The sequence below is a fragment of the Agrococcus sp. Marseille-Q4369 genome, assembly GCF_018308945.1.
Classification (GTDB): Bacteria; Actinomycetota; Actinomycetes; order Actinomycetales; family Microbacteriaceae; genus Agrococcus.
The window spans coordinates 2171087-2280505 of the sequence record NZ_CP070501.1; the positions used below are offsets into that span (position 1 = coordinate 2171087).

The 109419-nt window shown below is 72.5% G+C and carries 117 protein-coding genes, 4 tRNA genes and 2 pseudogenes (2 of these 123 only partly in view); 77 read left to right on the plus strand and 46 right to left on the minus strand.

What is annotated here, in order from left to right:
- On the minus strand, positions 1-1355 hold the 5' end (the start) of the coding sequence (locus JSQ78_RS10905; RefSeq protein WP_249295642.1) for a cation-translocating P-type ATPase. Its footprint begins 1540 nt before the window's first position; the window shows 1355 of its 2895 coding nt (coding positions 1-1355); the start codon lies at positions 1353-1355; its stop codon lies off the left edge, out of view.
- Positions 1356-1452: 97 nt separating this feature from the next.
- Here JSQ78_RS10905 and JSQ78_RS10910 point away from each other — a divergent pair, with 97 nt between their 5' ends.
- Together JSQ78_RS10910 and JSQ78_RS10915 are read left to right on the plus strand one after the other, a co-directional pair.
- Positions 1453-1956 carry an inorganic phosphate transporter gene (locus tag JSQ78_RS10910; protein ID WP_211447557.1) on the plus strand — a complete coding sequence of 168 codons (504 nt, stop codon included), beginning with the start codon at positions 1453-1455 and terminating at the stop codon, positions 1954-1956.
- A complete protein-coding gene (locus JSQ78_RS10915) occupies positions 1956-3110 on the plus strand; it encodes a hypothetical protein (RefSeq protein ID WP_211447559.1) in 1155 nt (384 codons plus the stop codon). Before JSQ78_RS10910 ends, JSQ78_RS10915 begins: the two co-directional genes overlap by 1 nt.
- On the opposite strand, the gene purF is transcribed toward JSQ78_RS10915, so the two are convergent.
- On the minus strand, positions 3103-4560 hold the full coding sequence (gene purF, locus JSQ78_RS10920; protein WP_211447561.1) for an amidophosphoribosyltransferase: 1458 nt from the start codon (positions 4558-4560) through the stop codon (positions 3103-3105). The two genes, JSQ78_RS10915 and purF, sit on opposite strands and share 8 nt — an antisense overlap.
- Positions 4561-4688: 128 nt before the next feature.
- On the opposite strand from purF, the gene JSQ78_RS10925 reads away from it, so the two are divergent.
- Entirely contained in the window at positions 4689-5549 is an 861-nt protein-coding gene (locus JSQ78_RS10925; protein ID WP_211447563.1) for an SDR family oxidoreductase, read from the plus strand.
- Positions 5550-5678: 129 nt separating this feature from the next.
- Here JSQ78_RS10925 and JSQ78_RS10930 read toward each other — a convergent pair whose 3' ends face one another.
- Together JSQ78_RS10930 and tdh are read right to left on the minus strand one after the other, a co-directional pair.
- Positions 5679-6869, minus strand: coding sequence for a glycine C-acetyltransferase (locus JSQ78_RS10930; RefSeq protein ID WP_211447565.1), 1191 nt, complete (start codon positions 6867-6869; stop codon positions 5679-5681).
- Between the two features lie 12 nt (positions 6870-6881).
- The gene (gene tdh / locus JSQ78_RS10935; RefSeq protein WP_211447567.1) at positions 6882-7931 is read right to left on the minus strand and encodes an L-threonine 3-dehydrogenase; all 1050 of its coding nucleotides are present in this window, start codon (positions 7929-7931) and stop codon (positions 6882-6884) included.
- A 101-nt stretch (positions 7932-8032) separates the two neighbouring features.
- Between tdh and purM the strand changes: the two genes are divergently transcribed.
- From purM to JSQ78_RS10950, 3 genes are all read left to right on the plus strand, one after another.
- Positions 8033-9121, plus strand: coding sequence for a phosphoribosylformylglycinamidine cyclo-ligase (gene purM, locus JSQ78_RS10940; protein WP_211447569.1), 1089 nt, complete (start codon positions 8033-8035; stop codon positions 9119-9121).
- Positions 9122-9359: 238 nt separating this feature from the next.
- The gene (locus tag JSQ78_RS10945) at positions 9360-9830 is read left to right on the plus strand and encodes a DUF4190 domain-containing protein (protein WP_211447571.1); all 471 of its coding nucleotides are present in this window, start codon (positions 9360-9362) and stop codon (positions 9828-9830) included.
- Between the two features lie 105 nt (positions 9831-9935).
- A complete protein-coding gene (locus tag JSQ78_RS10950) occupies positions 9936-10346 on the plus strand; it encodes a hypothetical protein (RefSeq protein WP_211447573.1) in 411 nt (136 codons plus the stop codon).
- A 60-nt stretch (positions 10347-10406) separates the two neighbouring features.
- On the opposite strand, the gene JSQ78_RS10955 is transcribed toward JSQ78_RS10950, so the two are convergent.
- The 5 genes from JSQ78_RS10955 to JSQ78_RS10975 all read right to left on the minus strand — a co-directional run bounded on the left by JSQ78_RS10955 (position 10407) and on the right by JSQ78_RS10975 (position 13345).
- The gene (locus tag JSQ78_RS10955; protein WP_211450665.1) at positions 10407-10628 is read right to left on the minus strand and encodes a DUF5652 family protein; all 222 of its coding nucleotides are present in this window, start codon (positions 10626-10628) and stop codon (positions 10407-10409) included.
- Positions 10629-10662: 34 nt separating this feature from the next.
- Positions 10663-12048, minus strand: coding sequence for an L-serine ammonia-lyase (locus JSQ78_RS10960; protein ID WP_211450613.1), 1386 nt, complete (start codon positions 12046-12048; stop codon positions 10663-10665).
- Between the two features lie 167 nt (positions 12049-12215).
- Positions 12216-12437 (minus strand): DUF3073 domain-containing protein, encoded by a 222-nt coding sequence (locus tag JSQ78_RS10965; protein ID WP_211447575.1) that lies wholly within the window; start codon positions 12435-12437, stop codon positions 12216-12218.
- Positions 12438-12578: 141 nt separating this feature from the next.
- Positions 12579-12953: a fluoride efflux transporter FluC gene (locus JSQ78_RS10970; protein ID WP_211447577.1), complete on the minus strand. Its 375-nt coding sequence runs from the start codon at positions 12951-12953 to the stop codon at positions 12579-12581.
- Positions 12950-13345 carry a fluoride efflux transporter FluC gene (locus JSQ78_RS10975; protein ID WP_211447579.1) on the minus strand — a complete coding sequence of 132 codons (396 nt, stop codon included), beginning with the start codon at positions 13343-13345 and terminating at the stop codon, positions 12950-12952. The genes JSQ78_RS10970 and JSQ78_RS10975 overlap by 4 nt, the downstream gene beginning before the upstream one ends.
- Before the next feature lie 70 nt (positions 13346-13415).
- Between JSQ78_RS10975 and JSQ78_RS10980 the strand changes: the two genes are divergently transcribed.
- From JSQ78_RS10980 to JSQ78_RS11010, 7 genes are all read left to right on the plus strand, one after another.
- The gene (locus JSQ78_RS10980; protein WP_211447581.1) at positions 13416-14159 is read left to right on the plus strand and encodes a MerR family transcriptional regulator; all 744 of its coding nucleotides are present in this window, start codon (positions 13416-13418) and stop codon (positions 14157-14159) included.
- Between the two features lie 77 nt (positions 14160-14236).
- Positions 14237-17443, plus strand: coding sequence for an efflux RND transporter permease subunit (locus tag JSQ78_RS10985; protein WP_211447583.1), 3207 nt, complete (start codon positions 14237-14239; stop codon positions 17441-17443).
- A gap of 97 nt (positions 17444-17540) precedes the next feature.
- Positions 17541-18572 carry a DUF2510 domain-containing protein gene (locus JSQ78_RS10990; protein WP_211447585.1) on the plus strand — a complete coding sequence of 344 codons (1032 nt, stop codon included), beginning with the start codon at positions 17541-17543 and terminating at the stop codon, positions 18570-18572.
- 202 nt (positions 18573-18774) lie between these two features.
- Positions 18775-21027 (plus strand): DEAD/DEAH box helicase, encoded by a 2253-nt coding sequence (locus tag JSQ78_RS10995; RefSeq protein ID WP_211447587.1) that lies wholly within the window; start codon positions 18775-18777, stop codon positions 21025-21027.
- Positions 21028-21141: 114 nt separating this feature from the next.
- Entirely contained in the window at positions 21142-21900 is a 759-nt protein-coding gene (locus JSQ78_RS11000) for an SDR family oxidoreductase (protein ID WP_211447588.1), read from the plus strand.
- An 83-nt stretch (positions 21901-21983) separates the two neighbouring features.
- Entirely contained in the window at positions 21984-23963 is a 1980-nt protein-coding gene (gene recQ, locus JSQ78_RS11005; RefSeq protein ID WP_211447590.1) for a DNA helicase RecQ, read from the plus strand.
- Positions 23960-24331: an RNA-binding S4 domain-containing protein gene (locus tag JSQ78_RS11010; RefSeq protein WP_211447592.1), complete on the plus strand. Its 372-nt coding sequence runs from the start codon at positions 23960-23962 to the stop codon at positions 24329-24331. The genes recQ and JSQ78_RS11010 overlap by 4 nt, the downstream gene beginning before the upstream one ends.
- Positions 24332-24339: 8 nt before the next feature.
- Here the strand turns inward: JSQ78_RS11010 and JSQ78_RS11015 are convergent, their stop codons facing one another.
- Together JSQ78_RS11015 and JSQ78_RS11020 are read right to left on the minus strand one after the other, a co-directional pair.
- Positions 24340-24555, minus strand: coding sequence for a hypothetical protein (locus tag JSQ78_RS11015; RefSeq protein ID WP_211447594.1), 216 nt, complete (start codon positions 24553-24555; stop codon positions 24340-24342).
- A 96-nt stretch (positions 24556-24651) separates the two neighbouring features.
- The gene (locus JSQ78_RS11020) at positions 24652-24867 is read right to left on the minus strand and encodes a hypothetical protein (RefSeq protein WP_211447596.1); all 216 of its coding nucleotides are present in this window, start codon (positions 24865-24867) and stop codon (positions 24652-24654) included.
- A 57-nt stretch (positions 24868-24924) separates the two neighbouring features.
- On the opposite strand from JSQ78_RS11020, the gene JSQ78_RS11025 reads away from it, so the two are divergent.
- Complete coding sequence (locus JSQ78_RS11025) at positions 24925-25776, plus strand: HpcH/HpaI aldolase/citrate lyase family protein (protein WP_249295643.1); 852 nt, start codon at positions 24925-24927, stop codon at positions 25774-25776.
- Positions 25777-25827: 51 nt separating this feature from the next.
- On the opposite strand, the gene JSQ78_RS11030 is transcribed toward JSQ78_RS11025, so the two are convergent.
- Positions 25828-26019, minus strand: coding sequence for a CsbD family protein (locus JSQ78_RS11030; protein ID WP_211447597.1), 192 nt, complete (start codon positions 26017-26019; stop codon positions 25828-25830).
- A 67-nt stretch (positions 26020-26086) separates the two neighbouring features.
- Positions 26087-27880, minus strand: coding sequence for an MDR family MFS transporter (locus tag JSQ78_RS11035; RefSeq protein WP_249295644.1), 1794 nt, complete (start codon positions 27878-27880; stop codon positions 26087-26089).
- 84 nt (positions 27881-27964) lie between these two features.
- Here JSQ78_RS11035 and JSQ78_RS11040 point away from each other — a divergent pair, with 84 nt between their 5' ends.
- From JSQ78_RS11040 to JSQ78_RS11070, 7 genes are all read left to right on the plus strand, one after another.
- Positions 27965-28759: a M15 family metallopeptidase gene (locus JSQ78_RS11040; protein WP_249295646.1), complete on the plus strand. Its 795-nt coding sequence runs from the start codon at positions 27965-27967 to the stop codon at positions 28757-28759.
- Between the two features lie 9 nt (positions 28760-28768).
- Complete coding sequence (locus tag JSQ78_RS11045) at positions 28769-29068, plus strand: hypothetical protein (RefSeq protein ID WP_211447601.1); 300 nt, start codon at positions 28769-28771, stop codon at positions 29066-29068.
- Between the two features lie 23 nt (positions 29069-29091).
- A complete protein-coding gene (locus JSQ78_RS11050; protein WP_211447603.1) occupies positions 29092-29382 on the plus strand; it encodes a hypothetical protein in 291 nt (96 codons plus the stop codon).
- 4 nt (positions 29383-29386) lie between these two features.
- Positions 29387-29629 carry a hypothetical protein gene (locus tag JSQ78_RS11055; RefSeq protein WP_211447605.1) on the plus strand — a complete coding sequence of 81 codons (243 nt, stop codon included), beginning with the start codon at positions 29387-29389 and terminating at the stop codon, positions 29627-29629.
- A gap of 45 nt (positions 29630-29674) precedes the next feature.
- Positions 29675-30937, plus strand: a complete 1263-nt coding sequence (locus JSQ78_RS11060) for a CapA family protein (protein WP_211447606.1) — start codon at positions 29675-29677, stop codon at positions 30935-30937.
- 175 nt (positions 30938-31112) lie between these two features.
- Entirely contained in the window at positions 31113-31463 is a 351-nt protein-coding gene (locus tag JSQ78_RS11065) for a DMT family transporter (protein ID WP_211447608.1), read from the plus strand.
- Positions 31463-31792, plus strand: a complete 330-nt coding sequence (locus JSQ78_RS11070) for a DMT family transporter (protein ID WP_211450616.1) — start codon at positions 31463-31465, stop codon at positions 31790-31792. The genes JSQ78_RS11065 and JSQ78_RS11070 overlap by 1 nt, the downstream gene beginning before the upstream one ends.
- Before the next feature lie 10 nt (positions 31793-31802).
- On the opposite strand, the gene JSQ78_RS11075 is transcribed toward JSQ78_RS11070, so the two are convergent.
- The 3 genes from JSQ78_RS11075 to pgm form a co-directional block, all read right to left on the minus strand.
- Positions 31803-32561, minus strand: a complete 759-nt coding sequence (locus JSQ78_RS11075; RefSeq protein WP_249295648.1) for an alpha/beta fold hydrolase — start codon at positions 32559-32561, stop codon at positions 31803-31805.
- Positions 32516-32842: an epoxide hydrolase N-terminal domain-containing protein gene (locus tag JSQ78_RS13915; RefSeq protein ID WP_249295650.1), complete on the minus strand. Its 327-nt coding sequence runs from the start codon at positions 32840-32842 to the stop codon at positions 32516-32518. The genes JSQ78_RS11075 and JSQ78_RS13915 overlap by 46 nt, the downstream gene beginning before the upstream one ends.
- A gap of 206 nt (positions 32843-33048) precedes the next feature.
- Complete coding sequence (pgm, locus tag JSQ78_RS11080; protein WP_211447610.1) at positions 33049-34683, minus strand: phosphoglucomutase (alpha-D-glucose-1,6-bisphosphate-dependent); 1635 nt, start codon at positions 34681-34683, stop codon at positions 33049-33051.
- 203 nt (positions 34684-34886) lie between these two features.
- Here pgm and JSQ78_RS11085 point away from each other — a divergent pair, with 203 nt between their 5' ends.
- Complete coding sequence (locus tag JSQ78_RS11085; protein WP_249295652.1) at positions 34887-36269, plus strand: pyridoxal phosphate-dependent decarboxylase family protein; 1383 nt, start codon at positions 34887-34889, stop codon at positions 36267-36269.
- A gap of 114 nt (positions 36270-36383) precedes the next feature.
- Here the strand turns inward: JSQ78_RS11085 and JSQ78_RS11090 are convergent, their stop codons facing one another.
- The 5 genes and pseudogenes from JSQ78_RS11090 to JSQ78_RS11110 form a co-directional block, all read right to left on the minus strand.
- Positions 36384-37034, minus strand: coding sequence for a hypothetical protein (locus JSQ78_RS11090; RefSeq protein ID WP_211447612.1), 651 nt, complete (start codon positions 37032-37034; stop codon positions 36384-36386).
- Positions 37035-37459: 425 nt separating this feature from the next.
- Entirely contained in the window at positions 37460-38593 is a 1134-nt protein-coding gene (locus tag JSQ78_RS11095) for an FtsX-like permease family protein (protein ID WP_211447614.1), read from the minus strand.
- The gene (locus tag JSQ78_RS11100; protein ID WP_249295654.1) at positions 38590-39258 is read right to left on the minus strand and encodes an ABC transporter ATP-binding protein; all 669 of its coding nucleotides are present in this window, start codon (positions 39256-39258) and stop codon (positions 38590-38592) included. Before JSQ78_RS11100 ends, JSQ78_RS11095 begins: the two co-directional genes overlap by 4 nt.
- Before the next feature lie 7 nt (positions 39259-39265).
- Complete coding sequence (locus JSQ78_RS11105; RefSeq protein ID WP_211447615.1) at positions 39266-40249, minus strand: peptidoglycan-binding domain-containing protein; 984 nt, start codon at positions 40247-40249, stop codon at positions 39266-39268.
- Positions 40250-40733: 484 nt separating this feature from the next.
- Positions 40734-41018 (minus strand): annotated as a pseudogene (locus JSQ78_RS11110) (transposase); the annotation flags it as partial.
- 410 nt (positions 41019-41428) lie between these two features.
- On the opposite strand from JSQ78_RS11110, the gene pheA reads away from it, so the two are divergent.
- Positions 41429-42370, plus strand: a complete 942-nt coding sequence (gene pheA, locus JSQ78_RS11115) for a prephenate dehydratase (RefSeq protein ID WP_211447617.1) — start codon at positions 41429-41431, stop codon at positions 42368-42370.
- Between the two features lie 131 nt (positions 42371-42501).
- Here pheA and JSQ78_RS11120 read toward each other — a convergent pair whose 3' ends face one another.
- Entirely contained in the window at positions 42502-43482 is a 981-nt protein-coding gene (locus tag JSQ78_RS11120; protein ID WP_211447619.1) for a diacylglycerol/lipid kinase family protein, read from the minus strand.
- Between the two features lie 89 nt (positions 43483-43571).
- Here JSQ78_RS11120 and serS point away from each other — a divergent pair, with 89 nt between their 5' ends.
- The 8 genes from serS (at position 43572) to JSQ78_RS11160 (ending at position 48410) form a co-directional block, all read left to right on the plus strand.
- A complete protein-coding gene (gene serS, locus JSQ78_RS11125; protein ID WP_211447621.1) occupies positions 43572-44852 on the plus strand; it encodes a serine--tRNA ligase in 1281 nt (426 codons plus the stop codon).
- A complete protein-coding gene (locus JSQ78_RS11130; protein WP_211447623.1) occupies positions 44852-45652 on the plus strand; it encodes an HAD family hydrolase in 801 nt (266 codons plus the stop codon). Before serS ends, JSQ78_RS11130 begins: the two co-directional genes overlap by 1 nt.
- Before the next feature lie 161 nt (positions 45653-45813).
- Positions 45814-45898 (plus strand) — tRNA-Ser (locus JSQ78_RS11135).
- A gap of 28 nt (positions 45899-45926) precedes the next feature.
- Positions 45927-47204, plus strand: coding sequence for an LCP family protein (locus JSQ78_RS11140; RefSeq protein WP_211447624.1), 1278 nt, complete (start codon positions 45927-45929; stop codon positions 47202-47204).
- 84 nt (positions 47205-47288) lie between these two features.
- Positions 47289-47377, plus strand: a tRNA-Ser gene (locus JSQ78_RS11145).
- Between the two features lie 178 nt (positions 47378-47555).
- Positions 47556-47759, plus strand: a complete 204-nt coding sequence (locus JSQ78_RS11150; protein WP_092666090.1) for a cold-shock protein — start codon at positions 47556-47558, stop codon at positions 47757-47759.
- Between the two features lie 82 nt (positions 47760-47841).
- A tRNA-Arg gene (locus JSQ78_RS11155) sits at positions 47842-47914 on the plus strand.
- 121 nt (positions 47915-48035) lie between these two features.
- The gene (locus JSQ78_RS11160) at positions 48036-48410 is read left to right on the plus strand and encodes a hypothetical protein (RefSeq protein WP_211447626.1); all 375 of its coding nucleotides are present in this window, start codon (positions 48036-48038) and stop codon (positions 48408-48410) included.
- Positions 48411-48425: 15 nt separating this feature from the next.
- On the opposite strand, the gene JSQ78_RS11165 is transcribed toward JSQ78_RS11160, so the two are convergent.
- Positions 48426-48863 carry a hypothetical protein gene (locus tag JSQ78_RS11165; RefSeq protein ID WP_211447628.1) on the minus strand — a complete coding sequence of 146 codons (438 nt, stop codon included), beginning with the start codon at positions 48861-48863 and terminating at the stop codon, positions 48426-48428.
- A gap of 76 nt (positions 48864-48939) precedes the next feature.
- Positions 48940-49446, minus strand: a complete 507-nt coding sequence (locus tag JSQ78_RS11170) for a hypothetical protein (protein WP_211447630.1) — start codon at positions 49444-49446, stop codon at positions 48940-48942.
- Between the two features lie 156 nt (positions 49447-49602).
- Here JSQ78_RS11170 and speB point away from each other — a divergent pair, with 156 nt between their 5' ends.
- Positions 49603-50538, plus strand: a complete 936-nt coding sequence (gene speB, locus JSQ78_RS11175) for an agmatinase (protein ID WP_211447632.1) — start codon at positions 49603-49605, stop codon at positions 50536-50538.
- Positions 50539-50843: 305 nt separating this feature from the next.
- Here speB and JSQ78_RS11180 read toward each other — a convergent pair whose 3' ends face one another.
- Entirely contained in the window at positions 50844-51266 is a 423-nt protein-coding gene (locus JSQ78_RS11180) for an OsmC family peroxiredoxin (RefSeq protein ID WP_021010445.1), read from the minus strand.
- A 129-nt stretch (positions 51267-51395) separates the two neighbouring features.
- On the opposite strand from JSQ78_RS11180, the gene JSQ78_RS11185 reads away from it, so the two are divergent.
- The gene (locus tag JSQ78_RS11185) at positions 51396-51767 is read left to right on the plus strand and encodes an FKBP-type peptidyl-prolyl cis-trans isomerase (protein ID WP_026372692.1); all 372 of its coding nucleotides are present in this window, start codon (positions 51396-51398) and stop codon (positions 51765-51767) included.
- A gap of 58 nt (positions 51768-51825) precedes the next feature.
- Here JSQ78_RS11185 and JSQ78_RS11190 read toward each other — a convergent pair whose 3' ends face one another.
- Entirely contained in the window at positions 51826-53169 is a 1344-nt protein-coding gene (locus JSQ78_RS11190; protein ID WP_211447634.1) for an FAD-binding oxidoreductase, read from the minus strand.
- Positions 53166-53726 (minus strand): histidine phosphatase family protein, encoded by a 561-nt coding sequence (locus JSQ78_RS11195; RefSeq protein ID WP_211447635.1) that lies wholly within the window; start codon positions 53724-53726, stop codon positions 53166-53168. The genes JSQ78_RS11190 and JSQ78_RS11195 overlap by 4 nt, the downstream gene beginning before the upstream one ends.
- Before the next feature lie 107 nt (positions 53727-53833).
- Here JSQ78_RS11195 and JSQ78_RS11200 point away from each other — a divergent pair, with 107 nt between their 5' ends.
- The 5 genes from JSQ78_RS11200 to JSQ78_RS11220 are packed head-to-tail and all read left to right on the plus strand — an operon-like array spanning position 53834 to position 56746.
- Complete coding sequence (locus tag JSQ78_RS11200) at positions 53834-54322, plus strand: methylated-DNA--[protein]-cysteine S-methyltransferase (RefSeq protein WP_211447637.1); 489 nt, start codon at positions 53834-53836, stop codon at positions 54320-54322.
- Entirely contained in the window at positions 54319-54780 is a 462-nt protein-coding gene (locus JSQ78_RS11205; RefSeq protein WP_211447639.1) for an RNA polymerase sigma factor, read from the plus strand. Before JSQ78_RS11200 ends, JSQ78_RS11205 begins: the two co-directional genes overlap by 4 nt.
- Entirely contained in the window at positions 54777-55403 is a 627-nt protein-coding gene (locus JSQ78_RS11210; protein WP_211447640.1) for a methylated-DNA--[protein]-cysteine S-methyltransferase, read from the plus strand. Before JSQ78_RS11205 ends, JSQ78_RS11210 begins: the two co-directional genes overlap by 4 nt.
- A gap of 9 nt (positions 55404-55412) precedes the next feature.
- Complete coding sequence (locus JSQ78_RS11215) at positions 55413-56330, plus strand: asparaginase (RefSeq protein WP_211447642.1); 918 nt, start codon at positions 55413-55415, stop codon at positions 56328-56330.
- Positions 56331-56332: 2 nt separating this feature from the next.
- A complete protein-coding gene (locus JSQ78_RS11220; RefSeq protein ID WP_211447644.1) occupies positions 56333-56746 on the plus strand; it encodes a hypothetical protein in 414 nt (137 codons plus the stop codon).
- A 22-nt stretch (positions 56747-56768) separates the two neighbouring features.
- Here JSQ78_RS11220 and JSQ78_RS11225 read toward each other — a convergent pair whose 3' ends face one another.
- Positions 56769-57458: a type 1 glutamine amidotransferase gene (locus JSQ78_RS11225; RefSeq protein ID WP_211447646.1), complete on the minus strand. Its 690-nt coding sequence runs from the start codon at positions 57456-57458 to the stop codon at positions 56769-56771.
- Positions 57459-57550: 92 nt separating this feature from the next.
- Here JSQ78_RS11225 and JSQ78_RS11230 point away from each other — a divergent pair, with 92 nt between their 5' ends.
- Positions 57551-58309 (plus strand): alpha/beta fold hydrolase, encoded by a 759-nt coding sequence (locus tag JSQ78_RS11230; RefSeq protein WP_211447648.1) that lies wholly within the window; start codon positions 57551-57553, stop codon positions 58307-58309.
- A gap of 186 nt (positions 58310-58495) precedes the next feature.
- Here JSQ78_RS11230 and JSQ78_RS11235 read toward each other — a convergent pair whose 3' ends face one another.
- Positions 58496-59236 (minus strand): winged helix-turn-helix domain-containing protein, encoded by a 741-nt coding sequence (locus JSQ78_RS11235; RefSeq protein ID WP_211447650.1) that lies wholly within the window; start codon positions 59234-59236, stop codon positions 58496-58498.
- A 385-nt stretch (positions 59237-59621) separates the two neighbouring features.
- Entirely contained in the window at positions 59622-60260 is a 639-nt protein-coding gene (gene upp / locus JSQ78_RS11240; protein WP_211447652.1) for a uracil phosphoribosyltransferase, read from the minus strand.
- Positions 60261-60314: 54 nt separating this feature from the next.
- Between upp and tadA the strand changes: the two genes are divergently transcribed.
- A complete protein-coding gene (gene tadA / locus JSQ78_RS11245; protein WP_211447653.1) occupies positions 60315-60776 on the plus strand; it encodes a tRNA adenosine(34) deaminase TadA in 462 nt (153 codons plus the stop codon).
- 144 nt (positions 60777-60920) lie between these two features.
- Here the strand turns inward: tadA and JSQ78_RS11250 are convergent, their stop codons facing one another.
- Genes JSQ78_RS11250 through JSQ78_RS11260 form a run of 3 tightly spaced genes read right to left on the minus strand, consistent with a single transcriptional unit; the run spans position 60921 to position 62595 of the window.
- Positions 60921-61175 carry a hypothetical protein gene (locus JSQ78_RS11250; RefSeq protein WP_211447655.1) on the minus strand — a complete coding sequence of 85 codons (255 nt, stop codon included), beginning with the start codon at positions 61173-61175 and terminating at the stop codon, positions 60921-60923.
- Positions 61176-61184: 9 nt separating this feature from the next.
- Positions 61185-61601, minus strand: a complete 417-nt coding sequence (locus JSQ78_RS11255) for a hypothetical protein (RefSeq protein ID WP_211447657.1) — start codon at positions 61599-61601, stop codon at positions 61185-61187.
- A gap of 31 nt (positions 61602-61632) precedes the next feature.
- Positions 61633-62595: a cation diffusion facilitator family transporter gene (locus JSQ78_RS11260; RefSeq protein ID WP_211447659.1), complete on the minus strand. Its 963-nt coding sequence runs from the start codon at positions 62593-62595 to the stop codon at positions 61633-61635.
- Between the two features lie 53 nt (positions 62596-62648).
- On the opposite strand from JSQ78_RS11260, the gene proC reads away from it, so the two are divergent.
- Complete coding sequence (gene proC, locus JSQ78_RS11265) at positions 62649-63473, plus strand: pyrroline-5-carboxylate reductase (protein ID WP_211447660.1); 825 nt, start codon at positions 62649-62651, stop codon at positions 63471-63473.
- Positions 63474-63479: 6 nt separating this feature from the next.
- On the opposite strand, the gene JSQ78_RS11270 is transcribed toward proC, so the two are convergent.
- The 3 genes from JSQ78_RS11270 to JSQ78_RS11280 are packed head-to-tail and all read right to left on the minus strand — an operon-like array spanning position 63480 to position 65966.
- Entirely contained in the window at positions 63480-63875 is a 396-nt protein-coding gene (locus tag JSQ78_RS11270; RefSeq protein WP_249295657.1) for a YchJ family protein, read from the minus strand.
- Entirely contained in the window at positions 63872-64543 is a 672-nt protein-coding gene (locus tag JSQ78_RS11275) for a potassium channel family protein (protein WP_211447662.1), read from the minus strand. The genes JSQ78_RS11270 and JSQ78_RS11275 overlap by 4 nt, the downstream gene beginning before the upstream one ends.
- Positions 64536-65966 (minus strand): TrkH family potassium uptake protein, encoded by a 1431-nt coding sequence (locus JSQ78_RS11280; RefSeq protein WP_249295659.1) that lies wholly within the window; start codon positions 65964-65966, stop codon positions 64536-64538. The genes JSQ78_RS11275 and JSQ78_RS11280 overlap by 8 nt, the downstream gene beginning before the upstream one ends.
- A gap of 128 nt (positions 65967-66094) precedes the next feature.
- Between JSQ78_RS11280 and JSQ78_RS14085 the strand changes: the two genes are divergently transcribed.
- From JSQ78_RS14085 to JSQ78_RS11295, 3 genes are all read left to right on the plus strand, one after another.
- Entirely contained in the window at positions 66095-66781 is a 687-nt protein-coding gene (locus JSQ78_RS14085) for an ArsR/SmtB family transcription factor (RefSeq protein WP_211447664.1), read from the plus strand.
- 113 nt (positions 66782-66894) lie between these two features.
- Positions 66895-66993 carry a 30S ribosomal protein bS22 gene (locus JSQ78_RS11290; protein ID WP_021011861.1) on the plus strand — a complete coding sequence of 33 codons (99 nt, stop codon included), beginning with the start codon at positions 66895-66897 and terminating at the stop codon, positions 66991-66993.
- A gap of 80 nt (positions 66994-67073) precedes the next feature.
- Positions 67074-67328, plus strand: coding sequence for a glutaredoxin family protein (locus JSQ78_RS11295; RefSeq protein ID WP_211447666.1), 255 nt, complete (start codon positions 67074-67076; stop codon positions 67326-67328).
- A gap of 87 nt (positions 67329-67415) precedes the next feature.
- Here JSQ78_RS11295 and aspS read toward each other — a convergent pair whose 3' ends face one another.
- On the minus strand, positions 67416-68738 hold the full coding sequence (gene aspS, locus JSQ78_RS11300; RefSeq protein ID WP_249295661.1) for an aspartate--tRNA(Asn) ligase: 1323 nt from the start codon (positions 68736-68738) through the stop codon (positions 67416-67418).
- Between the two features lie 10 nt (positions 68739-68748).
- Complete coding sequence (locus JSQ78_RS11305) at positions 68749-69030, minus strand: hypothetical protein (protein WP_211447670.1); 282 nt, start codon at positions 69028-69030, stop codon at positions 68749-68751.
- A 142-nt stretch (positions 69031-69172) separates the two neighbouring features.
- Between JSQ78_RS11305 and JSQ78_RS11310 the strand changes: the two genes are divergently transcribed.
- The 5 genes from JSQ78_RS11310 to ccsB are packed head-to-tail and all read left to right on the plus strand — an operon-like array spanning position 69173 to position 73788.
- The gene (locus tag JSQ78_RS11310; RefSeq protein WP_211447672.1) at positions 69173-69814 is read left to right on the plus strand and encodes a histidine phosphatase family protein; all 642 of its coding nucleotides are present in this window, start codon (positions 69173-69175) and stop codon (positions 69812-69814) included.
- A gap of 29 nt (positions 69815-69843) precedes the next feature.
- Complete coding sequence (locus JSQ78_RS11315) at positions 69844-70404, plus strand: TlpA family protein disulfide reductase (protein ID WP_211447674.1); 561 nt, start codon at positions 69844-69846, stop codon at positions 70402-70404.
- A 32-nt stretch (positions 70405-70436) separates the two neighbouring features.
- A complete protein-coding gene (locus JSQ78_RS11320) occupies positions 70437-71195 on the plus strand; it encodes a cytochrome c biogenesis CcdA family protein (RefSeq protein ID WP_502756151.1) in 759 nt (252 codons plus the stop codon).
- Positions 71179-72831: a cytochrome c biogenesis protein ResB gene (gene resB / locus JSQ78_RS11325; protein ID WP_249295663.1), complete on the plus strand. Its 1653-nt coding sequence runs from the start codon at positions 71179-71181 to the stop codon at positions 72829-72831. Before JSQ78_RS11320 ends, resB begins: the two co-directional genes overlap by 17 nt.
- A 60-nt stretch (positions 72832-72891) precedes the next feature.
- Positions 72892-73788 carry a c-type cytochrome biogenesis protein CcsB gene (gene ccsB / locus JSQ78_RS11330; RefSeq protein ID WP_211450623.1) on the plus strand — a complete coding sequence of 299 codons (897 nt, stop codon included), beginning with the start codon at positions 72892-72894 and terminating at the stop codon, positions 73786-73788.
- Between the two features lie 118 nt (positions 73789-73906).
- Here the strand turns inward: ccsB and JSQ78_RS11335 are convergent, their stop codons facing one another.
- Both JSQ78_RS11335 and JSQ78_RS11340 read right to left on the minus strand, forming a co-directional pair.
- Complete coding sequence (locus JSQ78_RS11335) at positions 73907-74776, minus strand: endonuclease domain-containing protein (RefSeq protein ID WP_211447676.1); 870 nt, start codon at positions 74774-74776, stop codon at positions 73907-73909.
- A 169-nt stretch (positions 74777-74945) separates the two neighbouring features.
- A complete protein-coding gene (locus tag JSQ78_RS11340) occupies positions 74946-75881 on the minus strand; it encodes an o-succinylbenzoate synthase (protein ID WP_249296058.1) in 936 nt (311 codons plus the stop codon).
- A 67-nt stretch (positions 75882-75948) separates the two neighbouring features.
- Between JSQ78_RS11340 and JSQ78_RS11345 the strand changes: the two genes are divergently transcribed.
- From JSQ78_RS11345 to JSQ78_RS11390, 10 genes are all read left to right on the plus strand, one after another.
- A complete protein-coding gene (locus tag JSQ78_RS11345; protein ID WP_211447680.1) occupies positions 75949-76281 on the plus strand; it encodes a hypothetical protein in 333 nt (110 codons plus the stop codon).
- Positions 76282-76313: 32 nt separating this feature from the next.
- Positions 76314-77258, plus strand: a complete 945-nt coding sequence (locus tag JSQ78_RS11350; RefSeq protein WP_211447682.1) for a hypothetical protein — start codon at positions 76314-76316, stop codon at positions 77256-77258.
- A 71-nt stretch (positions 77259-77329) separates the two neighbouring features.
- Positions 77330-77716 (plus strand): hypothetical protein, encoded by a 387-nt coding sequence (locus JSQ78_RS11355; protein WP_211447684.1) that lies wholly within the window; start codon positions 77330-77332, stop codon positions 77714-77716.
- 65 nt (positions 77717-77781) lie between these two features.
- Positions 77782-78858, plus strand: a complete 1077-nt coding sequence (locus tag JSQ78_RS11360; protein WP_211447685.1) for a hypothetical protein — start codon at positions 77782-77784, stop codon at positions 78856-78858.
- A 5-nt stretch (positions 78859-78863) separates the two neighbouring features.
- Positions 78864-79955: a hypothetical protein gene (locus tag JSQ78_RS11365; protein WP_211447687.1), complete on the plus strand. Its 1092-nt coding sequence runs from the start codon at positions 78864-78866 to the stop codon at positions 79953-79955.
- Between the two features lie 52 nt (positions 79956-80007).
- On the plus strand, positions 80008-80757 hold the full coding sequence (locus JSQ78_RS11370) for a hypothetical protein (RefSeq protein WP_211447689.1): 750 nt from the start codon (positions 80008-80010) through the stop codon (positions 80755-80757).
- Positions 80758-80789: 32 nt separating this feature from the next.
- On the plus strand, positions 80790-81689 hold the full coding sequence (locus JSQ78_RS11375) for a 1,4-dihydroxy-2-naphthoyl-CoA synthase (RefSeq protein WP_211447691.1): 900 nt from the start codon (positions 80790-80792) through the stop codon (positions 81687-81689).
- A 39-nt stretch (positions 81690-81728) separates the two neighbouring features.
- Positions 81729-82727, plus strand: a complete 999-nt coding sequence (locus tag JSQ78_RS11380) for an AMP-binding protein (protein WP_211447693.1) — start codon at positions 81729-81731, stop codon at positions 82725-82727.
- A 281-nt stretch (positions 82728-83008) separates the two neighbouring features.
- The gene (locus JSQ78_RS11385) at positions 83009-83965 is read left to right on the plus strand and encodes a 1,4-dihydroxy-2-naphthoate polyprenyltransferase (protein ID WP_211447694.1); all 957 of its coding nucleotides are present in this window, start codon (positions 83009-83011) and stop codon (positions 83963-83965) included.
- Positions 83966-84009: 44 nt separating this feature from the next.
- The gene (locus JSQ78_RS11390) at positions 84010-85053 is read left to right on the plus strand and encodes a hypothetical protein (RefSeq protein ID WP_211447696.1); all 1044 of its coding nucleotides are present in this window, start codon (positions 84010-84012) and stop codon (positions 85051-85053) included.
- A gap of 19 nt (positions 85054-85072) precedes the next feature.
- Here JSQ78_RS11390 and JSQ78_RS11395 read toward each other — a convergent pair whose 3' ends face one another.
- Positions 85073-85495, minus strand: a complete 423-nt coding sequence (locus JSQ78_RS11395) for a DUF4229 domain-containing protein (RefSeq protein ID WP_211447697.1) — start codon at positions 85493-85495, stop codon at positions 85073-85075.
- 51 nt (positions 85496-85546) lie between these two features.
- Here JSQ78_RS11395 and menD point away from each other — a divergent pair, with 51 nt between their 5' ends.
- From menD to JSQ78_RS11415, 4 genes are read left to right on the plus strand one after another with little or no spacing between them, the layout of a single operon-like run.
- Positions 85547-87646 (plus strand): 2-succinyl-5-enolpyruvyl-6-hydroxy-3-cyclohexene-1-carboxylic-acid synthase, encoded by a 2100-nt coding sequence (gene menD / locus JSQ78_RS11400; protein WP_211447698.1) that lies wholly within the window; start codon positions 85547-85549, stop codon positions 87644-87646.
- Entirely contained in the window at positions 87630-88487 is an 858-nt protein-coding gene (locus JSQ78_RS11405; protein ID WP_211447699.1) for an SDR family oxidoreductase, read from the plus strand. Before menD ends, JSQ78_RS11405 begins: the two co-directional genes overlap by 17 nt.
- Positions 88487-89695: an AI-2E family transporter gene (locus JSQ78_RS11410; RefSeq protein WP_211447700.1), complete on the plus strand. Its 1209-nt coding sequence runs from the start codon at positions 88487-88489 to the stop codon at positions 89693-89695. Before JSQ78_RS11405 ends, JSQ78_RS11410 begins: the two co-directional genes overlap by 1 nt.
- Before the next feature lie 9 nt (positions 89696-89704).
- Complete coding sequence (locus JSQ78_RS11415) at positions 89705-90556, plus strand: PPK2 family polyphosphate kinase (RefSeq protein ID WP_211447701.1); 852 nt, start codon at positions 89705-89707, stop codon at positions 90554-90556.
- Between the two features lie 321 nt (positions 90557-90877).
- Here the strand turns inward: JSQ78_RS11415 and JSQ78_RS11420 are convergent, their stop codons facing one another.
- Positions 90878-92086 (minus strand): isochorismate synthase, encoded by a 1209-nt coding sequence (locus JSQ78_RS11420; RefSeq protein ID WP_211447702.1) that lies wholly within the window; start codon positions 92084-92086, stop codon positions 90878-90880.
- Between the two features lie 70 nt (positions 92087-92156).
- Between JSQ78_RS11420 and JSQ78_RS11425 the strand changes: the two genes are divergently transcribed.
- Genes JSQ78_RS11425 through JSQ78_RS11440 form a run of 4 tightly spaced genes read left to right on the plus strand, consistent with a single transcriptional unit; the run spans position 92157 to position 96085 of the window.
- On the plus strand, positions 92157-92909 hold the full coding sequence (locus JSQ78_RS11425; protein WP_211447703.1) for a class I SAM-dependent methyltransferase: 753 nt from the start codon (positions 92157-92159) through the stop codon (positions 92907-92909).
- A complete protein-coding gene (locus JSQ78_RS11430; protein WP_211447705.1) occupies positions 92909-93919 on the plus strand; it encodes a polyprenyl synthetase family protein in 1011 nt (336 codons plus the stop codon). Before JSQ78_RS11425 ends, JSQ78_RS11430 begins: the two co-directional genes overlap by 1 nt.
- Before the next feature lie 47 nt (positions 93920-93966).
- Positions 93967-95319 carry an FAD-dependent oxidoreductase gene (locus JSQ78_RS11435; protein WP_211447707.1) on the plus strand — a complete coding sequence of 451 codons (1353 nt, stop codon included), beginning with the start codon at positions 93967-93969 and terminating at the stop codon, positions 95317-95319.
- 1 nt (position 95320) lies between these two features.
- Positions 95321-96085 (plus strand): sulfite exporter TauE/SafE family protein, encoded by a 765-nt coding sequence (locus JSQ78_RS11440; RefSeq protein ID WP_211447708.1) that lies wholly within the window; start codon positions 95321-95323, stop codon positions 96083-96085.
- Positions 96086-96091: 6 nt separating this feature from the next.
- Here JSQ78_RS11440 and JSQ78_RS11445 read toward each other — a convergent pair whose 3' ends face one another.
- Positions 96092-97543 (minus strand): phospholipase D-like domain-containing protein, encoded by a 1452-nt coding sequence (locus tag JSQ78_RS11445; protein WP_211447709.1) that lies wholly within the window; start codon positions 97541-97543, stop codon positions 96092-96094.
- Between the two features lie 22 nt (positions 97544-97565).
- Positions 97566-98057 carry a YajQ family cyclic di-GMP-binding protein gene (locus tag JSQ78_RS11450; protein WP_211447710.1) on the minus strand — a complete coding sequence of 164 codons (492 nt, stop codon included), beginning with the start codon at positions 98055-98057 and terminating at the stop codon, positions 97566-97568.
- A 59-nt stretch (positions 98058-98116) separates the two neighbouring features.
- Between JSQ78_RS11450 and JSQ78_RS11455 the strand changes: the two genes are divergently transcribed.
- Complete coding sequence (locus tag JSQ78_RS11455) at positions 98117-98692, plus strand: hypothetical protein (protein WP_211447711.1); 576 nt, start codon at positions 98117-98119, stop codon at positions 98690-98692.
- Between the two features lie 328 nt (positions 98693-99020).
- Here JSQ78_RS11455 and JSQ78_RS11460 read toward each other — a convergent pair.
- Positions 99021-99105 (minus strand) — tRNA-Tyr (locus JSQ78_RS11460).
- Between the two features lie 90 nt (positions 99106-99195).
- Between JSQ78_RS11460 and JSQ78_RS11465 the strand changes: the two genes are divergently transcribed.
- Both JSQ78_RS11465 and JSQ78_RS11470 read left to right on the plus strand, forming a co-directional pair.
- Positions 99196-99999 (plus strand): inositol monophosphatase family protein, encoded by an 804-nt coding sequence (locus JSQ78_RS11465; protein ID WP_211447712.1) that lies wholly within the window; start codon positions 99196-99198, stop codon positions 99997-99999.
- Between the two features lie 185 nt (positions 100000-100184).
- Positions 100185-101369, plus strand: coding sequence for a M23 family metallopeptidase (locus tag JSQ78_RS11470; RefSeq protein ID WP_026372646.1), 1185 nt, complete (start codon positions 100185-100187; stop codon positions 101367-101369).
- A 71-nt stretch (positions 101370-101440) separates the two neighbouring features.
- Here JSQ78_RS11470 and JSQ78_RS11475 read toward each other — a convergent pair whose 3' ends face one another.
- Positions 101441-103084, minus strand: coding sequence for a glycoside hydrolase family 13 protein (locus tag JSQ78_RS11475; RefSeq protein ID WP_211447713.1), 1644 nt, complete (start codon positions 103082-103084; stop codon positions 101441-101443).
- A gap of 180 nt (positions 103085-103264) precedes the next feature.
- Here JSQ78_RS11475 and JSQ78_RS11480 point away from each other — a divergent pair, with 180 nt between their 5' ends.
- The 7 genes and pseudogenes from JSQ78_RS11480 to JSQ78_RS11510 form a co-directional block, all read left to right on the plus strand.
- Positions 103265-104521 (plus strand): sugar ABC transporter substrate-binding protein, encoded by a 1257-nt coding sequence (locus JSQ78_RS11480; protein WP_211447714.1) that lies wholly within the window; start codon positions 103265-103267, stop codon positions 104519-104521.
- Between the two features lie 156 nt (positions 104522-104677).
- Positions 104678-106204: an ABC transporter permease subunit gene (locus JSQ78_RS11485; protein ID WP_249295665.1), complete on the plus strand. Its 1527-nt coding sequence runs from the start codon at positions 104678-104680 to the stop codon at positions 106202-106204.
- An 80-nt stretch (positions 106205-106284) separates the two neighbouring features.
- Positions 106285-107139 carry a sugar ABC transporter permease gene (locus JSQ78_RS11490; RefSeq protein ID WP_249296060.1) on the plus strand — a complete coding sequence of 285 codons (855 nt, stop codon included), beginning with the start codon at positions 106285-106287 and terminating at the stop codon, positions 107137-107139.
- Positions 107140-107270: 131 nt separating this feature from the next.
- Positions 107271-108743 (plus strand): annotated as a pseudogene (locus JSQ78_RS11495) (sodium-dependent transporter).
- Positions 108740-108868 (plus strand): MetS family NSS transporter small subunit, encoded by a 129-nt coding sequence (locus tag JSQ78_RS11500; protein ID WP_084154883.1) that lies wholly within the window; start codon positions 108740-108742, stop codon positions 108866-108868. The pseudogene JSQ78_RS11495 and the gene JSQ78_RS11500 overlap by 4 nt, the downstream one beginning before the upstream one ends.
- Positions 108869-108985: 117 nt before the next feature.
- A complete protein-coding gene (locus JSQ78_RS11505) occupies positions 108986-109330 on the plus strand; it encodes a DUF485 domain-containing protein (protein WP_211447720.1) in 345 nt (114 codons plus the stop codon).
- Positions 109330-109419, plus strand: partial view of a monocarboxylic acid transporter gene (locus JSQ78_RS11510; protein ID WP_211447722.1) — the start only. The gene runs 1488 nt beyond the window's last position; 90 of the gene's 1578 nt are visible here — the first part of the coding sequence; its start codon is at positions 109330-109332; the stop codon falls past the right edge of the window. Before JSQ78_RS11505 ends, JSQ78_RS11510 begins: the two co-directional genes overlap by 1 nt.

Consider the following 109419-nt stretch of genomic DNA (forward strand, 5'->3'; position numbering starts at 1 on the left):
CGCCCGGTCAGGCCCGCCTTGCGCTCGGCGACGACGAACGCTGCTTCGGTCGGATCGCCGACGACGACCCAGCTGCCGTCCTCGTCCTGCCGCACCTCGGCATCCGAGGCGAGCGTGCCGCCCGAGAGCACCACGATGTCCTCCGCGCGCATCCGGAGCGCCGGGTCCGTCTCGAGCAGCGGGCTCCCGTCGACGAGCACGTCGCCCTCGGGCGCGTAGCCGACGCCCGTGATGTCGGCGACGCCGGAGCCGGTGTGCACGGTGAGCATCGTCATCTCGTTGCGCGTGAGGGTGCCGGTCTTGTCGGAGCAGATGACGGATGCGGAGCCGAGCGTCTCGACGGAGGAGAGGCTCTTCACGATCGCGCCCTGCCGGCTCATCGCCTGCACGCCGATCGAGAGCACGAGCGAGAGGATCGCGGGCAGCCCCTCCGGCACCGCCGCGACGGCGAGCGAGACGCCCACGAGCAGCACGTCGACGGCCTCCTGCAGCGACCCGATGCCGCTCGAGAGGCCGATGGCCGCCATCACCACGACCGCGATGACGATCACGGCGATCCCGAGCGTGCGCCCGACGGCCGCGATCTCGCGCTGCAGCGGCGTCGGCTCCTGCTCCGTCTCGGCGAGCATCGTCGCGATGCGGCCCATCTCGGTCCCCATGCCGGTCGCCGTCACGACGGCGCGACCGACGCCCTGCGTCACCGCGGTGCCCTTGAACACCATGTTGCGGCGGTCGCCGAGCGGCACGGTGTCGGCGAGCGTCGCGGGCGACTTCGTGACCGGCACGGACTCGCCGGTGAGCGCCGCCTCGGCGAGCTGCAGCGACGACGCGCTCAGCAGCCGCGCGTCGGCGCCGACCGAGTCGCCCTCGGCGAGCGCGAGCACGTCGCCCGGCACGAGCTCGGATGCGGGCACGCGCTCCGCCCGCCCCTCGCGCACGACCGTGGCCGTCACCGCCGTCATGTCCTGCAGCGCTGCCACGGCATCCGCCGCCCTCGCCTCCTGCACGAAGCCGAGGATCGCGTTCGCGACGACGATGAGCGCGATCACGAGCGCGTCGATCGGCAGCCCGTGCGCGCCCTCGAACGCCCACGCGACGACCGAGATGACGATCGCGCCGAGCAGCAGGTAGATGAGCGGGTCGGCGAACTGGCGCAGCAGTCGTCGCCAGGCCGGCTCCGGCGGCGCGGCATCGAGCTCGTTCGGCCCGAACCGTGCTCGCCGCGCTGCGGCCTGCGCCGCCGTGAGCCCCGCGTCGGCGTCGGTTTCGAGCTCGCGAGCGGCCGCACCCGCGTCGACGAGGCTCCAGTCGCGCGGCTCGGCGGGCGTGCTCGCGGTTGGCTGCGCGTCGGTCACTCGTCGGCTCCTGTCGTCCCGGGCTGCGGGCGCGCGGTGCGCTCCGGCCCCTTCCGCACCGTACTGGTGCGGTGCGTGGCGTGGGATGCTGGTTGCCATGGATGCGACGCACGATCGGACGCCCCAGAGCGATGCAGCCGGCGACCCGGCCGGCACGGCCGAGCAGTTCGACGTGACGGTGCGGCGCTCCCCGAAGTACAGCGCCTTCGCGGCGGTCGGCGCCCTCGTCGGCGCGGTCGTCGGATGGCTCATCGCGTCGGCGATGCCGCCGGCGGTCGACGAGAACGGCCTGGCGGTCGACACGACCCCGGTCATCGGGCTCATGATCGTCGCCGGCTTCGTGCTCGGCGGGGCGCTCGGCGCCCTCGTCGCGGTGATCATCGATCGCTCCCTCTCGAAGCGCGTGACCGCGACGGTCGCCGAGCGCGTCGAGGTGCGGCGGCCGGATGCGCTGACGACCGCCGATGACGACGCACTTGAGGCGCGCTTCGAGCGGCTGGGCGGCGACGCGCCGGTCGCTGGCGGAGGCCCCGTCGATCCCGCGGTCCCCGGCGCCGCCGACCCGGAGCGCCGCGAGGACGACCGCCCCGGCCGAGCCTGATGCCGAGCGGGCGCGCGCGGAGCGCGATCGCGCACGCGCTCGCCTGGATCGGCTTCGGCGCCGGCTCCGCGGCGCTCGCGATGGTCGCGCTCGCGGCGGGATCGCCCGGCGCGCTCGCCCTCGGCAGTGCGGCGGCGCTCGCCGGCGCGGCGCTCGGGCTGCTCGTCGCGCCGCTGCTCGCGCGCTCCTCCACCGCCGCGGGCGCCTCCCGACTCGTGGCGCTGGCTGCGGCGGCGCTCGCCCTCGCGGTGCTCGCGGCGGCTGCGACGCTGCTGCTGCTCGACGTCGCGCCGGGACTCGTGCTGGCGCCGCTGCTCGGTCTCGCGGCGGGGACGCAGCTCGCAACCGCGATCGCGGGCGCAGAGCGCGATCCCTCGCTCGCGCCCGCCGTGCGCCCGGCGCCCACCCTGCTCGCCTCGGCGGCCGGCACCGCGCTCGCCGCGGCGGTGCCGCTCGTGCCGACGCTCGACGCATCCGCCGTGCTCCTCGTGGCGGCGGGCGCGCACCTCCTCGCGCTCGGGCTGCTCGTGAGCGTGCGTCAGGATGGGCCGGGCGGCACCGCTGCGCCCCAGGAGCCGCCCGTTCCGGCCGGCGCTGCCCGGCAGGCCGACGGCCGGCCGCTCGCGGCGCGCGCGCTCGCCCTGGTCCTGCTCGCGGCGGCCGGTGCAGGCGCGATCGCGGCCCTGCGCCCCGCGCTGTCGGCGATCGGCACCGACGAACCGCTGCCGGCGGCGCCCGTCGCGCTCACCCTGGCGCTCGGCGCGATCCTCGGTCCGCCGCTCTCGCGGGTCGCCGAGCGGCTCCTCGGCGCTCGCGCGGCGGCCGTGGTCGCGACGCTCGGGTGCGTCGCGGCGCTCGCCGCGCCGATCGCCCGCCCGGGAGCCCTCGACCTCGTGGCCGCCGCGCTCCTCGGGATCGCGCTCGCCGCATCCGTCGCCCTCGCCGAGCTCGCGCGCCGCGCGCACGTGCACCTCGCGCTCGCGACTCCGGTGCTGCTCGCGCTCGCGGGCGCTGCGGGCGCGGGTCTCGCCGCGCTGCTGCTCGGGGCCGTGCCCGTGCCCGACGTCGTGCTCGGCGCGGCGATCGCATGCCTCGTCGCGAGCCTCGGCGCCTGGGTGCCGGCGCGCGCGGCGGCGTCCGAGCGGCTCAGCTGAGCTGCGTCTGCTCCACCCAGCGGAGGTACTCGTCGGTCACCGAGCCGGTGACGTAGTCGCCCGTGAAGCACGACATCTCGAGGCCCTCGATGCTCGAGCCGTCGAGGATCGCCCGCTGCAGGTCGTCGACCTCCTGGTAGACGAGGAAGTCGCTGCCGAGTGCCTCGTTCACCTGCGGGATCGAGCGGCCGGAGGCGATGAGCTCGCTGCGCGAGGGCATGTTGATGCCGTAGACGTGCGGGTAGCGCACGGGCGGGGCGGCCGAGGTGAAGGTGACGGTGTTCGTGCCGACCGAGCGCATCATCTCGACGATCTCGCGGCTCGTCGTGCCGCGCACGATCGAGTCGTCGACGACGAGCACGTTCTTGCCGCGGAACTCGCTCTCGAGCGCGTTGAGCTTCTGCTTGACCGACTTCTTGCGCTCCTGCTGGCCCGGCATGATGAAGGTGCGGCCGACGTAGCGGTTCTTGTAGAAGCCCTCGCGGTACTCGATGCCCAGCCGCCGCGCGACCTCCATCGCGGCGGGGCGCGAGGAGTCGGGGATGGGCATGACGACGTCGATCGCGCCCGAGGGCGTGTACTTCGCGATCGTGTCGGCGAGCCGCTCGCCCATGCGGAGCCGCGACTCGTAGACGTTGACGCCGTTCATGACCGAGTCGGGGCGGGCGAGGTAGACGTACTCGAAGGCGCACGGCAGCAGCACCGGCGAGTCGTGCGTCATCGCCGAGGCGAGCTCTCCGTCGGGCGTGATGAAGATCGCCTCGCCGGGCGCGACGTCGCGCTCGACCTGGAAGCCCGAGCCCGTGAGCGCCACCGACTCGCTCGCGACCATCCACTCGCTGCGGCCGCGCTCGCTCGTGCGCCGGCCGAGCACGAGCGGCCGGATGCCGAAGGGGTCGCGGAAGGCGAGGAGGCCGTGCCCGGCGATGAGCGCGATGACGCCGTAGGAGCCCTGGATGCGCTCGTGCGTGCGGCGCACGGCGGTGAACAGCCGGTCGGCGTCGAGCTCGCCGCCGCCGACGAGCGACTGCAGCTCGCTGCCGAGCACGTTCACGAGCATCTCGGTGTCGCTGCCGGTGTTGACGTGCCGGTGGTCGACCGTCGCGAGCTCGCGCTCGAGCTCGCGCGAGTTCGTGAGGTTGCCGTTGTGCACGAGCACGATGCCGTAGGGCGCGTTGACGTAGAAGGGCTGCGCCTCGAGCTCGTTCGCGGCCTCGCCGCGGGTCGCGTAGCGCACGTGGCCGAGGCCGTAGTCGCCGAGCAGCGCGCGCATGTCGCGCGTGCGGAACGCCTCGCGCACCTGGCCCTTGGCCTTCTTCAAGTGGATCGAGCGGCCCTCGGCGGTCGCGATGCCGGTCGAGTCCTGCCCGCGGTGCTGGAGGAGCGAGAGAGCGTCGTACACCTGCTGGTTGACGCTCGAGTCGGAGACGATGCCGACGATGCCGCACACAGGCGAGCTCCTTCTGTCGCGGGATTGACACCCAAGCCTACCGAGCGCCGCGCGCCGGCTCGGGATCGGGCGGATGCGCTCGGCGAGCACCCAAGCGACGTCCAGATTGCGGCGGCACAGTGGGGGACATGAGCTTCGACACCGAATCCATCAAGAACCTGCCTGAGCAGACCCAGGAGTGGCCCGGCTGGACGGACAAGCTCCAGCCCGTGCCCGACCACGGCGAGACGAGCTACGTCGGCCGCGGTCGGCTCGAGGGCAAGCGCGCCCTCGTCACGGGCGGCGACTCCGGCATCGGCCGCGCGACCGCGATCGCCTTCGCGAAGGAGGGCGCCGACGTCGCGATCGCCTACCTCCCGCAGGAGCAGGAGGACGCGGATGAGACCGGGCGTCAGATCGAGGCGGCGGGCCGCAAGGCGGTGCTCATCGCGACCGATCAGCGCACCGAGCAGGCGAACCTCGACCTCGCGCAGCGCGCGGTCGACGAGCTCGGCGGCCTCGACATCCTCGTCAACAACGCCGGCTACCAGATGGCGCAGGAGTCGCTCGAGGACATCACCGACGAGCAGCTCCGGCAGACGTTCGAGACGAACATCTTCGCGATGTTCAACCTGACGCGCGCGGTGCTGCCGCACCTCGGCGAGGGCGCGAGCATCATCAACTGCTCGTCGATCCAGGCGTTCGACCCGTCCGACACCCTGCTCGACTACGCGTCGACGAAGGCGGCGATCAACAACTTCACCGTCAACCTCGCCGCGCAGGTCGGCGAGAAGGGCATCCGCGTGAATGCGGTCGCGCCGGGCCCGATCTGGACCCCGCTCCAGCCGTCGACGAAGCCCTCGGTGAAGGACTTCGGCATGAACGCGCCGCTCGGCCGACCGGGTCAGCCGATCGAGGTCGCGACCGCGTTCGTCTACCTCGCGAGCGACGAGGCGAGCTACGTCTCGGGCACGGTGCTCGGCGTTACGGGCGGCAAGCCGGTCTTCTGACCCTCCGCCGGCTGAGCCGGTGCGCACGCCGCAGGCGTGCTCAGCGTGTCGAAGCCGGGTCGCGACGCGGTCGCGCTTCGACACGGTCTGCGCGCTTCGGGCGCGGACCGGCTCAGCGACCGGAGGGGCTCAGCGCGCGGAGGAGCCGGCGACGCGCTCGCGAGCCGCGGCGAAGGCCGCGACCGCGCGGTCGACGTCGGCGTCGGAGTGGGCGGCGGAGAGCTGCACGCGGATGCGCGCCTCACCGCGGGGCACGACGGGGAACGAGAAGGCGGTGACGTACACGCCCTCCTCGAGCATCGCATCCGCCATCTCGGCCGCGAGCCGCGCGTCGTGGAACATCACCGCGGTGATCGGGTGCTCGCCCGGCAGCAGCTCGAAGCCCGCCTGCTCCATGCCGGCGCGGAAGTGCTCGGTGTTGCGGCGCAGCTGCTCGCGCAGCTCGCCGGCGCCCTCCACCAGGTCGAGTGCCTTGAGCGAGCCCGCGACGACCGAGGGCGCGAGGGCGTTCGAGAAGAGGTACGGGCGCGAGCGCTGCCGCAGCAGGTCGACGATCTCGGCGCGCGCGGCGATGTAGCCGCCGGAGGCGCCGCCGAGCGCCTTGCCGAGCGTGCCCGAGATGATGTCGACGCGGTGCTGCACCCCGGCGAGCTCGGGCGTGCCCGCGCCCGTCGCGCCCGTGAAGCCGACCGCGTGCGAGTCGTCGACCATGACCATCGCGTCGTAGCGCTCGGCGAGGTCGCAGATCGCCTCGAGGGGGGCGAGGTAGCCGTCCATCGAGAAGACGCCGTCGGTCACGATGAGACGGCGACGCGCACCCTGCGCGTCCTGCAGGTGCGCCTCGAGCTCGGCCATGTCGCGGTTGGCGTAGCGGTAGCGCTTCGCCTTCGAGAGCCGGATGCCGTCGATGATCGAGGCGTGGTTGAGGGCGTCCGAGATCACCGCGTCGGAGGCATCCAGCAGCGTCTCGAACAGGCCGCCGTTGGCGTCGAAGCACGACGAGTAGAGGATGCACGCCTCCTGCCCGAGGAACGACGCGAGCCGAGACTCGAGCTCGAGGTGCTGGGTCTGGGTGCCGCAGATGAACCGCACGGAGGCCATCCCGAACCCCCACTCGTCGAGCGCGGTCTTCGCCGCCTCGACGATGCGCGGGTCGTCGGCGAGCCCGAGGTAGTTGTTCGAGCAGAAGTTCAGCACCTCGGCGCCGTTCGCGACGACGCTCGCCGCTTGCGGTGAGTCGATCGCGCGCTCGCGCTTCGTGAGGCCCGCGGCCTCGATCTCGGCGAGCTCGTCGGCGATGGATGCACGGATGGAGTACACGGGGCACGCTCCTCAGCGGTGGTCGGTGAAGTCGAGGATGACCTTGCCTGCGCCGCCGGAGCGCGCGCGCTCGAACGCGGCCCCCCAGTCGTCGAAGGCGAAGCGGTCGGTGATGACGGGGGAGACGTCGAGGCCGGTCTGCGACATCGCGGCCATCGCGTACCAGGTCTCGAACATCTCGCGGCCATAGATGCCCTGGATGGTGAGCATGTGCGAGACGACCTTCGCGAAGTCGACCTCGATCGGCTGGGCGGGCAGGCCAAGCATCGCGATGCGGCCGCCGAAGTTGAGGTTCTCGATGATGCCGACGAGCGCGGTGGGGGAGCCCGACATCTCGAGGGCGACGTCGAAGCCCTCCTGCATGCCGAGCTCGCGCTGCACCTCGGCGATCGACGCCTCGCGAGGGTTGAGCGCGCGGAATCCGAGCGAGCGGGCGAGCTCGAGCCGCGGCTCGGCGATGTCGGTGATGACGATGTGCCGTGCGCCCGCGTGCCGCGCGACCATCGCCGCCATCAGGCCGATCGGGCCGGCGCCCGTGACGAGCACGTCCTCGCCGATCACGGGGAACTTCAGCGCGGTGTGGACGGCGTTGCCGAACGGGTCGTAGATCCCGAAGACGTCGAGCTGGTCGGGGGTCGCGGTCGCGGCGGTGAGGCCCGGGTGCACCCAGACGTTCGACACCGGCAGCACGACGAGCTCGGCGAAGCAGCCGTCGCGCTGCACGCCGAGGTTGGAGGTGCGGATGCACAGGTGCCGGCGCCCCGCGCGGCAGTTGCGGCAGTGGCCGCACACGACGTGGCCCTCGCCGCTCATGAGCTGCCCGACCGCGAAGTCGGTCACGCCCTCGCCGACCTCGACGATCTCGCCGCAGAACTCGTGCCCCACGGTCAGGCCGGGGGTGACCGCCGACTGCGCCCACGCATCCCATGCGTCGATGTGCAGGTCGGTGCCGCAGATGCCGGCGCGCAGCACGCGCACCTTCACGTGGCCTGGTGGGGTCTCGGGCTCGGGCAGCTCGGTGAGCTCGAGCCCCGGCCGGCCTCGGGTCACGAGTGCGCGCATGGGTGTCTCCGTCGACGTGGTGGGTGTGCCGCGCCCATCCTGCCATCTGTGCTAGCGGCCGGGGCCGAGCCGGTGGTCGAGCGGCCAAGTACCCTGGTCGCATGACCGATCCGTATGCGTCCGCCGGCGTCGACACCGAGGCGGGCGACCGCGCGGTCGAGCTCATGAAGGCGGCCGTCGCGCGCACGCACGGCGCGGGCGTGCTCGGCGGCGTCGGCGGCTTCGCCGGGCTCTTCGACCTCTCGGCCGCCGGCACGTACGCGAAGCCGCTGCTGGCGACCTCCACCGACGGCGTCGGCACGAAGCTCGCGCTCGCGCAGGCGATCGACAAGCACGACACGATCGGGCAGGACCTCGTCGGCATGGTCGTCGACGACATCGTCGTGGTCGGCGCGAAGCCGCTGTTCATGACCGACTACATCGCGTGCGGGCGGGTCGTGCCCGAGCGCATCGCCGACATCGTGCGCGGCATCGCCGAGGCGTGCGAGGCGACCGGCACGGCGCTCGTGGGCGGCGAGACGGCCGAGCACCCCGGCGTCATGGCACCGGACGACTACGACATCGCGGGCGCCGCGGTGGGGATCGTCGAGGCGGATGCGGTGCTCGGCGCTGAGCGCGTTCGCGCGGGCGACGTCGTGGTCGGCATGGCCTCCTCTGGGCTGCACTCGAACGGCTTCAGCCTCGTGCGCCACGTGCTCGCCGAGCGCGGCCTCGGGCTCACCGACCGGGTCGACGAGCTCGGCGGCGTCGCGGCCGAGGCGCTGCTCGAGCCCACCCGGCTCTACACGCTGCCGCTGCTCGGGATGCTCGAGCAGGGATTCGGCATCCGCGCGATCTCGCACGTCACCGGCGGCGGCATCGCCGCGAACCTCGCGCGCGTGCTGCCCCGCGGGCTCGCGGTCGAGGTCGACCGCGCCGCGTGGGACGTGCCGGCCGTCTTCGGCGCGCTCGCCGGCCTCGGCGGCTTCGCGCTCGAGGACGCGGAGAGCACGTGGAACCTCGGTCTCGGGATGCTCGTGGTCGTCGACGCGGCGGATGCCGACCGCGTGCTCGCCGCGAGTCGCCACGCCGGCATCGCGGCGTCGGTCGTCGGCCGCGTCGAGCAGGCGCCCGGCAACCTGGCCGACTGGGTGCAGGGCGCGAAGGGCGTCGACGGCGGCGCCGTGCGGCTCGCGGGCGCCTTCCGCTGACCGCTTCGCCGTGGAGGCGCTGAGCACGCCGCGTCCAGGGGATCTTGAGCCAGGACGCGTAGTGTTCTGCGAAATCGACGGATCAGCATGTGCTCGGAACAGGGGAGGTGGCGACGTGTCCGAAGACTTCGGCCGCTACCGGCCCCGGCAGGACGGTTCCGCGACGTCCGAGCAGTCTCCGCCGGAGCCCAGCGCTCAGGCTGACGACCGCCGACGCAGCGCGGCGCCGCGGCCCGACATGGGGCTCCCGGCCACGCCGACCATGGGGCAGCAGGGACCGGTGTGGCGGCAGACCGCGTACATCGCCCCCAACGTCGCGCAGCGCTACTCGACGCCGCTGAACCACGAGGGCGAGGCGCAGCTCATCCACCCCGCCGCCGCCCAGGTCGCGCGCTACACCCCGTACGGCGTGCCGGTCTACCGCGCCCCGATCTACCCCAACGCGCAGGTGCCGCAGCGCGGCCTCTCGATCACGGCGATGGTGCTCGGCATCACATCGGCGGTGTTCGCCTGGGCGCTCGTCGTGGTGCCGATCATCGGGCTCGTCTTCGGCTTCATCGCCCTGCGGCGCGAGCCTGCTGGTCGAGCGATGGCGATCACGGGCCTCATCACCTCCGGTGTCGGCCTGCTGTGGGTGCTGCTGTTCTACTTGCTCCCGCTGCTCGGCGTGCTCGGCGTGCTCTTCATCGGCATGAGCGCCGCCCCCTGACGATCGCCCCTGCGCGAGTTGCGCCGGCGTCACCGCGCGGCTCTAGGCTGGTGGGTCGAGCCCTGTGCTCGCGCCGCACACCCACCGAGCACCGAGGACCCCCGCATGACGTACACGCCCCCTGAGCAGCCCGCGCAGCCGAGCTACGAGCCCACGAGCCAGGGCGGCTATCAGCCCGCCGCTCCGACCGGCTACCAGTCCTACGACGCCGGTCAGGCGTACGCCGCGGCTCCCTCGTACGACGCGTACGGCGCCGCCCCGGTCTCGACCGAGCGCAAGCTGTCGATGTGGGGCCTCATCCTCGGCATCTCGAGCATCGTCGTCCCGCTGTTCATCAACGCCATCGCGGGCGGCATCCTCTCGGGCGTCGCCCTCGCCAAGGAGCCTGCGGGCAAGACGATGGCGATCTGGGGACTCGTGACGTCGATCCTCGGCTTCATCTGGGCCTTCGTCTTCTGGCCCATCGCGATCACGGTCTTCTTCGCCGCGATCTTCGCGACGCAGTACGGCTACTGAGCGGGGCGGTCGAGCGAGGGGCGCGCGCAGAGCGGCCCGCTCGCTCGGCCCGAACCGGCGCTACCGTCGACGACGGCTGACGCCGAAGAGGTAGACGGCGTCGAGCACGCCGAGCGTGCTCGTCACGAGCAGCGTCGCGAACCACGGCTTGCTGCCGTCCTGCGCGGCTCGCCAGAGCGACGCGCCCTTCCAGGCGAGGCCCCACATCGCGGCCGCGGCGATGCCCGCCCGCGCGCCGGGTCGCTCGAGCGCAGCCATCGCCTCGTGTCGCCTCGTCCCCATCGCTCGTCCTCCTGCTCCACGGCCGCCGCGGCCGTCAGCACTCGATGAAGGCCACCGCGAGACCGCCGAGCGCGGTCTCCTTGTACTTGTCGCTCATGTCGGCGCCGGTGCGGCGCATCGTCTCGACGGCGGTGTCGAGGCTCACGTAGTGCGTGCCGTCGCCCTGCTTCGCCATGCGGGCGGCGTTGATCGCCTTGACGCTCGCCATCGCGTTCCGCTCGATGCAGGGGATCTGCACGAGCCCCTTGATCGGGTCGCACGTGAGGCCGAGGTTGTGCTCGATGCCGATCTCGGCCGCGTTCTCGATCTGGGCGGGCGTCGCGCCCAGCACAGCGGCGAAGCCGGCGGCGGCCATCGCGCACGCCGAGCCGACCTCGCCCTGGCAGCCGACCTCGGCACCCGAGATCGACGCGTTCGACTTGATGATGATGCCGATCGCGCCCGCGACGAGCAGGAACCGCACGTGCCACGAGACCTCGTCGTCGACGCAGTTCGCGAAGCGGTCGGCGTAGTGCATCACGGCCGGGATGATGCCGGCCGCCCCGTTCGTCGGCGCCGTCACGACGCGCGCTCCCGCCGCGTTCTCCTCGTTGACCGCGAGGGCGTAGAGGTTGACCCACTCCATGCCCTCGAGCAGGTCGGGGCGGCCCGACTTCGGGGCGGCGTCGCGCTCGAGCAGCTTCGCGTGCCAGTCGCGCGCGCGGCGCTTGACGTCGAGCCCGCCCGGCAGCATGCCGTCGGTCTCGATGCCATGCGCGACGCACTCCTGCATGACCTGCCAGATGCGCTCGAGCTGCGCGATCGTCTCGTCGCGCGGCCGCCACGCCTCCTCGTTCGCGAGCATGAGCTCGTGCACCGAGAGCCCGGTGCGCTCGCACAGCTCGACGAGCTCGTCGCCGTGGCTGAAGGGGTAGGGCACGGGGTGGTGCTGCGTCGCGGGCGCCGGCACGGGGGCGAGCACGTCGCCCTCGTCGTGCCGCATGACGAAGCCGCCGCCGATCGAGTAGTAGCCGGCGGTCGCGATCGTGGCGTCGGATGCGTCGTAGGCGGTGATGCGGAGGGCGTTCGGGTGCTCGCGGCGCACCGTGAGCGGCCGGAAGACGAACACCTTCGACTCGTCGAACGGGACGGCGAGGCGTCCGCCGAGCAGCAGCTCGCCGCTCGAGCGGATGCCGTCGAGCGTCGCGGCGATCTGCGGCGTCTCGACGGTGTCGGGCGCGAGCCCCGCGAGGCCGAGCATGATCGCGGTGTCGGTGCCGTGCCCCGAGCCGGTCGCGCCGAGCGAGCCGAGCAGGTCGACGCGCAGCCGCACGATCTCGTCGAAGCGGCCCGACGCATCCGCTTGCGCGACGAAGTCGAGCGCAGCCCGCATGGGGCCGATCGTGTGCGACGAGGAGGGGCCGATGCCGATCTTGAACATGTCGAGCACCGAGAGCGACTCGAAGACGGGAGCCGTGGCGGTCGCGTGGCTGCCGACCTCGACGGGCTCCTGCAGCTCGGCGTTCGTGATGCCGTGCGTCGTCACAATCGGCTCCTTCGCGTCAGGGACTCAGAGCCGCGGGCGCGGCCGGGGTGCGTGCGACCGGTTCAGGCGCTGCGCCCCTGCTGACGCTCGTCGACGTAGTCATCGCCGGCCTCGGGGGCGTAGTCGGCGTAGTCGGCGTAGTCGGCCCACTTGTCGACGAGCTCGTCGTCGGCGGGGGCTCCCCCCAGCTCCTGCTGGAGCACGGAGTAGTTGATGTTCGGGCTGAATGACTTCAGCTCACGTGCCAGCTTCGTGTGCTTGGCCTTCTGACGACCACGACCCATGCTGGACCCCCCTTGCGGACGGCGCCGGCCGAGCGCCGACGAACGATGTGAGAACTGCGATGCTAAGTCCAACCTCCATCGTAGCATCGCGCCCGCTTGTCGCCGTGTGGGTGGATGCGGGTGGGGATAGGGTGCCGCGGCTCACGCCGGGAGCGCGGGCGCGAGCAGCCCGCCCGCCAGGAGGCCCGCGGATGCGGCGATCGCGCCGCCCACGATCGTCGCCGCGATCGTGCCGACCGCGGCGCCGCTGCGGCGGTGCTCGAGCTGCTCGACCGCCTGCACCGCGAACGCCGAGTAGGTGGAGAGGCCGCCGCAGAACCCGGTGACGAGGATCGCCCGCCAGGTGTCGTCGAGCACGAGCAGCCCGGTGAGCGCGCCGGCGAGCAGGCTCGCGACCAGGTTGACCGCGATCGTCGCGCGCACGGGCCGGCGGTGCGGCAGCGCGCCGGCGAGGAAGCGCACGACCGCGCCGAGGCCGCCCGCGGCAGCGATGCCGAGCAGCTCGAGCGGGCTCACGCCGCCCGCCCGCGCACGAGGCGGCGACCGATCGCGAGGCCCGCCCAGGCTGCGGCGAGCCCCGCGAGCAGCATGCCGAGCGCGATGCCGATGCCCGGCAGCGCCGGGACGATCGTGGCCCAGCCGCTGCTCGAGGCGCTCGCCGAGACGCTCGCGACGGCGATCGCGCTGAAGGTCGTGAAGCCGCCGAGCACGCCCGCACCGATGCCGTGCCGCAGCCACGCGGGAGCTCCGGTGAGCGAGGCGGTCGAGATGCCGAGCAGCAGGCTGCCGAGCACGTTCGCGAGCAGCAGCGCCCACCCGCCGGGCATGGCCTCCTGGAGCAGCGCGCGGGCCGCGGTGCCGAGGGCGCCGCCGATCGCGACCGCGACGATCGAGGGCAGGAGGCGCATGCCTCAACGGTAGACCGCGCGGGGGATCGCGCTTGACATTGACGCTGCGTCAACCCCTAGCGTCGTCGGCATGGAGTGGTCGATCCAGCGCATCGCGAAGCTCGCCGGCGTCTCGAGCCGCACCCTGCGGCACTACGACGCCGTCGGCATCCTCGCCCCCGCCCGCACCGACGTGAGCGGGATGCGCTGGTACGACGAGGCGTCGCTCGCCCGGCTGCAGCGGATCCTGCTGCTGCGCGGGCTGGGCGTCGGGATCCCGGCGATCGCCGAGAGCCTGCAGCGCGCCTCCGATGAGGAGGCGCTGCGCAGCCACCTCGCCGACCTCGGTCGAGAGGCCGACCGCATCCGCAGGCAGATCCGCGCGGTCGAGCAGACGCTGCGGGCACGAGAGGAAGGAGCCGCCATGACGGCAGAGGGAGCGCTCGACGGGTTCGACCAGAGCCGGTACGAGCAGGAGGTCACCGAGCGGTGGGGCCGGAAGGCGTGGGAGAGCTCCCAGGCCTGGTGGAAGGGCATGTCGGAGGACGACAAGCGCCGATTCGGCCAGGAGCACGTCGACATCGCCGCCGGCTACGCCGCTGCGCGCGCTGCCGGCACGCCGGTCGACGCCGACGAGGTGCAGGCGCTCGTGCAGCGCCACTACGCCTGGGTCGGCGCCGGCTGGCAGACCGCGACCCCGCCGCTCGACGCGTTCGCGAACCTCGGGGACATGTACGTCGCCGACGAGCGCTTCGCCGCGAACTACGGCGGCACCGAGGGCGCCGCGTACGTGCGCGACGCGATGCGCCGGTTCGTCGAGCGCCGGAAGGCATAGCGCGACCCGTGCGCGGGGAGGGCCGATCCATAGCCGGAGCGGCCCTCCCCGCAGCGCCGGGATGACAGGATCGACGAGTGCACCTGCTCTCGCTCGCCAGCCTCAAGAACCGGGCGCTCGTCGCGCTCGCGACCATCTGCATCGCCATCTTCGGCGGCGTCGCGCTGTCGAACCTCAAGACCGAGCTGACCCCCGAGCTCGAGCTGCCGGCCGTCGTCGTCTCGACCACGGTCGTCGGCGCGAGCCCAGAGATCATGAGCGAGGACGTCACCGCCCCGATCGAGCAGGCGATCCAGTCCGTGCCGGGGCTCGAGGGCACGAGTGGCACCTCCTCGACGTCGCTGAGCGTCGTCTTCGCCGAGTTCACCTACGGCACCAACATCCCCACGGCCGAGCAGCGCGTGCAGCAGGCGGTCAACCGCATCCTGAGCCAGCTGCCCGACACCGCCGAGCCCACCGTGCTCACCGGCTCGATCGCCGACTTCCCCGTGCTGCGCATCGCCGTGTCGGGGCCGGGCGAGCAGTCCGCCCTCGTCGACCGCATCGAGACGATCGCGGTCCCGCAGCTCGAGCGCACCGACGGCGTGCGCGCCGTGCAACTGCAGGGCGCCCCCGGTCAGCGCGTCACGATCGCGCCCGACGACGCGGCGCTCGCGGCCGCGGGCCTCAGCCGCGTCGACATCTCCGACACGATCGACGAGCACGGGCAGCTGCTGCCCGGCGGCACCGTCGACGACGGCGAGCAGACGCTCAGCGTGCAGATCGGCGCGCGGCTCGGCTCGGTCGACGACGTCGCGGACCTGCCGCTCACCGGCGACATCGCGATCGGCGACGTCGCCGACGTCTCGCTCGACACCGACCCCGTCTCTTCGGTCGCGATCGTCGACGGCGAGCCCGCGATCATCCTCTCGATCACGAAGACGCAAGCGGCCAACACCGTCGACGTCTCGCACGCCGTGCAGGACCTGCTGCCGACGCTCCAGGCGGAGCTCGGCGAGGGCGTCACCTTCACGACGGTGCTCGACCAGGCGCCCTACATCGAGCAGTCGATCGAGGCGCTCGCGGTCGAGGGCATGCTCGGCCTCGCCTTCGCGGTGCTCGTCATCCTCATCTTCCTCTGGTCGGTGCGGTCGACGATCGTCACCGCGGTGTCGATCCCGATCTCGGTGCTCATGACCTTCATCGGCATGTGGGGCGCCGGCTACTCGCTCAACGTGCTGACCCTCGGCGCGCTCACGCTCTCGATCGGCCGCGTCGTCGACGACTCGATCGTCGTGATCGAGAACATCAAGCGCCACATGGGCTTCGAGCCCTCCCGCTCGAAGGCGATCCTGGATGCGGTGCGAGAGGTCGCGGGCGCGATCACCGCGTCGACGCTCACGACCGTCATCGTGTTCCTGCCGCTCGCCTTCGTGAGCGACATCACCGGCGAGCTCTTCCGGCCCTTCGCCCTCACCGTGACGATCGCGCTCGTCTCGTCGCTCGTGATCGCCCTCACGATCGTGCCCGTGCTCGCCTACTGGCTGCTCAAGCGGCCCAAGGAGGTCGTCGAGGCGGAGGAGGCCGCGGCGCGCGCCGCCGCCGCGAGCGAGGCGACCGAGCGCCCGACGCGACGCTCCCTGCTGGGCCGGCGCAGCGCATCCGGCCCCGTCGCCGCCGCAGAGGCCGCGCCGGAGCCGCAGCCCGTCGCCGAGCGTCCCGACCGCTTGCGGCGCGGCTACCGCCCCATCCTGCTCGCGACCCTCCGGCGCCCCTGGCTCGTGCTCGGCGGCGCGGTCGTCGTGCTCGGCGCGAGCGTCGCCGCGCTGCCGCTGCTCGCGACGAACTTCCTCGGCGACGACGGCCAGACGACCGTGAACGTCACGCAGCAGCTCGAGCCGGGCGCGTCGCTCGATGCCCAGCTCGCGGCGGCCGAGTCGCTCTCTGACGAGCTGCAGGGGATCGAGGGCGTCGAGACCGTCTCGGCGACCGTCTCGAGCACCGCCAACCAGTTCGCGGGCTTCACCGGCGGTGGCGCCGGCGGCGGCGCGATCAGCTACGGCGTCATCGCCGCCGACGGCACCGACATGGAGGCGCTCCGGGAGCGCATCCTCGAGGTCGGCGACGGCGCAGACGGCGAAGTGACGGTCGGCTCGTCGGGCGGCTTCGCCGGCGGCGACATCGAGATCGAGGTGCAGGCGCCCACGACCGATGCGCTCGAACCCGCCACCGCATCCGTCGTCGACGCCGTCTCGGGCCTCGACGGGGTCTCTCAGGTCACCGACTCGCTCGAGGGCGCGCAGCCGCTCGTGCAGGTCGCGGTCGACCGCGAGCTCGCCGCGAGCCTCGGGCTGAGCGAAGCGGCCGTCTCGGGTCTCGTCGCGCAGGCGATGCAGCCGACGCCGATCGGTGAGATCCAGCTCGAGGGCTCGCTCGTGCGCATCTGGATGGACGCGGTCGCGCCCGCCGCGACCCTCGACGAGCTGCGAGACCTGCAGCTGCCGACCCCGAACGGGCCGCTGCCGCTCGCCGACGTCGCCGAGGTGACCGAGATCGAGGGGCCGGTGTCGATCTCGACGAGCGACGGCGCCCGCACCGCGACGGTCACCGTCACGCCGAACGCCGCTGACGTCGGCGGGGTGTCGGCCGGGGTCGCCGACGCGCTCGCGGAGCTCGAGCTCAGCGACGGCGCGGACGCGGCCGTGGGCGGTGTCGCGACGCAGATCACGGATGCGTTCACCCAGCTCGGGATCGCGGCGCTCGTCGCCGTGCTGCTCGTCTACGTCATCATGGTCGCGACGTTCAAGAGCCTGCTGCAGCCGTTCCTGCTGCTCATCTCGGTGCCGTTCGCCGCGAGCGGTGCGATCGCGATGCAGCTCATCACCGGCGTGCCGCTCGGCGTCGCCTCGATGGTCGGCGTGCTCATGCTCGTCGGCATCGTCGTGACGAACGCGATCGTGCTCATCGACCTCGTCAACCAGTACCGCGATCGCGGCCGGCCGGTGCGCGAGGCGATCGTCGAGGGCGCGGAGCGGAGGCTCCGGCCGATCCTGATGACCGCGGCCGCCACGATCTTCGCGCTCGTGCCGATGGCGGCGGGGCTCACGGGCGAGGGCGGGTTCATCTCGCAGCCGCTCGCGATCGTCGTGATCGGCGGGCTCATCTCGTCGACCCTGCTGACGCTCATCGTGCTGCCTGTGCTCTACCTCGTCGTGGAGGGCGCCATCGAGCGCCGTCGCGTGCGGGTCGGCAGCGGCACGCGCGCGGAGCGGCGCGGCGAGCTCGCGGCGGCCAGCAGGCGCTGATCCCGCTCACAGCCAGCGCGCTGGTGGCGCTGGCAGGATGAGTGCGGCTCGCAGAACCGTCGCGGGCCGCAGTCGTGACGGGACGAGGGAGGATGCCGTGCCCAGCTTCCTCATCGTGCACTCCGCCGTCGCGGACGGCCGCATCGCCGACTTCCAGCATCCGCCGGTGCTCGACATCGGCGGCTTGCGCGCGCCGCTCGACTGGGGCGACATCACGCTCCACGTGCCGGCGGGCGACCTGCCGGTCACGATCTCCGTCACGCGTGCCGACGGGGTCATCGAAGGCGCTCGGATCACCGTCCGCACTCCCGCGGGCACGGGCACCCGCTTGACGTTCGTGCCGCCCGCCCGGCCCGGCGTCCGCGCGCAGCTGCGCATCGAGGGGCAGTGGCCCGCCGACTCGTCGATGCACTACTACGCGGCGCGCGACGGGCGCGTGCTCACGACTGCGGCGCCTCGCACGGCCGCGCCGCCCGCGCCGGTCGCGCACGGCGCCCCGAGCGCCGCCGCGAGCTCGAGTCCGGCCCGCATGCCTGCGAGCCCGCCCGGCGCACCCGCGACGGGCGCGGCCGGCGGCTTCCGCCCGCCGACCTCCTCGTCGCCGCCCGTCGGCCCCGCTCCCGGCTCGACCGGCTCGGTGCCGCCGCACGCGACGCACTTCGGCCACGAGCAGGGCGCGATCGTGCAGCCGACGCTCGCCGACCACCGGTCCGTGGCCGTGCCGCCGGGTGCGGCGAGCGCGCAGCCGTCGTTCGGGCAGCGCCCGCCCGTGGGGCGCGACGTGTACGGCCGCGAGCTGCCCGACCGCGAACCGCCGCCCATCCCGACGCCGGCGGACTTCGATCGCCTCGAGCGCGAGGCGCACGAGGCGCACGAGGCGCACGAGGCGCAGTTGCGGGCCTACGAGGCGTGGCAGGCGCAGCAGCGGACGAGGTCCGCGCCCGCCGGGCACTCGCCGCACGACGGTGCGCCGCAGCCGGTCGGGCTCGCGCCGGTCGCGGCCGAGCAGGTGCCGCCCGACTGGTATGCCGACCCCTTCAAGCGCGCCGACGCGCGCTGGTTCGACGGCCGCCAGTGGACGTCGTCGGTCATGCGGGGCGGCGTGCGCGCCCACGACCAGCTGGGCTGAGTCGCGGATTTCGCCCTGTCGCTCCGGGGCGCCGTGCCGTAGAGTGGGTCGGTCGGCTCGGGACAGGCGCGTGTGCGCCGCATGGATTGTCACCGCGGCCGGAGATCCCGCGAGCACCCTCGCGGTCGACCAGATCCCCGCGATGAATGCGGCATGACCCGCGCGAGTGCGATCGATCGCTCGTGCGCAGAAGAGACGAGCAATGGCACAGAATTCCTCGCGCCCGCAGGGCGCCCGCCGATCCGACGACCGCCCCTCCGGGCGCGCCGGCTCGCGCAGCCCGGGACACCGGGGCCACCGCCCCGCGCAGGACGGCGACGCCCGGCCGAAGCGCCGCTGGACGAGCGAGGACCGCGAGCAGCGGTCGCAGGGCGCATCGCGCCGCCCGAACTGGACCCCGCCCGAGGAGCGCAAGCGCGACGACCGCCGCGGTCCCGCCTTCCGCACCCGCGGGGCAGCGCAGGGCGGTCGCGACCAGCAGCGCGACGACCGCGTGCACCGCGGCGAGCGGCCGCGCGGGTTCGACCGCGCCCGCGACGAGCACCAGGGCCGGGGCCGCTTCGGCACCGGAGCCGGGCGCGACGAGCGTCACGGCGGCGAGCGGCGGTTCGACCGCGACGAGCGCCCGCAGCAGCGACGGTTCGACGACCGTGGCGGCGAGCGCCGCTTCGATCGTGACGAGCGCCCGCGTCGCAGCTTCGGCGACCGCGACGAGCGTGGCGGCGAGCGTCGCTTCGATCGTGACGAGCGCCCGCAGCGGCGTCGGTTCGACGAGCGTGGCGGCGAGCGTCGCTTCGATCGTGACGAGCGCCCGCGTCGCAGCTTCGGCGACCGCGACGAGCGTGGCGGCGAGCGCCGCTTCGATCGTGACGAGCGCCCGCAGCAGCGTCGCTTCGACGAGCGTGGCGGCGAGCGCCGCTTCGACCGTGACGAGCGCCCGCGCCGCAGCTCCGGCAGCCGCGTCGACCGCCCGCAGCGCAGCTTCGACGACCGCCCGCGCCGCAGCTCCGACGACCGCGCCCCGCGCGGCGACCGCCGCTTCGACCGCGACGAGCGGCCGCAGCGCGGCTTCCGCGACCGCGACGAGCGCGGCGGCGACCTCCGCCCCGAGCGCGAGGAGCGCCCGCGCCGCGCCTTCGACGACCGGCCGCAGCGCCGCGACAGCACCTACTACCCCTCGACCGACGCGAAGCCCTTCGCGCCGAAGGATGACGTCGTGCTCGACCGGCTCGACGCGACCGCCACCGTCGCTGCCGACGTGGAGGGCGTCTCCTTCGTCGACCTCGGCCTCGGCGCCGGGATCGCCGGAGCCCTCAAGTCGATGGGCGCCCCGTCGCCCTTCCCGATCCAGGCAGCCACGATCCCCGATGTGATCGCGGGGCGCGACGTGCTCGGGCGCGGACGCACGGGCTCCGGCAAGACCATCGCGTTCGGCGCCCCGATCGTCGAGATGCTGCTGCGCAACCGCCCGGAGCGCCGCGAGCTCGGCCGGCCGCCGCGCGCCCTCATCCTCGCCCCGACCCGCGAGCTCGCGCAGCAGATCAACCACACCGTCATGGGCCTCGGCCGTGCCGTCGGCATCTTCACGACCGTGATCGTCGGCGGCGTGAAGCAGGACAGCCAGGTCGAGGCGCTCCGCCGCGGCGTCGACATCCTGATCGGCACGCCCGGCCGCATCGAGGATCTCGTCGAGCAGCGCAAGCTCAACCTCGGGGCCGTCGAGATCGCGGTGGTCGACGAGGCCGACCACATGTGCGAGCTCGGCTTCCTCGAGCCGGTGCAGCGCATCCTCCGCCAGACGCGTCCCGGCAGCCAGAAGCTGCTGTTCTCGGCGACGCTCGACGCCGAGGTGCAGACGATCGTGCGCGAGTTCCTGCCCGAGCCGGCGGTCCACGAGGTCGCCGGTGAGGAGCAGTCGACCTCGACGATCGACCACCAGGTGCTCGTCGTTGACCGCTACGACAAGGACGCGGTGCTCGAGCAGATCGTCTCGAACCCCGGCCGCATCATCGTCTTCACGCGCACGCGCGCCTACGCTGAGCGGCTCACCGAGCAGTTCAGCGACGCCGGCATCGCGGCGGTGAGCCTGCACGGCGACCTGACGCAGGCGAAGCGCAACCGCTCGCTCGAGAAGCTCAAGCGCGGCAAGGTCGACGTGCTCGTCGCGACCGACGTCGCCGCGCGCGGCATCCACATCGACGACGTCGCGCTCGTCGTGCAGGCCGACCCGCCGGACGAGTACAAGACCTACCTGCACCGCGCCGGCCGCACGGGCCGTGCGGGCAATGCGGGCCGGGTCGTGACCGTCATCGCTCCCGCGCGCCGCAAGCGCACGCAGCAGCTGCTCGACCGCGCCGAGATCGAGGCGCCGATGATCCCCGCGGTCCCCGGCGACGACCTGCTCGACACGCTCACGGCGGCGCCGACCGCCGAGGCCGATCCCGCCGCCGAGTAGTCGACCCGACGCATCCGCACGTCACACGGATGCGTGATCCGAGTGGCCCGGGCCGGTGACGGTGCCGGGCCCTCGGCGACTGCGCCGCGCGAGCTTCCGGCGTACGGTGGGGGCATGCGGATCGTCGTCGTCGGTGGATCGGGGAACGCGGGCTCGGCGATCGTGCGAGCCATCGGCCGGCGGGGCGAGCTGCCCACGCCGATGTCGCGCTCGGGCAAGGCCATCGCGGGCGCGCCGGGCGTCAAGGCCGACGTCGTCACGGGGGAGGGGCTCGACGCGGCGCTCGCGGGAGCCGACGTCGTCGTCGACTCCCTCAACTCGCGCAACCCGCTCGACCTGCGCCCCTTCACGATCGGCACGCGCAACCTCGTGCAGGCCGCCGAGCGCGCCGGCGTCGGCCGCGTCGTGCTGCTGTCGATCCTCGGCGTCGAGCGCTCGCGGCTCGGCTACCACCGCCGCAAGCGGCAGCAGGAGCTCGCCTACCTCGAGTCGCCGCTCGAGGTGTCGGTCGTGCGCGCGGCGCAGTTCCACGAGTGGTCGGTCGACCAGTTCGAGGCGGGATCCGCCCTCGGCGCCATCCCGGTCGCGCTCGGGGGCCGGCTGCAGCCGGTCGCGGTGCGCGAAGTGGCGGCGCTCGTCGCGCAGGAGGCGCTCGAGCCGACCGGCAAGCGCTTCACCGAGATCGCCGGCCCCGAGGTGCGCATCTCGCGCGACCTCGCGAAGTCGTGGCAGCGCATCACGGGCGCGCGCGGCCTCATCGTCAACGGCCCGTTCCCGCCGTCGCTGCTCGACTACCTGCGCTCGGGCGCCAATCTCACCGAGCAGCACAAGGGCCAGGTCACGTTCGAGGAGTGGCTCGAGCGGCGACGCTGACCGCCCACAGGGCCGGCGTCGCGCCGCACGTCGTGTCGGCCGCCGCGCCTAGGCTGGATGTGCAGGGCCACGGAGGGGGATGCGTGACGGACGCGAGGCACGACGACTGGGTGCCGCCGAGCGACGATGACGCCCCCGAGGCGTGGGAGTCGTGGGGTGAGCCGGCCGACGGCTGGCTGCCGCCGAGCGACGCCGACGCGCCCGCGGGCGGGGTGCGCACCGCGGTCCGGCCCGCGACCCGTGCGCCGGGCATCGCCGCGACGGCGAAGGCCGCGACGCCGCTCGAGGCTCTCACCCGGGTGTGGGGCTACGACGCGTTCCGCGGCGAGCAGGCCGAGATCATCGACGAGGTGGTCGCCGGCCGCGACGTCGTCGTGCTCATGCCCACCGGCGGCGGCAAGAGCCTCTGCTACCAGATCCCCTCGCTCGTGCGCGAGGGCACGGGCGTCGTCATCAGCCCGCTTATCGCGCTCATGCACGACCAGGTCGACGCGCTCGAGCAGCTCGGCGTGCGCGCCGCCTACCTCAACTCGACGCAGAGCGCCGACGAGCGGCGCGACGTCGAGCGGCGACTCCTCGCGGGCGAGCTCGACATGCTCTACCTCGCGCCCGAGCGGCTCCCCGTCGCGGGGGCGCTGCTCGACGCCGCCCCGATCGCGCTCTTCGCGATCGACGAGGCGCACTGCGTGAGCCAGTGGGGGCACGACTTCCGCCCCGACTACCTGCAGCTCTCGGTGATCGGCGAGCGCTGGCCCGACGTGCCGCGCGTCGCGCTCACCGCGACCGCGACGGTCGAGACCCGCGCCGAGATCGTCGAGCGGCTCGGGCTGCACGGCGCGAAGGTGTTCGTCTCGAGCTTCGACCGCCCCAACATCCAGTACCGCATCGCGCCGAAGCAGGACGCGAAGGCGCAGCTGCTGCGCATCATCCGCGACGAGCACCCCGGCGCGGCCGGCATCGTGTACTGCCTCTCGCGCAAGTCGGTCGAGTCGACCGCCGAGTGGCTGCGCGCGCAGGGCGTCGACGCGCTCCCGTACCACGCGGGCCTCGACGCCGGCACGCGCGCGCGGAACCAGCAGCGCTTCCTCCGCGAGGACGGCGTCGTGATGGTCGCGACGATCGCGTTCGGCATGGGCATCGACAAGCCCGACGTGCGCTACGTCGCCCACCTCGACCTGCCGAAGTCGATCGAGGGCTACTACCAGGAGACCGGTCGCGCGGGTCGCGACGGCGAGCCCTCGACGGCGTGGCTCGCCTACGGGCTGCAGGACGTCGTGCAGCAGCGGCGGATGATCGCCGACGGCGAGGGCGACGCGCAGCGCAAGCGCAACCAGACGATGCACCTCGACGCGATGCTCGCGCTGTGCGAGACCGTCGAGTGCCGCCGCGTGCAGCTGCTCGCCTACTTCGGCGAGCCGAGCGAGCCGTGCGGCAACTGCGACACGTGCCTCACGCCGCCCGATTCCTACGACGGCACCGTCCCGGCGCAGAAGCTGCTCTCGACGATCGTCCGGCTGCAGCGCGAGCGGCGGCAGTCGTTCGGCGCTGGCCACCTCGTCGACATCCTCGTGGGCGCCGACACCGAGCGCATCCGTCGATTCGGCCACGACCAGCTCGCCACCTACGGCATCGGCAGCGACCTGAGCGCCGTGCAGTGGCGCGGCGTCGTGCGCCAGCTGCTCGCGCAGGGGCTGCTGCAGCCGCAGGGGGAGTTCGGCGTGCTCGCGCTCACCGATGCGTCGGCGGCCGTGCTCGCCGGCGAGCGAGAGGTGCGGCTGCGGCACGAGGTGAAGGCACCGGCGAAAGTGGCGCGCCGCTCCGAGAGCACCGCGCAGCTCGACGACGCCGCGCAGGCGGTGTTCCAGTCGCTCCGCTCGTGGCGCGCCAGCACGGCGAAGGAGCAGGCGGTGCCCGCCTACGTCGTGTTCAACGACAAGACGCTCGCGGCGATCGCCGAGCGCCGCCCGCGCACGATGGTCGAGCTCTCGACCATCTCGGGCGTGGGCGAGTCGAAGCTCGAGCGCTACGGCGCCGCGGTGCTCGAGGTGCTGACCGAGGCATGAGCGAGCGCGTGCGGCTCGACGTCTGGCTCTGGGCGGTGCGCCTCGTCAAGACGCGCGCCGCCGCGACTGAGGCGTGCCGCGGCGGTCACGTGAAGCTGAACGGCAACGCCGCGAAGGCGGCGCAGCCCGTGCGCATCGGGGACGAGGTGCGCGTGCGCATCCACGGCTTCGACCGCATCGTCATCGTCAAGCAGCTGCTCGCGAAGCGCGTGAGCGCGCCGCTCGCCGCCGACGCGATCGAGGACCGCTCGCCGCCCCGGCCGAGCGCGATCGACGCCGCCCAGGTGCCGTTCCGGCCGCGGGGCGCCGGCCGCCCCTCGAGCCGCGAGCGGCGCGAGATCGACCGGTTGCGGGGCCGCGCCGACTGACCGTTCGGCTACCAGAGCCCGGGCTGGTCGTCCATGAGGGCGCCGAGCACGAAGACGATGAGCGCGACGCCGAAGCACAGCGCCACGAGGCCACTCAGCAGCGCGAGCCAGCCGCCGCGCTTCGGCGTCGAGCCGGTGCCGCGGATGCTCATGGCGACACCGGCGAGCGCGAGCACGAGGGCCAGGACGAAGACGGCGAGGACGACCGCGAATCCTGCGGGCATGATCGATCAGCCGCCCGTCGTGAGCGCTGTGATCCACGAGATCGCGCCGAGGATCGCGGCGATCGGGCGGATGCTGGACGATCGCCCGACCGTCCGTCACGCCATGAAGGGCAGCAGCGTCCACAGCAGCGAGGGCACGGCGGCGGCGGTGCCGATCACGAGCAGCGTCACGCCGAGCGCGAGCGGCGCGCGCGACGTCGAGTCGTCACGTCGCCGGGAGCCGATCACGAGCAGCACGATGCCGCCGACGATCAGCAGCAGACCGAGCACGAGGCCGGCGACGCTGAACAGGACCGAGAACATCATCGACATGCCGCGAGCCTAGCCAGGGCCACGCCGGGCGCGACCGCGCGGGTTAGCCTGGAGCACGTGCCTCCCACCGATATCTCTCCCGCCATCGCCCGCTCCTGGCTGCTCGTGCCGGCCTCGAAGCCCGAGCTCTTCCAGATCGCCCAGGAGAGCGAGGCGGATGCCATCATCATCGACATCGAGGACGCGGTCGCCGCGAAGGACAAGGCGCAGGCCCGCGCCGACACCGTCGAGTGGCTCTCGACCGGCCACCGCGCGTGGGTGCGCATCAACGACGCCGCGAGCGACTTCTGGAGCACCGATCTCGCCGAGCTCGAGCAAGCGCCCGGCCTCGAGGGGGTCATGCTCGCGAAGACGGAGTCCGCGAGCCACGTGAACGACACCGCCGACCGCCTGCCCGAGGGGACGCGCATCCTCGCGCTCGTCGAGACCGCCCGCGGCGTGCTGCACGTCGAGCAGATCGCGAACGCGCCCTCGACCTTCCGGCTCGCGTTCGGCACGGGCGACTTCAAGCGCGACACCGCGACCGGCGATGACCCCATCGCGCTCGCGTATGCGCGCTCGCAGCTCGTGATCGCGTCGCGCGCCGCCAGGCTGCCTGCGCCGATCGACGGCCCGACGCTCGTGATGGACGCCCTCGACGCCGGCACGCGGCTCGCGAAGGAGATGGGCATGTCGGGCAAGCTCATGCTCACCCACGAGCAGGCGCCGATGGTGAACGCGGGCCTCGCCCCGAGCCCCGATGAGGTCGCGTGGGCGCACGGCTTCGTGCGCGCCTTCGAGGAGTCGGGCGGCAAGATCAGCGACGGCAGCGACCTGCCGCGCCTCGCGCGCGCGCAGAAGATCCAGGCGCAGGCGCGCGACTTCGGCATCGAGATCGACGCGGCGAAGCTCGACGAGCTCAACTACTGAGATACGCGAAGGGGGCGAGCGCACGCGCTCGCCCCCTTCGCAACCGGAGACCTACTTGAAGGTGTCCTTGACGTCCTTGCCGGCGTCCTTGATGTGCTCGCCCGCCTGCTTGGCGTTGGCGCTGGCCTCGTCCTTGTGGCCCTCGGCCTCGAGGCGCTCGTTGTCCGTCGCGTCGCCGATGCCCTGCTTGGCCTTGCCGACTGCCTCCTGGGCAGCGTTCGAGATCTTGTCGTCGAGACCCATCTCAACCTCCTTGATCGGGGAGCGGTCGCTCCGCCATCCAACCTAGGGACGCTCCCTGGGAGGCGCCTCAGGAGTCGCTGGAGGGCTCGTCCCGGTCGCGGTCCGTCCGCACGACCGGGTTCGACGCGGTCGTGACGGGAGGGGCGATCGAGCCGGGGGCCGACGCATCCGCCTCGAGCTGCGCTTGGGCGGCACGCTCCTCCATCGCCTCCTCCATGGCCGACTTCTGCCGCAGCGGCGGCACGCGGAAGAAGAGCGCGATGACGAGCGCGACGCCGACGACCGCGAGCGCGACCCAGAAGGGCCCGCTGGATGCGTTCGAGAAGCCGTCGAGGAACGGGGCAGCGAGCCGCGGGTCGGCGGTGTTGAGGAACGACGAATCCTCGTTGAGCGCGCCGCCGATCTGCTCGGGGCGCGCGAGCACCTCGAGGATGCGGGCGTTGCCGGGGTCGGCCAGCACGGAGGGATCCTGCACCGCTGCCTCGAGGTCGGCGCGCAGGTCGCGGCGCCCGAACGCGGTCTGGAGCGTCTCGGGCAGGCGGGCGAAGAGCATCGAGAAGACGACCGCGACGCCCGCGGTGCCGCCGAGCTGCCGGAAGAACGTCGCCGAGCTCGTCGCGACGCCCATGTCCTTCGGCTGCACCGCGTTCTGGCTCGCGATCGTCAGCGTCTGGTTGACCTGGCCGAGGCCGAGACCGAGCAGCAGCTGCCCGAGCAGCAGCACCCAGAGCGGGCTGTCCCACTGCAGGGTCACGAGCACGCCGTAGGCGATCGCCATGGAGGCGAGGCCGAGCACCGGGAAGGCGCCGTAGCGACCCGTGCGGGCGATGATCTGGCCCGACGCGATCGACGCGATCATGAGCCCGACGATGAGCGGCAGCGTCGCCAACCCCGCCTCGGTCGGGTTCATGCCGTGCACGATCTGCAGCACGAACGGGATGATCATCATGCCGGCGAACATGCCGAAGCCGCTGAGGACGCCGAGCAGTGTGGCCATCGAGAAGGCGCGGTTGCTGAACAGGTGCAGCGGGATGAGGGCGGCGGCCCCCATGCGGCGCTCGACGAGCACGAAGGCGACGAGCCCGACGGCACCGACCGCGAAGCACGCGACCGCCGCGGGCGCCAGCCAGCCCCACACGCGGCCCTGCTCGGCGACGAGCAGGAGCGGCACGACGCCGACGACGAGCAGCGCGGCACCCCACCAGTCGATGCGCACGCGCTCATGGTGCGCGGGCAGGTGCAGGTAGCGCCACACCATCCACAGCGCCGCGGCGCCGATGGGCAGGTTGAACAGGAACACCCAGCGCCAGCCGTCGAGCGCGAGGATCTCGTCGGCGCCGGCGAACATGCCGCCGATGAGCGGGCCGAGGATGGACGAGACGCCGAAGACGGCGAGGAAGTAGCCTTGGTACTTCGCGCGCTCCCGCGGGCTCAGCACATCCGCCATGATCGTGAGCGGCAGCGCCATCAGGCCGCCCGCGCCGAGGCCCTGGACCGCGCGGAAGGCGGCGAGCTGGATCATGTCCTGCGCGGACGAGCACAGGATCGAGCCGACGAGGAACAGCACGATCGCGGCGAGGAACAGCGGCCGGCGGCCGAAGATGTCGCTGAGCTTGCCGTAGATCGGCGTCACGATCGTCGAGACGATGAGGAACGCCGTCACGACCCACACCTGCAGGTCGAGCCCGTGCAGGTCGTCCGCGATGGTGCGCATGGAGGTGCCGACGACCGTCTGCGACAGCGACGACAGGAACATGGCGATCATCAGGCCGACCAGCACGAGCATGATCTGGCGGCGGGTCATGAGGGGGTCGCCGGGCACAGCGGTGCTCTCGGCGGCGCGCTGATCGCGCTGCGGCATAGGGGTCCTCAGCTCTCGGGAAGATCGTTAGTCTACCGAATGAAGTTTGCTCGCGCCACCCGCGGTCGATGGCACGATGGATGCGTGCGTCGAGTCGTGGTGGTGGTGGCAGCAGCGCTCGTGCTGACGGGGTGCGGCGCGAGTGGATCGCCAGCCCCGACCGCGACCGCCGAGCCGCCGGCGACCGCGGCGCCCTCGCCGACGCCGTCGACGCCCGCTCCGGCGCCGGAGCCCGCGCCGACGCCGAGCGCGACCGAGGAGCCTGCGCAGCCCGACGCATCCGCCTTCGACCTCGACACCGGCGCGAGCCTGCAGGTCGTCGTGAACAAGCGGCGGCCGCTGCAGCCGCCCGACTACCGGCCGGAGCTCGTCGCCGTCTCGAGCGCGCAGGAGGGCGGCGAGCTCGTGCGGCCCGAGCTCGACGCGGCGCTCGCGGCGATGTCGCACGTGATGCGCGCAGAGATCGGGGAGGGCACCTTCGTATTCTCCTCCTACCGCGGCTACGAGCGGCAGGCCGAGCTCTACAGCGGCTACGTCGCCCGCTACGGGCAGGCGGAGGCCGACACGACGAGCGCTCGGCCGGGTCACAGCGAGCACCAGACGGGGCTCGCGATCGACGTCTCCGGCACGGGCGGCGCGTGCCGGCTCGCGACGTGCTTCGGCGATACGGCCGCCGGGCGCTGGCTCGCCGAGCACGCGTGGCAGCACGGCTTCGTCGTGCGCTACCCGCGGGGGCTCGAGCACATCACCGGCTACGAGTGGGAGCCGTGGCACCTCCGCTACGTCGGCGTCGAGGTCTCGACCGCGATGCACGAGAGCGGCGCCGCGACCCTCGAGGAGCACTTCGGGCTCGAGCCCGCGCCCGACTACGCGCCGTAGCATGCCGCCATGGCGAAGGCGAGCGTGAGCGGCGGGTTCCGCGGCGGTGGAGGCGGATTCGGCGGCGGCAGTCGATCGTTCGGGGGATTCTCGAGCGGCGGCGGCTCGTTCGGCGGTTCGACGCCGAGCAGCAGCTCGTGGAACTGGGCCTCGAGCGGCAGCTCGAGCGGCTCGGGCGGCTCGAGCGGTTGGAGCACCTGGAACTCGTCGAGCGGTGATGACCGCTCCGAGGGCGGCGCGGCGCCGTGGTGGCTCATCTCGCTCATCCTCGCGATCGCGGCCGGGATCACGCTCCTCGGCGGTCGATGAGCGAAGCCCCGTAGCCTGGCGCCATGGCGAAGCGCAGTGTGAGCGGTGGACGCAGGGGCGGCGGGGGCGGCTTCGGCCGCAGCTCGTCGCGGCGGAGCTTCTCGGGCGGTGGATCGCGGCGCGGCGGCGGCGGCTCCTTCGGCCGCTCGTCGAGCCGCTCCCGCGGCAGCAGCAGCTCGTGGAACTGGAGCTCGAGCGGCAGCTCCGGCTCCTACCGGCGTCGCGGCGGCGACGGTGGCGGGTCCTGGTCGGCGTTCGGCCTGATCATGGCGATCATCGTCATCGCGTTCCTGTTCCGCTACCTCGGCGGCTGAGCGGGTGGCGAAGCGCAGCGCGCGCCCTCGGTTCCGGGGCGGCGGTGGAGGCTTCCGCGGCGGCTCGTTCCGCTTCTCGGGCGGCGGCGTCCGAGGCGGCGGCGGCTCGTTCGGCGGCTCGTCGAGCGGCTCGACCTCGCAGCGGCGAGGGGGCAGCAGTCGCGGCTCCCTCGGCTCGCCGCTGTCGTGGCTGCTGCTCGTCGGCACGGCCGTCGTCTGCATCGCCGTCGCGATCATCGAGCGCTGACGCCCTGGCGCCGAGCGGTCGGCCGCCCCGCGTAGCCTGGACGGCATGAGCGAGCGCGCGAGCAAGGGCCGACCCACTGTGCCCGGCGGGCACGCGCCCTCGCGGCGCGGACTGCTCGCGATCGCCGCGGCGGCCGCACTCGTGCTCTCGGCTTGCCAGCAGGGCGCGCTCGACCCCGCGCCGACGGCCACCGACGGCGCGGCCGAGCCCACCGCATCCGCGACGCAGCCGACGACCCCGGCGCCGACCCCCGAGCCGATCACCGTCTCGGTGAGCGCGATGGGCGACATCCTGCCGCACGACTCGGTGACGATGGATGCGCGCACCGACGACGGCGGGTACGACTACGGGCAGTTCTTCGACGCGGCCAAGCCGATCTGGGCCGACAGCGACCTCGTCTACTGCAACCAGGAAGCGCCCTCGGGCGGCGTCGAACTGGGGCTGACGTACTTCCCGGCGTTCAACGCGCCGCGCGAGTTCGCCGAGGGGATCGCCGACGCAGGCTGCAACACGATCGGGTTCGGCAACAACCACACGTTCGACCGAGGGCAGGAGGGCGTCGACCGCACGCGCGCGGTGTGGGACGAGCTCGACCCGCTGCTCATCTCGGGCGGCTTCCGCTCGCCGGAGGAGCAGGCCGAGGTGCCGACCGCCGAGGTGAACGGCATGACGGTCGCGTTCCTCAACTTCGTCGACCTCTCGAACACGCCCACGAGCGACTTCGTCGTCACGTGGCTCGACGACCCGCTCGTCGAGCAGCAGATGGCCGAGGCCGAGGAGGTCGCCGACGCGACGATCATCGCGGTGCACTGGGGCGACGAGTACTCGAGCGTCGTCAATGCCCGGCAGCGCGAGCAGGCGCAGCGGCTCGCCGACCTCGGCGCGGAGGTCATCCTCGGCAGCCACCCGCACGTGCTGCAGGAGGCGGAGTGGCTCGAGCGCGCCGACGGCTCGCGTGCGTTCGTCTACTACTCGCTCGGGAACTCGGTGACGACGCAGATGGCGATCCCGCGAGTCGTGAGCGCGGTCGCGCAGTTCGAGCTCGTGGGGGAGCCCGGCGGGCACGTCGAGGTGGTCGACCCCGCGGCGGTGCCGATCTACATGCACTTCGATCTCACGCCGCAGCAGTTCCGCTCGCAGGACTGGATCCACCGCCGCAACCTGCAGCTGCACCCGATCGTCGATGCGGCCGAGCCGATCACTCGCTCGGCGTGGCGCGATGAGCTGACGGTCGAGTCGGGCATCGAGCTCGTGAAGGATGCGCTGGGTCCCGACGTGCGCATCGTGACGGACTCGTTCGCCCCGTGACCTGCGCCCGTTCGTCGAGCCGCGAGAGCCCGCGACAGCGGGTGCACTCGTGCCCCGGGGGTGGCGGCATTCCAGCACACCGACGGCGGATGCGCACCCGTCGCTCGCGGCGCGTCGTGGGCACTCCCGCTGGGCGAGCAGCGGCCGCAGGTCGCGCATCGAGGTGCAGAGCCTCATGAAGCGCTGGCTCCTCCTGGCAGCAGCGATCGTCCTCGAGGTCACCGCGACTCTCTCGCTCAAGGCGGCGCTCGACGCACCGGCGCTCTACGCGGTCGTGGCGGTCGGGTACAGCGGCGCCTTCGCCGCGCTCGGCCTCGCCCTCCGCGCTGGCATGCCGCTCGGAGTCGGCTACGGCATCTGGGGCGCGTGCGGCGTCGTCATCACGGCGGTCGCCTCGGCGCTGCTGTTCGGCGAAGCGCTCACGCCGCTCATGGGCGCGGGCATCGCGCTCATCATGGGCGGCGTGCTGCTCGTCGAGGTCGGCTCGCAGCGCGCGCAGCGCGATCCCACGGAGGCGACCTCGTGATCGCCTGGCTCGCGCTCATCGCGTCGATCGTCGCCGAGGTCGGCGGCACGCTCTCGCTGCGGATGGCGACGGTCGGGGAGCGACCCAAGCGGCGCTGGTCGCTCGTCGTCGCTGCCTGCTACCTCGTCGCCTTCACGCTGCTGTCGGTGTCGCTCGCGAACGGCATGCCGCTCGGGGTGGCCTACGGCATCTGGACGGCGGTCGGCGTCGCGCTCACCGCGGTGCTCAGCCGCGTGCTCTTCCGCGAGCCGCTCACTCGGACGATGCTCGCGGGGATCGCGCTCATCGCGCTCGGCGTGCTGCTCGTCGAGCTCGGCGCCACCCACTGACGGGCTGCGCTCAGCGCGCGAGCGCCTCGAGCTCGAGCACCGCGGCGGCGATCTCCGCCGGCGTGTCAAGCGCCGGGAAGTGCCCGCCGCGCTCGAGCATGGAGAAGGAGCGCAGGTCGCGGTACGAGCGCTCGGCGAGCGAGCGCGGGTAGTCGCGCTCACGGCGCTGCACGCGCACCGCGGCGGGCGCGTCGACGAGCGGATGCGGCGCGCCTCCCGCGTCGCTGTACGGGCGGAACGAGGTGCCGATCGACCGCGTCAGCCAGTAGAGCGTCACGGTCGTGAGCACGGTGTCGTCGGGCAGCCCCTGGTCGCCCGCCCACTCGAGCAGCTTCTCGCCGACCCACGCGAGCAGCCCGATCGGCGAGTCGAGCAGCGCCGCGGCGGTCGTGTCGGGCCGCGAGCCCTGCTGGTGCGCGTAGCCGCCGGCGAGCGGGCCTTCCCCGTCGAAGCGGGCGAAGAAGGCCTCCTCCTCGGGGCTGAGCGACTCACCGCGATCCCGTGCGCCGAACGACGAATGGGTCGCGACCAGGCCGGCCACCGCATCCGGATGCCCGCCCGCGAGCCAGTCGCTCACGCCCGCACCGACGTCCTCGCCGTAGGTGAGGAAGCGCTCGTAGCCGAGCTCGTCGAGCATGAGCGCGCGCCAGCGGCGGGCGACGGCCTCTTCGGTGAACGGCTCCGGCAGCGGCTCCGACCACGCGTAGCCGGGCAGCGAGGGGGTCACGACATCGAGCTCGCCGCGCAGCGCCTCGGCGAGCGGCAGCATCTCCGCGAACGAATAGGGCCAGCCGTGCGTGAGCACGATCGGCAACCGGCCTGGGCGGCCGTGCCCTCGACGGTCGCGACGCGATGCTCGTGCGCGAACAGGCGCCGCTCGACCGCGCGCCAGTCGAAGCCGCCGCGCCAGCGGTCGAGCAGTCGCTGCAGGGTCGGCATGGGGATGCCGTGGGCGCCGGGCGTCGGCGCGGGCACCGTCGACTCGTCGAGCCGGCGCCGCAGGCGCTCGAGCTCCTCGTCGGCGGCGCGGAACGCGAAGGGCTCGCTCATGCGAGCCACGCTAGGCGGTGCCGCCCACCGTCGCTCTGCCCGCCGCGGGCGCGAGCGCCTTCCGCGACCGGGGGCGTTCCGCCCGACAGGGGCGGTCACGCCAGCCCCTGTCGGGCGCAGCAGCCCCCGTCGACGGACGAACTAGCCGCCGAGCCTCGCGCTGACGCGCTCAGCGGCCCTCGCGACGAAGGCCCACCGGGGCTTCGTCATGGAGCGAGGGCCGCGTCGACGATCGCCTTCGCCTCCGCCTGCACCTGGCGGAGGTGCTCCGGGCCCGCGAACGACTCGGCGTAGATCTTGTAGACGTCCTCGGTGCCCGACGGGCGAGCCGCGAACCACGCGCGCTCCGTGACGACCTTGAGCCCGCCGATCGCGGCGCCGTTGCCGGGCGCATCCGTGAGCTTCGCGACGATCGGGTCGCCGGCGAGCTCCGTCGCCGCGACGGCGTCGCCCGTGAGCTTGCCCAGCCGCGCCTTCTGCTCGCGCGTCGCCGGCGCATCCACTCGCTCGTACACCGGCGCGCCGAAGCGCGCGGTGAGCTCGCCGTAGAGCTGCGACGGCGACTTGCCCGTGACGGCGCGGATCTCCGACGCGAGCAGGCACAGCAGGATGCCGTCCTTGTCGGTCGTCCACACCGTGCCGTCGGCCTGCAGGAACGACGCGCCGGCGCTCTCCTCGCCGCCGAAGCCGACCGAGCCGTCGACGAGCCCCGGCACGAACCACTTGAAGCCGACCGGCACCTCCCAGAGCCGGCGACCGAGCGCATCCGCGACCCGGTCGATCATCGACGACGACACGAGCGTCTTGCCGATCGCGGCATCGGCGCGCCACTGCGGCCGGTGCGCGAAGAGGTACTCGATCGCGACCGCGAGGAAGTGGTTCGGATTCATGAGCCCGGCGTCGGGCGTGACGATGCCGTGGCGGTCGGCGTCGGCGTCGTTGCCGGTGAGGATGTCGAACTCGTCTTTGCGCGCGAGCACCGAGGCCATCGCGTTGGGGCTCGAGCAGTCCATGCGGATCTTCTCGTCCCAGTCGAGCGTCATGAACGCCCACGTGGGGTCGACGGATGGGTTGGTGACGGTCAGGTCGATGCCGTACCGCTCGGCGATCGCGCCGTAGTAGTCGACCGCCGCGCCGCCGAGCGGGTCGGCGCCGATGCGGATGCCCGACGCCTTGATCGCGTCGAAGTCGATCGCGCGGCCGAGCGCGGCGACGTACTCCTCGCGGAAGTCGTAGAGCTCCACCCGCGAGTCGCTGCCGCCCGTCACCTCGACGCGCTGCACCCCCTCGAGGCCGCCCGCGATGAGCTCGTTCGCGCGCTTCGCGATCCAGCCCGTCGCGTCGGAGTCGGCCGGCCCGCCGTGCGGCGGGTTGTACTTGAAGCCGCCGTCGCGGGGCGGGTTGTGGCTCGGGGTGACGACGATGCCGTCGGCCCGGTCATCAGCGGATGCGCTGTGGTTGTACGCGAGGATCGCGCGCGAGACCGCGGGCGTCGGGGTCACCGAGCCCCGTGCATCCGCCATCACCCGCACGCCGTTCGCGACGAGCACCTCGAGCGCCGTGCGCTCGGCGGGGAGCGAGAGGCCGTGGGTGTCGCGGCCGATGAAGAGCGGCCCCGTGATGCCCTGCTCGGCGCGGTACTCGCAGATCGCCTGCGTGATCGCGAGGATGTGCGTCTCGTTGAACGCGGTGTCGAACGCGCTGCCGCGGTGGCCGCTCGTGCCGAATGCCACCGCCTGGTCGGGGTTCGAGACGTCGGGGACGAGTTCGAAGTAGGCGCGCTCGAGGGCGGCGACGTCGATGAGGTCCTGGGGCTGGGCAACCGTGCCGGCTCTGCTCATGGGCCCATCCAAGCACCGGCCGCTGAGCGGCGGCAGGTCGCCCGCCGACGCTGCCCCTCCTGCGGACAGGTATATGCCGAGTGGCTCGAGAGCGCCGCTCCTTCGAGCACTCCCGCATATACCTGTCGGTTCGGTCGACGCGCGGCCCAGGCCGCGGAAGTCGCCCGTTGTCGAGGTGCAGGGCCGGTGCCACACTGGCGCCCGTGGACGCACGCGAGGGCGCGGACGACCGCGAGCGGGCGCTCGAGGCCGCCCACGTCGCCGCGCTCGACTGGCTCCGCTCGCTCGAGGAACGGCCGGTGTGGCCGCGCGCGAGCCTCGACGAGATGCTCGAGGTCTTCGGCGGGCCGCTCCCCGAGCAGGGCAGCGACCTGGCCGCGGTGGCCGAGCAGCTCGCGGCGGGCGCGGGTCCCGGCCTCGTCGCGATTCCCGGCGGCCGCTTCTTCGGCTTCGTGATCGGCGGCACGCTCCCCGCGGCGCTCGCGGCCGACTGGCTCGTCTCGGGGTGGGACCAGAACTCCGGCTCGGCGATGCTCACGCCGACGACCGTCGCGCTCGAGCGCGTCGCGGGCCAGTGGATGCTCGACCTCTTCGGGCTGCCCGAGGGCGCGAGCGTCGGCTTCGTCACGGGCGGCCAGGTCGCGAACCTCGCGTGCCTCATGGCCGCTCGCAGCGCCGTGCTCACCCGCGCCGGCTGGGACCTCGGCGAGCAGGGCCTCCGCGGCGCCCCGCGCGTGCGCGTCGTCGTGGGCGCCGACCGGCACGGCTCGGTCGACCGCGCGGTGCGCTTCCTCGGCATCGGCCGCGCCGACATCGTCGTCGTGCCTGCCGACGACGAGGGACGCATGCTGCCCGACCAGCTCGAGCCGCCACTCGGCGAGAGCGAGGAGCCGCTCATCGTCTGCCTGCAGGCGGGCGAGGTGCACACCGGCGCCTTCGATGACTTCGGCGCCCTCACCCCGATCGCGCACGACCGGGGCGCCTGGGTCCACGTCGACGGCGCCTTCGGGCTGTGGGCGGCGACGAGCCCGCGCCTGCGGCACCGCACGGCCGGCATGGAGGCGGCCGACTCGTGGGCGACGGATGCGCACAAGACCCTCAACGTGCCCTACGACTGCGGCATGGCGATCGTGCGCGACCCCGCCGACTCGATCGCGGCGCTCCGCACCGGCGGCGACTACCTCGTCTACACCGGGCTCGACCCGTGGGACGTCACGCCCGAGCTCTCGCGCCGCGCCCGCGGCGTGCCCGCGTGGGCGGCGCTGCGCAGCCTCGGCCGCGCGGGCGTCGCCGAGCTCATCGAGCGCCTCCACGACAACGCGGTCGCGATGGCCGAGGGCCTCGCGCAGATCGACGGCATCGAGCTGCTGCACGAGGTCGGCTACACCCAGGTGATGTTCCGGATGCCCTCCGACGACCAGACGACGGCGCTCGGCGCCGCGATCCTCCACGAGGGCACCGCGGTCGTCACCGGCGCCCAGTGGCGGGGCCGCGCGGCGCTCCGCTGCGCGATGTCGTCGTGGGCGACGACGCCGGCCGACATCGAGCGGACGCTCGCTGCCGTCCGGTCCCTCGCGAATGCATAGGTGGTCGTGAGGAACGACGGTTCCGAGCAGCTCCGTGCGGGCGAGGCGAACCGCCCGGCGCGGCTCGCCCCGTCATGAGCGCAAGCCTGGGAGGTGGCGAGGCTGCGGTGACCGTCAGGGCGCCTCGTACTCGGAGGCCGCCCAATACGCTGCGTAGTCGACCTGGTCGACATAGATCTCGATCTCGGGACTGAAGAAGACAGCTGCGGGATCGGGACACAGATCACGCATGAGCGCGTCCTCCTCTGCCGACGGAGCATTCAAGGTGAACAGAGGATATCCAGCCGACGAATTAATTTGGTCCCTCCACACCTGCAGAGAGATCTCCGGAGGAACTTCGAACCCGTTTGCCTCCAGACACGCGCGCGCTGCCATCGATCGCTCGAAGTTGAGTGCGTAGAGCGCTTCGTCCAGCGGAGCGGCCGCGGGAAGAAGCGCGCTACTGGCTGTCGAGCACGATTGATAGTCCATCTGATAGCGCTCCTCCTGCCCGACCGGTACAGCACCCGATTCGACCCGATCCCGCGAACCGATCGCCTCCCAGCCGAGCTCGCGGAGGCACGTGGCGATGCTCTCGTGGAAAGCGGAGTAGTCGGTGGACGGACCGCCGCGCGGGATCTCCCCGGTTGCGCCGGTTGCCGGTCTCGCGCCCGAGGACGCGGAGGTGTCCGGATCGAGTTCCGACTGCTGCTCGCCAGCCGTGGAGCATGCGCTGAGCAAGAGTGCGAGCGCTACGGCCAGCGCTACACGCCCTTTGCGGCGCATCCGTCGGTCGCGCTGACTGCGTAGTTGGTCGGAGTGGTCACGACTGTCCAGATGCTCGTCGAGGAAGTGCCCGAGTAGGAAGTGTGCGTTCCGGAGCCGCTGAAGTTAGTGTAGTGGTGGGCACTGGCGTAGACGTGATCATGCTGCGTAGTCACTGCCGAGGATACCGGTGTCGTGGTGGACCGTACGAATACGCACTGCGTGGACGAACATGTGTGAGACCCGCTCGCTTGCCCGGCATAGGCAGGCAGCGCGCCGCCGAGGATGAGCGCAAACGCTGCAACGACCGCGCCGCCTATCTTGATGCTCTTCATTGAGACCCATTCGTTCGTTTCACTCGTGACTCGAGCGAATTGAGTGGCAGTCAAGCAGACCGAGTCCGGGTGCGCAACAGGGTCTTGCGCAACCTGCATTAGTGCGCATGATCATGGCACTCGTAGTTCTCTCGCCGGGTCGCGCCTGGCCGCCGCAGCTGCCGGTACGAGCGCCGCGATGGTCGCGGTGACCGCCGCGAGGATCATTATGGCCGCGTAGTATGCGGGCGGCGGCTGCGGGTCGCCGCCGACGGCCATCGCGGTGAACGAGACGGCGCCGCCCAGGAGTGCCCCGACGCATCCGAGTGCCGCGACCTGTGTCAGCACGAGCCCGACGATCAGGCCCTGGCTCGCACCCAGCGCGCGGCGGCGGCCGAAGTCCTTGCGCCGCATCATCACGAGCGCGTAGAGGATCGCGGCGACGAGCACCGCGGTGAGCCCGAAGATGGCGATGACGAGCGCGCGCCCGGCGCCGCCGAGCTGCGCGTCGACAAGTTCGCGCAGCTGCGCGAGCTGCTCGCTCGTCTCGATGGTGGCGAGCTGCGGGTCGACGATGTCGAGCACGCCCTGCACCGCATCGGTCACGGCGGCGACGTGCGAGGCGTCGTCGGCGATCGCCACGAGCACCGCCAGGCTCTCGCCGCGAAGCACCTGGGCGCTCGTGGCGCGGCCGTCGAGAGTCGGCGCGTGCTGCGGCTCGACCGGCACGACGATGAGCGGCTCGAGGAACGCGAGGTGCTCGGGCACCTCGATGCGACCGCCGATCGAGTAGTCCAGGCCGTCGGCGGTCGTGACGGCACCGGCGGCGGACTCCATGCCGAGTTGCTCGAGCGCGGCGGCGGATGCGTAGGCGGCGCCGGGCACGCCGGGCTCGGTCACGCCCAAAGTCGCGAGGTCGAGCCCGAAGCCGACCCGGATAGGCACCTTGGTGCCACCGGGCAGCATCGAGTTGGTCGCGTCGACGGCGGAGCCGAAGCCGCCGAGCCACGCGATCGACGAGACTCCATGGAGCCGAGCGAGCGCCGAGGTGTCGAGCCCCGATCCCTCTTGTGCGCGCACCACGACCGCACGCGTGCCCGCGTCGTCGAGCGTCTCGACGACGCCCTGCTGCGCGCCGACGGTGCGGCCGGTCGTGAGCAGCACCGCGATCACCATGCCGGCGACCATCTCGATCGACACGGCTGAGGCGACCTTGGTGCCCCACGCCGCGGCGACGGCCTCCCGGACGAGCGCGGCAAGCCTCACAGCTCGACCCTGCGGTCGCACTGCGCCATCACGTCGCGGTCGTGCGTCGCGACGATCACCGCGGCACCGCGAGCGGCTTGCGCGCGCAGCGCGCCGACGACCGTGGCCGCCGAGACGGCGTCGAGGTTGCCAGTCGGCTCGTCGGCGAGCAGGATCCGTGGGTCGCCCAGCAGCGCCCGGCACACCGCGATGCGCTGCGCCTGGCCGCCTGAGATCTGACCCGGCTTGTGGTCGGCGCGCACCGAGACGCCGAACTGGTCGAGCAGCTCGAGCGCGCGCTGCTCCAGCGCTCCTCGCGCCTCGCCGCGGTACAGGGTCGTCTCGAGCACGTTGTCGAGCACGGTGCGGGTCACGTCGAGCGCCGCGTCCTGGAAGACGAACCCGAAGGTGTCGGCGCGCAGGCGTGCGCGATGCGCGTCACGCAACCCCGACGCATCCGCCCCGTCGACCTCGACGCGGCCGGCGGCGGGCGCGAGCATGAGCCCGAGCACGTAGAGCAGGGTCGACTTCCCGCGGCCCGAGGGCCCCGTGAGCGCGACGACCTCGCCGGCGACGAAGTCGTCGTCGAATCCCTCGATGACCGGCGCCGACCGCTGGTAGCCGAAGGAGACGTCGCGTGCGGCGAGCATGGTGCGGGTGGCGGTGGCGGGCGGGGCGGTCAGCACGGCGAGTTCACCCGCCCTGGGCGACGGGGATGCGCACCTGCAGCCCCTCGTCGACGCCCTCGACGAGGCTCATTCCGCGCGCCGACTGCACGACCGTCACCTCCAGCCGCTCGCCCCCCGCGTCGGTCACGAACGCCGCGCCGTCGGCCGCGGTGGTGATCGCCGAGGTGGGCACGACGAGGCCCGCCTCCACGGGCACCGTGATGATCTCGCTCATGAGGGTCGACTGGCCCTCCGCGCCGACCTGGTCGCACGCATCCGCGCACACGGGGCCGCCGTCGGGGGCGGTGAGCTCGACGTGGATCGTCTCGCTGTTCAACGGGTCGGGCGTCTGCGATGCCGCGACCGCCTCCCACTGCGCGCCGTCAGGCGCCCGCACGAGCACGCGCGTGCCGGTGGGGGCGAAGCGCGTCTGCGCCTGCTGCATCGGGATCGTGAACGACGGAGCAGCGCCGAGCGCCACGATGTCGCCCTCGCCGGCGGCGACGAGCCGGCCGGTCGCGATCGTCTCGCCATCGAGCGACATGCGCGCGGGCAGCTGCGGCACCCAGACGATGTCCCCCGCCTGCACGACCCCGTCGACAGGGAAGCCGGATGCGCGCTGCCAGTTGCGCACGGCGGTCGCGAAGGGCGCCGTGTAGCGCGCGTTGACCGCGCCGCGCCAGAAGCCGAGGTCGGTCATCAGCTGCTGCAGCTGCGTCACCTGCGGGCCAGCGACGCCATGCGCTATCGGCCCGTACGCGGGGATGGCGCCCTGGCCCGCGACGACCGGCCGCAGGTTGACGGAGTAGAGGCGCTGTCCCTTCTCGACGGCGGTGCCAGGCGCGATGTCGACGCTCGTGACGGTACCCGATGCGCCATTCAACGCGATGGGGCTCGTCGTCCAAGTCGCAATGGAGTTCAACGCGATCGATGAACCTACCTCGCCCGGCACGACCGCGACCGTCGAGAACGCGTCCGCCTCGAGCACCTGCTGCGGCGGCGCAAACACGGTGGTGCCCGCCCAGCCCGCCGCAGCACCGACGGACAGCGCGACGGCCGCGATGCCGACACCGCGGACCCAGCCGCCGCGGCTGTGTCTAGATCTAAAGGATCGCTGTTCAGCGACAGGCCGACCGGCACCGGCTCGCTGCCGCTCAATCAGTTCAGAAGTCGCCACGTTGATCCTCCTCCGGTGAGCCTAACGCGATTGCAAGACTGTCGGACCACGGTTCTCCCTCCCTGAATTGCACTGGCGCGGATCAATCTGGCGAGACCGCATGCGACCAGTCCAGAGCAAAAAACTCGCTCGACACGCTGATTGTGTCGGTCAGCTTCGTAGCAGTTTGTCAACGGTGATCCCTACTTTCGCGCGAAGCGGCGCCCGCGAGAGAGCCTCGACCCCGCGGGCGCGATGCCGTGCCGCTAAACTGTCACGGACTTGGTCGGCCGCCGGCAGCGAACTCGCTCGAGCCGCGCGCGGGAAGTTAAGGGGCTCATCGCATTTGAGGGTGTAGCAGCGGCCTGAAGCCGCCGGCCTCGAGCAACGATCTCGCGATGTAGTTGGTGAGGTTGCGGAAGCCGAGCGCGGAGCCGCGGAGGTGCTCGAGGCGGCCGTTGATCGCATCCGTCGGACCGTTCGAGGTCCCGGGTCGGTCGAAGTAGGCGAGCACGTCGAGGGCTCGCTGCTTGAGTGTTCGCCCGAGCGTGATCACCTCGCGCAGCGCCGCGGGCACGCCGCTGCTGACCGTGTTGATCAGCTCGGTCATGAGCGTGCGCGCGGCCGCGCGGTCGACACCTCGGTGGCGGTGCACGCGCTGCTCGGCCACAGCGCACGAGCGGCAGGGGCGCGGACAAGGTTCACCGTAGCGGCCGAGTCCCTTCGTCCGGTGATCGCGTGAGAGCCGACCGAGGATGCGCCACGCGGTGCGCGCGACCGACAAGCAGCACCTGATGCCTCGGAAGCCTCGACGTGTCGGCACGAACCTCGTGCGACGCGTGACCGTAGCCTCGCCCGGATCTTCAGAGCGGCCACTTGCTCAACGTCGTGACCTCGTGCCGCGCCGCAACTCCACGAGGCAAGGAATTTGAGGCGCTCGCCGTCTGCTCGGAGCCGGTACGGCTCCAGCCCTCGATGGGCAAGGGCGTGCTTGTTTGCAGCCGTTACAACGGCCCGACCTAGGCTGGAGCCATGATCCAGCCCCGCGTCGTGACGTTCCTCGGACCCCGCGGCACGTTCACCGAGGCGGCGCTCGAGCAGGTGCCCGGGCTCGAGCAGACCGAGCGCGTGCCGGTCGCGAACGTCGCCGAGGCACTCGCGGCGGTCTCCGAGGGCCGCTCCGACGCCGCGATGATCGCGATCGAGAACTCGATCGAGGGCGGCGTCACCGCCGCGCAGGACGCGCTCGCCGCCACGCCGGGCCTCCGCATCCTCTCCGAGCACGTCGTGAGCGTGAACTTCTCGCTCGTCGCCCTGCCCGGCACGCGCCTCGACGACATCCGCGTCGTCTCCGCGCATCCCGTCGCGTGGGCGCAGTGCTCAGGCTGGCTGCAGCGCGAGCTGCCCGGTCGCGCCCACCTGCCGGCAGCATCGAACGTCACGGCCGCCGCCGATCTCGGCGCGAGCGGCGCGCAAGCCGCGCTCTCGACGCCCACGATCGGCGAGTGGGTCGACGGGCTCGACGTGCTGGCCGACCGGATCGGCGACAACCCGGATGCGGTGACCCGGTTCCTGTTCGTCGGCAGCGCCGGCGCGCCGGGGGAGCCGACCGGCGCTGACAAGACGAGCCTCGTCGTCGAGCTGCCGAGCGACGAGCCGGGCATGCTGCTCGACATGCTCGAGCAGTTCGCGACGCGGGGCGTCAACCTCTCGCTCATCCAGTCCCGGCCCATCGGAGACCGGCTCGGCCGCTACCGCTTCGTCATCGACGCCGACGGCCACATCAAGGACGAGCGGGTGGCGGATGCGCTGCTCGGCCTCAAGCGCTTCTCCCCGTCGGTGACGTTCCTGGGCTCGTACCCGCGGGCCGATGGCCAGCGGATCCACGTCGAGCGCCGCTACACCGACCGCTCGTTCGTCGAGGCGCGCGACTGGCTGCGGGGGCTGGTCGCGGGCGAGCCAGCGGCGGGCTGAGCCGCTGTTCCGCTGGCTGAGCCGCTGCGCGCGGCGGTGGCGCGCACAGCGTGTCGAAGCCGTACCGCTGCCTCGTGTGCTTCGACACGGTCTGCGCCCTTCGGGCGCGGACCGGCTCAGCGAACGGAGTGCTAGACCGCGGGGCCCTCGTCGCGCGCGTGCTCGGCCGGCACCCGCACCCGCAGCGCGTCCTCGCGGATGCCGGCGCGGAGCGCGATCGCCTCGCCCACGACGTCGCCGTCGACCTGCACCGCCCGCGGCTCGTCGAGCCGCGCGTGCGTCTCCTTCGCCTGCCCGTAGCCGAGCGCCGCACCCGTGCGCTGCCGGCCGAGGTGCCCGCGGCGGCGCAGCAGCTTCGTGACGAGCAGGTTGTTGCGGGCGATGTAGCCGGCGAGCTGCATCCAGCCGCGCGCACCGCGCGGCCGCACGAGGGCGATGTCGAGCATCCCGTCGTCGATCGCCGCGTCGGGGAGGATGATGATGCCGTTCGTCACGGTGCCGCAGTTGCCGATGAGCATCGTGTTGACAGTCGTTCGCGTCGTCCGGCCGCCATCCATCCGCACCGCCACGCGCACCTTGTCGAGCGACGAGATGACGCGACCGGCCGCATCCACGTAGGCGAGCCAGCCGACCTTCTTCTTGAGTCCCTCGTCGGTCTTGTCGATCATCTCGGCGTCGAGGCCGAAGCCGGCCATGACCGCGAACGCGTGCTTCGAGCGCGTGCCGTCTGGCGCCTGGATCTCGAGCTCGCCGAGGTCGATCTCGCGCTCGGCGCCGCCGAACGCGGTCCGCAGGGCCTGGACGCGGTCGGTGACGTCGATGCCGAGGTTCCGGGCAAGCAGGTTGCCGGTGCCCGCGGGCACGATCGCGAGCGGCACGTCGGTGCTCGCGATCTCGTCGGCCGCGACGCGCACGGTGCCGTCGCCGCCCGCGACGATCAGCAGGTCGATATCCTCGGCGAGCGCCGCCTTGACCGCGGCGCGGCCGGAGTCGTCCGCATCCGTCTCGAACCACACGGGCTCCGACCACTCGATCGGCTCGGCGGTCTCGACCTGCCGGGCGAGGGTGTCGCGATCGACCTTCACCGGGTTGTAGACGATGCCTGCGCGCATGTCGGCACAGTACCCCGTGCATCCGGGACAGATCCCGAGGCGGTCGCGGCTCCGACGGTCCGTTCACCCACGGCTCCTAGACTGGAGGGGTGATCGATCCCCAGCTGCTGCGCGACCAGCCCGACCTCGTGCGCGAGAGCCAGGAGCGCCGCGGCGACCCCGTCTCGCACGTCGACGACGCGCTGACCGCCGAGGCCGCCCGCCGCGCCGCCATCACCGAGTTCGAGCGGCTGCGCGCCGAGCAGAACGCGCACGGCAAGCTCGTCGGCCAGGCCGCCAAGGAGGACCGCCCCGCGCTCATCGAGCAGGGCAAGTCGCTCGCCGCCGGCGTGAAGGAGGCGCAAGCGCGCGTCAGCGAGGCCGAGGCCGCCTTCGACACCGCCGTCTCGCGGCTCGGCAACGTCGTGCACCCCGACGTGCCGGCGGGCGAGGAGGCGAACTTCGTCACCCTCGCGACCCACGGCGAGGAGCGCTCCTTCGACTTCGAGCCGCGCGACCACGTCGAGCTGGGCGAGAGCCTGAAGGCCTTCGACATCGCGCGCGGTGCGAAGGTCGCCGGCTCCCGCTTCTACTACCTCACCGGCATCGGCATGCGGCTCGAGCTCGCGATCATGCTGCTCGGCCTCGACCAGGTGCTCGCCGACGGCTTCACGCCGCTCACGACGCCGACGCTCGTGCGGCCCGAGATCATGCGCGGCACCGGCTTCCTCGGCGAGCACGCCGACGAGGTCTACCACCTGCCCGCCGACGACCTCTACCTCACCGGCACCTCCGAGGTCGCGCTCGCGGGCTTCCACGCCGACGAGATCATCGACGTCGACGAGCCGAAGCGCTACGCCGGCTGGTCGACGTGCTACCGCCGCGAGGCGGGCTCCGCGGGCCGCGACACCCGCGGCATCCTGCGCGTGCACCAGTTCAACAAGCTCGAGATGTTCTCGTACGTCAAGCCCGACGAGGCCGAGGCGGAGCACGACCGGATGCGCGCCCTCCAGGAGCGGATGCTCCAGGCGTGCGAGCTCGACTACCGCGTCATCGACGTCGCGGCCGGCGACCTCGGCTCCTCCGCCGCGCGCAAGTTCGACATCGAGGCGTGGATCCCGAGCCAGCAGCAGTACCGCGAGCTCACCTCCACCTCGAACTGCACGACCTTCCAGTCGCGCCGGCTCGGCACGCGCTACCGCACCGAGAGCGGCAAGACCGCGCCGGTCGCGACGCTCAACGGCACCGCCGCCACGACCCGCTGGCTCGTCGCGATCCTCGAGACGCACCAGCAGGCCGACGGCTCAGTGCGGGTGCCCGCGGCACTGCAGCCCTACCTCGGCGGCCTCGCCGTCATCGAGCCCGTCGAGCCCGCGACGGTGGGTGCCTGATGGAGCCGCTGCTCATCGCGCTCGACATCGACGGCACCGTCGTGCACGAGGACGACTCGCTCTCGCCCCGAGTGGCGGATGCGATCCGTGCGGTCGTCGACGCCGGTCACGTCGTCGTGCTCGCGACCGGTCGCTCGCAGTCCACGACCGAGTCGACGGCCGAGCGGCTCGGGATCGAGCCGAGCCACCTCGTCGCGGCGAACGGCGCGCTCGTGCTCGAGCGCAAGGACGGCCGCTACGAGCCGCTCCACGTCGAGACCTTCGACCCCGAGGAGGCGCTCCGCACGATCGCGAAGGGGCTGCCGAGCGGCGCGTACATGGTCGAGGACGCGGCCGGCCACCGCCGCTACACGAACGGCATGCACGACTGGAACCTCGACGAGGCCGAGCAGGTCGAGTTCGACGACCTCTTCCAGCAGCCGGCGATGCGCGTCGTGGTGATGAGCCCCGACCACGAGGTCGACGAGTTCCTCGAGATCGTCGAGCGGATGGGCCTCCACAAGGTCTCCTACGCGATCGGCTACTCGTCGTGGCTCGACATCGCTCCCGACGGCGTGACGAAGGCGACGGGCCTCGAGCGCGTCGCGAGCCTGCTCGAGATCCCGCGCGAGCGGATCCTCGCCGTCGGCGACGGCCGCAACGACATCGAGATGTTCGAGTGGGTCGCCGCGGGCGGCGGCCGCGCGGTCGCGATGGGCCAGGCGCCCGACGAGGTCAAGGCGGCCGCGAACGAGTCGACCTCCGCGGTCCACGACGACGGCCTCGCCGAGGTGCTCGAGGGGCTGCTCGTCCGCGCGTAGCCCGATCCCGCGACTCGAGACGGGCCACGGCGCGGGCGCCGCGTCGGAGGCCCGAGAGGGTCTTCGACCCCAGCTCCAGCGCGCGACGTAGTCGACGCATCCGATCGCGCCGTACAATCGCCCGAGGCCCCCGCCGCGCACCCAGCCCGCGCGAGGCGCCTGGAGGGCTGTCCGAGCGGCCGATGGAGCCGGTCTTGAAAACCGGTGGGCAGCGATGCCTCGTGGGTTCGAATCCCACGCCCTCCGCACGAGACCGAGACCTGGAGGGCGCCCCATGGCAGCCGAGCGCGCGACCACCGTCGTCGACACCTCGTCGATGACGCCGCGCCACGGGCGGCTGCGGCGGCACTCGGGGATCGCCCACGTCTTCCGCTGGATCGCGCTCGGCATGGCCGTCGTGCTCGCGGCGCTCGTCGGCGTCGTCGGCATCTCGGTGCTGCGCGTCACGACCGGCATCACCACCGTCGACCTCGCCGCCGACGTGCCGCCCGCCCAAGCCGGCTTCGCGCCCTACGAGGGCGGGTTCACGATCCTCATGGTCGGCTCCGACCAGCGCGAGGGGCAGGGCGAGGAGTTCGGCGAGTCGGCCTACGACGGCGGCAAGCTCAACGACGTCACGATGCTCCTGCACGTCAACGACGACCACAGCCGAGCGCGCGTCGTCTCCTTCCCGCGCGACCTGCTCGTCGACTTCCCCGCGTGCGAGGACCCGGAGACGGGCGAGACGGTGCCGGCCGCGCGCAACGTGCAGTTCAACCAGGCGCTCGGCCGCGGCGGGCTCGCGTGCGTCGCGACGGTGGTCGAGAGCCTCACGGGCATGGACGTGCCGTACGCGGCGATGATCACCTTCCAGGGCGTCATCAACATGTCGACCGCGGTCGGCGGCGTGCCGGTCTGCTTCGCCGGCCCGATCGACGACCCGTGGACGGGCCTCCAGATCGAGGAGGCCGGCGTCCACGAGCTCGAGGGGGAGCGGGCGCTGCAGTTCCTTCGCTCCCGGCACGGCGTCGGCGACGGCTCCGACCTCGCGCGCATCTCGTCGCAGCAGGTGTTCCTCTCGTCGCTCGTGCGCACGCTCCAGTCGGATGCGGTGCTCACCGACTTCACGCGCCTCTACGCGATCTCGCAGGTCGCGATCGAGAACATGACCCTCTCGTCGGGCCTCGGCGACATCGGCACGATGGTGTCGATGGCGCGCGTGCTCGCCGACATCCCGCTCGAGACGATGCAGTTCGTGCTCTACCCCAACGTCTACCAGGGGGCGCGGGTCGTGCCCGACGAGGAGCGCGCCGAGGAGCTGATGCGGCGCATCCGGCTCGACCTGCCGATCGAGCTCGGCGAGGACTCGCTCGGCGTGGGATCGACCGACCAGACGCCGGAGCCGACGACCGGACCCAGCGCATCCGGCACCCCCGAGCCGACCTCGACGCCTGAGCCGACCGAGAGTGCTGAGCCCGGCACGACGCCCACGCCGACGCCGACCGATGAGCTCGAGGGCGTCATCGGCCAGGATGCGTCGCAGGAGTCGTGCGTCGTGCCCTTCGGCGGCTGACCGCCCCCCTGGTCGAGCAGCGCGCGTATCGAGACCGTTCCCCGCTTTGCTAGACTTGCCGTCGGCCTGCCCACCGCGGGCCACGGAGACGTCGCATAGTCCGGCCTAGTGCACCACCCTGCTAAGGTGGAGTCCCCAATAGGGGACCGAGGGTTCAAATCCCTCCGTCTCCACGGACTGAGGCCCCGCTTCCTTCTGGAACGCGGGGCCTCGCTCGTTCCTCCGGCGCAAGCCGGCGGAAAGTTCTCAGCGCGGCGTCGGTGATCGACGCTACGCTGAGGACGGCGCAGGGCGGATCTTGCTCGGCGCTTTTGAACGCGGCCCCGGCCGCACAGCATGATTGAAGGAAATATGGCAACCGGCACCGTCAAGTGGTTCGACTCCGGCAAGGGCTTCGGCTTCATCGCTCCGGACGACGGCGGCAAGGATCTGTTCGCTCACTACAGCCAGATCCAGTCCAACGGCTTCAAGACCCTCGAAGAGGCTCAGGCAGTCGAGTTCGAGATCGTCGAGGGCAACAAGGGCCCGCAGGCTGCGAACATTCGCCCCCTGTGAGCCTGGTCGCGTCCTCGTGACGCGGCTCGATTCGCGCTGACGGCCGGGGATCAGGTAGTCTGATCCCTGGCCGTTCGGCCAAGCGCCCGTAGCTCAACGGATAGAGCATCTGACTACGGATCAGAAGGTTGGGGGTTCGAGTCCCTCCGGGCGCGCACTGTGTTGAGACAGGAGAAGGCCACTTGCGAGAGCAAGTGGCCTTCGTGGTTCCCGGGATGCGTCCGCTCGCGCGTCGAGGTCGGTCCGGGCATGCGCGGTGCCAGGATCGCGAGCACCATGGACTTCGACTACAGCGAGCTCACGCCCGACCCGGAGGTCGCTCGAGCCGCGTCCGAGCGGATGGCCGAGGGTCTCGCGGCGGAGGCGGTGAACGGGCTGCGAGCGCGGCTGCTCGAGCGCTGGCCGTCGGCGACCGAGCTGCGGTGGACGAGCGCCCCGGATGACGAGGGCGTGGTGCGCCACGCGCTCCTCCTCGACGCACGGGGACGGCTGCTCGCGAGCCGTGACGACTTCACGGTGCCCGCGGTGTTCCGGGGCGCGGTGTTCCGGCGCAGCCTCGAGCCGCACTCGCAGCGGCTGCACGCCGACGGCGAGCGGCCCTCGTGGTCGCTCGACCTGACGTTCGAGCGGGAGCGCCATCCGAAGGGCTGAGCCCGGCACGGGCGCTCAGGACTCGGGCGTCTGCCCCTCCTCGGTGGCGTTGAACCAGGCGAGCCACCCCTCGGTCGTCTCGTGCACCTCGTACGGTCCGCACCAGAGCACCGTCTCGGGCAGCTCGCTCGCGTCCGCGAAGCCGCCGTAGCGGCCGTCGAACGGAAGCGTCGAGCGCGTGCCCTCCGCGCATCCGCTCGGCTCACCACCGGTGAACGCGATGACCGCGCTGCTCTCGTCCGTGGTCGCCGTGGTGCGGATGCTCGACGCATCTTCCGGGAGCCACTCCGGCATCGTCACGCCGACCCAGCCCTCGGATGCCGCGGCGCGCGTGTCGAACGACTCGCTGTGGACGCGCTCGAGCGTGTCGGTGAAGCTCGTGCAGCCGTTCAGGGCTGCCGTGGCGAGCGAGGCCGCGGCGAGCGCGGCGATGGCGGGGAGGCGTCTCTTCATGCCTCCATCACAGCCGACGCGAGCGTGGCGCCACATCGCACCGGCGACGGATCGCGCGTCGTCCCTGCGGATGATGTCAGGGGGCGTCGTCGTGCACGCCGCACGAGCAGCCGACCGCGCCGAGCTCGCGGCTCCGCTCGGTGTAGGCGTGCAGCACCGCTTGCTCGAAGAGCACCTGGTGCGGAGAGAGGAACTGCTGCACCGCGGCGGGCAGCCGGCCGGCGAAGCGGTGCAGTGGACTGCCGACGGTGAGCTCGGCCACGTGCACGGCGACGTACACGAGCGAGAGCAGGGAGAAGAGCGTGAGCCCGCGGCCGTCGGGCATGAAGGCGCTCGCCACCGGGATGAGCACGACGACCGCGAGGAGGCCGTGCAGCAGCGGCGAGCGTCGCAGCCGCGCCCGCGCGGCGTCGCGCCCGTAGTCGCGCGCCGCGAGCACCGCCGTCGCTCGAGCGATCTCGTGCGCCTCCTCGTGCGAGGTGCGCTCCTCGGCGGCGATCCTGCCGATGCGCGCAGCCCGGCGCGCATAGCGCTCGATCGCGTCGATCGCCGATCCGTCGCCCTGCGTGCCCTCGTGGTCCACTGCCGCACCTCCTCCACCATTCTCTCGTGCTCCTCGCTGTGCTCGCATCCGGGCCGCTCGGTGGCACGAGGGCGACTGCCGCGTGCCAGAATCGCGACGAGAGCGACCGCATCCGGCACGGTCGTGCGCCTCGACCGGGCCGGACAGGGAGACGACATGATCGGTCAGCGGGACGACCCGGGGCTGCCGCGCTACGCGGGCATCGCCACCTTCGCGCTGCTGCCGCAGCGGCACGAGGTCGAGCACGCCGACGTCGCCGTCGTCGGCATCCCGTTCGACTCGGGCACGAGCTTCCGCCCGGGCGCGCGCTTCGGTCCGGCGCACGTGCGCGAGCACTCGCGCCAGCTGCATCCGTACCACCAGGTGCACGAGTCGTTCCCGTTCCGCGACCGACAGGTGGTCGACGGCGGCGACCTGCGGGTCGGCCCCTACGACATCGAGGCGGCCGTCGAGGCGATCCACGAGCAGGCGCGGACGCTCGTGCAGGGCGGCACGACCGTCGTGGCGATCGGCGGCGACCACACGATCGCGCTGCCGCTGCTGCGGGCGGCCGCCGAGCGCCACGGGCCGCTCGCGGTGCTCCACTTCGACGCGCACCTCGACACGTGGGACACGCTGCACGGCGCGAGCATCTGGCACGGCTCGCCGTTCCGCCGCGCCGCGGAGGAGGGGCTGCTCGACCTCGAGCACTGCCAGCACGTCGGCATCCGCGGCGGCATCTACGACCCGATCGAGCTCGACGACGACGCGCGGGCCGGGTTCGCGATCATCCGGAGCGACGACTTCGCCCGCCACTCGCCCGAGCAGCTCGCCGAGCGCATCCGGGACCGCCTCGGCACCGGGCCGGTGTATGTGTCGATCGACATCGACGTGCTGGATCCGGCGCACGCGCCCGGCACCGGCACGCCGGAGGTCGCCGGCATCAGCACCCGCGAGCTCTTCGGCGTGCTGCGCGAGCTGCGCGGGCTCGACATCGTCGGCGGCGACGTCGTCGAGGTGCTGCCCGCCCACGACCACGCGGGCATCACGGGGCTCGCCGCCGCGCACACCGTGTGGGAGCTGCTCGCGCTCATCCCGCCGCCGTCGCGCTGAGCGGGCAGCCCCCGGACGCAGCGCGGCCGCGGGCCGACATCGCTGTCAGCACCGCGGCCGCGGGGGTCGGGGCGAGGCTACTTGGAGCTGCCGCCGCCCATGATGATGAAGTCGTCCTCTCCGCCCATGATGATGAAGTCATCCTCGCCCAGCGGCGAGAGGAGGAGGTGGGTGGGAAGCTGCTTGAAGCCCATTGGCGTTCCTTTGCGAGTGGTGGTGGGTGGTTCCCTCGCCGGTCCGTCGAGGCCCCTGCGCGGGTCTACTGCTGAATGTAAGGCATCGCACCCACTTCCGCGATGGCTTTCTCAGCCCTCGAGCGTGGCGCTCTCGAGCTGGATCTCGATGCCCGCGAGGGCCTGCGAGACCGGGCAGCCAGCCTTGGCCTCCTCGGCATGCTTCGCGAACTGCTCCTGGTCGATGCCGGGCACCTTCCCGCTCACCGTCAGCACGCTCGTCGTGATGCCCTTGCCGGGCTCGAACGAGACCTTCGCGCTCGTGCTGAGCGACTCGGGCGCGTGGCCGGCTTCCTCGAGCGCGTGGGAGAGCGCCATCGCGTAGCAGGAGGCGTGCGCAGCGGCGATGAACTCCTCGGGCGTCGAGGCGCCGCCCTCCTCGGCGCGCGCCTTCCACGTGAGGTCGAAGCTCGAGCCGGTGCCGAGCGTGGTCGTGCCGGAGCCGCTGCTGAGCGGCCCGTTCCAGCTGGTGCTCGCGTTCGAGGTGATGGCCATGGAGTCCTCCTTGAGTTCGCGTCGCGCCCTCCGTCGGCGGGCGAGTGGCCCCAGGCTACGCGCGCAGGCTGGGGGTCGGGTGGTCGGATGCGCGGAGGCACTCGGGCGGGCGCGTGCGAGGATGGGCGCATGACTGAGAAGCCCGAGATCGACGCCCCCGAGGGCCCCGCGCCCGCTGACCTCGAGATCACCGACATCACCGTCGGCGACGGCGAGGAGGCGGTGAACGGCAAGCAGGTGAGCGTGCACTACGTCGGCGTGACGCACTCGACCGGCGAGGAGTTCGACGCCTCGTACAACCGCGGCGCCCCGCTCGAGTTCCCGCTCGGGGTGGGCATGGTCATCAAGGGCTGGGAGCAGGGGATCCTCGGCATGCGCGTCGGCGGCCGCCGCAAGCTCGTCATCCCGCCCCACCTCGCCTACGGCGAGCGCGGCGCGGGCGGCGTGATCGGCCCGAACGAGGCGCTCATCTTCGTGTGCGACCTGGTCGCCGTCCGCTGACCCACCGCTTCGGCCGTCGAGGGTTCGCGTCCGCTCGGACGCGGACCCTCGACTCGTCTCAGACGGCCTTGCCCGGATTCAGGATGCCGAGCGGATCGAACGCCGCGCGCACCGCGCGCTGCAGCTCGAGCTGCCGCTCGCCGAGCTCGTCGACGAGCCAGCGGCGCTTCAGGATCCCGACGCCGTGCTCGCCGGTGAGCGTGCCGCCCATCGCGATCGCCGCCTCGAAGACCTCGTTCGCGCACGCCCAGATCTCGTCGCTCGGCTCGGTGCCGTCGAAGACGAAGGTCGGGTGCAGGTTGCCGTCGCCGGCGTGCGCGGTCGTCGCGAGCCGCACGCCGTGCCGAGCGGATGCCTCGTCGCACGCACGGAACATGTCCGCGAGCCGCGATCTCGGCACCGAGACGTCCTCGACGAGCACCGTGCCGAACGACTCGAGCGCGAAGTGCACCTGCCTGCGCACCTGCACCAGGACATCCGACCGAGCCGCGTCGTCGGTGCGCTCGACCCGCCCGCCGTGCGCGGCGAGGATCGCGGCGACGGCCTCCGAGGTCGCGGCGGCGCCGAGGTCGTCGGTCTGCACGAGCACGAACGCGCCCTCCATCGGCTGCCCGGTGTAGGCGGCGAGCATCGAGACGGCGTCGCGCCCGACGAGCTCCATGATGGCGGGGCGGATGCGCGCGGCCGTCACCGCGGTGCACGCGGCGGCCGCGATGGCCTCGTCGTCGAAGAAGGCGCCGACCGTCCAGATGCTGCCCTCGACGAGCGGACGCAGCTTGAGCGTCGCACCGACGACGATGCCGAGCGTCCCCTCCGAGCCGATCATGAGCGCCGTGAGGTCGAGCCCGGTGACGCCCTTGACGGTGCGGTGACCGGTGGAGATGAGGCTGCCGTCGGCCAGCACGACGTCGAGCGCGAGCACCCACTCGCGCGTCACGCCGTACTTCGCGCACAGCAGCCCGCCGGCGTTCGTGGCGATGTTGCCGCCGACGGTCGAGATGGCTCGGCTCGCCGGGTCCGGCGGCCACCACAGGCCGTGGGCGGCGAGCAGCTCGCCCAGCTCGGCGTTCCGGATGCCCGGCTCGACCACGCAGGACTGGTCGATGAGCGAGACGTCGAGCAGGCGCCGCATGCGGTCGACCGAGACGACGAGCTCACCCTCGCCCGCGATCGCGCCGCCCGCGAGACCGGTGCCCGCGGCGCGCGGCACGACCGGCACGCGGTGCTCGCTCGCCCAGCGGAGCGCCGCCTGCACGTGCTCGACCGCCTCCGCCTCGACGATCGCGAGGGGCGCGGCGCGGGAGCGGTGGCCCGACTTGTCGGCGCGCGCGATCTCGAGCGCGGCAGGGTCGGTGACGAGCACGTGCTCCGGCAGCGCCGCGCGGAGCGCGTCGAGGCTCACGCGAGCACCAGCCCGTCGACGAGCGCCCACGCGCCGGGCGTGCCGCGGAAGCGCACCGAGTGCGCGTTGTCGGGCGTGCGCGTCTCGAGGCCGGTGACGTGGTCGGTGAACGCGCGGATGAAGGTGCCGTGCGAGACGATCACGAGCGCTCCGACGGGATTGCGGGACGCGACGTCGTCGATCGCCGCCACCGCTCGCCGCTGCAGGTCGTCGAAGTCCTCCTCGCCCGGCCAGTCGGTGCCGAAGCGCGCGATCGCCTCGTCCTTCGTGAGTCCCTCGACCTCGCCGTAGGCGCGCTCGATGAGGCTCGCGAAGCGGCCGCCGACCTCGAGGTCGAGCTCCGCGGCGATGATGTCGGCCGTCACGGCCGCGCGCTCGAGCGTCGACGAGACCACGGCATCCCAACGACCTTCGCCGGGCGTCTCGGCGGCGAGCAGCCTGGCCGCGGTGTGCGCCTGCGCGATGCCGGTCTCGTTGAGCGGGATGTCGCTCGTGCCTTGCAGCCGGCCGGCGAGGTTCCAGTCCGTCTGGCCGTGCCGGACGAGCGCGATCTCCATGCTCCGAGCCTAGGCGGCGCGCACGGGCGGCCCGCGCATCCGCCGCCATCCACAACCTCACATCCCTCGGCCCTCGCGCGTTGGCAGGGTGTGAGAGGAATACGGCCATGACGCACACGATCATCGACAGCCCCATCGGCGAGCTCACGCTCGTCGCGCGCGACGGCGTGCTCACCGGCATCACCATGCCCGAGCATCGGCCCGCGCCCGACCCGGCTGGCTTCGGCGACCGCGACGACGCGGCGTTCGCGGATGCCGTGCGACAGCTCGACGAGTACTGGTCGGGGGAGCGCGAGGCGTTCGAGCTGCCCCTCGACCCCGCCGGCAGCGCCTTCCAGGTGCGCGTGTGGGAGGCGCTCCGCGAGATCCCCTACGGCGAGACGCGCACCTACGGCTGGATCGCCGCCCGCATCGGCCAGCCGACCGCCGTGCGCGCCGTCGGGCTCGCGAACAGCCGCAACCCCCTCTCGATCGTCGTGCCGTGCCACCGCGTGGTCGGCTCGACCGGTGCGCTCACCGGCTACGCGGGCGGTGTCGAGCGCAAGCGCTACCTGCTCGATCACGAGCGGCGCGCGCGGCTAGATTCGGTCGCGTGAGCCGTGCCCCGTTCGAGAGGATCGTCGAGCGGCACGGCGCTCGAGTGTGGCGAGTGTGCCGGGCGCTGCTCGACGAGGCGGACGCCGACGACGCGTGGAGCGAGACGTTCCTCGCCGCGCTCGAGGCCTACCCGACGCTCGCGCACGACGCGCGCATCGAGGGCTGGCTCGTGACGATCGCGCACCGGAAGGCGATCGACGTGCTGCGGCGGCGCTCGCGGCTCGTCGTCGGCGAGGTGCCCGAGCACGTCGCGCCCGATCGAGCGCGCGACCTCGACCTCGCCCGCGCGCTCGCGCAGCTGCCGCAGCGCCAGCGCGAGGCGGTCGTGCTCCACCACCTCGGCGGGCTGCCGTTCGCCGAGGTCGCCCTGCAGCTGCAGTCGTCGACGGATGCGGTGCGTCGCGCGTCGTCCGACGGCGTGCGGCGGCTGCGGGTGCTCATGGGGGAGGAGCGATGACCGGGCCGCTCTCTCCGGGCGCGCCGTTCCCGGCCGCGCCGCTCGAGCCCGCCGCCGATCGGGTCGCTGAGCTGCGCGCGAGGCTCGCGGATCGCGCCGCCGAGCGCGGGCTGCTCGACGTCGCCTACCGCTCGCTCGACACCGAGCTCGGCGCGCTGCTGCTCGCGAGCACGCCCGCCGGCCTCGTCTCGGTGACGTTCGACGGGGCAGCGCCCGATGCGACCCTCGAGCGGCTCGCGACCTCGCTCAGCCCCCGCATCCTCGAGGCGCCCGCCCGGCTCGACGCGGCGGCGCGCGCGATCGACGACCTGATCGGCGGGCGCTCTCGGGCCTTCGACGGCGCGCTCGACCTCTCGCTCGCGCGCGGCTTCGGCCGCGACGTGATCGAGCGGCTGCGCGAGATCCCCTACGGCGAGACGCGCAGCTACGCGCAGGTCGCGGCGGCAGCCGGCTCGCCGCGAGCGGTGCGGGCGGTCGGCACCGCGTGCCGTCGCAACCCGCTGCCGGTCGCCATCCCGTGCCACCGAGTGGTGCGCAGCGACGGGGCGCTCGGGCAGTACGTCGGCGGCATCGAGGCGAAGCAGCGGCTGCTGCGCGTCGAAGGAGCAGGCGCCGCGCACTAGCCTGGGCGGATGCCAGCCACCGAGCTCCTCGCCGTCGTCGAGCGCGACGGATTCATCGAGTCCGAGCACCGCGGCGTCGCGGTGCTCATCGACCCGGAGGGCCGCGTCATCGAGGCCCACGGGCCGGTCGAGCGCCCGTTCCTCGCGCGCAGCGCGCTCAAGCCGCTCTTCGCGGCGACGCTGCTCGAGCGGGGCCTCGTCGAGCTCGAGCCCGCGCACGCCGCGCTCGCGAGCGCGAGCCATTGGGCGGACGACGAGCACGTCGCGACCGCGCAGGCGATGGCGGCAGCCCTCGACGTCGACGAGGCGTCGCTCCGCTGCCCGCCGATGAAGGCGCCCGACGGCACGCAGCGGCGCTTCGCGCATGTGTGCGTCGGCAAGCACATCGCGTTCGCCGCCGCGGCGCGCGCGCTTGGAGCGCCCGCCGGGTACTGGGAGGAGTCGCATCCGCTGACCGCGGTCCTCCGCGAGGGGATCGACGGTGCCGCGGGCGAGAGCGTGCCCGGCATCGCGCGCGACGGCTGCGGGGCGCTCGTCTTCGCCACAACCCCGCTCGGCCTCGCTCGCGCCTTCCGCCGCCTCGCGCCCGACGGCACGGGCGGGCACCGCTTCGTCGGCGACGCGATGCGGGCGCACCCGACGCTCATCGACGGCGCGGGCCGACCCGATGCGGTCGTGATCGCGGGCACCGGATGCGCGACGAAGTTCGGGGCCGAGGGCACGCAGGCGATGGTCGCCCCCGACGGCACGACCGCGGTCGTGAAGAGCGCCGACGGCGCGCGGCGAGCCGGCGCACCGGTCGCCCTCGCGATGCTCGAGCGGGCGGGCGCGCTCCCCGAGGGCACGCTCGATCGGCTCGCCGAACCGCTCGGTCTCGTGCAGCGCAGCGCCGGCGAGCCGGTGGGCCTGCTGCGCCCGGTCGTGTAGCCGTGCGCCGCGCACGGGGAGCGCTCGCTGCGACGCTCGCCGTCGTCGCCGTCGTCGCCGTCGTCGCCGGCACGACGGGCTGCGGGTTCGGTGCCGCCTGCACCGCTGTCGGCTACTCGAGCACGTTGCACGTCGAGCTCGGGTGGGCCGCGGACGGCATCGCGGCGCTCGAGGTGTGCCCGGAGGCGGGCTGCGGCGTCGGGGGCGAAGCCGAGATCGGAGCCGGCCGCGTCACCGTCGGGGACGAGCTCGCGACGTTCACGCTCTACTACCCTGGCGAGCGGCTGAGGCTCCGCGCGCTCGGCGAGGACGGCGCGGTGCTGACCGAGGGGGTGGTGCAGCCCGATTGGGTGCGGGTCGGCGGCACCGAGCGCTGCGGCGGGCCGACCGAGGCGACGGTGCGGCTCGCCGGCTAACTCCGGTGGTGCGGCGCGGCCGTCAGAGCCGGGCGGCGCACGCCTCCGCGAACGCGCCGAAGCCACGCTCGACGACGCCCAGCAGGGTCTCGTCGCTCGCGAGGTGTGCGCGCCACTCGGCCACCGCATCCGGGTCGCGCAGCTCCGAGAGCGTCGGCGACGCCACGGAGTCCCAGAGTCGCATGACGCGGTCGTCGGCCTCGAGGTGGAACTGCATGCCGAGCGCCGAGCCGTAGCGGAACGCGTCGTTGTCGACGGTCGCGCTGCGCGCGAGCAGCTGCGCGCCCGGCGGGAGCGAGACGACGTCGCTGTTCCAGCGCATGGCGCCGAGCTGGCCGACGTGGTCGCCGAGCCACGGGTCGGGCTCGAGGAGCTCGATGTCGAGGATGCCGACGGCGTCGACGACGCCCTCGCGGTGCACACCGCCGAGCGCGCGGCCGATGATCTGGTGGCCGAGGCAGATGCCCAGCACCGGCACGTCGGCGTCGATGGCCCGCAGCGCGAGATCGGCCGTCGCCTGCAGCGACGGGAAGCGATCGACCTCGGCGGCGCTCATCTGCCCGCCGGTGATGACGATGCCGGCGATGTCGTCGAGCGGGGGCAGCGCGGTCTCGAGCACCGCTTCGCGCGTCGGCAGGTGGCTCAGCAGCGTCGTCGCGTGCCCGCCCGTCTCGTACTCGATGTGCTTGATGAACAGGACGGAACGCGCCAACGTGCACCCTTCTCTCGTCGCTAGCCTAGGCGTGGCGGGCACCGGTCCCGATCACGCGACCGGCCGCATCCGCCCCGAGGCGGGGGAGCAGCATGACGGTCTTCGCGATGGCGCCCGACGGCGTGCGGATCGCCCTGCACGAGCTCGGCGACCCCGACGGCTCGCCCGTGCTGATGATCCACGGCTTCTCGTCGAACGCGAAGCGCAACTGGATCGGGAGCGGCTGGAGCGCCGCGCTCGCCGAGCGCGGCCTCCGCGGCATCGCGATGGACCTCCGCGGCCACGGCGAGAGCGACCGGCCATCGACCGGCTACGGCGTGCCGCGCTTCGTCGCCGACGTCGACGCGGTGCTCGCCCAGCTCGCGCTCGACGAGCCACCCGGGGCGATCGGCTACTCGATGGGCGCCCGGCTGCTCTGGCGGCATGCCGGCACCCGTCCGCACGCCTTCCGGGCGCTCGTGCTCGGCGGACTGCCGGCGAGCGACCCGTTCGAGCGCTTCGACGTCGACCTCGCGCAGCGCGCGCTCGCGGGCGAGGCCGAACCCGGCCCCATGGAGTCGTTCATCGTCGACCTCGCGGCGGTCTTCCCCGAGCACGACCCGGCCACGCTCGTCACGCTCGCGGGTGAGGTGTCGCGCACGCTCTTCGACCCGACGCAGGCGCCGCCCGCGGTGCCGACGCTGCTCATGACCGGGGCGAAGGACACGCGCGCGGATGACACGCGCGAGCTGCTGCCGCTCCTGCCCGACGGTCGCTTCGAGGAGATCCCCGGTCGCAACCACGTGAATGCGCCCACCTCCGGCACCTTCCGGCGCAGCGCATCCGCGTTCCTCGCCGAGCACCTCGGTTGACACGCCCTGCGACGTGCAAGAGGGCCGATCGGGTTCTCCCGACCGGCCCCAGTCCCTTGCACCAAGTGAGGCTGCTGCCTCCGCTTCCGCCGATCGCCACAGCACTACGATCAACGTGCGACGAACGTATAACGGATGGGTAACGAGCCGCCCCAGTTCCTGCTGTGAAAGGCCTGTGGGCGCCGATCAGAAGCGGTCGGGGCTCGGTCCGGATGCGAGCACCGTCACGTCGGCGTGCCGGTCGAAGCGGTAGCCCGCGCCGCGCACCGTGCGGATGATCTCGGCGTAGGCGCCGAGCTTCGCGCGCAGCCTCCGCACGTGCACGTCGATCGTGCGCTCGTTGGGCCGGTCGTCGGCGTCGGCGTCCCACAGCGCGTCGATGATGTCGCAGCGGCCGACCGTCGAGCCCTCGCGCAGCACGATGTGCTGCAGCAGCTCGAACTCGCGGTAGGTGAGCGGCGCGATCTCGTCGCCGATCGCGACGCGCTTGCGGGTGAGGTCGATGACGATGCCCGGGTCGGTCTCGGCCGCGGGCTGCTGCACCGCGGGGTCGCCGAGCGCGCGGCGCACGACGTCGACGTCGCGACCGCCGGCGCCGGCCGGGGCGAGGGCGACGGCCGCGTGGGTCTGCGCGCTCGGGGCGAGCTTCGACGTGAGGGCGCGCAGCTCGGTGACGAGCCGCGCGAGCTCGACGCGGTCCTCGGCGGCGGCGTCCTCGCCGAGGCCGACGTAGAGCACGAAGCCGCGCGCCTCGGTGCCCTCGGGGACGGCCCGGACGGCGCCGTGCGGCGCGGCCGTCGGAGTCGGAGCGGATGCGGCGGGCAGCGGCTTGAGGGCGCTCGAGCCGCTCGTGCGGGGCTGGGCGAGCGACGGGCGGCCGAGCTGACGGTGAAGGGCAGTGCGGGCGGGGAGAGCGGTGATGGTCATGGGAGGGCCTTCCGGCGTGCGGTCGGCAGCGCCCGTGGAGGGGCGATGAGTGCTGCCGACTCGAGGAGTCGAGGGGTGGTGCGCAGACCTCGGATGGGTCCGGTGACCGCTCGCAGGCCTGCTCAGGGCCTCACGGGGTGCGACGGCGATGCGTCAGCGACTCCGATGCGGAGCGGTCGGGCTGGTGCGAGCTGGGCTCAAGCACACATTCGACGCATGTCGACCATCGGCATCATCATGCCGTTCGTCCCGTTCGTCGCGAGGACGGACTGGGGGCCGAAGGTGGTCGTCATGCTTGTCAGTATCGCCGCTTCTCGCGTCGCAAGTCAAATGACGCAACGATGTGACGAACTATGACGGAAAGCGGCGCGCGCGCCGCGGGCGCTCAGTCGCCGACCGTGCCGTAGAGGCGGTCGCCGGCGTCGCCGAGCCCCGGCACGATGAAGCCGCGCTCGTCGAGACCCTCGTCGAGGGCGCCGAGCACGATCGTCACGTCGTGCCCGTCCATGTCGCGCTCGACGCGCTCGAGGCCCTCGGGGGTGCCGAGCAGGCAGATGGCGGTGACGTCCACCGCGCCGCGGTCGAAGAGGAACTGCATCGCGCCCGAGAGCGAGCCGCCGGTGGCGAGCATCGGGTCGAGCACGAAGCACTGGCGGTCCGAGAGGTCGTCCGGCAGCCGCTCGGCGTAGGTCGTCGGCTCGAGCGTGGTCTCGTTGCGCGCCATGCCGAGGAAGCCGACCTCGGCGGTCGGCACGAGCGCCGTCATGCCCTCGAGCATGCCGAGGCCCGCGCGCAGGATCGGCACGACGAGCGGGCGCGGCTCCGCGATCTCGACGCCCGTCGTGACCGTCACCGGCGTCGTGATCTCCTTCGGCGTCACGCGCACGTTGCGGGTCGCCTCGTACGCGAGCAGCGTCATCAGCTCGCCCACGAGCGACCGGAAGGTCGGCGAGGGCGTGCGCGCATCCCGCAGCACGGTGAGCTTGTGGGTGATGAGCGGGTGGTCGGCGACGTGGACTCGCATAGGGTTCAGGGTAGTGGGCGGCCTGCATCCGGTGCGCCCCGACGAGGAGGGCGGATGCGGCCGGCAGCACGCGACGAGGCGCTCATGCGCCTCGCGCTCGACGAGGCGGCGGCGGCCGAGCGCTCGGCCGACGTGCCGGTCGGCGCGGTCGTGGTCGACGCATCCGGCACCGTCCTCGGCACGGGCCGCAACGAGCGCGAGCTGCGGCACGACCCGACGGCGCACGCCGAGGTCGTCGCGCTGCGCGAGGCGGCCGCGACGCGCGGTGCCTGGCGGCTCGACGGATGCGTGCTCGTCGTCACGCTCGAGCCGTGCGTCATGTGCGCGGGCGCCATCCTCGCGAGCCGCATCGACCGCGTCGTGTTCGGCGCGTGGGATGAGAAGGCCGGTGCCGCCGGGAGCGTCGTCGACCTGCTGCGCGAGCGGCGGCTGCCGCACCGCGTCGAGGTCGTCTCGGGGGTGCTCGCGGCCGAGGCGGAGGCGCAGCTGCGCGCGTTCTTCGCCGAGCGGCGCTGACGGCGCGGCGCGGCGGCGCTGGCGGCTTGACCCCTTCGCGTCGAGCGGACCCGCGGCAAGGGCTCGAGTGGGCGACAAGCGGTCGAGTCGCCGGCAGCCGCGGTGACAGCGGGTCGAGTCGGCGGGAAGCGGCCGACTCGACCCTCAGTCGCCGGGCGGGCGGCGCGGATCCTTCGGCTCGAGCCCCTCGACCTGGTCGCCGGCCTGCTCGCGCTGCTCCTCCGCGATGCGCTGCTCGTAGGTGTGCGGGCGCCAGATCTCGTCCATGACGCCGAGCCCGCCGCCCATGCGGCGGGTTCGCTGCGTTGAGGCGCTGTGCCACAAGCGGGGTCCCGCGAGCACGAGCGCGACCGTCACGCCCAGGGTGGCGAGGAGGGCGACGAGCTCGAGCCGCCCCATCCGGTCACCTCAGCGCCAGAACACCGCGATGAGGAGGTTGACGAGCGCGAGCCCGCCGGCCGCGTGGAAGAACGGCATGAGCTTCCGCTCGAGGGCGACGTCGGCGGCCGCCACGGCGCCGCCAGCCGCCAGGCGCGACTTCTCGTTGCGCATCGAGCGCTGGCGGAGGAAGCCGATGAGCGCGGCGACGAACACGACGAGCGCGATGACGCCCTTGATGCCGAGCTTCATGTGGTTCACATCGGCGTCGTTCGCCATGGCCAGTCCGTAGAGCGAGACGCCGGTCACGAGCTGGAGCGCGCCGCCGATCAGGAGCAGCGTGAAGTTGTGCCCGGCCTTCGCCCGCATCTGCACGAAGAACGTGCCGACGAGCAGGGCGAGGCCGATGAAGTGGCCGGCGAGCAGCAGCGAGTGCAGGAAGTCCATGCAGACAGCCTACACAGACGCGTCCGGTCCGTCAGTTGCCCGACTGGATCACGATGTGGTCGGTCGAGGGAGCGATCTCGGGCCGGTGGAGGTAGAGGTCGGGCTCGATGTAGATCACTCGCGCGTGCGGGATCTCGGCGCGCAGCAGCGACTCGAGCTCGTTGATCGTGCGCGCGACGTGCTCGATGTCGCTCTTCGGCGGGAACGCGACCTTCGCCGCGATCATGAGCTCGTCGGGCCCGAGGTAGAGCGTCTTCATGTGGATGACCGACTCGACGCCCGGGGCGGCGTTCAGGACGCGCGCGATGCGCGCCGTGTCCTCCTTCGTCGCGCCCTCGCCGATGAGGAGCGACTTCATCTCGACGGCCAGCACGGCCGCGACGACGATGAGCAGCACGCCGATGACGATGGTGCCGATCGCGTCGAAGAGCGGGTTGCCCGTGATCGCCGTGAGGCTGACGGCGATGAACGCGAACACGAGGCCGAGGAGCGCCGCGAGGTCCTCGAGCAGGATCACCGGCAGCTCGGGGCTCTTCGCCTTGCGGATGAAGTCCACCCAGCGCGCCTTGCCGCGCACCTTGTTCGACTCCTTGATCGCGGTGCGGAACGAGAGGCTCTCGAGCACGATGGCGATGCCGAGCACGACGAGCGGCAGCCAGATGATGTCGAGCTCGTGCGGGTCACGCAGCTTCGAGACGCCCTCGGCGATCGAGAAGAGGCCGCCGACCGAGAAGAGCACGAGCGCGACGATGAACGCCCACACGTAGCGCTCGCGGCCGTAGCCGAACGGGTGCTCCGCGTCGGCCTTGCGCTTCGCGAGCCGACCGCCGAGCAGGAGCAGCAGCTGGTTGCCGGCGTCGGCGACCGAGTGGATCGCCTCGGCGAGCATCGACGCCGAGCCCGAGAAGAACCAGGCGACGAACTTCGTGATGGCGATGCCCGTGTTGGCGAGGAACGCCGCGACGACCGCCTTCGTACCGTGGGATGCGCTCACGATCGCGATTCTACGCAAGGCGGCGCTGGCGGCTTGCCGACTAGCCTGGCGGCATGCCAGAGCTGCTCCCTCCCATCGCCATGCTCGGTGTCGGCTCGATGGGCGGCGCGATCCTCACGGGGCTCGCGCGTCACGGCGCCGAGCGCATCGTCGTGACAAACCGCACCGCCGCGAAGGCGGGCGCGATCGGCCACGAGGGCGTCGAGTCGATCGCGCTCGAGTCGGAGCCGGGCGGCAACGCCCGCGCGGTCGCCGGCGCGAAGCTCGTCGTGCTCGGCGTCAAGCCGGCCGGCATCGTCGAGCTCGCGCGCGACATCGCGCCCCACCTCGAGGCGGATGCCGTGGTCGTCTCGATCGCGGCGGGCACGACGACCGCGTCCATCGAGACCGTGCTGCCCGCATCCGTCGCCGTCGTCCGGGCGATGCCGAACACGCCCTCGCACGTCGGGCTCGGCGTCACGGGTGTGGCGGGCGGCAGCCGCGCCGCTGCCGACGACGTCGCGCTCGTCGCACGGCTGTTCGAGTCGGTCGGGGAGGTGCTCGTGCTCGACGAGTCGCAGATCGACGCACTCTCGACCATCTCGGGGTCCGGCCCCGCCTACGTCTTCCTGCTCATCGAGGAGCTCACGCGCACGGCGGAGCGGATGGGCTTCACCCGCGAGCAGGCGGCGACGATGGTGCAGGGCACGTTCCGCGGCGCGAGCGAGCTGCTCGCCGCCGACGGCGCCGAGCCGGCCGAGCTGCGCCGCCGCGTGACGAGCCCGAAGGGCACGACCGAGCGCGCCGTCGCGGTGCTGCAGGAAGCGCGCCTCGGCGAGGTCTTCGACCGGGCGACGGCCGCCGCGCTCGAGCGCGCGCGGGAGCTCGCCGCGGGCTGAGCCGCGTCAGCGCGGCTGGCCGTCGAGGTACTGCCACCCCTGGTCGCGGCGGAAGCTGCTGACCTCGCGCATCGCGCCGCGCGTGCCGTCGGCGACCCAGTGGGCATCGAACGAGACGGTGCCCTCGCGGTCGAACGGACCGCCGGCGCTCGTGCCGACGATGTCGAGCCGGAGCCAGCGGATGCCCGGGTCGAGCTCGAGCGAGCGCGGCCGGGTCGTCGGGTGCCAGGACGCGAGCAGCCAGTCGACGTCGCGGAGCGCGAACGCCGTGAAGCGCGAGCGCATGAGCTGCTCGGCCGTCGCGGCCTCGCGCTCGCGGCGGTGGATCGGCCCGCAGCACTCGCCGTAGGTGAGCCCGGTGCCGCACGGGCAGCGCTCGCCGTCGTCGATCGCCGTGCTCACGCGCTCAGGCCCGCGAAGCGCTCGATGTCGTTCTGGTTGCCCGAGACGATGATGAGGTCGTGGTTCGAGACCACGGTCTCGGGCGTCGCGTAGGTGAACTCCCCGCCGGGGCTCTTCACGCCCACCACCGTCAGGTGGTACTTCGAGCGGATCTTCGACTCGGCGAGCGAGATGCCTCGGATGTGCTTCGGCGGGTACATCTTCACGATCGCGAACTGGTCGTCGAACTGGATGTAGTCGAGCATCCGGCCCGAGACGAGGTGCGCGACGCGCTCGCCGGCCTCCGCCTCCGGGTAGATGACGTGGTTCGCGCCGATGCGGCTGAGGATCTTGCCGTGCGACTGGCTGATCGCCTTCGCCCAGATCTGCGGGATGCCGAGGTCGACGAGGTTCGCGGTGATGAGCACCGAGGCCTCGATCGACGAGCCGACCGCGCACACCGCGATGGAGAAGTCCTGCGCGCCGACCTGCTTGAGCGCGTCGATCGAGCGGGCGTCGGCCTGCACGGTGTGGGTGAGGCGCTCCGACCACTTCTGCACGAGGTTGATGTCGCCGTCGATCGCGAGCACCTCGCGGTCGAGGCGCGCGAGCTGCCCCGCTGTCGCGGCGCCGAAGCGGCCCAGCCCGATCACGAGCACGGGGGCGTCGTGGGGGATCCTGTCAACCAACGATCGGCCTCTCCTCGGGGCGCGTGAACAGCTGCGTCCGCTGGCTCGCGGCGAGCGCCGCGGCGAGCGTCACACTACCGATGCGGCCGACGAACATCGTCAGCGCCAGGATGACCTTCGCGGAGTCCTCGAGCTCGGAGTGGGTGAAGCCCGTCGAGAGCCCGACGGTCGCGAACGCGCTGATGACGTCGAAGAGCACGAACGACAGCGGTGCACCGGTGATCTCGAGCAGCACGATCGTGACACCGGCGACGATCGTCGCGCTCCAGAGCGTGACGGAGACGGCGAGGCGCAGGACGTCGGAGGGGATGCGGCGCCCGAACGCCTCCATCGACTTGCGGCCGCGCGCCTCGGCGACCGCCGCGAGGAAGAGGATCGCGAGGGTCGTGACCTTGATGCCGCCGGCGGTCGAGGCGGAGCCGCCGCCGACGAACATGAGCATGTCGGTCACGAGCAGGCTCGAGTTGTGCAGCAGTCCGAGGTCGTCGACCGCGAAGCCGCCCGACCGTGCCATCGCCGAGAGGAAGAAGGCGTGCAGCAGCTGCTGGCCGAAGTCGTCGGTGCCCCACGAGTCGGCGTTGCCCCACTCGAGCACGAGGAACGCGAGCCCGCCGAGCAGGAGCAGCAGCAGCGAGACGGTGATCGTCAGCTTGACGTGCAGCGACCACTGCCGCGGCTTGCCGAGGTGCCGCAGGATGACGAAGTAGACGGGGAAGCCGAGCGAGCCGATGAAGACGCCCAGCATGAGCACGCCGAGGAACCACGGGTCGGTCGCGAAGGGCTCGAGCCCCTCGACGGTGGGCACGAAGCCCGAGTTCGTGAACGCCATGATCGACCAGTAGGTCGCCTCGTAGAGCGCGGTCAGGAAGTCCTTGCCCTCGAGCAGCAGCCGCGGCAGCAGCAGCACGATGAGCGCGGCCTCGAACGCGAGCACCGAGAGCGCGACGATGCGCAGCAGCGAGCCGACCTCGCCGAGCCGGATCGCCTGCTGCTCCTGCACCACGCCGCGCCGTACGCGCGACGGGTTCGAGTCGCTCGCGGCCATGAGCCGCTGCCGCAACCCGAGCCGGCGGGCGACCGTCATGCCGAGGATCGACGCGAGCGTCAGCACGCCGATGCCACCGACCTCGACGCCGATCATCACGACCGCGTTGCCGAACGGGCTCCAGTGGGTCGCCATGTCGACGACCGTGAGCCCCGTCACGCACACGACGCTCACGGCCTGGAAGAACGCATCCACCGGGTCGGTCGCGCCCTCGCCCGCTTTCGCCCACGGGGTCGCGAGCAGCACGGCGAAGACGAGGTTGAGCGACGCGAAGACGGCGATCGCGAAGCGCGCGGGGTACGCAGCTGCGAAGCGCTCGACGGCGTCGCGCGATCGCTCGAGCAGCGTCGCATCGCTCGACGACCGCAGCTGCGCCACGTGCTGTGCCCTTCGCGGAACCGGAGCGCCGTCGGGCGGCGCAGGACGGGGCAAGCGTAGCCCTCGTGCGCGACCTCGCGCGCCGACCAGGTTTGTCGCCCCAGCCTCGGCGCTGGCATGCTTTCGGCATGGCCGACATCTTCAGCGTGATCGCGGACAGCACGCGCCGCGACATCCTCGGGGTGCTCCTCGAGCGCCGCGCGACGACCGGAGACGCCTCGGTCAGCCAGATCGTCGAGGCGCTCGGCGTGCCGCAGCCCACGGTGTCGAAGCACCTCCGCACGCTGCGCGACGCGGGCCTCGTGACGGTGCGCGAGGACGGCCAGCACCGCCACTACGCGATCGTGCTCGCGCCCTTCGACGAGATCGACGACTGGCTCATGCCGTTCATCTTCGCTGAGGGCGAGCAGGAGGAGGCCTCGCTCGGCGCGGCCGCCTTCGCCGCGTGGGCGGGCGTCAACGTGCAGGCGCCGCTCCGCGCCGCGGCCGACCAGGCGCGGCAGGCCGCCGAGCAGGCGCGCGTCGCCGCGGAGCAGGCGCTCGCGCGCGTCTCGGACACCGTCGAGCACCCCGCGCCGGTCGGCGCATCGATCGGTCGCCGCGCGGCCGATCGCGTGCACGACGTGCAAGAACGCGTGCAGGAGGCCCGGGACCGCATCCACGAGGTGCAGGAGCGCCTGCAGGAGCTGTCGGCCCGGAACGCGCAGCGGTTCGACGACGCGAAGGGCAAGCTGCGCGGTCGCGAGCAGCAGCAGCAGCGCGACGCCGACACCGAGCGGCCCGCGCGCGACGCCGACGACGCCCGCCTGGACTGACCCCAGCGGCGCCCGTGCCGATTCCGGTACGATGGCGCGAGCGTTTTCCCTGCGCGGGCCTCGAGGCTGCGCAGCGTCAGCGAGCAATCCCGATTCGGAAGTGAGGAACCTCTATGGGTTCTGTCGTCAAGAAGCGCCGCAAGCGCATGGCGAAGAAGAAGCACCGCAAGCTGCTTCGCAAGACGCGCCACCAGCGTCGCAACCGCAAGTAGCCGGTTGCAGCCAAGGCCGGGACCTGCACTCGCAGGCTCCCGGCCTCTGCTTGTCTAGGCCCGGTGTCTAGGCTGGAGCGATGGTCGAGATCACGCTCATCACCAAGCCCGGCTGCCACCTCTGCGACGACGCGCGGCCGGTCGTCGAGCGCGTCGTCGCCGGCTTCGACGAGGCGTCGCTCACGGAGCTGTCGATCCTCGACGACCCCGCGCTCGCGGAGCGCTACAGCGACGACATCCCCGTCGTGCTCATCGACGGGCGCCAGCACTCCGCGTGGCGCGTCGACGAGGCGAAGCTGACCGACCGCATCCGCGCGGTGACGCTCAAGGGTTGAGGCCCTTTCGGGCCTCAACCGCGTCCCCAGCGCCGACGCCCGTCCCGGGCGTCGGGCACCGTCGGCCCCTGCGACGAGCGGAGGGCGCTACGGCTTCAGGCGCGTCGGGCCGCGGAAGAGGTACGTCGTCTCGCGGATCGAGCCGAGGCCGAGCATGAGCATCACGACGCGCGCGAGGCCCATGCCGAAGCCGCCGTGCGGGGGCACGCCGTAGCGGAAGAAGTCGAGGTACTCCTCGAGCTCCGACGCATCCATGCCCTTCTCGGCGATCTGCGCCTCGAGCACGTCGATGCGGTGCTCGCGCTGCGCGCCCGTCGAGATCTCGACCCCGTTGTAGATGAGGTCGTACGAGTTCGTCACCTCGCCGCGGCCCTCGGGGCGCAGGTGGTAGAACGGCCGCACGCCCGAGGGGTACTCGGTGACGAACACGAAGTCGTGCCCCATCGTCTCCTTGACGTGCGCCGAGATCTGGCGCTCCGCCTCGGGGTCGAGGTCGCCGTCGGCGCGCTCGATCGTGTGGCCGCGGCTCTCGACGATCGCCTTCACCTCGGCGTGGGGGATGCGCGGGAAGGGCAGCGTCGGGACCTCGAGGGTGATGCCGAAGCGCTCCTCGATCTCGGCGCCGTGCCGCTCCACGACCGCGGCGACCGCCTTCGCGAGCAGCTGCTCGTGCAGCTGCATGACGTCCTCGTGCGAGTCGATCCAGGAGATCTCGGAGTCGATCGACGTGAACTCCGTCGCGTGGCGGCTCGTGAACGAGGGGTCGGCGCGGAAGGCCGGGCCGATCTCGAAGATCTTGCCGAAGCCGGCCGACTGCGCCATCTGCTTGAACAGCTGCGGCGACTGCGCGAGGTAGGCGGTGGTCTCGAAGTAGGGCACCTCGAAGAGCTCGGCGCGCGACTCGGAGGCGGTCGCCATGAGCTTCGGCGTGTGGAGCTCGATGAAGCCCTCATCGATCCAGTGCTGGCGCATCGCGTGCTCGATCGTGGTCTGCACGCGGAAGATGAGCTGCGCCTCGGGGCGGCGCAGGTCGAGGAAGCGCCAGTCGAGGCGCTTGTCGATCGACGAGTCGTCGGCGATCGGCGAGTCCTTCGCGACCGACTCGACCACGAGCGAGCCGACCTTGACCTCGAGCCCGCCGAGCTTGACGCGCTCGTCGGCCTTCAGGTCGCCCGTCACGGTGATGAACGAGCCGTGCATGAGCGCGGAGATCGTCGCGGCGGTCTCGGCGGTGTCGTCGTTGACCGGGTTGACGAGCTGCGCGGCGCCCGACTCGTCGCGCACGATGACGAACTGCACGCGCTTCTGATCGCGCACCGTCTCGACCCAGCCCTGCACCTTCACCGGCCCATCCGGCAGCGACGCGAGGTCGGCGATGAGCGTGCGGGGGAGCGAGGTCGGCTGAGTCACGCGCTCGATCCTACCGACGACGCTCCGGCGCCCATCGCGCGATCCCGATCCAGCCGCCGACGAGCAGGGTCGCCGATGCGCCGAGCGCGACCCAGCCCGCCGCAGCCGGCACCGACGCATCCGCCCCGTCCGAGGCCACGAGCAGCCAGACGCCCGCGGCGGCGAGCGCGACCACGACGAGCGCGACCGTGCCGCCGTGCGCGCGGTGCGCGATCGACCCCGCCCACACCCACAGCATGGCGGCGCCGGCCGCGACGAGCAGCGCGGCGACGAGGGGCACGAGGAGGGGCACGCCTCCATCCTGGCGTGCTCAGGCGTCAGCCGGGCTCCCCGGCGCCCGGGACGGGCGCCGGCGCTGGGGTCGCGGCGAAGGCCCGAAAGGGCCTCCGCCCTCAGCTCCACCGCGCATAGACTCCGCAAGTACGATGAAGGCCATGCCCGCCCGTCGCCTCCATCTCGTGCGCCATGGCGAGGTGCACAACCCGGAGCGCATCCTCTACGGGCGGCTGCCCGGCTACCGCCTCTCCGAGCGCGGCGAGCGGATGGCCGAGCTCGCGGCCGAGCACCTCGCGAGCCGCCCCGTCGTGCGCCTCGCCGCGAGCCCGCTCGAGCGCGCGCAGCAGTCGGCGCAGCCGTGGGCCGATCGCTTCGGGCTCGAGATCCGCACCGAGCACCGCATCATCGAGCCGACGAACGAGTTCGAGGGCAAGACCTTCGAGGCGAGCGGCGCCCTGCGGCACCCGTCGGCGTGGCCGCTGCTGCGCAACCCCTTCCGCCCCTCGTGGGGCGAGCCCTACACCGCCATCGCCCAGCGCGTCATCGCCGCGATGGAGGACGCGTGGGACGAGCTCGACGAGTCGGACGACGACGGCGACATCGTGATGGTCAGCCACCAGTCGCCCATCTGGATCTCGCACCTCGCACTCGCGGGCAAGCCGCTCTGGCACGACCCGCGCAAGCGCCGCTGCCAGCTCTCGTCGATCACGAGCTACGTGCGCCGTGACGGCCGCATGGTCGAGGTCGACTACGCCGAGCCCGCCGCGGGCGTCGACGCGGTCGACGCGGGAGCGGTGTGAGCGGCGTGGCGACGAGGGCCGTTCGACGGATGCGCGTTGGCGCGTTCGCGCTCGCTGCGCTCGCGCTCGCGGGCTGCTCGAGCGCCGACGGCGTGGCCGGGCAGGTCGGCGACTCGGGCTACATCGCGGGCGACGGCTTCGTGACCGAGGTGCCGCTCGCCGAGCGCCAGGCCCCGGGCGAGTTCGGCGGCCCGCTCGCAGGCGGCGGGCAGTTCGACTCGTCGGAGCTCGACGGCGTCGCGCTCGTCAACTTCTGGTACGCGGCGTGCCCGCCGTGCCGCGTCGAGGCGCCCGTGCTCGCCGAGCTGCACGCCGAGTTCGGCGATGAGGTCGACTTCATCGGCGTCAACACGCGCGACGGCGCCGCGCAGGCGACGGCGTTCGAGGAGCAGTTCGGCATCGACTACCCGTCGATCCTCGACGACGAGAGCGCCGAGGCGCAGCTCGCCTTCACCGGCATCGTCGCCCCCAACGCCGTGCCCTCGACGCTCGTGCTCGACAAGGAGGGCCGCGTCGCGGCGCGCGTCTCGGGCGCCGTCTCCGACACGAGCATCCTCGCGACCCTGCTGCGGGAGGAGCTCGAGCGGTGAGCGCCGCTGCCTCCCTCCTCGCCGCCCCGGCGATCGCCGCCTTCGACGTCGCTTCCTTCGATCCGGCGGGCGCCGTGCTGAGCGGCCAGCTGCTCGTCTCGATCCCGATCGCGCTGCTCGCCGGCATCGTCTCGTTCGCGAGCCCGTGCATCCTGCCGCTCGTGCCCGGCTACCTCGGCCTCGTCGGCTCGCTCGTCGGCGAGCAGGGCCAGGGTCGCGGCCGGCTCGTCGGCGGCGTCGGCCTCTTCATCGCCGGCTTCACGCTCGTGTTCGTGCTCGGCAACGCGATCGTCGGGGCCGTGAGCTCGTTCCTGCTGCAGCACGGCGACACGCTCGTGCGCATCCTCGGCGGCGTGCTCATCGTGCTCGGCCTCGTCTTCGTCGGCCAGTTCTCGTTCCTGCAGCGCGTCTGGAAGCCGCAGCAGGTCAAGGCGGGCGGCCTGTGGGCGGCGCCGCTCGTCGGCGTCGTCTTCGCGCTCGGCTGGACGCCGTGCTCAGGCCCGACGCTCGCCGCGATCAGCGCGCTCACCGTCACGACCGGCTCGGCGTGGCAGGGCGCGCTCCTCGGCCTCGCCTACGCGCTCGGCCTCGGCATCCCGTTCCTGCTGCTCGCGCTCGGCCTCGGCTGGGCCGGCGGCGCCGTCGCGTGGATGCGTCGGCACATCCGGGCGATCAACGTCGCCGGTGGCGCGATGCTCATCGCGATCGGCGTGCTCATGGTCACCGGCGCGTGGAACGCCATCATGCAGTCCCTCCAGGGTTGGATCGCGAGCGTTGTCACAGTCATCTGATCCGCTGCGGCCGAGCGACCACGTCGACTCCACCGCCACGACCTCGCAGCCGCCGCTCGGCGTGCGCGGCTGGGCGCGCTTCCTCTGGCGCCAGCTCACCTCGATGCGCACCGCGATCGTGCTGCTGCTCCTGCTCGCGGTCGCCGCGATCCCCGGCAGCCTCGTGCCGCAGGAGTCGAGCGACCCGAACGGCGTCATCCAGGTGCGCGCCGACAACCCCGAGCTCGTCTGGCTCTACGACGCGCTCTCCCTCCACGACGTCTACTCGAGCCCGTGGTTCTCGGGCATCTACATCCTGCTGTTCACGTCGCTCGTCGGCTGCGTCGTGCCGCGGCTCGCGCACCACTGGAAGGCGATGCGCGCCAAGCCGCCGCGCACGCCCGCGCGCCTCTCGCGGCTCGTGGGGTTCCAGACCGTGCCCGGGGACGCATCCGACCTCGACCGCGCCGACCGCGTGCTGCGCCGCCTCGGCTACCGCACCGCCCGCTACGGCGAGTCGGTCTCGGCCGAGCGCGGCTACCTGCGCGAGACCGGCAACCTGCTCTTCCACATCTCGATGCTCGGCCTGCTGCTCGTCATCGGCCTCGGCTCGGGCTTCGGCTACGACGGGCAGCGACTGCTCGTCGAGGGGCGCGGCTTCGCGAACACGCTCTCGAGCTTCGACTCGTTCTCGTCGGGGCAGTGGTTCGACGAGGCCTCGCTCGAGCCGTTCGCGGTCGTGCTCGACGACCTGCAGGTCGAGTACGAGACCGAGAACCGCGACGCGATCGGCGCGCCGCTCGACTTCACGGCGCTCGTGTCGGTCACCGACGCGGCCGGCGAGCGCGACGCGCAGATCAAGGTCAACGAGCCGCTGAACGTCGCGGGCGCCGACCTGTACCTCATCTCGAACGGCTACGCGCCGCGAATCTCGGTGCGGGATGCGTCGGGCGAGGTCGTGTACGACCAGTACACGCCGTTCCTCGCGCAGGACGACGCGATGACGAGCCTCGGCGTCATCAAGCTGCCGGACGGGCTCGAGGAGCAGCTGGGCCTGCGCGGCTTCTTCTACCCGACCGCGGTGCCGCTCGACACCGGCGCGCTCGCCTCCGCCTACCCCGACCTCGCGAACCCCGTGCTCTCGCTGCAAGCGTTCGCGGGCGACCTCGGGCTCGACCGCGGGGTCCCGCGCTCGGTGTACGCCCTCGAGACCGACGAGATGACCCAGATCGCCGGCGGCGACTCCGGGACGGATGCGCTGACGCTCGCACCCGGGCAGACGATCGACATCCCCGGCGGGCTCGGCACCATCACGTTCGAGGACGTGCGGCGCTACGGCGTCATCGAGGTGCACGTCGACCACACGCAGACCCCGGTGTTCTGGATCACGGTGCTGCTGTTCGTCTCGCTCCTCGCGTCGCTCCTCGTGCCGCGCCGCCGCTTGTGGGTGAAGGCCGTGGGCGACCGGCTCGAGCTCGCCGGGCTCGCGCGCGGCGAGGACCCGACGCTCGAGCGCGCCGTCGACGACCTCGCGCGACGGCTCGTCGACGACGCCTCGGCGGCGGGCGACGACGACGCTTCGGCGGCGACGGATGCGGTCGGCGCGACCGCGGGCGAGGCCCGGTCGGCAGGGCTCACTGATAGGCCGCGAGAGTAGGATCCCGCCGTGCCTCCCGCTGAACTCGACGCCTGGTCGCTGCTGCTCGTGTACTCGGCCATGGCCGTCTACACGCTCGCGTTCGTCGCCTACGCGGTCGACGTCGCGCGCCGCTCCGCGGCAGCCGCCGTGCCCGAGGAGGCGCGCGAGCTCGTGAGCGCGGGCGCGCCCGGTGCGCCTGCGCGACCCGCCGCATCCGCCCCCGCCGCCTCTGGGTCAGCCGCCCGTCCGGGCCGCGGCGCGCGCATCGGCTTCGCGCTCATCGTGATCGCGTGGGCGCTGCACCTCGGCGGCGCCGTGCTGCGCGGCCTCGCCGCCGGCCGCGTGCCGTGGGCGAACATGTACGAGTTCGCGCTCACGGGCGTCGCCGTCATCGTGGGCGTCTTCGTACTGTCGCGGCTGTGGCGCGACTTGAACTTCCTCGGCGTGTTCATCTCGGGCCTCGCGACCGTCTTCCTCGGGCTCGCGACCGTCAACTTCTACGTCACGCCGACGCCGCTGCCGCCCGCGCTGCAGTCGTACTGGCTCGTCATCCACGTCTTCGTCGCGACGCTCGCGACCGGCTTCTTCGCGCTCGGGTCGGGCCTCAGCATCCTGCAGCTCATCAAGGAGCGGCGCGACAGCGGCTTCCTGCGGGCGCTGCCCTCGACGGTGCAGCTCGAGGACCTCGCCTACCGCGTCGGCGTCATCGGCTTCATCTTCTGGACCTTCACGCTCATCGCCGGCGCGATCTGGGCCGAGCACGCGTGGGGCCGCTACTGGGGCTGGGACACGAAGGAGGTCTGGACCTTCGTGATCTGGGTCGTCTACGCCGGCTACATCCACGCGCGGGCGACGCGCGGCTGGCGCGGCTCGCGCTCGGCGTGGCTGCAGCTCGTCGGCTTCGCCGCGATCATCTTCAACTACTCGGTCGTCAACCTCTTCTTCAAGGGCCTGCACGCCTACAGCGGCCTCTAGGGTCTTCAACCGGATAGCCGGTGGGGCGAGGAGATATGTGTCGCGCCCTACCGGCCATCCGGTTGAGTTCGGCTCAACTGACGCGTTCGGGTGAGGAGGCGGTCCACCGCACAGCGTCTCAGCCCCAGATCGGGCGGAGGTGCGCGCGCCGCCGCACCAGGGCCAGCACGATCGACATGACGTAGTCCGGCTGGAAGAGCACTTGCTCGTACGTGAAGCGCAGCACGCGGTAACCCATCGCCGTCAGCGCCGCGTCGCGCTCGCGATCCTTCGCCTGCTGCTGCGGCGTCGCGTGCCACAGCTGCGAGTCGATCTCGACGATGAGCGAGCGGCCGATCCGGAAGTCGGAGAAGTGGCCCGGCCGCGGTTCGAACTGGTGCACGTACCGGATGCCGGCGCGCCGCAGCAGGAGCGCGAACGTCGACTCCGAGCCTGAGCCCGTCTCACCGCTCGCGCGCTCCAGGCCGCGTCGTCGGTCTCGAGGCAAGCGCGCCGCGAGCTCGCGCACATCCTCCAGCGAGAGGCGTCCAGAGGTCACCGCGGAGTCTGTCGCGCCGATGACATCGGCCTCTGACACACACGCGGTCGCGACCGCGAGGGCCGTCTCGGGGGCATCGATGCCGAACGTCGGTCGCTCCTCCGGCAGCCAGAAGTGCAGGCGGTGCACGGTGATCCCCGCAGCCCGCTCCGAGCGGTCGACGCGCGCGCTGTGCGTCTCGCGGTGCACGCGCACGTGAAGGTGCTGCGGCCCGTGCGGTGTCCAGAGGCCGTGCTCGCGGAACGCCGAGACGCAGGTCAGCACGCCGCCCGCCCGCAGCGCCCGCGTGACGTCGTTGCGCACGCCCGCGAGCGCGAGCCAGCCCCGGAGCGGCGACCAGAGCCGGCCTTCCGCGCGGTGCCGCACGAGCTCGTCGCCCGTGGCGAAGTCGCGCGCGGCCCGGGTCGTGCAGACGCCGCCGACTGTTCCCATCCACTCGAGGAGCTCCATGCGCGCACCATGCGCCCACGCGCTGCGCGTCCGCGCGGCGCGAACGGCCAGATGTGCACAACCCCGCCCGCGCTCCGCTGCCCGCCGCGCCAGTCGAGCGAGCCTCAACCGGATAGCCGGTGGGGCGCGAAACATATCTCCTCGCCCCACCGACTGTCCGGTTGAAGACTCAGAGGTGGGGGAGCGCCGCCGCGAGCCGCTCGCGCCAGTGCTCGACCCGCTCTGGCGCAGCCGCGTGCGCCTCGAGCAGCGCGGGGTCGGGGGAGACGCGGCCGACCGGGATGGCGCCGCCGACCGGCACGAGCGGCGCCGCGACATCGGCCGCGAGCAGCGCGCCCGTGCCGAGCCCGCAGTCGTAGGGCAGCTCGGGCAGCGCGCCAGCGAGCCCGGCGCCCATCGAGAGCCCCACCGACGTGTCGAGCGCCGATGAGACGACCGCCGGCAGCCCCGCCTCGGCGACGATCTCGAGCGCCGCGCGGATGCCGCCGAGCGGCTGCGCCTTCACCACCACGATGTCGGCGGCACCGGCTCGCGCGACGAGCAGCGGGTCCTCCGCCTTCCGAACCGACTCGTCGGCGGCGATCGGGATGTCGAGCTTCCGCACCCGAGAGCGCAGCTCCGCGAGCTCCGGCACGGTCGCGCACGGCTGCTCGACGTACTCGAGGTCGAAGCGCTCGAGCGCCCGGATCGCCGACTCGGCCTCGTCGAGGTTCCAGCCGCCGTTCGCGTCCAGCCGGATGCGCACGTCGGGCAGCAGCGTCCGCACCTCCGCGACGCGCGCGATGTCGTCGGCGAGCACCTGGCCGCGCTCGGCGACCTTGACCTTCACGGTGCGGCAGCCGTCGTAGCGCGCGAGCACGCCCGCGACCGCGTCGGGCGCGACGGCAGGCAGCGTCGCGTTGACGGGCACCGACTCGCGCATCCGCGCCGGTCGCTCGCGATCCGCGTCCTCGAGCGCCGCCCGCAGCCAGCGCGCGGCCTCCTCGGCCTCGTACTCGAGGAACGGGCTCCACTCGCCCCAACCGGCGACGCCCGAGAAGAGCGCCGCCTCCCGCACCTCGACGCCGCGGAAGCGCGTGGCGAGCGGCAGCGACACGACGTGCATGCGGTCGGCGAGCCGCTCGAGGGCGAGGTCCACGCGCCCATGCTCGCACGCCTGCCATGATCGTCCCGTGGAGCTGCCCTGGGTCATCGAGACGCGCGCCGCGCGCACCCGTCGCCGCAACCCGGTCTGGGGCATCCTCGCGCTCATCGCCGCGGTGCTGTGCGGGGCGATGCTGCTGCTGTGCTTCGGCATCGCCGTCGTCGACCTCGACGGGCTCGTCGTGTGGCTCCTGCCGCTGTGGGGCATCTTCACGCTGCTCGGCCTGTGGTTCGCGATCGCGGCGCTCGCGAAGCGCGGCACCGCGAACATCACGATGGCAGCGATCGCCGGCGGCCTGCTCGTCATCTCCAACCCGGTCGTCTTCCTCATCATCGGCTTCGCGCTCGGCCTCCTGCAGTAGACGGCTGCGGATGCGGTGGCATCCTTGGTCGCATGGCGACGGCGCCGCAGTTCCAGATGCCCGACGAGGACCCGGCCCTGCCGGAGCGCGCCACCTCCCGCCGGGCGATGATCGCGGTCGCGCTCGTCGCCCTGCTCGTCGGCATCGCGGGCACGCTCGGCGTGCAGGCTCTGCTCGAGCGGAACGGCCCCCGCTCCGAGCAAGCGGCGCGCGAGGCGGTGCTCGACTACCTCGAGGCGATCGCGACGGGCGACGACGAGGCCGCCGACGAGGCGCTGCTCCCGTCCGCCGAGCGCGCCGCCGCCCTGCCGAGCACGATCGCTCGGGACGGTCGGCTCCGCTCGCCCCGCGTCGCCGCGGTCGAGCTCGGCGACGGCACCGCGAGCGTCGACGTCACGTACCTCATCGCCGAGCGCACGGTGCTGCGCGAGATCGACGCCGTCTACGCCGACGGCGCGTGGCGCATGCAGCGCACCCTCGCTGAGCCGGTCGCGATCGCGACCGCCCTCTCGGTGCCGGTGCAGATCGACGGCATCGGCGTCGTGCCCGCGACGCGCAGCCTGCTGCTGCTGCCCGGCAGCCACGCGATCGCGCCGATCGACGCCCCGCTCGTGGCGATGCCGGCCACGTCGTTCGAGACCGACGGCGACCCGCGCTCGCGCGTCGCGGTCGATCTGACGCCGACCCTCACCGATGCCGCGATCGACGCGCTCGAGGCCGCCGGTCGCGACTTCGTCGCCGAGTGCGTCGCAGCCCGCTCGTGCGCCCTGCCGCCCGCCTTCGACGCGTCCCAGCTGCCGCGCCCGATCGTCGTGCCCCGCACCGGGCAAGCCGGCGAGGTCGCCGTGCAGGTGCCGATCGCGTCGGGTGAGGTGGGCACGTCGCTCGAGGTCGTCGGCTTCATGGACCCGACGCTCAGCGCTTTCGAGAGCATGCGCTGCGCGCTCGCCGGCGCCGAGCCGCGCAGCTGCGGCTGACGCGGCGGAGGAGTGCGGATGCCTCCGCGCGCCTGCCCGGGCGGGCGACGCAGCGCTCGTAGCATCGGGCGATGCTCGAAGAACTCCTCGCAGAGGCCGACCAGCGCGCGCCCCGCACGCCGCGCGCCGTGCGCGACCGGCGGGCCGCCCGCCTCGGCGCCATGTCGCTGTGGCTCATGCTCGGCGCGCTCGTGCTGCAGGGCATCTCGCTCGTGCAGCAGCTGAGCTACCTCTTCGCACCGCGACCGGGCGAGCTGCCCGTGCTCGTCGTCGTGCTCGTGCTCGCCGTCGCGGCCGGCCTCGGCGCGGTCGTCGTGGGCTGCCTGGCTGCGAGGAGCGCGGATGGGCGACGCACCGGCGTCTTCGGCGCCGCCCTCGCGCTCGGCTTCCTCGTGCTCTTCGGCGCGGCGAGCTGGTTCGGCTGGGGCTTCCTCGGCGCGCTCTCCGCGCCCATCTGACCCGCCTTCGTAACGATTCGCGCAGCGCGGGCGCGAACGGCGCATCCGACCGCCAGGATGGTCGCGTGTCGACGGAGATGCCCGAGTTCGAGATGCCCGACGTGGTGCCGCCGCCCCTCCCGGCGCCCGATCCAGGCACGCTCGCACCGGCCGCCGCGGCCCCGACCGCGGTCGGCGAGAGGGAGCTGACGGCGGAGCCCGCGCTCGAGGCCCCGCCGATCCCGCCTCGACCGCGCGTCGTCTGGCGGCACGTGCTCGCCGCGGCGCTCGTCGGGGTCATCGCGGGGGCCGCCGTGCCGGCCGCGCTGCAGGCCTTCGACCGGGCTGCAGCGGCGGCCGAGATCGATGGTGTGCGTTCCCTCGCCGCCGACTACCTCACCGCGATCGCCGAGGGGCGCGCCGATGATGCGACCGCCCTCGCCCCGTCGGCGGCCCGGACGCCGCTCGCGCCCGCGGCCGTCCTCGCAGCGGCTCGGCCGATCGAGCGGACCGAGGTGCGGCTCGTGCACCTGGAGGGCGACCGGGGCTCCGTGGAGGTGCGCTACCGCGTGGGCGGCTCCGACACCTTCGGCTCGCTCGACGTCGAGCGTCGCGACGGCCGCTGGCACCTCGCGACGACGCTCCTGGAGCCGGTGAGCGTCTACAGCTCCGACGATCGATCGACGCTCACGATCGCCGGCATGGCCGTCGAATCCGGCAGGGTGCTCCTCTACCCCGGCGTGTACGTGCCCGAGAGCGACGCAGGCCCCGTGCTCGTCTCTCGAGCCGAGAGCTTCGTCGTGGATGGCGACCCGCGCACGCCCACCGAGACGTACCGCATGTCGGAGCTCGCGCCGGAGCTGTCGGAGCTCGCCGCGGCGCACGCCCTCGCGGCCGTCGCGGCGTGCCAGCGCGCCGACGCGTGCGAGGTTCCCGCCGGCGAGACGCTGCGAACGACCGATCAGGTGCACGTCGTCTTCAGCGACCTCGAACGCGGCCGGCTCGACCTCAGCGTGCCCCTCTCGCCGGAGTCGCCGACGGGCACGTGGCTCGACCTGCAGGTGCGGCTGAGCGTCGACGCGGACGGCCGACCGCTCGATTGGCTCTGCGGACGACCGGGGCGGTTCGACGGCGACCTCTCGCCCTGCCCCGCGATCGACTGAGCCGCATGGATGGCGATGTGCACGATCGCGAGCCGGTCCACGGCATCCCGGAGTTCGAGATGCCGCCGGAGGTGTCGCGTCCCGAGCCCGTCGGCGCCGCGCGCGATGCGCCCCGCGTCGACGGGGCAGCGTCGGCCCCCGCGCTCGAGGAGCCCGCGCCGGCACTGATCGGGCGCCGTCGCGTCGGCTGGCGCCACGTGATCGCCGCCGGCGTCGTCGGCGCGCTCGTCGGCGCCGCGGTGCCCGCGACCCTGCAGACGCTCGACCGCGCCGCGGTCGCCGACGACGTCGAGCGGCTCCGCGCCGTCGCCGCCGACTACCTCGCGGCGGTGGCCGAGCGTCGCGCCGACGAGGCGACGGCGCTCGTGCCGCTCATGCAGGGCACCGAGGCGGCCGCGATCGCGCCGGCGGAGCTGCTCGCCGCGGCGCGGCCGATCGAGCAGCCGGAGGTGCGGCTCGTGCACATCGACGGCGACGTCGGCACCGTCGAGGTGCGCTTCCGGGTCGGCGGCCGCGAGCACGCGCGGTCGCTCGACGCGGAGCGGATCGACGGGCGGTGGGCGCTGCTGACCTCGCTCGCCGAGCGCGCGACCGTGCAGCCGTTCGACAACGGCCTGCCGGTGTCGATCGCCGGGGTCTCGCTCACCGAGCGCCAGGTGCGGCTCTACCCGGGCACGTACGAGCTCGACCTCGTCGAGGGACCGGTCTTCGTCGTCGGCGGGGAGCGCCTCGCGATCGACGGCGACCCGCGCACGCCCACAGAGATCCACGTCGAGCGCCGGCTCGCCGAGCCGCTCGCCGAGCTCGCGGCCGACTTCGCGATCGCCGCGGCCGCCGAGTGCCAGGCAGAGGGGTCGTGCCCGATCGCCGACGGCGCGCTGCTCGGTACCCCCGAGAGCGCGTACGTGCGGTCGATCGATCCGGACGGCAGGATCCAGCTCGGCGTGCCGCTCGTCGCGACGGCGGGCACCACCTCCTCGTGGTTCGAGCTCTCGATGCGGCTGGCGGTCGACGACGAGGGCCGCCCGCTCGAGTGGGAGTGCGGGGTGCCGGGCGCCGCCGACGGTGCTCTGGCCCCGTGCCCGACCCTGGACTGAGCCGCCGAACCCACCGCTTCCCGCGCGATCGCGACGGGTGCATCATGAGCGCATGGCGGGCGAGATGCCGCAGTTCGAGATGCCGCCGCCGGTGGCTCCGAGGGTCGGCGCCGTGCCGCTCGCGACGCCCTCGCCACCCGCGCCCGAGGTGCGCGAGCGCGCGATCGAGCCGGATGCATCCGCACCCGTGCGCGCGAGCCGCGCGTTCCTGCTCAAGCACGTCGCGGCCGCGGCGCTCGTCGGCCTCGCGATCGGCGCCGGCGTGCCTGCGGCGCTCGAGGCCGCGGAGCGGACCGCTGCCGGCGCCGCGGTCGAGAGCCTCCGCGCGACCGCGCTCGACTACGTCGACGCGATCGCCGAGGGCGACTCGCGCCGGGCGAGCCAGATGGTGCCCATCCGCGGCCTCGCCTACGCCGCGCCCCCGGAGGTGCTGCGCTCGGCCCGCCCGATCGAAGTGCCCGAGGTCGAGGTCGTGCACATCGAGGGCGACCGAGGCACCGCGGAGGTGCACTATCGCGTGCGGGGCGTCGACGTCTTCCGCACGCTGCAGGCCGAGCGAGTCGACGGCGCGTGGGAGCTGCGAACCTCGCGCATCCGCTTCGACGATCGCGTGCACGTCGCGGGCGTCGACCCCGTCGCGCGCACCGTCGACCTGTCGGTCGGCTTCATGGCGCTCGACGAGCCAGGCCGCGAGGCGTTCGACGTGCAGGTGCGCATCACGCTCGACGAGCACGACCGGCCCGAGCGCTGGGAGTGCGGTGAGCCGGGCTGGTTCGGCACCGCGCTCGAGGCGTGCGGCTGACCCGCGCAGGCGGCGCTGGGTAGGCTGGCCGAGTGACCATCTCGCCCCTGTTCGATCCCGCCGAGTGGGGCGATGCGGAGCCCGGCTACGACGACATCACGGTGCACCGCTCGCGCGACGGCCGCATCGGCCGCGTCGCCTTCGACCGGCCCGAGGTGCGCAACGCCTTCCGGCCCCACACCGTCGACGAGCTGCACCGCGCGCTCGACGGCCTGCGGCAGGACAGCCGGGTGGGCGTCGTGCTCCTCACGGGCAACGGCCCGAGCCCGAAGGACGGCGGCTGGGCCTTCTGCTCGGGCGGCGACCAGCGCATCCGCGGCCGCGACGGCTACCGCTACGCCGAGGGCACCGACGCCGGGTCGATCGACCCGGCGCGGAGCGGTCGCTTGCACATCCTCGAGGTGCAGCGCCTCATCCGCTTCATGCCGAAGGTCGTCATCGCGGTCGTGCCGGGCTGGGCGGCGGGCGGCGGCCACTCGCTCCACGTCGTCTGCGACCTCACGATCGCGAGCGCCGAGCACGCGCGGTTCAAGCAGACGGATGCCGACGTCGGGTCGTTCGACGCCGGGTACGGATCCGCGTACATGGCGAGGCAGACGGGGCAGAAGTTCGCCCGCGAGGTGTTCTTCCTCGCCCGCGAGTACAGCGCCGACCGTGCCCTGCAGGCCGGCGCGATCAACGCATCCGTGCCGCACGCCGAGCTCGAGTCGACCGCGATCGAGTGGGCTCGCGAGATCCTGACGAAGAGCCCGACGGCGATCCGGATGCTGAAGTTCGCGTTCAACGCCGTCGACGACGGGCTCGTCGGGCAGCAGATCTTCGCCGGCGAGGCGACCCGGCTCGCGTACGGCACCGACGAGGCCGTCGAGGGTCGCGACTCGTTCCTCGAGAAGCGGGAGCCCGACTGGTCGGGCTACCCGTGGCACTACTGAGCTGAGAACGAACGGACGACCGAGCACGAGAGGAGAGCGATGACGATCGTCGTGGAGACCAGCGGGTCGAGCGGCAGGCCGAAGCGCGTCATCATCTCCGATGAGGCCGTGCGGGCGTCGACCGAGGCCGCGATCGAGCGGCTCGGCGGGGCGGGCCAGTGGGTGCTCGCGCTGCCGGAGCAGTACATCGCGGGCAAGAACGTCATCTGGCGCAACGCCGTCTCGGGCGCGCCGCTCGTGCGCACCGAGGGCGCCTTCACCGCGGAGGCGTTCGTCGAGGCGGTGCAGAGCCTCGAGCACGAGCGGAAGTACACGTCGCTCGTGCCGACGCAGCTCGCGCGGCTCGTCGACGCGGCCGCCCTCGACCGCTCGTTCATCGGGCCGATCGCGCGGCTCGACCGCATCCTGCTCGGTGGGCAGCGCGCGCCGTTCGGGCTCATCGAGCGCGCCGCGCGGCTCGGTTGGCGCGTCACCCGCACCTACGGCGCGACCGAGACGGTCGGCGGATGCGTGTGGGACGGCCGGCCGCTGCGCGACGTGAAGCTGCGCCTCACCGACCAGATCGAGATCGCCGGCCGGCAGCTCGCCGACGGCTACGACGACCCTGCGCTCACCGAGCAGCGCTTCGTCGTCGACGGCTCAGGCACCCGCTGGTACAAGACGGGCGACGCCGGCAGCCTCATCAGCGGGCTGCTGCAGGTCTCGGGCCGCATCGACGACGTCATCAACTCCGGCGGCATCAAGGTGTCGCTCGCGGCGGTCGAGCACGTCGTGCAGACCTTCGCGCCCGACGCGGTCGTCGTCGCGGCGCCGCACCCCGAGTGGGGCGAGGTGCCGGCGGTCGTGACGACGCTCAAGCCGTCGCTCGCCGAGATCCGCGCGGCGGTCGGCAACGCGCTCGGCAAGCCCGCGCGCCCCAACCACCTCGTGACGGTGTCGGTGATGCCGACCACGGCATCCGGCAAGCCCGACCGCAAGCGCCTCACGCGGCTCGTCGCGAGCCGCACGCAGGAGCGGCGCCGGGGGCTGTTCGGCTGAGGCGCGCGCCTTCGCGGACCCGATCTCGCTGCGGGGGCCCGAGATCTCGAGTCCGTGCGTCGAGATGGGGTCCGCGGAGCGGGTCGCCGAGCCGACCGAACCCGCGCTCGCCGACTCGACCGCTTCTCGCCGAGCCGACCCGTTCTCAGCGGGACGCTCCGCCGAGCCGACCCGTTCGCGCCCAGTGGACCCGCTGCAAGGGCTCCGGTCGGCTGGAACGGGTCGAGTCGGTGGGCGGCGGCCCGGTCGAGCGGTGCGCGCGGCGACTACCATCGGAGGCGATGGCCAACCCCCGCTCCGGCAACCCCGCCAATCGCGCGCAGCACGCCGGCACCGCTCCTTCGCCCGCGACCGCGCGCGACTGGATCGCCGCATCCCGCCCCCGCACGCTCGGCATGGCGGTCGCCCCCGTCGCGCTCGGCACCGCGGCCGCGTTCAACGCCGAGGGCTACCACCTCGGCATCGCGATCGCGTGCCTGCTGCTCGCGATCTGCATGCAGATCGGCGTGAACTTCGCGAACGACTACTCCGACGGCGTGAAGGGCACCGACGCCGTGCGGGTCGGCCCGGGCCGACTCGTCGGCGCCGGCAAGGCCGCGCCCGAGGCGGTGCGGAACGTCGCGATCGGCTTCCTCGCCGCGGGCGCGCTCGCCGGCATCGCCGTCGTGGTGCTCAGCGGCCGGTGGTGGCTGCTCGCGGTCGGCGCCGTCTGCATCGTCGCCGCGTGGGGCTACACGGGCGGCAAGCGGCCCTACGGCTACTACGCGCTCGGCGAGCTCATGGCCTTCCTCTTCTTCGGCCCGGTCGCGGTGTGCGGCACCGTCTACGCGATGCTCGGCCGCGTCACCGACGACTCGATCGCGCTCGGCATCGCGATCGGCGCGATCTCGGCCGCGCTCATGCTGTGCAACAACCTGCGCGACATCGACACCGACCGCGCCGCCGGCAAGCGCACGCTCGCGACGCTGCTCGGCCGCGGCCCGTCGAAGGCGCTCTACGTGCTGCTCATGCTCGTGCCGTTCGGCATCCTGTGGGTGTTCTCGTACGCGCTCGCCTACGGCTTCGTCGTCTTCGCGGTGCTGCTGCTCGCGGGTCCCGCCATGGTCATCGTCATCACCGCGCGCACGCCGCGCGACCTCATCACCGCGCTCGGCCTCACGGGCGTGACCGCGCTGCTCTACGGCGTCGGCCTCGCGGTCGCGATCTGGGGCGGCCCGGCCGGCTTCGTCGGCGCCTGACGCGCCTGCCGCCGGCATCGCCGTCGGTGGGTGATGATGGATGCGTGCCGTCACCGATGCCGGAGTTCGAGATGCCGTCCGCGCGCCCGACGGTCGAGGCCGAGGTCGACGACGAGCCGCACTCCGAGCACGCCGGTCTCGACGCGGCGCCGCGTGACGACGACCGGTCGGTCGAGGGCGCGCGGCGCCGCCGGCTCGTGGTCGGCGCCGTGCTCGCGGCAGCGCTCGCGGTCGTGGCGCTCGCGGTCGGCATCGCACAGGCGGTGCAGCGCCACGCGCACAGCTTGGCGAACGAGGCCGTCACGGCGGCGGCCGCCGACTACCTGACGGCGATCGCCGAGGGGCGCGGTGACGACGCGAGCGCGCTCGTGCCGGTCGAGGGAGATGCGCCGCTGCTGACCGACGCGGCACTTGCCGACGCCGAGCGGATCGACCGCTTCGGCGTCGGGGCCGTCGAGCTCGATGGCGACGCCGCGACCGTCGAGGTCTCCTACCGTGCGGGCCAGCGCTCCGCCGAACGCCGCCTGCAGGCAGTGCGCGAGGGCGACGGGTGGCGCATCGTGACGAGCCTCGCCGAGCCTGTGCGCCTCGATGCGATGCAGTCCGTCGCGCTGCCGGCCTACCTCGGCGTCGACCTCGGCGGTGACAGCCCGACGCTGCTCTACCCCGGCGTCTACGCCGCCGACCCTGTCGAGCACGCACTCGTCGACTTCGGGCCGCTCGCGCTCGTCGTCGACGGCGATCCGAGCACGTCGGTCGTCTCGGAGCCGCGCGTCTGGCGAGTCGACGAGGAGGTCGTCGAGGCCGCGCGCGAGCGGGCGCTCGCGCATGCGCTCGCCTGCGGTGCCGTCCAGGCGTGCCCGCGCGGCGGCGCGGGAGCGACGCTCGGCGACTTCACGAGCATGGCGCCCGTCGCAGGCGGCATCGTCGAGCTCGACGTGCCGGTGAGTGTGCCGGGCGCCGCGGGCGACGTGCGCGTCGCGGTCCGTGCGCGCGCCGACGGGGCGGGCGGCATCGACTGGGAGTGCAGCGGTCCGGCCGTGCTCGATCCCGCGGGCGAGGAGCACGCGTGGGAGGCCTGCCGCTGATCGCGCGGGCGTCAGCGCGTCAGGGGCGCGGCTCGGATGCGTCGTGCCCGTCGGCCGCGTCGGTCTGGCGGGCGGGCGGCGCCTCGGGCGCCGCGTCGGCGAGGTCCGCTCGAGCGGCGTTCGCGTCGACCGCGCCCGCGTCCGCGTCGCGCGCGACGCCCGCCGTCGGGGCAGCGCCCCCAGCGCCCGCGTCGAGCACCTCGTCCTCGATGTCGGCGTCGTCGGGACCGGCGCCCTCGCGCTTGCGCCCCTGACGCATCCGCTGGAGGTCACGGGCCGCCTCGTCGCGCAGCTTGCCGAAGAACACGATCGACGCGGCGAACGCGAACGCGAGCGCGACGAGCAGCGAGATCGGCCACGGCACGTCGGCGATCATCAGCAGCGCGAACGGCACGAGGAACAGCGCAGCGCGCACGACGAGGTAGCGCATCGAGGGGCCCATGCGCTCAAGTCTAAGAGCCGCGCCATAGGGAAGAGGCCTAGGGTGGGTGACATGAGATGGCTCATCCTCGGCGGGATACTCGCCCTCGTGGTGACGGTCTACGCGCTCGTCGACCTCACCGTGACGGACGACCGCCGCATCCGCCGTCTCAACCGCGTGCTGTGGGTCGTGCTCATCGTCGTCGTGCCCGTCTTCGGCCCGATCGCCTGGCTCGCGTGGGGCAAGGGCCCCCGCTCGGCGGCGCGCCCGATGGCACCCGACGACGACCCGTCGTTCTCGCGCTCGACGCTCGTCTCCGACGAGGAGGCCGATCGCCGCATCGCCGAGCTCGAGGCGCAGCTCGCCGCGCTCGACGACGAGGACCCGCGCACCCCGCCCGCACCGAGCCCCGCCCCGACCGACCGGTCGTGGGCCCCGACGCCGGGAACGACCCCGACGACTCCGACGGGTCTGGCCGTCGCTCGCCCGATGACGGCGACGCGGCGCGTGCCTGACGCCCTTCCCGCAGCCGCCTACGCCGACCGGCTTGTCGCCGCGCTCGCCGACGCGGGCGTCGGCGACATCGTCGTCTGCCCCGGCTCGCGCTCGCAGTCGATCGCGCTCGCCGCTGCCCGCCTCGCGCGCGAGGGCGCGCTGCACCTGCACGTGCGCATCGACGAGCGCTCGGGCGCATTCCTCGCGCTCGGGCTCGCGCGCGAGACCCGGCGCCCCGTCGCGATCGTCGTGACGAGCGGCACCGCGCTCGCGAACCTCCACCCCGCGATGCTCGAGGCGCACCACAGCGACGTGCCGCTCATCGCCATCACCGCCGACCGGCCGACCGAGCTGCACGGCATCCGCGCCAACCAGACGACCCGGCAGGCGGGCATCTTCGGGGACGCGGCTCGCGTCGTGCTCGATGTGGGAGCGGATGCGCTGTGCGAGCCCGAGGACGACGCGGTCAGTGCCGTCCGTGCCGCGCTGGGCTGGCGTGACCGCGAGCACACCGAGCCCGGCCCCGTGCAGCTCAACATCGCCTTCCGCGAGCCGCTCTCGGGCGGGGCGCCGACGCAGCATCGCCGCGTCGAGCGGGTCGAGCGGCCGCAGATGCCGAGCGCGACGCTCCTGCCCGCGCCTCGCACGGTCGTGATCGCGGGCGCCGACGCGGGCGCCGCAGCGGTCGACGTCGCCGAGGCGCTCGCGGCGCCGCTGCTCGCCGAGCCGACCTCCGGCGCTCGCTTCGGCCGGCTGCTCGTGCCGCACGGCTGCGACGTCGTGCCGCAGCTCGCCGACGAGGTGCGGCGCGTCGTCGTGCTCGGCCACCCGACCCTCTCGCGCTCGGTGACCGGCCTCATCCGTCGGCCCGACGTCGAGGTCGTCGTGCTCGGCCGCGCCGGGCAGGACAACGTGCGCGGCACCGGCGTCACGCGCGTGCTCGCCGGGCGCATCGAGGTCGAGCCCGCTGAGCCCGACGACGCCGATCGCGCGTGGGTCGAGCGCTGGCTGCACGCGGGCCGCGCGCTCGCCGACGCGCGCGATGCCGAGGCGGCGCCCGACTCGGAGCTCACGCGCGCCGACTACGCGCGGGCGGAGCTCGCGGAGGGGCGCACGCCCATCAACCGCCGCGAGCTCGTGAGCCAGGTGTGGGACCGCACGTGGCCGCACGACCGGCTCGTCGTCGCGGCGTCGCGGCTCATCCGCGAGCTCGACCTCGTCGCCGGCCCGAAGGCGGTGCGCGCCCACGCCAACCGCGGGCTCGCCGGCATCGACGGCACCGTCAGCACCGCATCCGGCATCGCCGTCGCGCACGAGCGCGAGAGCGCCGGCGGCATCACGCGGCTGCTCATCGGCGACCTCGCCCTGCTGCACGAGGCAGGCGGCCTGCACGTGCCGCCCGGGGAGGAGCGGCCGCGGCTGCAGATCGTCGTCGGCAACGACAACGGCGGCAGCCTCTTCGAGCTGCTCGAGGTCGCCGGCAGCGCCGACCCCGGCGACTTCGCGCGCGTGCAGCGCACCCCGCACGACGTCGACCTCGAGCACCTCGCGGCCGCCTACGGCTGGCCGTTCGAGCGCGTCGTCGACCGCGCCGGCCTCCGGAGGGCCCTGTCGCAGCCGAGACCGGGCATCATCGAGGCAGTGCTGGAAGGGGGCGCGGATGCGCAAGGGCTCTGACACCGTCATCGACGGCTCGACGCGGATCGTCATCACCGGCGGCGGCAGCGGCATCGGCCGGCTCGTCGCGCTCGCGGCGGCGCGGAAGGGCGCCCACGTCGTGCTCTGGGACCGCGACGAGCGAGCGGCGCGCGCGGTGGTCGCCGAGATCGACACGGAGGACGGCCGCGCGACCGCCGTCGTCGTCGACCTCACCGACGCCGACGCGATCGAGCTCGCGGCCGCCGAGACGCTCATGCTCGGCCCCGTCGACGTCGTCGTCAACAACGCGGGCGTCATCTCCGGCAAGCCGCTCGCCTCGCTGAGCGTCGCCCAGATCGAGCGCACGATGCGCGTCAACGCGATCGCGCCCATCCTCGTCACGCGCGCTTTCCTGCCCGCGATGCGCGACGCGGGCCGCGGGCGCATCGTCACCGTCGCGAGCGCCGCCGGCTTCATCGGCGTCGCGGGCCAGACCGACTACGCCGCGAGCAAGTTCGCCGCGGTCGGCTTCATGGAGTCGCTGCGCGCGGAGCTGCGCAAGGAGCGCTCGCCCATCACGACCCTCACAGTCGCGCCGTTCTACATCGACACCGGCATGTTCGACGGCGTCACGACGAAGGTGCCGGCGCTGCTGCCGATCCTGTCGCAAGCGCGCGTCGCGACGCAGATCCTCGCCGCGATCGAGTCGCGGCGCACGCTGCTCGCGCTGCCGCCGCTCGTGCGCCTCGTGCCGGCGATCAAGGCGCTGCCGACCGCGCTCGGCGACCTGGTGGCGGATGCGCTGGGCGTCAACGAGGGGATGGACGCGTTCCGCGGTCGGCAGGCCACGCACCGCGACGGCGAGCGGGCGCTCCGCTGATGCGCTGGCCGTGGCAGCGGCGGCAGCAGCCGGCGCCCGTCCTCCAGGCCGAGCCGCCGCGCGAGCGGTGGGCGCTCCCGCGCACGCTCATCGTGCTGATCTCGGTGATCGCCGTCATCGCCGTGCTCATCGCCTTCAACCAGGTCGCATCCTTCGTCGCCCCCGTCTTCCTCGGCCTCAACCTCGTGATCGCCGTCATGCCGCTGCAGCAGTGGCTGCTGCGCATCGGGGCGCCGAGGGTGGTCGCGGCGCTCGCGTCGATGCTGACGGTCTACGGCTTCCTCGTCGCGCTGCTGTGGTCGATCTACTGGTCGGTGCAGTCGCTCATGACCGAGCTGCCCGGCTACTCGAGCGAGTTCAACCGGCTCTACCGCGAGACGCTCGCGTGGCTCGAGACGCTCGGCGTCTCGGAGGACGAGGCGCTCCAGCAGCTGCGGAACGCCTTCAGCCCCGGCGCGATCGCGAGCACCGTCGGCGCGCTCGCCTCGGACGCGGGCGTCGTGCTCGGCTTCGTCGCGACCCTCTTCGTCGTCATCTTCTTCCTCGCGTGGGACTCGATGCGGCTGCCCGACCGCATGCAGCGCATCGCGATCACGAACCCCGACCTCGTGCGCGGCGTCGACCGCTTCGCGGCCGGCGTGCAGCGCTACTGGGTCGTCACGACGCTGTTCGGCCTCGTCGTCTCGGCGCTCGACCTCGTCGCCCTCACGGCGCTCGGGGTGCCGCTCGCGCTCGTCTGGGCCGTCTTCGCGTTCGTGACCAACTACATCCCGAACATCGGCTTCGTGATCGGCACGGTGCCGCCGACGCTCATGGCGCTGCTCGCGAACGGCCCGCTCAACGCGCTGCTGACCGCGATCCTCTTCAGCGTCATCAACTTCGTCATGCAGTCGCTCGTGCAGCCGAAGGTCGCGGGCGACGCGGTCGGGGTGACGCCCGCGACCTCGTTCCTGTCGCTGCTCGTGTGGGCGTTCGCGCTCGGACCGGTCGGCGCGCTGCTCGCGCTGCCGGCGACCCTCGCCGTCAAGACGATGCTCGTCGACCCCGACCCGCGGCTCGGGTGGATCAGCAAGCTCATCTCGAACAAGGTCGACGCGGTGCCGCCGGGCAGGCTCGGCCGCGCCGTGTCGCCCGGGGTGCGGCCTCGCGATCAGCGGCCGCCCACCGCGGCGGTCCCCATTCAGGAGCCGCCAGCGTCACGGGGCTAGTCTCGCGCAATGACTGCGATCACCGACGCGCTGCGCATCACCGGTCCCGTCGACCTGGCGAGCGTGAGCCCCGCATCCACCCCCGGGTTCGACGGCCGCAAGGCCGACGGGCAGCGGGCGCTCGAGGCGGGCGCCGAGCGCCTCGCCGAGCTGCAGGAGCGGCTCTTCGCCGAGAGCACCGCGGGCGGCGAGCGCTCGGTGCTGCTCATGGTGCAGGGGATGGACACCTCCGGCAAGGGCGGCATCATGCGGCACGTGATCGGGCAGGTCGACCCGCAGGGCGTGCGCATCAAGGCGTTCAAGGCGCCCACCGAGGAGGAGCGCAGCCACGACTTCCTGTGGCGCATCGAGCGCGAGCTGCCGGCGCCGGGCATCATCGGCGTCTTCGATCGCTCCCACTACGAGGACGTGCTCATCCACCGCGTGCGCGGCCTCTCGGCGCCCGATGTGATCGAGGAGCGCTACGGCCGCATCGTCGAGTTCGAGCGGGGGATCGCCGAGCGCGGCATCTCGCTCATCAAGGTGATGCTGCACGTCTCGTTCGAGGAGCAGGGCACGCGGCTGCTCGAGCGCCTCGACCGGCCCGACAAGCACTGGAAGTACAACCCGGGCGACATCGACGAGCGCGAGCACTGGGATGCCTACATGGAGGCGTACGAGATCGCGATCGCCCGCACGGCCACCGAGCAGGCGCCGTGGCACGTCGTGCCCGCCGATCGCAAGTGGTACTCGCGGCTCGCGGTGCGCGAGCTGCTGCTCGAGGCACTCGAGCGCATCGACCCGCAGTGGCCGCCGGCCGACTTCGACGTGGCCGCCGAGCGCGCCCGGCTCGTCGGCGCGGGCGGCACCCCCGCCAGCTGACCGCGAGCCCGCCCGCCCTCGAGCGGTCAATTCCCCGCCTGAGCGGTCAACTCCGCGCGTGAACGGTCAACTCCGCGCGCGAGCGGTCAACTCCGCTCGCGAACGGTCAACTCCGCCCGCGAGCGGTCAACTGCGTGGCGGAGCAGCCGCCCGCCGGCCGGCCGACCGCTCACATGACGAACTGACCACTCGCACACCGACGTGATCCTTCGCACACCGAATCGACCGTTCACACGCGAAAGTGACCGCTCGGAAGCGGAAGTGACCGCTCACACGCGGAAGTGACCGCTCGAGCGCGGAAGTGACCGCTCGGAGCGCCGGTCAGGGGAGGGGGTCGGCGAGCGCGTCGGTGATGGGGCGCAGCTTCACGGCCGTCTCGGCGAGCTCGGCGGCCGGGTCGGAGCCCGCCACGATGCCCGCGCCAGCGAACGCGCGGATGCCCCCGTCGGCCGCGATCTCGGCGCCGCGCAGCGCGATCACCCACTCGCCGCCGCCGTCGCCGTCGATCCACCCGACCGGCCCCGCGTAGCGGCCGCGGTCGACGCCCTCGAGCTCGCGGATGAGCGCGAGCGAGGCCTCGCGCGGCGTGCCGCCGACCGCAGCGGTCGGGTGCAGCAGCGCGAGCACGTCGAGCGTCGAGCGGTCGCCGAGCGTGCCGGTGATGTCGGTCGCGAGGTGCCAGAGGTTCGGCAGCCGCAGCGGGAACGGCTCCGACGCGCGCGCATCCGGCGCGAGCTCGCGCAGCACCGCCATCGCGGAGTCCGCCGCGAAGCGGTGCTCGCGCAGATCCTTGTCGCCCGACGCGAGCGCCTCCGCGATCTCGGCGTCGCGCGAGGGCGTCGCCCCTCGCGGGGCCGTCCCCGCGAGCACGCGCGAGAAGAAGTGGCCCCGGTGCGCGGCGATGAGCGTCTCGGGGCTCGCGCCGACGACCCCGTCGACCGCGTAGGTCACCGCATCGGGGTAGCGCTGCACGAGGCCGACCGCGACCGAGCGCACATCCCCGTCAGGCGGCAGCTGCCCCACGCGATCCCGGGCGACGACGACCTTCTCGGCCCAACCGGCACGGATGCGCTCAGTCGCCGCCGCGACGACGGCGCGGTAGCGCTCGGCGTCGATCTCGCCGTCGGTTAGCTCGACGCGCACCTCCTCGACCGCGGTCGGGTGCAGGCGGCCCTCGTCGCCGATCCACGTCACCCACTCGTCGTCGCCGCGACGGCCGACGACGAGCTCCGGCACGATGAGCACGCTCGTCGCGGCCGACGCGTCGTCGAACGCGAACGCGCCGAAGGCGACGAGCCCCGTGCCCGGGACGGCGACCGCGTCGTCGACGACCGCGTCCCGCGCGACGTCGCGCCACGCATCCGCCGCGTCCGTGAAGCGCGAAGGGCCCCGGAACTCGAGCCGCATCGCGACGCCCCGGCCGACGATGCCGTCGGCGCCGCGGCGGATCGCGAGCGGCCAGCGCGGCTCGGCGTGCTCGAGCAGCCGGCCGGGCTCCGCGCGCTCGGTGCGCACGTGCAGGCTGGGCATGCACGCCAGCCTAGACGTCCGTCTCGAGGCGCCCGACCTGGGCTCAGCCCGCGCCGCCTAGGATGGGGGTGTGAGCCGAGCCGACATGCAGAAGGACCCCAACGAGGTCGCGGGCATGTTCGACGCGACGGCCAAGCGCTACGACCTGCTCAACTCGTTGCTCTCGGGCGGCAACGACAAGCTGTGGCGCATCCAGATGCAGCGCGCCGTCCGCCCGCAGGCGGGCGAGCGCATCCTCGACGTCGCCGCCGGCACGGGAGCCTCGGCCGCGCCGATGGCGAAGGCCGGCGCGCTCGTCACCGCGCTCGACATCAGCCACGGGATGCTCGAGGAGGGCCGTCGCCGCCACCCCGACATCGAGTTCGTGCACGGCAGCGCGACCGAGCTGCCGTTCGACGACGACACCTTCGACGCCGTCACCATCTCCTTCGGCCTGCGCAACGTGCAGCAGCCGCGCGCGGCGCTCAGCGAGTTCTACCGCGTGCTGAAGCCCGGCGGCCGCCTCGTCGTGTGCGAGTTCTCGCACCCGCCGGTCGATGTCGTGCGCAAGGGCTACGAGCTCTACCTGCGCACCGCGCTGCCGGGCATGGCGCGGCTCGCGAGCAGCAATCCCGAGGCCTACCGCTACCTCGTCGAGTCGATCTCGAGCTGGCCCGACCAGCACTCGCTCTCGCAGTGGATCCGCACCGCGGGCTTCACGCGCGTCGCCCACCGCAACCTCACGCTCGGCGTCGTCGCCCTGCATCGCGGCCGCAAGCCCACCGAGCAGACCGCCGCGCTGCGCCTCGCGCGCCACGCGAGCGCGGAGGAGCAGGCCGACTGATGCCGACGATCCCCGAGACCTTCGGTCTCCGCGGGCCGCGCTTCACGGCGCCCGCCGACCGCCGCGTCGTCGACCGCATCGAGGAGAGCCTCGAGTCGGTCGAGGAGCGGCTCCTCGCCCACCTGCACGTCGCCGATCCCGTGGCGGATGCGGTGACGCGCTACCTCCTGGAGGCCGGCGGCAAGCGCGCCCGGCCGCTCCTGCTGCTGCTCACGGCGCACCTCGGGCGAGGCATCGACGACCAGGTGCTGACGGCGGCGGAGCTCATCGAGATCACGCACGTCGCGAGCCTGTACCACGACGACGTCATGGACGAGGCGGAGACGCGTCGCGGCGTGCCCTCCGCGCACGTCGCGTGGAGCAACTCCGTCGCGATCCTCGCGGGCGACCTGCTCTTCGCGCGCGCCGGCAAGCTCGCCGCGCCGCTCGGCCGCGAGGTCGCCGAGCTGCAGGCGCGCACGTTCGAGCGGCTCTGCCTCGGGCAGCTGCACGAGACGCTCGGCCCGGGCGACGAGGACCCGGTCACGCACTACCTGCAGGTGCTCGCCGACAAGACCGGATCGCTCATCGCCGCCGCCGCCGAGTGCGGCGCGCTCGTGAGCGGCGCCGACGACGAGCACCGCGCGGCCCTCCGCGAGTTCGGCGAGCGCATCGGCGTCGCCTTCCAGCTCGTCGACGACTGTCTCGACCTCTCGGCCGACCCCGACACCGGCAAGGACCAGGGCAACGATGTGCGCGCCGGCGTCGAGACGCTGCCGGTGCTGCTGCTGGCCCGTCGAACCGACGACGCCGCGGCCGCGCTGCTCGCGCGCCTGCAGGATCCCGCCGACGACGCCGACCTCGCCGCCGCGGTCGCCGAGCTCGCCGCCCACGACGTCGTCGACGAGACGATGGCCGAGGCCGAGCGCTGGCAGCGCGAGGCGCTCGCGGCGCTCGAGCCGCTGCCCGCCGGCACCGTGCGGCGCGGCCTCGAGGCGTTCGCCGAGAAGGTCGTCTCGCGCACCCGCTGAGCACACGAAGTCCGGGCGGCGCGCCCGCCCTCACCCCAAGGAGAGAAGTGAGCGAACCGCTCCGCATCGCCGTGATCGGCGCAGGCCCCGCAGGCATCTACGCCGCCGACATCCTCAAGAAGGCCGTCCGCGAGGCCGGCGGCGACGTCTACATCGACCTGTTCGAGCAGCTGCCCGCCCCCTACGGTCTCGTGCGCTACGGCGTCGCGCCCGACCACCCGCGCATCAAGGGCATCATCTCGGCGCTCCGCGAGGTGCTCGAGGCGGGCGTCGTGCGGCTGTTCGGCAACGTGCGCTTCGGCGACGACATCACGGTCGCCGACCTCGAGCGGCTCTACCACGGCGTGATCTTCGCGACCGGCGCCACGAAGGACGCCCCGCTCGACATCCCCGGCGTCGAGCTGTCCGGCTCCTACGGTGCCGCCGACTTCGTCTCCTGGTACGACGGCCACCCCGACGTGCCGCGCGAGTGGCCGCTCGAGGCGAAGGAGATCGCTGTCATCGGCAACGGCAACGTCGCCCTCGACGTCGCCCGGATGCTCGTGAAGCACCCCGAGGACCTCCTGCCGACCGAGGTGCCCGACAACGTCGTCGCCGGGCTCGAGGCGTCCCCCGTCACCGATGTGCATGTCTTCGGCCGCCGCGGCCCGCTCGGGGTGAAGTTCACGCCGCTCGAGCTGCGCGAGCTCGGCGAGCTGCGCGACGTCGACATGATCGTCCACGACGAGGACTTCGGCGTCGACCCCGACGAGGAGACCGCGAAGCAGAACAAGCAGATCCTGGTGATCTCGCGCGTGCTCGACCAGTGGCGGCAGCGCGAGGTCGGCACGGCGTCGCGTCGCCTGCACCTGCACTTCTGGTCGCGGCCGGATGCGGTGCTCGGCGACGAGCGCGTGGAGGCGCTCCGCGTCGAGCGCACACGCCCGACGCCGGAGGGGCTCGAGGGCACGGGCGAGTACCGCGAGTTCCCGGTGCAGGCCGTCTACCGCGCGGTCGGCTACTTCTCCTCGCCGCTGCCGGGCGTGCCCTTCGACGAGCGCCGCGGCGTCATCCCGAACGAGGCCGGGCGCGTGATGGACGGCATCCGCCCCCTGCCCGGGATGTACGCGACCGGCTGGATCAAGCGCGGCCCCGTCGGCCTCATCGGCCACACGAAGTCCGACGCGAAGGAGACGATCGAGCAGCTGCTCGGCGACTCCAACTCGTGGTGGTCGCCCGAGCCCTTCGACCCCGATGCGGTGCCGCGGCTGCTCTCGGAGCGCGGCGTCGAGTGGACCGACATCGACGGCTGGATCCGGCTCGACGAGCACGAGATGGCGCTCGGCGAGCCCCACGGGCGCGCGCGCGTCAAGGTCGTGCCGCGCGACGAGATGGTGCAGATCTCGCGCGACGAGCGCTGACTTGGAGCCGATCGGCTGGGCGCTGATCGCGCTCGCGTCGGTCGGCGGCGGCGCGATCAACGCGGCGGCGGGCGGCGGCACGCTCATCACCTTCCCGGCGATGCTCGCCGCCGGCATGAGCCCGCTCGCGGCCAACATGACGTCGTCGATCGGCATGCTCATGGGCACGCTCGGCGGCGCGTGGAGCTACCGCGCCGAGCTGCGGCACCAGCGCCGGCGCTTCCTGGCGAACGCCCCGTTCGGGGTGATCGGCGGCGCGCTCGGCGCGGTGCTGCTGCTGCTCACGCCGTCCGACTCGTTCACCGCGATCGTGCCGTGGCTCGTGCTCGGCGCGGCGGCGCTCTTCGCCGCGCAGCCGCTCATCGCCAAGCGGCTGGGCCGCGCGCCCGACAGCGGCTTCGACACCGTCTCCACCGGCGGTTGGGCGACGAAGGTCTCGTTCGTGCTCGTCGGCATCTACGGCTCCTACTTCGGCGCGGGCGTCGGCGTCATGATGCTCGCGATGCTCGGCCTGCTCATCCACGACTCGCTTCAGCACCACAACGCGCTCAAGAACGTGCTCGCCGCGGTCGTGAACGGCACCGGCGCGATCATCCTCGCCTTCTCGCCGCTCATCCACTGGGGCGTCGTGCTCGTCATGCTCGCCGGCTCGCTCGCGGGCGGCATCGCGGGCGGCTGGCTCTCGCGCCGGGTGCCGTCGTGGGCGCTGCGGGTCGTCGTGATCGCCTTCGCGATCGGCGTCGCGCTCACGATGCTGCTCGCGTGAACCGCCCTACTGCAGCGCCGACGTCAGCCGCGCGACGTTGTCGAACAGCTGCGTCACGCGCGGTCGGGCGAGCCACGTCTCGAGCGTGAGCTCCGACGACTGCAGCCGGTAGCCCTCCGCCGTGCCCTGCAGCTGCTTGACCATCGACTCGCCCTCGATGAGCATCGACACCTCGAAGTTGAGGCCGAACGATCGCATGTCGATGTTCGACGAACCGACGACCGAGACCTTCTCGTCGAAGGTCATGAACTTCGAGTGCAGCACGGTCGGCTTCGCGAACAGCGTGATGCGCACCCCTGCCCGCAGCAGCTCCTCGTAGTACGAGCGCTGCGCGTGGTGGGTCCAGAACTGGTCGCCGATCTCGCTCGCGAACAGCTCGACCTCCACGCCACGGACTGCGGCCGACGTGATCGCGTAGCGCATCGCCTCGTCGGGCACGAAGTATGGGCTCACGATCGTGATGCGGTGCTCGGCCGCGTGCACGAGCTCGAGGAAGATGCGCAGGTTGATCTCGCCCTCGAAGCCGGGTCCCGAGGGGACGACGGATGCGTTGAGGTCGCCCTGGTGCTCGGAGCCGTGCGTCGCGAGCTCGACGAGCTCATTCGACTCGGCCCACCAGTCCGACCAGAAGAGCACGTCGAGCGCCCGCACCGGCTGACCCGTGAGCTCGATCCACGAGTCGCGCCACTGCAGGCCGCGGCGGATGTTCTTCCTCCACAGGTAGGACGGGTCGACGAGGTTGAGCGAGCCGGTGAAGCCGACCGAGCCGTCGATCACGACGAGCTTGCGGTGGTTGCGGAGGTCGGGCCGCTGCCACTGCGCGCGCCACGGCTTCAGCGGCAGCATGTCGCGCCACTCGGCGCCCATCGATTCGAGTCGGGCGATCGTCTCCTTGCGCCGCGGGTAGCGCGCGCTCGTGAGGTGGTCGACGAGCACGCGCACCGTGACCCCGCGGGCGGCGGCGCGCTCGAGCGCGGCGAAGAAGACCTCGGTGCGCTCGCTCGCGACGATGAGGTAGAACTCGACGTGCACCCAGCGCTCGGCCTCGTCGATGCGGCGGGCCATCGCCTCGAGCTGCGCGTCGAACTCGCCCCACACGACGCCTTGCGTCGGGCCGACGTGCGGCATCGACGAGAGGGCACGGTTGAGCTCGATCACGCCGCCGAGCCACGACGGCCGGTCGCGCGCGGCAGGTGCGTCGTCGATCGAGAGCGTGCTCTCGCGGATGAGCTCCTGGATCGCCGACATCTTCTCGCGCCGGGCCCGCGGCAAGCGGGTGTTGCCGAGGATGCCGAAGACGATCCAGCCGACGATGGGCTGCAGCTGGATGACGAGCAGCCAGGCGATCGCCGAGGAGGGGCGTCGGTTGTAGGGCACGACGAAGAGGGCGACGACTCGCAGCAGGATGTCGACGACGAAGTAGAGCGTGGTGAACGCCTCGGCGAGCGTCAGCTCCACGGGGACGGGGGAGTGGCCGGGCTCAGCGGAAGTTGACGAACTGCAGGTCGATCTCGAAGTCGCCGGCCTTCAGCAGCCGGATCGTCTCCTGCAGGTCGTCGCGGCTCTTCGAGGTGACGCGCACCTCGTCGCCCTGGATCTGCGCCTTGACGCTCTTGGGCCCCTGGTCGCGGATGAGCTTCGTGACCTTCTTCGCGTCCTCGCTCGAGATGCCGTCCTTGAGCGAGATCTCGATGCGGAACTCCTTGCCCGACGCGTAGGGGTCGCCCTGCTCGAGCATCTTGAGGTCGATGCCGCGCTTGATGAACTTCGACTGCACGACGTCGAGCACGGCCTTCACGCGCTCCTCGCTCGACGCCTTGAGCAGCAGCTTCTCGCCGCTCCACGCGACGTCGGCGCCGACGCCCTTGAAGTCGTAGCGCTGCTCGACCTCCTTGCGCGCCTGGTTGACGGCGTTCTCGGCCTCCATCTTGTCGACCTTGCTGACCACATCGAAGCTCGAGTCATTTGCCATAGCGCAAGCCTAGATCACCGGGTTCCTTGTGCTAACGCAAGTCGCTGAAGGAGCCCGAGGTGTTCGTCACGCAAGGGCTGCGCCGCATCGCGTACAGTCCTGCCATGGAAGCACGGCCGGCGGGGATGTCCACGCTCGGCACGCGCTGGGCACTCACGCCGCACGGTGAATGGCGTTCCAAGGGATTCCTTCGGCTGCGCGAGGAGTATGTCGAGCTTTCCCCGCAGCGTTTCCTTGACTGGACTGTGGACGGCGAGCCAATACGCGATTGGTTCGCCAGCGCCGAGGGCGAGCGGCACGAGATCACCTGGATGGTCGAGGGTTTCTCGGGGGAGGCAGCGGCGGCAGCGAGCCTGCGTGCACTGCTGGTGGACAGTCGCTCATCTCCCCGTTCAGATGTTCGGTTCGGCGACGGTCGAGTGGGGCTCCTGTACTGCCCGGGATGCTACGACCTCGCTTGCGGCGCGCTGAGCGCGGAAGTGCGGGTCACCGACGACACCGTCGAGTGGCGCGACATCACCTATCAGGATGCGATAGCGGATGAGCTCTGGGCGGAGATGCCGCGGCGGAGCGTGACGTTCGAGAGGCGTGCGTACGAAGCAACTGTTCGTGAGTTGCTGGCCACTTGGGGATAGCCGCAGGGCGGAAGCGCGCCGCATCGGTGGAGCGGGAGCCGTGCTCGAAGGGGTGGCCGATCGTCCGGGTACAGAAGTCGACCGTTAGCGTTCAACTTCATCGAACGAGGAATCTGCCATGCCCCGATCCTAGGCCGGTCGACCCAGCCGCGCGTCGCGCGTCGCGCGCCGCACCCTGCGGGAACTGTGCGCCTCGCGACCTCGCGCAGGCGCAGAATGCCGGAACTCTGCGCTCAGAGACCCGCTGAGCAGCAGAGTGCCGGAACTCTGCGGGCCGGCGGGCGCGACCGAGACGGCGGAAGCCCCGCTTCGAGGCGGGGCTTCCGGATGGTGGCGAGTGAGGGATTCGAACCCCCGAAGGCATTGCCAGCTGATTTACAGTCAGATCCCTTTGGCCGCTTGGGTAACTCGCCGAGGCCGCGCGGGCCGTCGTCCACCTTACAACACCCCCAGGCGCCGCCCCGCCCTGCTCGGCGCCGGGGCGGGATCGCTACCGTGGAGGCATGCGCGAGCTCCACGACCTCAACGTCAGCATCGCCGTCGAGGCGGCCGAGCTCGCGCGGGCCCGCCGACGCGTCGGCGTCGCGGTCGCTGCGAGCAAGTCGAGCCTCGTCGACATCGTCACCGAGGCCGATCGTGAGGTCGAGCGGCTCGTCGTCGAGCGCCTGCGCGCCGCGCGCCCCGACGACGGCATCCTGGGGGAGGAGGGCACGAGCATCCCGGGCACCTCCGGGCTCACCTGGGTGATCGATCCGATCGACGGCACCGTCAACTACCTCTACGACATCCCCGCGTACGCGGTCTCCATCGGCCTCGTCGAGGGCGACCCCGACCCCGCGACGTGGCAGCCGCTCTCGGGCGTCGTCGTCAACGCCGCGTCGGGCGAGCGCTTCGAGGCGACCCGGGGCGGGGGAGCGACGCTCGACGGCCGGCCCATCAGGGTGGCGGATGCCGTCCCGGCGGCGACCGCGCTCGTCGGCACGGGATTCGGGTACGACGCGGCCCGCCGGCAGCGGCAAGCCGCGATCGTGCAGGAGCTCATCGGCTCGGTGCGCGACATCCGTCGCATCGGCGCGGCCGCGCTCGACCTCGCGAACGTCGCCTCCGGCCGGCTCAACGCCTACTTCGAGATCGGCCTGCAGCCGTGGGATTTCGCGGCCGGCGCCCTCATCGTCGAGGAGGCCGGCGGCTCCCTGCACGGCTGGGAGGGCGAGGCGCCGGGCTCGCGGTTCCTGCTCGCGGCGCACCCGCAGGTGGCGGCCGAGATCCTCGAGCTGCTGGCGCCGCTGCCCGTCGGGGGTGTCTGACCTCTTGCCAGGTCGTTACCATTCCGTTATCTTTGATGGCTGGAGCGCGCGACAGAGCCGCTCCGCGCGTCGTTGCTCCTGACGCCCGGTCCGTGCTTTCATCGAAACCGGCGCTGGTCACGATCGCCCCCAGGATCGACGCGCGCCAACGAACCCCAGACTTCGACCTCCAGGACGGCCCCCGCGTGACATCCCCCACACGACGAGCACTGCGCTCGTCGGCTGAGGCTGTCGTCGCGCCTGCGCCGCCCACGCGCCGCGAGCTGCGAGAGCGCGAGCGCGCCGCCGAGGCGATCGCGCTCACCGCCGCCGAGGCCCGCACCGCCGCTCGCGTCACGGTCGTCGAGGGCTCGGCGCCCCTCTACACGACCCGCCGCGCGATGCGCGAGGCCGCGACGCAAGCCGCGCGCGAGCTGCCCGTGACGATGGCGGCAGAGGCCTTCACCACGCCGGTCATCACCGTCGACGCGCCCTCGCTCGGCACCGGCGGGGACAGCGTGCCCGCCGTCCGCCCGCCGGCGCCGCGCCCGCTCGCCCCGCGCGTCGTCCGCCAGACGGCCCCGGTCGGACCGCCGACCCGGCGCCCGACGAGCGTCCGCGGCATCGCGCAGAAGATCACGGCCGGCGGCGCGCTCCTGTTCATCGGCTCGCTCGTCGTCGTCACGAGCCTGCCCGCCCAGGCCGTACAGCAGCCCGGCGGCATCGACCCGCAGGTCGCGGCGATGCACGAGGAGGGCGAGCAGACGCTCGAGGGCGTCTCGGCCGAGGTGACGAGCTACTTCGCCCGCGACGACATCATCGTCAACGACCAGGTCGCGGCCGCGCGTATGTCCGACGGCGAGCGCGCCGCCTTCCAGGCGGTCGCCGACGGCGAGCCCGCCGGCCCCTCCTACACGGGCGACCCCGCCTTCCCGCAGGTGTGGTCGATGCTCGAGACGAGCTTCGTGCAGACGCCGTTCCCCGACATGGACCAGGTGTCGATGTCGAGCGGCTTCGGCTACCGTCCCGGCGGCTTCCACGGCGGCAGCGACTTCACGCCCGGCCTCGGCACCGACATCCGCCCGATCGCGAACGGCGTCGTGTCGGCCGTCTTCCAGGGCAACAACCCGGGCGGCGGCGGCTACTCCGTCTTCATCGACCACAACATCGACGGCCAGTTCGTGCAGTCCTGGTACGGCCACATGCTGCCCGGCTCGATCGACGTGCGCGTCGGCCAGGTCGTCGACATCACGACGATCATCGGCCAGGTGGGCAACTCGGGCCGCTCGACCGGCCCGCACCTGCACCTCGAGCTGAAGAACAGCGACTACGTCTCGTTCGACCCGGTGCTGTGGCTCCAGACGCGCGAGATGAACCTCGAGCACCGCTGAGCGCCGCCCCCGCGAATCGCAGAAGGACGCCCTGCCGATCGGCAGGGCGTCCTTCATGCATCGGCGCCTGATCAGGCGGTGCGCACCCACACGGTCTCGTCGGCGGCGAGCGACGCCGCGTCGAGCGGCGACGACGCGAGCAGGATCTCGCCGCGCGGCACGTCGACCGCGTCGTGACCGATGTTGGCGATCACAGTGATGCCGCCGTTGCGGAAGCCGATCGCGGTCGGGCCCACGTCGATCCACTCGAGCTCACCCGTGCCGAGGCCGTGCGCCTCGCGCAGCGCGAGCGCGCGGCGGTAGAGCTCGAGGGTCGAGCCCTCGACGCCGGCCTGCGCGTCGCGGGCGAGCGTCGCCCACTCCGGCGGCTGCGGCAGCCACGTCTCGCCCGTCGGCGAGAAGCCGTAGGCGGGCGCCTCCGACTCCCACGGGATCGGCACGCGGCAGCCGTCGCGGCCCCAGAGCTCGCCCTTCGTGCGGTGGAACGTCGGGTCCTCGCGCTGCTCCGGCGCGATCGCCGTGACCTCGGGCAGGCCGAGCTCCTCGCCCTGGTAGACGTAGGCGCTCCCGGGGAGCGCGAGCATGAGCGCCGTCGCGGCGCGGCCGCGCCGCAGCGAGACGGTCGGGTCGGCCTTCGACTTCGAGGTCGGTCCGATGCCTGCGCCGTGGGGCGGCGGCGGCACGAGCGCGAGGCGCGTGCGGTGCCGGATGGTGTCGTGGTTGGAGAGCACCCACGTCGGCGGGGCGCCGACCTCGCCGAACGCGCGGATCGACTCGTCGATCACGGAGCGCAGCTGCGCCGCGTCCCACGGCGTCTCGAGGTAGACGAAGTTGAACGCCTGGTGCATCTCGTCGGGGCGCACGAAGCGGGCCATCTTCTCGAGCGGGCTCACCCACGCCTCGGCGCACAGCACCCGGTCGCCCTCGTACTCGTCGAGCACCGTGCGCCAGCGGCGGTAGATCTCGTGCACGTGCTCCTGGCCGAAGAACGGCGACTCCATCGAGCCGGCGGCGATGAGCTCCTCGTCGACGTCGGGCAGCCCCTCCGCCTTCGCGTTGCCGTGCGCGACGTCGACGCGGAAGCCGTCGACGCCCCGGTCGAGCCAGAACCGCAGCACCTCGACGAACATGTCGCCGACCTCGGGGTTGTTCCAGTCGAAGTCGGGCTGCGAGGAGTCGAAGAGGTGGAGGTACCACTCGCCGTCGGCGACGCGCGTCCACGCGGGCCCGCCGAAGACGCTCTGCCAGTTGTTCGGCGGCTCGTCGCCGCCCGGGCCCTTGCCCTCGCGGAAGATGTAGCGCGCGCGCTCCGGGCTGCCAGGGCCCGCGGCGAGCGCCGCCTGGAACCACTCGTGCTGGTCGGAGGAGTGGTTCGGCACGAGGTCGACGATCACGCGGAGGCCCTGGGCGTGCGCCTCGGCGAGCATGCGGTCGAAGTCGTCGAGCGTGCCGAAGAGCGGGTCGACGTCCATGTAGTCGCTCACGTCGTAGCCGGCGTCCTTCTGCGGCGAGCGGTAGAAGGGGCTCAGCCAGATCGCGTCGACGCCCAGCTCGGCGACGTGCGGCAGCCGCGCCGTGATGCCCGCGAGGTCGCCGATGCCGTCACCCGAGGCGTCGGCGAAGCTGCGCGGGTAGATCTGGTAGATGACGGCCGAGCGCCACCACTCGTGGCCGGGCGCGGACTGCGGTTGCTGTTGTGTCGAGGCTTCGGTCATGGCTCCAGGCTAGGCGGATGCCCTGGGGAGCGCCGACACGGTGCCCAAGGTCACAGAATGCCAACGATCGGCTGCTATCGGTCACGCCAGGTTGCAGAGGGGGCAGGTTGCGGCCACGATGAGCCAGGCACGCTACGACGCCGTCGTCAGCGGAGCCCATCTGACCTGAAGGAAGGCACCATGAAGCACAGCAGCCTCATGAAGGCGGTCGGCGTCGGCGCCCTCGCGCTCACGCTCGCGGCCTGCTCGGGCGGCGGCACCCCCGCGCCCGAGGGCACGGAGTCGGCAGCCCCGCAGGGCGGCGGCGAGCTCGTCATCTGGATGGACGAGAACCGCGCGTCGGCCCTCGAGGGCGTCGTCGCCTCGTTCGAGGAGGAGACCGGCACGACGGTCGAGGTCATCATCAAGGACTTCAACACCATCCGCGACGACCTCACGACCCAGGCGCCCTCGGGCGACGGCCCCGACGTCGTCGTCGGCGCGCACGACTGGATCGGCAAGCTCGTCCAGAACGGCGTCATCCAGCAGGTCGAGCTCGGCGACCTCGCGAGCGACTTCGAGGAGGTCGCGGTCTCGGCCATGACCTACGACGGCTCCGTCTACGGCGTGCCCGTCTCGATCGAGAACATCGCGCTCGTGCGCAACACGGCGCTCGCCCCCGAGGCGCCCGCGACGTGGGACGACCTCGTCGCCACCGGCCAGGCGGCCGTCGCGTCGGGCCAGGCCGAGCACCCGCTGCTCGTCGGCATCGACCCGAACAACGCCGACCCGTACCACCTGTACCCGCTGCAGGCCTCGTTCGGCGGCCCGGTCTTCGGCATCAACGAGGACGGCTCCTACAACCCCGACGACCTGCAGCTCGGCAACGAGGGCAACGTGCAGTTCGCCCAGGCGCTCGCGCAGTGGGGTGCCGACGGCATCATCAACCTGAACATCTCGCAGGACATCGCGAAGGAGCAGTTCGCCTCCGGCACGAGCCCGTACACGATCACCGGTCCGTGGAACCTCGCCGACTTCCAGGAGGCGGGGATCGAGTACGCGATCGACCCGATCCCCTCGGCGGGCGGCCAGCCCGCGACCCCGTTCGTGGGCGTGCAGGGCTTCTTCATCTCGCAGTACGCGAACAACCCCATCGTCGCTTCGCAGTTCCTCACCGAGTACATCGCCGGTGAGGAGGCGCAGGCGGCGATCTTCGAGAGCGGCCAGCGCGCGCCCGCGCTGACGGCGGCGTTCGAGGCCGCGCAGTCGAACGAAGACGTCGCGGGCTTCGGCGCCGTCGGCGCCGCGGGCGTGCCGATGCCGAACATCCCCGAGATGGATGCGCTGTGGACCGACTGGGGCACCACCGAGGCGCAGATCATCGGCGGCCAGGCGGCCGACCCGGCCGCGGCCTGGACCGAGATGGCTGCGAAGATCCAGGGCACGCTGGGCGGCTGAGCCCCCCGGTGCAAGCGGCGGCCGGCCCCATCGGGCCGGCCGCCGTCCCATCCCCAGCGACAGCCGAGGCGACAGGAGCCCGTCTTGACCACTACCGCCGCACCGCCCAGGCCCACCCGGGCGCCGAAAAGTGGCATCCGCCACCAGCCCTCGAGCATGAAGGTGCTCGCGGTCAAGCTGCTGCTGCTCGCGCTCGTCGACGCGGTCGCGGTCTTCGCGATGTCGGTGATGCTGCTGCGCGACGACTACGTGCTCGCGGGCGTCGTGCTCGTCGTGACGCTGCTCGTCAACTGGGTCTACCTGAGCCCCGGACTGCTGCCGGCGAAGTACCTCACGCCCGGCCTCATCTTCCTCGCGCTCTTCCAGGTCTTCGTCATCGTCTACACGCTCTACATCGCCTTCACGAACTACGGCGACGGCCACAACTCGACGAAGGACGACGCGATCTCGGCGATCGTGGGGCAGAACACGCAGCGCGTCGAGGGCTCGCCCGTCTACCAGGTGCAGGTCGTCGAGAGCCTCGCGGGGCTCGGACTGCTCGCGACGAGCCCCGACGGGGACGTGCTCGTCGGCACGGCCGAGGAGCCGCTCGAGCAGGTCGCCGAGCGCGACGTCACGATGGACGGGCCGCGCGCGACCGCCGCGTCCGGCTGGACGAGCCTCGGGATGCAGGACATCCTGCAGCGCCAGCAGGAGATCGCCGCCCTGCAGGTGCCGCTGAGCGACGACCTCGCGGACGGTTTCCTCCGCACGACGAACGCATCCCAGGCCTTCGTCTTCGAGTCGACCTTCGTCTACGACGAGGCGGCCGACACCATGACCGACAGCGCGACCGGCATCGTCTACCGCGACCTCGGCAACGGCCAGTTCGAGAGCGACGACGGCCAGGTGCTCGGCACCGGCTGGCAGATCGTCGTCGGGTTCGAGAACTTCCTCTACCCGTTCGAGAACCCTCGCTACGGCGGAGCGCTCGTCCTGGTGCTGCTCTGGACGTTCGCGTTCGCGATCATCTCGGTCGGGCTCTCGTTCTTCCTCGGCCTCTTCCTGGCCATCGCGCTCAACGACCCGCGCATGAAGTCGAAGTTCGCCTATCGCGTGCTGTCGATCCTGCCGTACGCGTTCCCGTCGTTCCTCGGCGCGCTCGTCTGGCTCGGCCTCATGAACACCGAGTTCGGCTTCATCAACAACGTGCTGCTCGGCGGCGCCGACATCCCGTGGCTCACGGATCCGTGGCTCGCGAAGGTGTCGACGATCATCGTGAACGTGTGGCTGGGCTTCCCCTACATGTTCCTCATCTGCCTCGGCGCGCTGCAGTCGATCCCGGAGGAGCTCACCGAGGCGGCGTCGGTGGACGGCGCGAGCGGCTGGCAGGTCTTCAGCGGCATCAAGCTGCCGCTGCTGTTCGTCTCGACCGCGCCGCTGCTCATCTCGTCGTTCGCGTTCAACTTCAACAACTTCAACATCATCTACATGCTGACGCGCGGTGGTCCCCGCATGGCGGGCGTCGAGGAGAACGTCGGGCACACCGACCTGCTCATCACGCTCGTCTACAAGACGGCGTTCGAGGGGGTCGGCCGCGACTACGGCCTCGCCTCGGCGCTGTCGATCCTCATCTTCATCATCGTGGCGACCGTGTCGACGATCGCGTTCCGCCGCACCAAGGCGCTGGAGGAGCTCCACTGATGAGCATCGAGATCGATCCCATCGCCGTCGACCCGACCGGCGACAGCGAGCGCGAGCGACGCCCTGCGGCGCAGCCGAGGATGTCGTTCAAGAAGTGGCTCCGCGAGCTCGGCTGGCGGCACCTCGTCGGCATCGCGGTCGTGCTGTTCGCCGCCTTCCCGCTCGTCTACGTGCTGAGCGCGTCGCTCAACCCGAGCGGCACCCTCACCGGCTCCAATGCGCTCTTCCGCGAGGTGTCGGTCGAGAACTATGTCGCCCTGCTGAGCGATCCGCGGCGCCCCTACGCCGCGTGGTTCGCCAACTCGCTCATCGTCGGTCTCGTCACCGCCGCGGGCACCGTCTTCCTCGGCGCGCTCGCCGCCTACTCGTTCAGCCGCATGCGCTTCACGGGCCGCCGCTTCGGGCTGCTGAGCCTCATCCTCGTGCAGATGTTCCCGCAGCTGCTCGCGGTCGTGGCGATCTACCTGCTCATGCGCGGCATCAGCGACTTCTTCCCGGCGATCGGCCTCGACTCGCTCGTCGGCCTCATCATGATCTACCTCGGCGGCGCGCTCGGCGTGAACACCTACCTGATGTACGGCTTCTTCAACACCGTGCCGTCGTCGATCGACGAGGCGGCGAAGATCGACGGCGCGGGTCACGCGCGCATCTTCTTCACCATCATCCTGCGGCTCGTCGCGCCGATCCTCGCCGTCGTCGGGCTGCTGTCGTTCATCAGCACGATGAGCGAGTTCGTCGTCTCGTCGGTCATCCTGACGAGCCCAGATCGGCTCACGCTCGCCGTCGGGCTCTTCCGCTACGTCTCCGAGGAGACGAACACGAACTACCCCGTCTTCGCGGCAGGCGCGGTGCTCGCGGCCATCCCGGTCATGGCGCTGTTCCTGTGGCTGCAGAAGTACATCGTGGGCGGGCTCACCGCGGGCGCTGTCAAGTAGGGCGCCCCGCGCCCGCGGCAGCTGTGGCACGGTAGGGGCATGCATCTCGACGGAGCGGTGGAGGTCTGGCCATGACGCAGGTGAAGGCGCCGATCGATCGAGGGCGGTTCTCGAACAAGACCGTCTTCATCATGGCCGCGATCGGCTCCGCGGTCGGGCTCGGCAACATCTGGCGCTTCCCCTACGTCGCCTACGAGGGCGGCGGCGGGGCGTTCATCCTGCCGTACCTCGTCGCGCTGCTCGTCGCGGGCATCCCGCTCCTGCTGCTCGACTACGCCATCGGCCACTCGCAGCGCGGCTCGGCACCGCTCTCGTTCGCCCGCCTGCACCGTCGGCTCGAGTTCATCGGCTGGTGGCAGGTGTCGATCTGCGTGGTCATCGCGCTCTACTACGCGGCGATCCTCGCGTGGTCGACGCAGTACATCGGCTTCTCGTTCACGCAGGCGTGGGGCGACGACCCGTAGGCGTTCCTCTTCGGCGAGTTCCTGCAGACGGAGGCGGGCGTCGTCTCGCTCGAGTTCGTGCCGGCCGTGCTCATCCCGATGGCGATCATCTGGCTCGTCACGATCGTCATCATGGCGCTCGGCGTGCAGAAGGGCGTCGGGGCGACCTCGGTCATCTTCATCCCCGTGCTGCTCATCGCGTTCTGCGCGCTCGTCGTGCAGGCGCTCATGCTCCCGGGCGCGCTGGACGGACTGCAGTCGCTCTTCGCCCCCAACTGGGCGGCGCTGCTCGACCCGGCGGTCTGGGCGAGCGCCTTCGGCCAGATCTTCTTCTCGCTCTCGGTGGGCTTCGGCATCATGATCACCTACGCCTCCTACGTGGGGCGGAAGATCGACATGACCGGCTCGGCCTTCGTCGTCGGCTTCGCGAACTCGGGGTTCGAGCTGCTCGCGGGCATCGGCGTCTTCTCGGCGCTCGGCTTCCTCGCGCAAGCCTCGGGAGCTGCGGTCGCCGACGTCGTGAGCGCCGGCATCGGTCTCGCGTTCGTCGCGTTCCCGGCGATCATCTCGCAAGCGCCGTTCGGCGCGCTGCTGGGCGTGCTGTTCTTCGCATCGCTCGTGCTCGCCGGCTTCACGTCGCTCGTGAGCATCCTCGAGGTCGTGATCTCGGCCGTGCGCGACAAGCTCGAGCTGGGGCGCGTCGCCGCGAGCCTCGCCGTGACCGTGCCGATGGCGATCGTGAGCATCCTGCTCTTCTCCACCAGGAGCGGCGTGGTCGTGCTCGACATCGCCGACTACTTCATCAACCGCTTCGGCATCCTGCTCGTCGCGCTCGTCGCGATGGTCGCCGTCGGCTGGGGCCTCCGGCGCGTGCCGTGGTTCGCCGACCACATGAGCCGCTTCGGCTCGATCCGGCTCGGCCGCTGGTGGGTCGTGCTCGTGACGTACATCACGCCCGTGCTCATCGCGCTCATCCTCGTGCAGGAGGCGGTCACCGCGATCACGGTGCCGTACGAGGGATACCCGGCGTGGATGCTCGGGGTGTTCGGGTGGGGCGCGGCTTGTGCCGCACTCGTCGCGGGCGTGCTGCTCGCGATCCCGAAGTGGAAGCAGACGACGCCGCTCGAGGCGCCGCCGCACGACGAGGAGGTCATCCGATGACGATCGACGCGATCCTGCTGATGGCGGTCTCGATGCTCGTGCTGTGGGGCGGGCTCGGCGCCGCGATCGTGAACATCGTGCGGTTCAAGGGCCCCGAGCCCGACGCATCCATGCGCGACCTCTGACGCGACCGCCCGACGCGCTTGAGGCTGCGTTGAGCGAGACTTGAGGATGCGGATAGGCTCACCCGACTTGGACGAAGGAGCGGGCGCAGCGTCGCGCCCGGGATGGGAGATCCGCGCATGCCCGATTCCGACCCGATCGCCGAGCGCAGCCTGCACATGCAGGCCTCGCCGGAGTTCCAGCGCCTCCGCAGCGCGTTCGTGCGGTTCATCGTGCCGCTCACCGTGCTCTTCCTCGCCTGGTACCTCACCTATGTGCTGATCGCCGGCTTCGCGCCCGACTTCTTCGCCACGCGCCTCGGCGACAGCTACATCACGATCGGGCTGCTGTTCGGGCTCGCGCAGTTCGTCAGCACCTTCGCGATCACGATGCTCTACAGCCGCTGGGCGAACCGGGTCTACGACCGCGACGCCGAGCCGCTGCGAGAGCAGATGGAGCACGCGACGATGGTCGGAGGCCGCTGATGGAGCAGATCAACCCGCTCATCAACATGATCGTGTTCGGCGCCTTCGTCGCCGTCACGCTCTTCATCGTGTTCCGCGTCTCGCGCCGC

Bases quoted from the DNA above. Each gene is read 5' to 3' on its own strand.
- JSQ78_RS10910 (WP_211447557.1), top strand. From the start codon at position 1,453: ATGGATGCGACGCACGATCGGACGCCCCAGAGCGATGCAGCCGGCGAC.
- JSQ78_RS10915 (WP_211447559.1), top strand. From the start codon at position 1,956: ATGCCGAGCGGGCGCGCGCGGAGCGCGATCGCGCACGCGCTCGCCTGG.
- JSQ78_RS10925 (WP_211447563.1), top strand. From the start codon at position 4,689: ATGAGCTTCGACACCGAATCCATCAAGAACCTGCCTGAGCAGACCCAG.
- tdh (WP_211447567.1), bottom strand. From the start codon at position 7,931: ATGCGCGCACTCGTGACCCGAGGCCGGCCGGGGCTCGAGCTCACCGAG.
- purM (WP_211447569.1), top strand. From the start codon at position 8,033: ATGACCGATCCGTATGCGTCCGCCGGCGTCGACACCGAGGCGGGCGAC.
- JSQ78_RS10945 (WP_211447571.1), top strand. From the start codon at position 9,360: ATGGGGCTCCCGGCCACGCCGACCATGGGGCAGCAGGGACCGGTGTGG.
- JSQ78_RS10950 (WP_211447573.1), top strand. From the start codon at position 9,936: ATGACGTACACGCCCCCTGAGCAGCCCGCGCAGCCGAGCTACGAGCCC.
- JSQ78_RS10955 (WP_211450665.1), bottom strand. From the start codon at position 10,628: ATGGGGACGAGGCGACACGAGGCGATGGCTGCGCTCGAGCGACCCGGC.
- JSQ78_RS10960 (WP_211450613.1), bottom strand. From the start codon at position 12,048: ATGTTCAAGATCGGCATCGGCCCCTCCTCGTCGCACACGATCGGCCCC.
- JSQ78_RS10965 (WP_211447575.1), bottom strand. From the start codon at position 12,437: ATGGGTCGTGGTCGTCAGAAGGCCAAGCACACGAAGCTGGCACGTGAG.
- JSQ78_RS10975 (WP_211447579.1), bottom strand. From the start codon at position 13,345: ATGCGCCTCCTGCCCTCGATCGTCGCGGTCGCGATCGGCGGCGCCCTC.
- JSQ78_RS10980 (WP_211447581.1), top strand. From the start codon at position 13,416: ATGGAGTGGTCGATCCAGCGCATCGCGAAGCTCGCCGGCGTCTCGAGC.
- JSQ78_RS10995 (WP_211447587.1), top strand. From the start codon at position 18,775: ATGGCACAGAATTCCTCGCGCCCGCAGGGCGCCCGCCGATCCGACGAC.
- JSQ78_RS11000 (WP_211447588.1), top strand. From the start codon at position 21,142: ATGCGGATCGTCGTCGTCGGTGGATCGGGGAACGCGGGCTCGGCGATC.
- JSQ78_RS11010 (WP_211447592.1), top strand. From the start codon at position 23,960: ATGAGCGAGCGCGTGCGGCTCGACGTCTGGCTCTGGGCGGTGCGCCTC.
- JSQ78_RS11015 (WP_211447594.1), bottom strand. From the start codon at position 24,555: ATGCCCGCAGGATTCGCGGTCGTCCTCGCCGTCTTCGTCCTGGCCCTC.
- JSQ78_RS11020 (WP_211447596.1), bottom strand. From the start codon at position 24,867: ATGTCGATGATGTTCTCGGTCCTGTTCAGCGTCGCCGGCCTCGTGCTC.
- JSQ78_RS11030 (WP_211447597.1), bottom strand. From the start codon at position 26,019: ATGGGTCTCGACGACAAGATCTCGAACGCTGCCCAGGAGGCAGTCGGC.
- JSQ78_RS11035 (WP_249295644.1), bottom strand. From the start codon at position 27,880: ATGCCGCAGCGCGATCAGCGCGCCGCCGAGAGCACCGCTGTGCCCGGC.
- JSQ78_RS11045 (WP_211447601.1), top strand. From the start codon at position 28,769: ATGGCGAAGGCGAGCGTGAGCGGCGGGTTCCGCGGCGGTGGAGGCGGA.
- JSQ78_RS11050 (WP_211447603.1), top strand. From the start codon at position 29,092: ATGGCGAAGCGCAGTGTGAGCGGTGGACGCAGGGGCGGCGGGGGCGGC.
- JSQ78_RS11060 (WP_211447606.1), top strand. From the start codon at position 29,675: ATGAGCGAGCGCGCGAGCAAGGGCCGACCCACTGTGCCCGGCGGGCAC.
- JSQ78_RS11065 (WP_211447608.1), top strand. From the start codon at position 31,113: ATGAAGCGCTGGCTCCTCCTGGCAGCAGCGATCGTCCTCGAGGTCACC.
- JSQ78_RS11075 (WP_249295648.1), bottom strand. From the start codon at position 32,561: ATGCTGCCGCTCGCCGAGGCGCTGCGCGGCGAGCTCGATGTCGTGACC.
- JSQ78_RS13915 (WP_249295650.1), bottom strand. From the start codon at position 32,842: ATGAGCGAGCCCTTCGCGTTCCGCGCCGCCGACGAGGAGCTCGAGCGC.
- pgm (WP_211447610.1), bottom strand. From the start codon at position 34,683: ATGAGCAGAGCCGGCACGGTTGCCCAGCCCCAGGACCTCATCGACGTC.
- JSQ78_RS11090 (WP_211447612.1), bottom strand. From the start codon at position 37,034: ATGCGCCGCAAAGGGCGTGTAGCGCTGGCCGTAGCGCTCGCACTCTTG.
- pheA (WP_211447617.1), top strand. From the start codon at position 41,429: ATGATCCAGCCCCGCGTCGTGACGTTCCTCGGACCCCGCGGCACGTTC.
- JSQ78_RS11120 (WP_211447619.1), bottom strand. From the start codon at position 43,482: ATGCGCGCAGGCATCGTCTACAACCCGGTGAAGGTCGATCGCGACACC.
- JSQ78_RS11130 (WP_211447623.1), top strand. From the start codon at position 44,852: ATGGAGCCGCTGCTCATCGCGCTCGACATCGACGGCACCGTCGTGCAC.
- JSQ78_RS11140 (WP_211447624.1), top strand. From the start codon at position 45,927: ATGGCAGCCGAGCGCGCGACCACCGTCGTCGACACCTCGTCGATGACG.
- JSQ78_RS11150 (WP_092666090.1), top strand. From the start codon at position 47,556: ATGGCAACCGGCACCGTCAAGTGGTTCGACTCCGGCAAGGGCTTCGGC.
- JSQ78_RS11160 (WP_211447626.1), top strand. From the start codon at position 48,036: ATGGACTTCGACTACAGCGAGCTCACGCCCGACCCGGAGGTCGCTCGA.
- JSQ78_RS11165 (WP_211447628.1), bottom strand. From the start codon at position 48,863: ATGAAGAGACGCCTCCCCGCCATCGCCGCGCTCGCCGCGGCCTCGCTC.
- speB (WP_211447632.1), top strand. From the start codon at position 49,603: ATGATCGGTCAGCGGGACGACCCGGGGCTGCCGCGCTACGCGGGCATC.
- JSQ78_RS11180 (WP_021010445.1), bottom strand. From the start codon at position 51,266: ATGGCCATCACCTCGAACGCGAGCACCAGCTGGAACGGGCCGCTCAGC.
- JSQ78_RS11185 (WP_026372692.1), top strand. From the start codon at position 51,396: ATGACTGAGAAGCCCGAGATCGACGCCCCCGAGGGCCCCGCGCCCGCT.
- JSQ78_RS11195 (WP_211447635.1), bottom strand. From the start codon at position 53,726: ATGGAGATCGCGCTCGTCCGGCACGGCCAGACGGACTGGAACCTCGCC.
- JSQ78_RS11200 (WP_211447637.1), top strand. From the start codon at position 53,834: ATGACGCACACGATCATCGACAGCCCCATCGGCGAGCTCACGCTCGTC.
- JSQ78_RS11210 (WP_211447640.1), top strand. From the start codon at position 54,777: ATGACCGGGCCGCTCTCTCCGGGCGCGCCGTTCCCGGCCGCGCCGCTC.
- JSQ78_RS11215 (WP_211447642.1), top strand. From the start codon at position 55,413: ATGCCAGCCACCGAGCTCCTCGCCGTCGTCGAGCGCGACGGATTCATC.
- JSQ78_RS11230 (WP_211447648.1), top strand. From the start codon at position 57,551: ATGACGGTCTTCGCGATGGCGCCCGACGGCGTGCGGATCGCCCTGCAC.
- JSQ78_RS11235 (WP_211447650.1), bottom strand. From the start codon at position 59,236: ATGACCATCACCGCTCTCCCCGCCCGCACTGCCCTTCACCGTCAGCTC.
- upp (WP_211447652.1), bottom strand. From the start codon at position 60,260: ATGCGAGTCCACGTCGCCGACCACCCGCTCATCACCCACAAGCTCACC.
- tadA (WP_211447653.1), top strand. From the start codon at position 60,315: ATGCGGCCGGCAGCACGCGACGAGGCGCTCATGCGCCTCGCGCTCGAC.
- JSQ78_RS11250 (WP_211447655.1), bottom strand. From the start codon at position 61,175: ATGGGGCGGCTCGAGCTCGTCGCCCTCCTCGCCACCCTGGGCGTGACG.
- JSQ78_RS11255 (WP_211447657.1), bottom strand. From the start codon at position 61,601: ATGGACTTCCTGCACTCGCTGCTGCTCGCCGGCCACTTCATCGGCCTC.
- proC (WP_211447660.1), top strand. From the start codon at position 62,649: ATGCCAGAGCTGCTCCCTCCCATCGCCATGCTCGGTGTCGGCTCGATG.
- JSQ78_RS14085 (WP_211447664.1), top strand. From the start codon at position 66,095: ATGGCCGACATCTTCAGCGTGATCGCGGACAGCACGCGCCGCGACATC.
- JSQ78_RS11290 (WP_021011861.1), top strand. From the start codon at position 66,895: ATGGGTTCTGTCGTCAAGAAGCGCCGCAAGCGCATGGCGAAGAAGAAG.
- JSQ78_RS11295 (WP_211447666.1), top strand. From the start codon at position 67,074: ATGGTCGAGATCACGCTCATCACCAAGCCCGGCTGCCACCTCTGCGAC.
- JSQ78_RS11310 (WP_211447672.1), top strand. From the start codon at position 69,173: ATGCCCGCCCGTCGCCTCCATCTCGTGCGCCATGGCGAGGTGCACAAC.
- JSQ78_RS11315 (WP_211447674.1), top strand. From the start codon at position 69,844: ATGCGCGTTGGCGCGTTCGCGCTCGCTGCGCTCGCGCTCGCGGGCTGC.
- ccsB (WP_211450623.1), top strand. From the start codon at position 72,892: ATGGCCGTCTACACGCTCGCGTTCGTCGCCTACGCGGTCGACGTCGCG.
- JSQ78_RS11335 (WP_211447676.1), bottom strand. From the start codon at position 74,776: ATGGAGCTCCTCGAGTGGATGGGAACAGTCGGCGGCGTCTGCACGACC.
- JSQ78_RS11340 (WP_249296058.1), bottom strand. From the start codon at position 75,881: ATGCACGTCGTGTCGCTGCCGCTCGCCACGCGCTTCCGCGGCGTCGAG.
- JSQ78_RS11350 (WP_211447682.1), top strand. From the start codon at position 76,314: ATGGCGACGGCGCCGCAGTTCCAGATGCCCGACGAGGACCCGGCCCTG.
- JSQ78_RS11355 (WP_211447684.1), top strand. From the start codon at position 77,330: ATGCTCGAAGAACTCCTCGCAGAGGCCGACCAGCGCGCGCCCCGCACG.
- JSQ78_RS11365 (WP_211447687.1), top strand. From the start codon at position 78,864: ATGGATGGCGATGTGCACGATCGCGAGCCGGTCCACGGCATCCCGGAG.
- JSQ78_RS11370 (WP_211447689.1), top strand. From the start codon at position 80,008: ATGGCGGGCGAGATGCCGCAGTTCGAGATGCCGCCGCCGGTGGCTCCG.
- JSQ78_RS11380 (WP_211447693.1), top strand. From the start codon at position 81,729: ATGACGATCGTCGTGGAGACCAGCGGGTCGAGCGGCAGGCCGAAGCGC.
- JSQ78_RS11385 (WP_211447694.1), top strand. From the start codon at position 83,009: ATGGCCAACCCCCGCTCCGGCAACCCCGCCAATCGCGCGCAGCACGCC.
- JSQ78_RS11395 (WP_211447697.1), bottom strand. From the start codon at position 85,495: ATGGGCCCCTCGATGCGCTACCTCGTCGTGCGCGCTGCGCTGTTCCTC.
- menD (WP_211447698.1), top strand. From the start codon at position 85,547: ATGAGATGGCTCATCCTCGGCGGGATACTCGCCCTCGTGGTGACGGTC.
- JSQ78_RS11405 (WP_211447699.1), top strand. From the start codon at position 87,630: ATGCGCAAGGGCTCTGACACCGTCATCGACGGCTCGACGCGGATCGTC.
- JSQ78_RS11410 (WP_211447700.1), top strand. From the start codon at position 88,487: ATGCGCTGGCCGTGGCAGCGGCGGCAGCAGCCGGCGCCCGTCCTCCAG.
- JSQ78_RS11415 (WP_211447701.1), top strand. From the start codon at position 89,705: ATGACTGCGATCACCGACGCGCTGCGCATCACCGGTCCCGTCGACCTG.
- JSQ78_RS11420 (WP_211447702.1), bottom strand. From the start codon at position 92,086: ATGCCCAGCCTGCACGTGCGCACCGAGCGCGCGGAGCCCGGCCGGCTG.
- JSQ78_RS11430 (WP_211447705.1), top strand. From the start codon at position 92,909: ATGCCGACGATCCCCGAGACCTTCGGTCTCCGCGGGCCGCGCTTCACG.
- JSQ78_RS11450 (WP_211447710.1), bottom strand. From the start codon at position 98,057: ATGGCAAATGACTCGAGCTTCGATGTGGTCAGCAAGGTCGACAAGATG.
- JSQ78_RS11465 (WP_211447712.1), top strand. From the start codon at position 99,196: ATGCGCGAGCTCCACGACCTCAACGTCAGCATCGCCGTCGAGGCGGCC.
- JSQ78_RS11475 (WP_211447713.1), bottom strand. From the start codon at position 103,084: ATGACCGAAGCCTCGACACAACAGCAACCGCAGTCCGCGCCCGGCCAC.
- JSQ78_RS11480 (WP_211447714.1), top strand. From the start codon at position 103,265: ATGAAGCACAGCAGCCTCATGAAGGCGGTCGGCGTCGGCGCCCTCGCG.
- JSQ78_RS11485 (WP_249295665.1), top strand. From the start codon at position 104,678: ATGAAGGTGCTCGCGGTCAAGCTGCTGCTGCTCGCGCTCGTCGACGCG.
- JSQ78_RS11490 (WP_249296060.1), top strand. From the start codon at position 106,285: ATGTCGTTCAAGAAGTGGCTCCGCGAGCTCGGCTGGCGGCACCTCGTC.
- JSQ78_RS11500 (WP_084154883.1), top strand. From the start codon at position 108,740: ATGACGATCGACGCGATCCTGCTGATGGCGGTCTCGATGCTCGTGCTG.
- JSQ78_RS11505 (WP_211447720.1), top strand. From the start codon at position 108,986: ATGCCCGATTCCGACCCGATCGCCGAGCGCAGCCTGCACATGCAGGCC.